Source organism: Heyndrickxia shackletonii, from assembly GCF_001420715.1.
In the GTDB taxonomy this organism is placed as follows: Bacteria; Bacillota; Bacilli; order Bacillales; family Bacillaceae_C; genus Margalitia; species Margalitia shackletonii.
Genome location: NZ_LJJC01000004.1, coordinates 1,598,692 through 1,714,034, shown reverse-complemented (window position 1 = coordinate 1,714,034; position 115,343 = coordinate 1,598,692). Strand labels below are relative to the sequence as shown.

Sequence of the window (115,343 nt, the reverse complement as noted above, 5' to 3'; positions counted from 1 at the left end):
ATATACCAATTGTGGATGTATTCGGAACATGGCAGCCACCGCAAAGTTCTAAGCTGTAATCACCCATCGAAACTACTCGAACAATATCACCATACTTTTCGCCAAATAATGCCATAGCCCCCATTGCTTTTGCTTCATTGATGTTTTTCAAGTCAATGTTTACCGGCAGGCTTGCCCAGATTTTTTCATTGACTATTTCCTCAATTTTTACAAGTTCATCTGGCGTAATTTGTCCGAAATGAGAAAAGTCAAAGCGAAGTCGGCTTGGTTCTACCAAAGATCCAGCCTGATTAACATGTGTACCAAGGACATCCTTTAATGCCTGATGCAATAAATGGGTTGCGGAGTGATTCTTAATAATTTTATTTCGGTTTATACGATTTACTTCTGCAAAAACCTCTTGATCCAATGTTAAGCTGCCTTGTTCTACAATAGCACGATGTAAATTCTGACCGTTTGGAGCTTTTTGAACATCCTTGACTATTACGCTTAATCCTTCGGCTGTTAAAGTTCCTCCGTCCGCTACTTGACCTCCACTTTCTGCATAGAATGGGGTTTGATCCAATATAAATTGGATTTCGTCTCCGGATTTCGCTTCAGTAACTAGTTCGCCGTCTTTTACAATTGCTACTACTTTAGCATTTGTTTCTAAGGTTTGATAACCCACGAATTCACTATCGACTTTAATTTCTCCTAAAATACCGCCTTGAACCTGCATGGAACCAACATCTTGACGAGCTTTACGAGCACGCTCTCTTTGATTTTCCATTTCCGCTTCAAAGCCTTCGTGATCCACCTTCAAGCCTTCTTCTTCGGCATATTCTTCGGTAAGCTCGACTGGGAATCCATATGTGTCATATAAGCGGAAAACATCCGCACCCGAAATCGTATCTTTGCCTTCATCTTTTGCTTTTTTCATAACGGAAGACAAAATAGACAAACCTTCATGCAGTGTTTCATGGAAACGCTCTTCCTCATTTTTGATTACTTTTTGGATAAACTCCGTTTTTTCCTTTACTTGAGGGTAATAATCAACCATTATTTCTGCTACTACAGGAACTAATTTATACATAAATGGTTCCCCGATATTGATGGTTTTTGCATATCTTACTGCCCTGCGAAGCAAGCGTCTTAAAACATAGCCACGGCCTTCATTTGAAGGAAGCGCACCATCACTAACAGCAAATGCAACCGTTCGAATGTGATCAGCAATAACCTTAAATGCAGTATCTAATGTTTTATCTTTTCCATATGTTTCTCCGGAAATTTTTTCAGTTTCTTTGATAATCGGCATAAATAGGTCTGTATCAAAATTAGTAGGAACATCCTGAACAACAGATGCCATTCTTTCTAAGCCCATACCTGTATCAATGTTTTTCTTAGGGAGAGGTGTATAAGTACCGTCTGGATTATGATTAAATTGAGAAAACACAAGATTCCAAACCTCTAAATACCTTTCATTTTCTCCACCTGGATATAATTCTGGATCATTTTCATCGTCGCCATATTCAGGACCGCGATCATAGAATATTTCTGTATTTGGTCCGCTTGGTCCTTCGCCGATATCCCAGAAGTTCTCCTCTAAACGGATAATTCTTTCCTCCGGTATACCGATTTTTTTATTCCATAATTCAAATGCTTCATCATCCTCAGGATGAATCGTTACGGATAATTTTTCTGGCTCAAAACCAATCCATTCAGGACTGGTTAAAAACTCCCAAGCCCAGGTAATAGCCTCTTCCTTAAAATAATCCCCAATAGAGAAATTCCCCATCATTTCGAAAAATGTATGGTGGCGGGCAGTTTTTCCAACATTTTCAATGTCATTGGTACGAATCGCTTTTTGTGCATTTACGATTCTTGGATTTTCCGGAATCACACGACCATCAAAATATTTCTTTAATGTTGCGACACCACTATTTATCCAAAGCAATGAAGGATCTTCATGCGGAATAAGCGATGCACTTGGCTCAACCTTATGACCTTTTTCTTGAAAAAAGTCTAAAAACATTTGACGAATTTGAGCACCTGTTAGTTTTTTCATATTAATACCTCCTTAAAAAATAAAAAAATCCCCCATCCCTGGTATGCAGGGACGAGAGATTTACTCGCGGTACCACCCTGATTTTAGACAATCAAAAAGACAATCTAACTCTTGGGTGCCTGTAACGTGGCAAGACGGCAGTATTTTAGCTGCACTCCAGATTAGCCTTCTGTTATCCTTCATCTGGAATTTCTCTCAGCCTCGGAAATTCCTCTCTTCTTAGATGGACTATAACATACTCGATCTTTCAATGATTTTTTACATATAAATAGTATATATAGTCGAATTATAAAAAGTTACAGGCCATTTGTCAATTATTCATGTGATGATTTTGTTACAAAATGATATTTTGCATGAATAATCGCTACTTTAATGATAGCTAAGACAGGAACTGCTAAAATTAAGCCAAGAATGCCGCCTATTTCCTCACCTACAATTAATGCTAAAATGATGAAAAGCGGATGCAAATGCAAGGATTTTCCAACAATGAGGGGAGACAGAACATTCCCTTCAAGAAATTGTAAAACAAACATGATGATAACCACATAAATTAAATGTTTAGTTGAAATGGTCATAGCAATAATAGCCGCGGGAATCGCCCCAATAATCGGTCCGAAATAAGGAATTATATTGGTTAATCCAATAATCAAGCCTAATAATACTGGGTAATGAATCCCCAATAACCAGAAAGCTATAGTCGATATGGATCCAATTAAAAAACAAACCAATAACTGTCCACGAATATAACCACCAATAGATTTGTCAACATCTTTCAAAAATGAAACGGCCTGTTTTCTCCATTTACTAGGAGTGATATACCAAGCTGATCTTTTAACTGATTCAATATCCTTCAAAAAATAGAAAGAAATAAACGGAATAATCGCAAGTACAAATATAAAATTCACTAATTTCATTATCGTATTCATTACTTTTATCAAATATTGATTCAGCCATAACTCAAAGTGATCAATACGCTTATCTATTTGATTTTGAATTCCGTCTGGCCACCTCGAAGTGGAATCATGCACTTGTTGGATCCAATTGCGGTATTGATTTGCAAACTCTGGTAAATGATCCGATAAATCCTTGATTTGTTCAATTAATAATGGTACACCTAGATAGATTCCGTAACAAATGCCTCCAAAAAAGATGATATATATGATGGAAATAGCAAGAGCTCTATGCATTCCTTTATCATGAAGCCATTCCACTAATGGATGAAGCAGATAAGTTATAAATCCCCCTATTAAAAAAGGAATCAGAGACATGAACAAGACCTTCAGTATCGGGGACCAAAGAGGTTTTAACAATAATAATACATATAAAATGATAAAAATCAGTAAGATGATACCAAGTTTATAAAACCAATTCCCACTGGATAGTTTCACATCTATCACTCCTTTTACTAGTATTTGTAAAAGAAGTGAATTTATCCATTAGAAAAAGCTGCCTCATACTGAGACAGCTTCAACCGTTATCTAAACGCTTTTCGCAAGCGTTTTGTCATTTTTCGCATTTGTTTTCCGTTAAATCCTTGACGCTGCGAATAAGCTGCAGCTGCAATACCTGCTCCAAAGCCTAGCAAGGAAACAATCGTTTTGTTCAAAACTATGCACCCTTTCCATTAGCTTAGTTTTCTTGAATCCTCATCGAATAAATCATCTAAAGAACTTAATGATCCATCCTCTTCCACCTGATGGGTATATATCATCTCTTTGTTAACAGATAATTCAATAAAGCAATTCCAGCAATAGTATTGGTTAATACCAATTTTTCCAAGATCTTTACTTTGGCAATTGGGGCACTTCATCATAGGTAATATCTCCACCTCGTAATGGTTTTTCAGTCACGATGATGGCATCCTTCCCAAATTTCGGAGGATGAGCTGAATGAATAAATCTCTTACCTTCCAACATATCGGAAAAAAAGCCATCCGTTAGCTCGTATCCTATGATTGTGCCCACTTCCTCTTGAAAATATACGTCCTCTAATAATCCTAGCTCCTCACCATTGCCTGAAATCATAAATTTAAGTGCAATTGGTTGGAAATGGCACATGGAATACTCATTATGTGCCTCTTTGTATTTCCTCAATTGCCCATCTTTCTGAAGTACAATAACATGCGGTCCATATGCTTGAACCTGATCCATTGGTACACTGTACAGATTATGAAAAAAACCTTTCCCTTTTACAATCAAGGATTTTACTTTTCCTTCATCCGTTATACAGATATCACACACTTCCCCGACGCAGCTCCCATCGCAGTCATAAACCGACATGTTCTTCAGAAGAGAATATGTTCGCAAAAAGCATCCCCTACCTTTTCGAACATTTATATTTTACGACTTAAACCATAAAATCATAAGGTGTAACGTTTTCCATGCCAATCATTGGGTCGATAGTTAGAAGCGTATCCTCCGTTAAAATAAATTGATCAGACTTTTGTGAAGGGTCTTGGGTGGAATAATCATGGAGCAAACGTAATTTTTCATACAGAGTTGTCTTTCTCTGCCCGTCATCCTCCCGTTCCACTCCAAGACGAAATGCTTCTTCTTCACCGCATAAAATCAGAAATTGCTTACTTCTTGTAATCGCTGTGTATAATAAATTCCTGCGCAGCATCCGGTAATAGCTTTTGACAACAGGTAAAATAACGATTGGAAATTCACTGCCTTGCGATTTATGAATGGAACAACAAAAAGCATGAGTAAATTGATTAAAATCCTGTCTGGTATACGTAACCTCTGTTCCATCAAAGGAAATAATAATCATGTCTTGTTTTTCTGTATTTTCCTTCGCGTAAAAAATAGAAATAATTTCTCCGATGTCTCCGTTAAACACATGTTGTTCCGGCTGATTAACAAGTTGAAGCACCTTATCTCCGATTCGGTATTTCACATCCCCAAAAGTAAGCTCTTTCCGATTTTTATTCTCATTAGGATTTAAAATTTCTTGAAGCATTTCATTTAGCCGATCAATTCCTGCAGGTCCTCGATACATCGGTGCTAAAATTTGAATATCCTTCGCTAAATATCCTTTTCTTTTTGCACTTAAAACAACTTTTTCCACTACTTCTGGGATTTGTTGTGTAGTACATCTTATGAAGGAGCGATCATTATACTGCTTCGAAAGGTTCTGCGGCATTCGTCCGTTTTTGATTTCGTGTGCTAATTCAATAATGGATGAACCGTCTGCTTGTCTATATATATCCGTCAATCTTACGGTAGGAATTACTTCAGAACGCAATAGGTCTTTAAGTACAACCCCTGGTCCGACAGACGGAAGCTGATCTTCGTCACCAACAAATATTACTTGAATATGGTCTGGCAGTGCCTTTAACAATTGATGGGCGAGCCATGTATCTACCATCGACATTTCGTCTATTATAAGGAATTTACCATCTACTTTTCGATCATCGTCAACATCCATCCCCTCTTGCCCTGTCATCCCTAACAGGCGATGGATGGTCATTGCAGGAAGCCCCGTGGATTCTGACATTCGCTTGGCTGCTCTTCCAGTTGGTGCTGCTAAAAGGATAGGGAATGGATTATCCTTACTATAGTCCTTAGGATTTAAAGAACATCCGTGCAATTCTGAGTATAGCTCGACGATTCCTTTAATTACTGTCGTTTTTCCTGTGCCAGGTCCTCCTGTCAAAATCATCATTGGCGACATTAATGCTGTTTGAATAGCCTCTTTTTGTGATGGAGCATATTGCACATTAATGCGTTCTTCTAATTTTCCAAGGGCCAGCAGAAATTCAGATTCCGGAAATTGATCCTTATATTCTTCCTGCGCTAAAATTCGTTGGATGTTTGTAACAATCCCTTTTTCGGAGAAATAAAGGGAAGGAAGATAAATTCTTTTCTGATCAATTACTAATTTGCTTTCTTCCTCCATTTTAATCAATTCCGTTGAGATTTCCGTAAATTCAATTTCACAAGCTTGATGATATTCAAGCAGTTTTTTCACTTTAGGCAATAATTCTTCTGCATCAACATAAACATTTCCATTTTGCAGACATTCTATTTCTACCGTGTATTTAATACCGGCTTTAATTCGGTCAGGATGATTGCCAGTAATTCCAAGTGCTTTTCCAAGCTCATCTGCTCTCCCAAAACCGACTCCTTCAATATCCTCCACTAATCGGTATGGATTTTGCCGAATAATTTCTAAAGTCTGCTCCTTATATACCTGATAAATTTTCATGGAGATTTGCGGGCCAAAGCCGTATTGATTAAGTCCAATCATTACCTGTTCCAAGCCTTGGTGCTCCATTAATTTATCATAAAGCAGTTTTGCTTTTTCGGGGGGAAGCTTAGGCACTTTATCGAGTAATGATGGTTGTTCTAATATTTTTGTTATAGCATTTTCACCTAGTTCATCCACGATACGCTCTGCTGTTTTTTTGCCAATTCCGTTAAAAAGCTCACTGGAAAGATATCCGACAATTCCCTGTTTTGTATGTGGAATTTCTTTTTTAAAGTGCTTTGCATTATATTGAAGACCAAATTTCGGATGCTCTTGAAAAGCACCGTAGAAAATATATGTTTCTTGTTCATGCATTTTAGGGAAATATCCGGTGATAATAGCTTCTTTATCAGCACTATCCTCATTTGTTTCATCCACCTTGATGCGAATGACTGAATACAGGTTTTGCTCGTTATGAAAAATGGTCACCAGATGTCTGCCTTTTATGAACTTCTCCTCATCTTCAAATAAATTCATTGAATTTTGCCGTTCCAAGTAAAATCCCCCTTAATGCGGGTCTTTCATTTTTTCTATCATTTTCAAACCGTAACCTGCAAGCATATGATCAGGTTGAATTTCTAATGCTTTTGTGAAATAATCCAATGCTTGATTTGGCTTATCATAAATTCCTAAATAGGCAACCCCTAAATTATAATAGGCATCCGCATGGTTCGGGTCACTTGCGACAACCTTTTCAAATTGTTTCGTTGCCTCATCGTAGATTTCACACTTGGCTAAAGCAAGTCCATATTGAAAGCGAGCTTCCACATCGTCTTCATTTAATTCAACACTTCTTTGTAAATATGGAATAGCAAGGCGTATATTTTCAAGGTTAATAAAACACATGCCAAGCATATAATAAACATCATTTGTTTGAAGACCATATTTGATTGCCTTTTCAAATTGCCCCGCTGCCTCCGAGAATTGATTTAGATTAAAGTACAAATTTCCTAAACAATAATAAGCAGCTGATGCTTTTTCATCCAGCTCAATGGCTTTTTGATAAAAGTTTATAGCACGATCATTTTCTCCCACAGCAGTTAGGACATTTCCAAAATTAATATATGCCACTGGATCTTTCGGATTCTCTTCTATCGCTTCACTAAAAAATTTAATTGCATCCTCATATTTTCCCGCTTGTAAGCTTTCAATACCTTGTTTATTCTTATCCATCTTTCACACTCCGCACGTATACAGTTTATATCCAAATTATAACACGAAAGTTTAAAAAATGGCCGCCAAACTCAATAAGAGTACAGCGGCCATTTTTTACAAATGAGGATTCGGAAGTTTTCTCGCGAATCTCCACTTTTTTCTCACGAATCAGGCACAAAGACCTAACCTACATATAGCAATTGTTGTTCTTTTTTATAAATTTTATCGATTGTTCCACCGCCGAGACATTCCTCACCGTCATAAAATACGACTGCTTGTCCAGGGGTAACAGCACGAACTGGTTCATCAAAAACAACCTTTACCTCATCATTAGGCAATAGGTGAACCGTTACCTTATGGTCCGGTTGACGATAACGGAATTTAGCGGTACATTCAAAGGTTTCCGGCTTTTTATGATCAGATACCCAGCTTACGTTAACCGCAGTAATCGAATCGGAATACAATGACTCATGATCAAATCCTTGTTCCACGAAAAGAACGTTTTCCTTTAAATCTTTTCCGACTACAAACCAAGGATCACCTGAGCCTCCAATTCCAAGTCCATGTCTTTGTCCAATAGTATAGTACATTAAGCCATCATGTGTACCCATTACTTTTCCATCTAAAGTCTTCATTTTCCCTTTTTGAGCAGGTAAATAGTTGCTTAAAAATTCTTTAAAGTTTCTTTCTCCAATAAAGCAAATTCCTGTACTGTCTTTCTTCGTTGCAGTAGCGAGCCCTGCTTCAGCAGCTATTTCACGCACTCGTTTTTTATTAATATTTCCAATAGGGAACATTACTTTTTCTAATTGATGTTGATTCAATTGGTTTAGGAAATACGTTTGATCCTTATTTTCGTCTAAACCTCTCAGCATTTTATATTCGCCAGCTTGAAATGCTACTTGTGCATAGTGACCTGTCGCTAAATAGTCTGCACCAAGATTCATGGCATGTTCAAGAAAAGCTTTAAATTTGATTTCTTTATTACACATTACATCTGGATTTGGTGTTCTTCCTGCTTTGTATTCATCTAAGAAATAAGTGAATACTTTATCCCAATATTGTTTTTCAAAATTAACAGCATAATAAGGGATTCCGATTTGATTGCATACTCTAATGACATCATTATAATCTTCTGTTGCTGTGCAGACGCCAAACTCATCGGTATCATCCCAATTTTTCATGAATATCCCGATCACATCATAACCTTGTTCTTTTAAGAGCAATGCGGCAACAGATGAATCTACTCCACCTGACATCCCAACAACCACTCTTGTATCCTTTGGTGATTTATTCATTTTTCGATCCTTCTTTCTAGTCTGCCTGGAAACGACGTACAATACCAGAAACTTTTTCTGCAGCCTCTTTTATCTCTTCCATCGTATTAGTGATGCCGAAGCTGAAACGAATTGAATTTCTGAGTTGTTCTGAATCCTTCCCATACATGGCCACTAATACATGTGACGGTTCTATGGAGCCAGCTGTACAAGCAGACCCACTTGACGCCGCTATACCGGCTATATCTAAATTCACTAACAACGATTCTACGTCCGTACCAGGAAAGCTTATATTTAAAACATGTGGGAGTGATTTTTCAATTGTACTATTTAACGAAAACTCCACCTGATTTTTTGTCAATATTTCCATAAAAGTTTCTTTATATTTTTTGTACAATGCCTGCTTTTCTTCCATTGTTTCTTGTGCAATTTTCACTGCCTCAGCAAATCCTGCAATCGAGCTGATATTTTCAGTGCCCGCCCGTCTTTTTAACTCCTGCTCGCCACCATGGGAACGAGGGACGATTTTTATCCCATTCCGAATGTATAGAAATCCAATTCCTTTTGGTCCATTAATTTTATGGGCCGAAACAGACAGCATATCAACTTTTAGATCCTCAACATTTAATTTGACAACACCATATGCCTGGACAGCATCCGTATGAAAATAAGCAATATGGTCTTTTAGAATTTCACCAATTTCCTCGATTGGTTGGATACTCCCTACTTCATTGTTTCCATACATGATAGTTACAAGTATAGTATCGTCACGAAGGGCGCTCTTCACATCTTCAAGATTTACTCTGCCGTCTTGGTCAACGTCTAAATACGTTACTTCAAATCCTTTTTTCTCTAAATACTGGCAAGCATGAAGAACGGCATGGTGCTCAATTTTAGTAGTAATAATATGTTTTCCTTGTTCTTTTCTTGCTTCCGCCGTTCCGATAATGGCAAAGTTGTCCGCTTCTGTTCCGCCGCTGGTAAAAATAATTTCATTAAAATGTGCACCAATACTACTCGCAATCAATGTTCTTGCTTCATCCAGGAGGTGTCTTGCCTCTCGACCAAATGAATGGATACTGGAAGGATTTCCGAAAGAATCGGTAAGTACCCCCATCATTTTTTCCACTACTTTCGGATGGACTGCTGAAGTAGCTGCGTGATCTAAATATATACGTTCCATTACTGTCACCTCAAATATTTTGCCTATGAATTTATATATAAAACATGTAAGAATCCGTTTCTCCCTCATCTTTGTAGTTTGCTAAATCTTCTATCGTTGTGTTATCAAGCACATCCTTAACAGCATCACGAATCCGGATCCATAAACTACGCTTGACCGGTTCTTCCTCTTCAATTCCTTCAACAGGGCTAATAGGGCCTTCTAAAACTCTAATGATATCACCTGCAGTTATTTTAGATGGTTCATCAGCTAAGATATACCCTCCATAAGCACCTCTTATACTTTTCACCAACCCTGCATTTCGCAGTGGTGAAATTAATTGTTCCAAGTAATGCTCTGATAAATCATTAATCTGTGCAATTGTCTTTAAAGATATGGGACCCTCCCCGCATCTTTTTGCCAATTCAATCATAATAGTTAATCCGTATCGACCTTTTGTAGATATTTTCATACACTAGCACCTCTATCTATATCTTTATTCCATTTTTTATTTCGCAGCCTTTCTAAAATGGCATCCGTCAAAAATTGACATTTCGGCAACGCAATTCCAACGATAGTTCCTATAGTAACGCAAAAAATAATCGTTCCCCAAAAAATCGGGCCGCCTAATAACCAACCAATTAGTAAAACTAGCACTTCCATCAAACGTCTTACATGTGATATTTTCCAACCTGTTAATTTAGTAATGACAAGCATGAAGCTGTCTCTTGGACCCGCACCTAACTGGGCAGAGATATAGACTCCCATTCCAATCCCATTAATAATTACTCCTGCTACAAACATGAGGATTTTCCAAATAATGAATCCAGGTGTAATCATAAAAGGCAAGTGTAATAATATATCCATGAAAATTCCAACTAAAAGCATATTTAAGTAAGCACCTAGCTTTGGCCATTGGTGCATGAATATAGCAGATATTCCTAAAACAAAAAAGCCGATTATAATCGACCATGTGCCAATGGACAAACCAAAATGCTGAAATAGTCCCACATGCAAAACATCCCATGGTGTTGCCCCAAAATGTGCTACAATCATCAGATCCAACCCAAACGCCATAATAAGTAATCCGATCACAAAAATAAGAAATCGAACTATTAATATGCCATTATTCCCCATTTGTACTCCTCGATTCATGTGGTAAAAGTATCTTAGCTACGTTGCATTAGAATAAATATAAAAATCTTAAAACAGTTTATTTTTAAGGCGTCTTTTCATCTATAAAATAATCATCCCAATATGAATGTGCAATATAATAGGCTTTATATGAAAAATAACAAAGCCCAAGAAAAAAGCCTTTGCTTATGACATTATAGCACACACAAAGATTAATTTGCATTATGTTGACATTTTGGAAAGCATCGGCCAAGAAAGTTAGAACAACAAGAAATGCTTGTTATTTCGTTTTAAGACTTTTGAAATGATATACTTTTATTATAAAAAATCGAATCTATTACCTATGGAGAGAGAAATAATGAATGATCAACCATTAGCTTATCGCATGCGGCCAAGGACACTTGATGAGGTTGCAGGACAACAGCATCTTGTCGGGGAAGGAAAAATCATCTACCGCATGGTTTCGGCAAAGCAATTATCTTCGATGATTTTATACGGTCCCCCCGGGATTGGAAAAACATCGATTGCCAGCGCTATAGCAGGCAGTACAAAATATGCTTTTCGAAAATTAAACGCCGTCACAAATAATAAAAAAGATATGGAAATAGTCGCTGCCGAAGCAAAAATGTCCGGGAAGGTTATATTGCTGCTTGATGAGGTTCATCGGCTGGATAAAACAAAACAGGATTTTCTTCTGCCATACCTGGAAAATGGCATGATTGTTTTGATTGGTGCGACAACAAGCAACCCTTACCATGCAATCAATCCTGCCATAAGAAGCAGATGTCAAATTTTTGAATTGTTCCCGCCTACTTCAGAGGAAATGAAGAAAGTGTTAAAAAATGCCCTAAATGATGATGTCCGAGGATTAGGTGCCAGTCAAATCGAAATTGACGAAAATGCCTTTCTTCATTTTGCTACAGCAAGTAATGGAGATGTTCGGAGCGCACTTAATGCATTAGAATTAGCAGCATTATCAACAGCTCCTGATGAGAATGGTATTATTCATATTACAGTCGGGATTGCAGAAGAGTGCTTGCAAAAGAAAGCTTTTGCGCACGATAAAGATGGAGATGGCCATTATGACGTGCTAAGTGCTTTTCAAAAATCAATACGCGGAAGTGATGTGAATGCTGCCCTGCATTATTTAGGAAGACTGATAGAAGCAGGAGATCTTCCAAGTATCAGCCGCCGTTTACTTGTTATCGCCTATGAAGACATCGGACTTGCCAGCCCGCAAGCAGGTGCCAGAACACTCGCTGCCATTCAAACTGCTGAAAAAATCGGTTTTCCCGAGGCCCGGATTCCGCTTGCAAATGCTGTAATCGAGCTTTGTTTATCGCCTAAATCAAATTCTGCCATTTTAGCGATTGATGAAGCAATTGCCGATATTCGAGCCGGAAAAAGCGGGGATGTACCATTGCATTTGAAGGATGCTCATTATCAAGGCGCAAAACAGCTTGGCAGAGGTCTTGATTATAAATACCCGCATGATTATGATAATGGCTGGGTGAATCAACAATATCTGCCGAACACTCTGAAAGGAAAGACATATTACAAACCAAAGCAGACTGGTAAATTTGAACAAGCTCTCGCTGGTGTTTACGAAAAACTATTAAGAAATATGAAAAAAGGAACGGATTAAATCAACGTTCCTTTTTTTCTCTTTATTTATGCCGCTACATCCCGCTTTGTAAATACTCCGAAAGCAAGTAACTGGAAAATCACAAAATATATAATTAACATTGTAATCGAAAATCCGAGAGTCATACCTTTTACCATTGGTGTGCCATCAACATATTGCATTAAGTCTGTATTTGCGAACAAGATATATTTTGCCCAATCAAATTTCATTGAAAGAAGCATCGTTACATTTGAACCCATAACTAATAGAAAAATAGAGATTCCAATAGCTAGAGAACTGTTACGGAATACCGCAGATATCATAAATGCCATCGTTGCAAGCATCAGTACATCAATAGATGAAAGTAAGAACTTCTTCACTAAAAACCACAGCATACTTTGTTCCACAACATGATTGTTTGCATAGGCTAAATGAATATTACTACCAGCACCGGTACCAAATAAGATTAAACCGATTAAAGCTGCTCCAACAAAAAGTACGGCAGTCATTAAAATACCAAATAATAGGACTGTGAAGTATTTAGATAATAAAATCTTGGACCGCTTTATCGGTCTAATCAGCAATAACTTAATTGTTCCCCATCCAAATTCACTTGCAACTATCCCCGCAGCAATGATAATGGTAAATAAGCCTGCAAAAGTGATCAAAGCTGAGCTTTCATTAATAAAAGAATACATCGTTTTCTTAGTTTGTGGTGGTATATTATGTTCGATTCGATATTTATTAATATCAATTTTTTTCTGGATTTCACTTCTTGCAATTTTAGGCATACCTTTCAGTGATTTTTCATCATTTTGAACTTGCGCACTTAGTTCCGTTTTCCAATTTGCATTTTGCTTGCCTTTATCTAAATATATTTTCTGGATTGCTCCCATTCCAATAAGCCCAATAATAATGAGTGCAATCATCACATAAGTTCCGGTGCGTTTGAAAATTTTCAACCATTCATTAGTTATAAGATTAAGCATGTGCAACTTCCTCCTTGCCAGTAACTTCTAAGAAACGATCTTCAAGAGATTTCGAAACTGCCTTCACTTCGTAAATGCGAACGCCGCTTTCCACAAGTTGTTTTATGATATCCGGAATTTGATCTTTTTCTACTTCAATCTCTATACCATTTTCCTGTTGAACAAATGATAGATTCGCGAGATTTTGGACAGAATTTATATTTGTAACGTCCAACTCTATAAAATATTTATGAACATCATCATTAACAAAATCATGGACTTGCTGAACATCAATCAGCTTCCCTTTTTGAATAATGGCAATTCGGTCACACATCATTTCCATCTCCGATAAAAGGTGACTGGAAACGATAACCGCCATTCCTCTTTCTTTTGAAAGGATGCGTAAGTGGTCGCGAATTTCTCTTATTCCGGCAGGGTCTAAACCATTTGTCGGCTCGTCTAATATCATAACTTTTGGGTCATGCAGCAAACTTTGTGCCAATCCTAGACGCTGGCGCATTCCAAGGGAATAAGTTTTCACCTTATCATGTATGCGGTCTGTTAGTCCCACCAGTTGCACCACTTCATCAATTTTTTCCTTTGTGATACCCTTGATCATTCGTGCATATTGCATTAAGTTTTGATACCCTGTTAAAAATTTATACATTTCTGGGTTTTCAACGATTCCCCCGACATTTCGCAATGCTTTATCATGATTTTTTGTAATACTGTTGCCGCAAATGAGAATTTCACCTGAAGTAATCCCCATTAATCCGACAATCATTCTGATAGTGGTAGTTTTTCCGGCACCATTAGGCCCTAAAAAACCAAACACTTCTCCTTCATTAATTGTAAAACTGAGATTATCAATAATCTTTTTACCTTTAATGACCTTAGTGACATTCTTTAATTCAACTGCAGGTTTCATTACTTTTCTCCTCCGTAAACTCCATTTTCTTCCATGATCTTTTTAAACCATTGTAATACAGATACTCCTTTTTCCTCCCGAAGTGTTTCTACGTTTTGTATACCTATTAGGTTCCCATTAAATATAGCTAGCACTTCGTCTAACAGTGGTTCAATTTCATCAATTTCATGGGTAGCGATGATGACCGTTTGTTCCTCAAAATCAATATAGCTTAATAGACTTTTTACAATAGACTCCCTCACCATTGGATCCAGTCCGGAAAATGGTTCATCCAAAAGCAGGATTGGGGCGTTCCTCGAAAGTGCAAGAACTAGCTTCAAGCGGCCGCGATTTCCCTTTGATAATTGTTTTATCTTTTTTGAACGATCCAGTTTTAAATCATTTACAAGCGTATTTGCTTTTTCCATCTCAAAGTCCGGAAATTGGGTAGCATAGAAATCAATCATATGTTGAACGGTAAATGGATCATAAAACATATCCAGTTCTGTTAAGTAAGCAACTTTTCTCGAAATTTTTCGATTTACCAGCTCTCCATCCACGAATATTTCTCCTTTATTCGGATAGACTAGCCCACTTATCATTTTAAGGGTTGTTGATTTTCCGCTGCCGTTTGGACCAAGCAAGCCATAAATCTTACCTGGTTTAAATGTTATCGAAACGTCCTTTAATGAAAAATCCCTTCCATATTTTTTAGATACATTTCTTAACTCAATCATGTTCATCACACCCGTTTAAATAATCCTGTAATCCCTGGACAATTTCTTCTTTGGAAAAACCAATATCTTTCATGCTCTTGACAAACGACTGAATAATATCCGTTTGCAAGCGAATCTTTAATTCAGTTAATATGACCTTATTTTCCGTTATAAAAGTCCCCTGACCCCTTCTTGTTTCCACAATACCCATCCTCTCCATCTCGCTATATGTCCTTTGGATTGTGTTTGGATTTACTCCGGTTTGAATTGCCATTTCCCTTACTGAGGCTAACTTTTCACCGGATGCCATTTCGCCTCTGACAATTTGTTGAAAAATTCGTTCGGCAATTTGCATATATATCGGTTTGGATGTTTGAAATTCTTGTGTCATACCCTACACCTCAACTTTTTTATCCAGAAACCTGCTGGAAATAAAATAAAGAGCAATTGCGATAATGGCATATATAAAGATTGGAATGATAGACACCTGTTGCATATCAAATTGCAAATTCCATTTATGTGACGTTACTACATAATGAAATCTTGGATATATATACATTGGCAGTTTCCATTTCGTAACAATATCTCTAAGAGAATCTATTTGCATTAAGGCAGTTTCAATGGCATTTAAGATGAAAAATAGTATAAGTACGAATAACCATCTTATTTTCTTGATACTCGGATATTTTCCGAGCGAGTGAAAAAAACACCAATAAAATAAAATCCAGCACGAAAAATACAAGCCTGTTAATAATAAAAAGAGAAATAGTGTCACATATGTTAGAAAAGGAAACGATTCGATCTTCATCCCATGACTCAAGACATATTCGTAAACAATATAGCCAGAAATAGTCAGAATAAGTTGAGAAATAACCTGATAGATAAATATAACTGTTATTTTAGCTAATATTAAAGTTTTGCTGCTTTGCGGATTGTATAGCCATAGTTGTGTTTTCCCTTCCAGCTTCAAAGATGATAAGAACATCATAGGCATGAATCCGAAATGTAAAACCGCTATACCTATATTGAATCCAACCGGTACCATCGGCTCATGAATTCGATAAGCGATGATATAGGAAGCAATAATACTAATAAGCATGATTATGATCCAAGTAAGAAACCAAAGTCTTGTAATGTAAAATTCTTTTTTTAACAATCCTTTGAAAGGAATCATCCAGTATCCCAACCTTTTGTATTAGTGTTCTATTTGAATAGTACACTAATACGTGAATACAAGTCAATATTTTATGGCAAAAAAAATAAGCTGCTTAAATTAGCAGCTCATTTAACCGTATTATTTATCTTTAACCCGTTTAATTTCAATATCCTTTAGTATGGAATTCACTACATAGCTCGCCATAAACAAACCGACAGTCGAAGGAACAAATGCATTGGATGACGGTGGCATTTTCGCCTTGCGAATCTTCGCATCATCTTTTCCTACCACTTTTCGGATGTCCTCACGAATCACAATTGGACTTTCATCTGAAAAAACTACCGGAATTCCTTTGCGGATTCCTTCCTTCCGAAGTTTCGCTCGGATTACTTTAGCAATTGGATCTGTATGCGTTTTTGAAATATCCTCTATTCGTAAGCGAGTTGGATCCGTTTTATTAGCAGCACCCATGCTTGAAATAATTGGTATATTTCTCTTTAAACATTCCTTCATTAAGTGAATTTTATAAATAATGGTATCGGAAGCATCAACGACAAAATCCAAATCGTAGCTAAAAAAATCTTCATATGTTTCTTCTGTATAAAACATACTTAATGCAATAACTTCACATTCAGGATTAATATCCTTTATTCTTTCTTTCATTAAGTCTGCTTTCGGTTTCCCAATGGTGGAAAGAAGTGCCGGAAGTTGTCGGTTTATATTGGTAATATCTACATTATCTTTATCAACTAAAATTAGTTTACCTACTCCGCTTCTGGCAAGAGCCTCTGTTGCAAAGGAACCTACTCCGCCAATCCCAAGTATCGCTACAGTACTATTTTTTAATTTTTCTAGGCCTTCTACACCAATAGCAAGTTCATTACGTGAAAATTGATGAAGCAATTGTATCATCTCCAAAGCTAGTTTTCGTATAGATTGTTGTTTTCGTACATGGTAATAAGTTCTAAAGTGGACTTAGTTTTGGGGCATCTTTTCTTAAAAAAGTTAATTATTTTTAACCCCAAAATAAGAGTTTATAATGTTTCTATCTTTAAAACCAACATTTATTAAGAAAAGACCTTTCCAAAAACATCTTTTTCTTACTTGAATAAGAATAAACAATTCATAGTTGAATTGCAATATAGATTTATTTTTAATCCAAATAAAAAACCCTCTATCACTAGAGAGTTAAGATTTCCATTATTGATGATGAGCCCCAATCATGCCGTCAACAAAAATCCTTTTGTCTTGAACCCGCTCTTTCGCAGGTGGGTGTTCTGCCCCAGCTTTTATACGTCCTTCCATAAAGGCATGTATGCCAGTTGGAAACTCCGAACTCCCGAAGGTAGATATGTTCGGTCAAAACGATAAGGTGTCACAACGTACACATCAGGACTCATCTGCTTGTAAATAGAATATCACGGTTTTTTTTATATTTCAATGTGACTAAAGGTGGAAATGATTGACTATATTCGACAAAATTATTCTGTTTTCTTCTTCAAGTTTAGCGATAAACTTAGTTCATCCAATTGTTGTTGGCTTACTTCACCAGGTGCTTCCGTTAACAGACAGCTTGCACTTGCTGTTTTCGGAAATGCAATGGTATCACGAAGGTTTGTTCTTCCGGCAAGAAGCATGACAATTCGGTCTAAACCAAGGGCAATTCCGCCATGTGGAGGTGTGCCATAATCAAAAGCTTCAAGCAAGAATCCAAATTGTTCTGTAGCTTGTTCTTTTGTAAATCCAAGTGTCTTAAACATTTTTTCTTGAACATCACGTTCAAAAATACGTAAAGATCCACCGCCAAGTTCATAGCCATTAAGCACCAAATCGTAAGCTTGCGCTTTAACACTTGCAGGATCACTTTCTAATTTATCGATTTCTTCTCTGACTGGCATTGTAAATGGATGGTGGGCTGCATAATAACGACCTTCTTCTTCGTCATATTCAAATAACGGCCAGTCTGTTACCCATAAGAAATTAAATTTACTTTGGTCAATCAACTGAAGATCTTTCCCCAGTTTTAATCGTAATGCTCCAAGTGCATCTGCAACAACAGATTTTTTATCTGCTACGAATAATAGTAAATCTCCTGTTTCAGTTTCAAGTAATTGACTTAGCTGACTTTGTTCTTCTTCGGAAAAGAATTTCGAGATTGGTCCTTTTAAGCCCTCTTCTTCCACTTTCAACCAAGCTAAGCCTTTAGCGCCATATACTGAAACAAACTCTGTTAAACCATCAATATCTTTTCTGGAATATTTGTCTGCGGCACCTTTTACATTTATGGCTTTTACTTGGCCACCAGAAGAAACTGCTCCTGAAAATACTTTAAAACCAGAATCCTTCACTAGCTCAGAAACATCTACCAATTCCAGACCAAAACGTGTATCCGGCTTATCAGAACCATAACGGCTCATCGCTTCATCATACGTTAATCTTGGAAGTGGAGTAACGATGTCTATTCCTTTCACTTCCTTCATCAAACGGCTCATCATTCTTTCCGTCATTGCCATTATATCTTCTTGACTGTAGAAGCTTGTTTCAATATCGATTTGGGTAAATTCAGGCTGACGGTCAGCACGTAAATCCTCATCCCTAAAACATCTTGCAATTTGATAATATTTATCGAAACCAGCAACCATTAATAATTGCTTAAAGATTTGCGGAGATTGCGGAAGTGCATAAAAATCTCCTGGATGAACCCGGCTTGGCACCAAATAATCACGTGCCCCCTCAGGAGTACTCTTCGTTAAAATCGGTGTCTCCACATCTAAAAAGCCTTCTTCATCTAAAAAGTTGCGAAAAGATTTTGTGACGTTATGACGCATTTTAAAAGTCTCAAATAAAACAGGTCTGCGAAGGTCTAAATAACGATATTTTAATCGTAGATCTTCTGAAACATCCGTATTATTTTCAATCATAAATGGAGGAGTTTTAGCTTCATTTATAATGGATACTTTTTCTACCTTTATTTCTATTTTACCTGTCTTAATGTTTTCATTAATAGTTCCTTCACTTCTGCCAACAACTTCCCCTTGGACATCCAAAACATATTCATTTCGTACCTTTTCTGCTATTGCTAATGCTTCTGTTGAATTAGCAGGATTGAAGACAATTTGTACAATACCGGTACGGTCACGTAAATCAATAAAGATTAGCCCTCCAAGATCCCTTCTTTTTTGAACCCAGCCTTTTAAAGTAACTGTTTCTCCAATATTTTTTTCCGTAATTTCTCCACAATAATAGGTTCTTCCAAACATAACCATTGCCTCCCTTATCGACCTAATCTTTCAAATTCAGATATGAAGTTTGAGATAGAAAGTTCTACTTGCTCTCCATTCTCCATATTCTTCACCACTACTTTGTTCATTTTTATTTCATCTTCACCCAAAATGGCAACAAATTTCGCTTTCATTCTGTCTGCCGCCTTAAGCTGTGCTTTCATTTTTCGGTCTAGATAATCCTTATCAGCCGAATACCCTGCTTTTCTTAGCTGTTGCAATAAAACCATGGCTGGAATTTTTGCTTCGTCTCCTAAAGCAACTACATAGCAGTCCACTTTTGCTTCCGTTTGCAAGGTAATACCTTCGGCGTCCAATGCAGCAATTAAACGTTCAATACTAAGTGCAAATCCCATTCCCGGAGTTTCCGGTCCGCCCATCTCCTGAACAAGTCCATTATAACGACCGCCTCCGCATAACGTAGTAATGGCACCGAATCCTTCAGCATTACTCATAATTTCAAATGCTGTGTGATTATAGTAATCCAGCCCTCTCACTAAGGTAGGATCTACTTCGTACGCGATGCCTAGAGCATCTAAATAAGCAAGAACTTGATCAAAGTATTGCTTTGATTCTTCGTTGAAAAATTCAAATATAGGCGGTGCAGATTTCATTAACTCATGATCCCGATCTTTTTTACAATCCAAAATACGTAATGGATTTTTTTCTAAACGATTTTGGCAATCTGCACAAAACTCATGAATTCTTGGTTTAAAATGTTTAATTAAAGCTTCACGGTGTGCGATTCTGCTTTCCTTATCCCCAAGGCTGTTTATAACCAATTTCAAATGTTTCAAGCCCAGGCTTTGATAAACCTCCATCGCAAGTGAAATTACTTCTGCATCAATGGCAGGATCTTGACTGCCTAACGCTTCGACCCCGAATTGCACAAACTGACGGTATCTGCCCGCCTGTGGTCTTTCATATCGAAACATTGGGCCATTATAAAATAATTTAACAGGTTGGTTAGGATCACCGTACATTTTATTTTCCACATAGGAACGAACAACTGCCGGAGTTCCTTCGGGTCGCAGCGTTAAATCCCGATCGCCGCGGTCCTTAAACGAATACATTTCCTTTTGAACGATATCTGTCGTTTCTCCGCTCTTATGAAATAATTCCGTGTGTTCGAATATTGGAGTTCGAATTTCTTTATATTGATATTTATGGCAAATTTCTTTCGCTTTGTTTTCAATGAGTTCCCATGTTCCAACTTGGCTGGGTAAAATATCCTGTGTTCCTCTTGGAATCTGAATTGCCACTGTTTTTCCTCCTTTAATTTTTTTCCATATGTACTATTTGTGCGGGAATCGAAAAAAAATAAAAAAACCCTCGATCCCTTGTTAAAAAACAAGGGACGAGAGTTTTGTTTCCCGTGGTGCCACCCTAATTGAAGTTTACACTTCCACTTAAGAACAGTTAACGCCTGTTATACGTTCTACCCCTACTAAATATCGTTATCGCGACTTTTTCAGGAAGAAACCTACAAAGTGTTCATTCGCTAAGTCATCATGCAGAGTGCTTCCAGCCTAGGCAACTCTTCTCTTTCCATGTGTACTCTTAACTACTGTGCTTTATCAACGGTTATATGTTGAAATGTTCTTTTATATTTATATAATAATACGAGGGGGAATACGCATTGTCAAGTGTATTTAGAATAAAAGTTAAGAACGTTCCATTTTCTTTTTTAGCAATTTTACTTCCCCTAAAGATAAACCAAATTCTGATGCAAGTTCAACGGACCCGGCCTGGTTTTCTTTTTCGATAAAATGATGAAAGTCTGTATGAAAAATTTGACTGCTTCCTGCATTGCTTATTTGATTTTTGTCATTTATTCTCATGTAGTGTCTCCTTTTCCCTATTTATTTCGTATTGGATTCAAAAATTGTCATATTATTATTCTTTCCCACGATAATTCTTTTCTTTCATTAAACAGGAGATTTTTATTTTATAAAGAATACATACATGTGGCACTAAAATAGGGAAATCCCTTAAGCTCGCGAAAAAAGATAAGGAGGTGCATCACCCTATTGGGTAGAAAATTAACATTTATTTTGCTGATATTATTACTTACGTGCACTGGATTTAATCAGCCAGTGAAAAAGGTTCAGGCGGAAACAAGCAAAGTAACCGTTAATGCATCCGTGCTGAATATTCGAAAAGGCCCTGGATTATCGTATCCGATTTTGAAGCAGGTGCAAAAAGGAGATCAATTTACTGTTTTACAGAAAAAAAATGATTGGTATGAAATTAAAATGCCTTCCGGGGATACAGGTTGGGCAGCTAGTTGGCTTGTTTCATTAAACGAGTCCAATACAGTTGGTGGCGGAACAGGTACTGTAACGGTAGATGGAGTGCGTTTAAGAAGCGGTCCAAGTTCAGACTCTTCTATTTTGCGAGTACTTCAAAAAGATCAGGTTGTAACCATTCAATCGCAAAATGGAAATTGGGTAAAGGTCACGGTAGATGGAGGGAATGGGTGGATATCAAAAGACTTTCTTTCTTCAAAGGAAAAGGTGTCTATTCAGTCTTCCAGCAGTAAAGGAATAGTGACAGTGGATAATCTTAATATCCGAACCTCTCCAACTATTTCGAGCAGTGTAATTGGTTCTTTAAACACCGGCAATGAACTTAATATATTGGAAGAGCAAAACGGTTGGGTTCATTTTACCATGGGTACACTGGAAGGCTGGGTCAGCAGCCAGTATGTTCAAAAGGTAAGCGGAAATGAAGGGAACCAGAATACTCAGTCGAAAAATTCCAATCAAAAGATGACAGGAACTGTAAATGTTAACTCCATTAATGTTCGCAGTAAACCTTCATTAGATGGAAAAATCATTGGATCTATAACAAGTGGCCAAAGCTTTGAAATCGAAAAGGAAGAAAACAATTGGATTGAAATTAAGCTTAATAACCAGATTGGATGGATTGCTGGCTGGTATGTCAATAAATCCACTCAATCCACCGTTACAGCTCCCCAGAAAGGAAGTCAAAAAGGCAGCGTTACGATTCTTTACAATGGGACCAATTTAAGAGGCAACGCCACGACTAACTCCAGCATTCTTTCAAGAGCAAATGCCGGAGATTCCTTTAATATTCTGGATACTGTGAACGATTGGTATAAAATTCAGCTAAAAAATGGCGGAATTGCTTATGTTGCTTCTTGGTTGGTTTCATCCAGTGAAACTAAGTCTAAATCATCTGAGATGAATACACCTCCTAGTACTACTGGTGGTCTTAAGGGAAAAATCATCGTAATTGACCCCGGCCATGGCGGTCAGGACAAAGGTACTAGCGGATATAGAGGGACATTTGAAAAGAATATTACATTGAGTACTGCTATGAAGCTATATCAAAAATTAAAAAATGCTGGTGCCAATGTTATTTTAACGAGAAGTGATGATCATTATATTTCATTGCCTGCTCGTGTGGGAATAGCACAAAACAATCATGCGGACGCCTTTATAAGCATTCATTTTGATAGTTTAAAAGAAGACCAAAGTGTTACTGGGCATACTACTTACTACTATCACGAGAATCAAAAAGAATTGGCGAATGATATTGACCAGGGCATTTCAGCTTCCGTTTCTGTAAAAGACAGAGGAGTTCGATTCGGGGATTTTCATGTTATTCGGGAAAACAGCGGTCCTGCTGTTTTGACGGAATTAGGATATTTAAGTAATCCTAATGAAGAGCTCCTCATTAATACGCAGCAATACCAAGAGCTTGTTTCTACAGGTATCTATAATGGATTAGTGGAATATTTCAAATAGTACCAGAAACAAAATGGGTTATGGTACATGTCGCTTATCCACAAAAAAAAGAGAGGATCTGATTATATGTCAGATTCTCTCTTTGCTTTCCACAATAAGTGTTACAGGACCATCGTTAATTAGCTTTACATCCATCATTGCACCAAACTCTCCAGTCTCAACATGGATGTCTGCTTTTCTTAGACATTCATTAAAATATTCATAAATGGATAACGCATGCTCTGGCCTTGCTGCATCCATAAAATTTGGTCTTCTGCCTTTTCGACAATCACCATATAATGTGAATTGAGTTATAGACAGGATTTGCCCTCCTACATCCAGTAAAGAATAATTCATCTTTTCATTTTCATCTTCAAAGACTCGAAGATGGACAATCTTATCTGCCACATATTTCGCATCTTCCAACGTATCTGAATGAGTGATTCCTACAAGGAGGACAAATCCAGCGGAAATTTGCCCGACGATTTTGCCGTTTACTTCTACACTTGCTTCCTTACTTCTTTGTAATACTACACGCATGAATCAGTATACTCCTTTAAAAAAACATCTTTAGCTCATAATGCGGCGAACAGAATAAATATCAGGAATTTGTTTAATTCTTTCCACTACTTTATGAAGATGGCTAATATTTACAATAGAAATAGACATCGTGATAGTAGCCATTTTATTCCGGTCAGATCGACCGCTTACAGCTGTAATGTTTGTTTTTGTTTCATTAACCGCCTGCAATACCTCGTTTAATAACCCCCGACGATCGTAACCAGATATTTCAATGTCGACATTATATTCCTTACAATTGGTAGAATCTGATTCCCATTCAACCGCAATAAGGCGATTTTGCAACTCTTCATCGGTGACATTTGGACAATCTGCTCTGTGTACAGAAACCCCTCTGCCTTTAGTAATGAAACCTACAATTTCATCACCAGGAACCGGATTACAACAACGTGATAAACGAATTAATAGATTATCAATTCCTTTAACTACTACACCAGTCTCGTGTTTTTTCTTCTTTGGAGGAGCTTTAAGCTCTGTCATCACTTCTTGAACAGCTTCTTTTTGATCGCGTTTTTTGCGCCATTTTTCTGTTAAACGATTGGCAATCTGCAAAGCAGTAATCCCATTATATCCAACTGCTGCGTACATATCATCTTCTTGAACAAAATTGAACTTCTCTGCAACTTTCTTAACATTATCCGTCGTTAAGATTTCCTTTAAATCAAAGTCCATATTTTTGATTTCTTTTTCGACTAATTCTTTACCTTTAATAATGTTTTCTTCTTTTTGCTGTTTTTTAAAGAATTGCCGTATTTTATTTTTTGCTTGGGATGTTTGGGCTAACTTTATCCAATCCCTGCTTGGACCATAGGAATGTTTGGAAGTTAAGATTTCAATAATGTCACCCGTTTTTAACTTATAATCCAGTGTTACCATCTTGCCATTTATCTTGGCACCAATTGTTTTATTACCAATCTCAGAATGAATTCGATAAGCAAAGTCTATTGGGACGGAACCAGACGGAAGTTCAATGACATCACCCTTTGGGGTAAAAACAAATACCATGTCAGAGAACAGGTCAATTTTTAGCGACTCCATAAACTCTTCCGCATTAGCGGATTCATTTTGAAATTCTAATATTTCCCTAAACCAGGACAGTTTTTTCTCAAATGATGTTTGGTTATTAACGGACTTGCCTTCTTTATACGCCCAGTGTGCGGCAACCCCAAATTCTGAGATTCGATGCATCTCAAATGTTCTAATCTGAACTTCCAATGGATCTCCCTTGGGACCAATTACCGTTGTATGCAAGGATTGATACATGTTTGGTTTAGGCATGGCGATATAATCTTTAAAACGGCCCGGCATCGGTTTCCAGCAAGTATGAATAATTCCGAGCACAGCGTAGCAATCCTTTATACTGTTAACAACAATTCGCACAGCTAATAAATCATAAATTTCATTAAATTGCTTATGCTGGAGAACCATTTTTCGATAGATGGAATAAATATGCTTTGGTCTCCCAGAAATATCAGCTTTTATTGATACATCATTTAATCGTTCTTTTACCTCATCAATAACATCATCCAAATACTGCTCCCTTTCAGCACGCTTCCGTTTCATTAAATTGACAATTCGATAATATTGTTGGGGATTTAAGTACCTGAGGGCCGTATCCTCGAGCTCCCATTTTATTTTGGAAATCCCGAGTCGATGTGCAAGTGGGGCGAAAATTTCCAAAGTTTCATTTGCGATTCTTCTCTGTTTTTCGATTGGCAAATGCTTTAAGGTTCTCATATTATGAAGACGGTCGGCTAGCTTTATTAAAATCACACGTATATCCTGTGCCATCGCCACAAACATTTTTCTGTGATTTTCCGCTTGTTGTTCCTCATGGGATTTATATTTAATTTTTCCTAACTTTGTGACACCGTCGACTAACATGGCTACTTCTTCATTAAATTCATCACAGATTTCTTCAAGTGTGACACTCGTATCCTCTACGACATCATGAAGAAAGCCCGCTGCCACTGTGGAAGGATCCATTTCCAAATCCGCTAATATCCCAGCTACCTGGATGGGATGGATAATGTATGGTTCTCCTGATTTGCGGAACTGTTCCTTATGAGCTTCATTTGCAAATTCATATGCTTTAAGCACTAATGCAACATGTTCTTCGTTTAAATATTCTTTTGTTCTATTTATCACATCATCGGCGGATAAAATTTGATCTTTCGCCATAGTATAAGATCACCTTTAAATGAATTTTTGAATGATTGTATTTATTATCGAAAAAAAAACGAATATTGTAAAGTAATTCATGACGTTTTTTTATGGAAATTAATATATATTTGTCGAATCTTCACACATAAAACAATATTACTATATGCTCTTTTCGTAATCTTTGTTGTTTTTGTAGATAAAAGCTAATAAATATCCTTATTTCGGTAATTAGCGAACTTTTTAAAGTGCCCCGAAATGAAGATGATATTGTTTTTTTACGATTTACAAAAAGCTACAATCTATTACGTAAATAGTTACTAAAAAAAGCACTCACTTGAGTGCCTTTTAATATTCCATTAATGTAAGTATATCGTAACCGTCTAATTTTTTGCGACCTTCTAAATAAGATAGTTCAATTAAGAAAGCGATTCCAGCCACAACTCCTCCAAGCTCCTCAACAAGTTTGATTGTTGCTTCAATTGTTCCTCCTGTAGCAAGCAAATCATCTGTAATAAGAACTCGTTGACCTGGTTTTATTGCATCTTTGTGAATGGTTAAGGCATCCTTGCCATATTCCAAGCCGTATTCAACTTGAATCGTTTCTCTAGGAAGTTTTCCAGGTTTTCTTACCGGCGCAAAGCCAACTCCAAGAGCATACGCAACTGGGCAGCCAATAATAAATCCGCGTGCTTCCGGACCAACAACAAGATCAATTTCTTTTTCCTTTGCATATTTAACTATTTCATCTGTCGCAAATTTATATGCCTCGCCATTATCCATTAATGTCGTAATATCCTTAAATACAATACCTTGCTTTGGCCAATCTGGGACAATTGTTACATACTGCTTTAAATCCATTTCGTCATTTCCTCCTCATGTTCCACTGTTCGTGAAACTCTTTCATCAAACCATGATTTCAACTCTTTATATGATGAATATAGAAGTTCATTTTCAAGAGTTATTTGTTGTTGTTTTTCTTGATATGTTTTTGATTCGACTAAATCTCTTTTTACTTTTACAGGTTTTAAGGAAATTAGCCCATCCTCTATTGTAACAAATTCCAGATCAAAAAACACCTGTGACATGAAATCAATTGTTTTACGAGACCAACCTTTAAACGCTGCAAGCTGATCTCCTTGTCTCATTACATTAAATGTCTTTTGCTTTATTAGGAATCCATAGAACCATTTAAAATGCTCCCTTGTTGGAATGGTGCTGAAATAATGATCCTGTTCGTGAAAAAAATGACAATAAATACGACTAGGCTTCTTGTCTTTTATAAGCATTTCTAATTTTGTCAAGGACGTCGGGAGATCTAATAGGACGATATTTCGATCATCAATTTGCAGTTCCAAACATTGCGTTTCATCTTTCATTTCAACAATATCGAATTGTAATGAATCAAGTGCCAACTTTTCTAACGTTTGATGTTGAAAGACAATAAAAAGACTCTCATTCTTAGGAATAAATGGTATCCATTTGTTCCATTGTTTAACCCCTCGAAAGTCAAAGAGCTGCCATTCTTCTATTTTCATATCCCTCAAAAAGATTTGGGGCTTACGAACATTATTCCACTCATTTATTGCTAATTCTCCCAATACCGAAACACTTGCTAAAGGCGAAACTTGATGAAAATAATCCCCCATACCAAATCCGACTCCATCCAATATAGAGCCTTCTTTTTCAAGCACTACTTTTAAATGCTTATTGTCTGCGCCAATTTGTCTCAATTGACTAATGGATAATTTTTCGATCATTATTTTCGGTTTTGGATTGCCAGTTCCATATGGCGCTAGTAAGTTTAATTCCTGAATAGATTCTAAATTTACTTCTTCAATTGGAATATTGGCATCTATTTCTGTAATCGGAATAAAATCTTCACTGGATAAGCTTGTATTTGCTAAATGATTTAACCGAGTTCGTAATTCCGATACATCATCCAATGACAATGTCATCCCTGCTGCCATTGTATGTCCTCCAAAATGAGGGAGTATATCACGGCAAGTAGATAAATTTTGAAAGAGGTCAAAACCGACTATACTTCTTGCAGAACCTTTTGCTAATTTCTTTTCCGTATCAAAGCTTAAAACAATGGTCGGTCGGTAATAGCGTTCAACAAGCCTCGAAGCGACGATTCCTATGACACCGGGATTCCATCCCTCTTTTCCGATAACGATTACTTTATTTTCCTGAAGGTCGAATTCCGCTTCAATCATGGAAATAGCATCTTTTGTTATGTCATTAACTATTGACTGCCTTTCTTTATTTATGCCGTCAATCTCTTTAGCAATCTCGTTTGCTGCTTCGAAATCATCTGTTAATAGCAATTCAACAGCAGGAGCCGCATGATCCAAACGACCTGGAGCGTTTAATCGGGGTGCAAGCATGAATCCCACCGTTTCTTCATTAATATCTTCCGGTGATGAATTAGATAACGCGTATAATGCACGGATTCCAGGACGCTCCGTAATCCCCAATTTCTTTAAGCCTTTTTTTACAATAAGACGATTTTCTCCATGTAAAGGAACTAGATCGGCCACAGTACCAATCGTTACAACATCTAACAATTCCTCTGGCACTCTGCCATACAAAGCATGAGCCAATTTAAATGCTACTCCAACACCAGCTAGTTCCTTAAATGGATATTTACTCTCTGGATGTTTTGGATGGACAATAGCAAGTGCTTCCGGAAGTTCTGGACCAGGTTCATGATGATCGGTAATAATCAAGTCCATTCCTAATTCTTTTGCTAGCAATGCCTCATTAATTGCAGCTATGCCTGTATCGACTGTAATAATTAATTTATACCCATTGTCAGCCGCCCAGCGAAAAGCCATTTCGTTGGGGCCATAGCCTTCCGTGAAACGATTAGGAATATAAAAATCAACTTTCGCACCTAAATCCTTTAAAACCGTCATGAGCACTGTTGTACTGCTGACACCGTCCGCATCATAATCCCCAAATACGAGAATTTTCTCTCCGTTAGCAATGCTTTCGTTAATTCTTTGAACAGCAATATCCATATCGAATAATAGATAAGGATCATGAAAAGATGTATCCTCCATAAATAAAAAAGACCTCGCTTCTTCCGTTTCTACAATTCCACGATTCACTAAAAGAATAGAAACTAGCGGGGTAATGTTTAATTGTTCTACTAGTTTTCGGGCAGCTGAAGAAACTGTCTCTTTGACAACCCAGCGCGTTTTTGACTTTAACATAGGTTCACCTCTTAACATTCTAATTATACAATTAATCCTTCCTACCTGTCATCCTATCAATTTAGAGGTGATAAAAAAATTGATTCTTTCAAAATTATACCAATAGACAAAAAAGGCACCTGTTATATCAGGTACCTTTTGTATTGTTATACTTGTGGTTCATCCGACCATTTACGTTTTTCTTTTACTGTTTTTAGAGGCCCTTTTTTCTTCAATTCGCGTTTCTTTAGATCAAACCAAAGCTGTGCCGCGATGAAAATGGAAGAATAACAACCCATAACCAATCCGACTAACAAGGCGATAGAGAAGTTTCTAATAGACTCGCTTCCGAATATTAACAATGCTAAAGCTGTAATAACAACGGTTAGCACAGTGTTAATAGAACGGGTCAATGTTTGGCGAATACCTGCATTTACAATGTTCGCAAGTTCCTCTGTCGTTTTAACCCTTCCTTTCGACTTCATGTTATCACGGATTCGGTCGAAGGTAACAATCGTATCATTAATGGAATAACCAACGATTGTTAAAACAGCCGCAATAAAGGTTAAATCTACTTCCAGTCTTGTAATACTGAAGAAAGCTACAATCAAAAAGGCATCATGTAAGAGCGAAACAATTGCCGCAAGCCCCATCCTCCATTCAAATCGAAGGGAAACGTAGATAATGATTCCTATTGCAGCGATAATGAGCGAAATAATCGCATTCTTCGCAAGTTCTTTCCCAACAGTAGGAGATACTTTGCTCAAACTAGTTGTGTTATGTCCATATTTTTTGTCAAAATAGGATTTTACTTGTTCCTCTTTCTGTTTTGAAAAGTCGTCCTTAAATCGGACAACACCAACTTGATTTTTATTTCCGCCTAATACTATATCTTCTGAAGTCAGATGAAGCGATTGTATATCAGATCGGATTTGTTGCTCCGTCAACGGTTGTTTTGCCATTATTTGCAAACGAGTACCTTTGGAAAAATCAATACTTAAATTCAAGCGGAAAATCGCAAGGAAAATAATCCCTAGAACGGTAAGAGCAATGGAAATTGTATAAAATATTTTGCGATGCTTTACAAAATCAAATTTATCGAAACGTGTTGATAAATCATGTGTATCAACATTTTCCGCAAGATTATGGATAGATTTTCGATTAACCCCAAACCAACCTGGTCTATTTTTCAGTAGATTACTGTTAACCCAGAATCCCAAGAAAATTCGAGCCCCGTAAACGGCTGTAAGGAAACTTAATAGGATACTGATAATTAACATGGTTGCAAACCCTTTTACAGAGCTGTTCCCATAAACAAATAATACGGCGGCAGCTAATATCGTAGTGATATTGGCATCAAAAATCGCGATAAAGGATGATTTATTTCCGGCATGAAAGGCAGCTTTTATCGTCCTTCCAACCCGAATTTCTTCCTTGATCCGCTCATAGGTAATGATATTGGCATCTACTGCCATACCGACCCCGAGAACTAAAGCCGCAATTCCCGGCAATGTTAAAACACCATGTATTAAATAGAAGATTAAAAGCGTTAAATAAATATAAATGAACAATGTAACCGTTGCAATAATTCCTGGCAAACGATAATAACCAATCATAAATAAGAAAATAACTAGAACACCTATAACACCTGCTGTAACAGTTGTATTTAGAGAGTGTTGACCGAACTTCGCACCAACAGATGTGGAGTATTCTTCTTTCATTTTAACCGGCAGTGCACCTGCTTTTAATAGAGATGCTAGATTTTGTGCCTCTTCCACGGTGAAATGTCCCGTTATTTGTACACTATCTGTATTTAATACTTGAGATACACTTGGATTGGAAAGGAATTTTGGATTTTTTTTGCTAAGTTCTTTTTTATAAGAATCTTTCCCTTCTTGAAAATCCATCCAAATAATTAATTGATTATTTGGTGACATATCAAGAATTTTTTTTGTAACATTTTTAAACTTATTGCGATCTTTTAATTTCAAAACTACATCTGGATTTCCGGATTCGTCAAAGGATTGCTTCGCAGATCCTTGTACTAAATCCGTTCCATCCATCATCTTTTTATCATTTACATCACGAAATGATATATTTGCTTCGGTAGACAGCATTTTTCGTGCTTCATCTTGATTCTTTACCCCTGCAAGCTGAACACGAATTCTGTCCTTGCCTTCAATTTGAATATTAGGTTCGTTAACACCTAACGCATTTACACGTTTATCAAGTGCCTGTACCGTACTATTCAAAACGTCTTTTGTAATTTTCTGACCCTTAATTGCCGGCTCAACTTTGTACAAAACTTCAAATCCGCCTTGCAAATCGAGACCTAAGTTAATTTTTTTAACAATACTATCCGTAGTGCCTCCCATGAGTCCGGCAAACAAAAGGACAATCAGAAAAAAGGCAATAATACGACTTCTTTTTACCATTATGTAAATCCTCCCAGCAAAAATAAAAAAGCTTTTAAATCTACTTTCTATTTATAAGTGCAATTATGTACAGTTATTAATATTATGAAGTAGAAAAAAAAAAGTGTCAATTTTTGTTTTTTATCTATTTGTTATTTGTCATTAGGTTTTAATAGCTCTTGTAATTCTTCTCCGTCCAATTCAACAAACCAATTAGGAGATTTAAAAGCCTCTATCGTTGCATAATTCATATAGTCCCCTGCTTTAACCGATAGGACATCAGAAACCAGTTCATGTACTCTTATTTCATTTTGTGTTTTTTTCCATTTTTTCTTGGTCAAGTAATCCCATAATTCCCTTACTTCCACTTTTCCATAGCCAATAAGCAAAAATTCCTCGACTTTGCTTTTTAGCGCAGGTTGAAGTACTTCAAAATATTCATCGTATGGATGTATTTTATCCAACCCCTTTTCCCCCTTGATAATGAACTTGTCATGCTTTGTCCATCATGCAGCATATACATTTAATTGTATATGAAATTACCGATTTTGAGAAGGTAGGTTAAAAAGATGTCAAAGTTTCTCAAGGGGACGATGATTTTATTAGCAGCTGGACTTTTTACAAGGGTCTTAGGTTTTATAAATCGGATTGTAATTGCACGCTTTATTGGTGAAGAAGGAGTAGGCTTATATATGATGGCTTTTCCTACTCTTATGCTCGTTATTACGATTACGCAGCTTGGTCTACCTGTTGCCATTTCAAAATGTGTCGCAGAAGCAGACGCAATAGGTGACCGTCAAAAAATCAAAAAAATATTAGTTGTTTCATTAACTATCACGCTTCTCTTATCCTTAATCTTTACACCAGGTTTAATATTATTAGCTCCATATCTCACGAAAGTATTATTTACGGATCAAAGGATTTATTATCCGCTAGTAGCGATAACACCAATTATTCCGATTGTCGCCGTATCGGCTGTGTTGAGAGGTTATTTCCAGGGTAAACAAAATATGAAGCCGTTTGCTATTTCACAAATGATTGAGCAAGTAGTAAGAATCTTTTTAATAGCTGTTTTAGCAAGTGCCTTTTTACCATTTGGCATTGAATATGCGGCAGCAGGAGTGATGTTTGCATCGATTTTGGGAGAATTAATTTCATTGCTTTACATGTTTACCATGTTTAAGCTGAAAAAGAAATTCAAGGTTCGCAGAAATTTCTTTCAAGTGGTGAAAACAGGAAGGGATGCCTTAAACGAGTTAATGAGAGTGGCGCTTCCTTCTCTAGGTAGCCGTTTGATTGGAAATATTTCTTGGTTTTTGGAGCCAATCATTGTCGCAAATAGTTTGGCTATTGCCGGTATAACCGCAAGTATAGCAACAAAACAATACGGACTCTTGACCGGTTTTGCGCTGCCATTAATGATGCTTCCATCATTTGTAACCTCTTCCTTATCAACAGCACTCGTTCCTGCCATCAGTGAAGCAAATACAAAAAGGAACAGTTTGCTGGTGGAGCATCGGCTGCAGCAGGCATTGAGATTTTCTTTATTAGCCGGAGGTTTATCCGTTATTATTTTATACGTTTTTGCAGATCCTCTCATGAAGATGATGTATGGTTCCACCAGCGGATCACAATTTATTAAATTAATGGCGCCATTTTTTCTTTTGCAGTATTATCAAGGTCCATTACAAGCAACCCTTCAAGCATTAGATTTGGCCAGAGCTGCCATGATCAATAGTTTAATTGGCGCTATTGTAAAGCTCGCTGTGATTTTTGTTCTTGCTTCTCGTCCAGAGTTTGGGATAAATGGTGCTGCACTAGGAATCGTTACTAGCATGGTCTTAGTTACGTTGCTCCATTTTGCTACCATACTCAAGAAAATTCCGTTCACTATTTATGTGTCTGAATATGTAAAATTTGCAGTTGTTACTACTTTAGCCGGCGCCTTTGGATTTTGGATATATGAACATTTTTTTATCAATCAAATGCCAGTGATACACTTGCTTATTAGTATTATATCTACTAGCCTTCTGTACGTATTTTTACTAATCGGTACAAAGCTTTTGAAACAATCTGATTTACGCTTAATACCAATTCTCAACAAATTAATAAAATAAGAGTGGCCGATTTCTTGGCCACTCATTATCTTTTCTCATCGATTAAATCGATATAGAATTGCCCGTCTTGAAAGCTGCATAATGAAATATCTTTAATATTGGGATATCCGCGTTTTCTTAACTCTCTTCTAAGCCACATTTCACTTTTTTCTGTTCTTTGTAAGTTTGCCTGGATAATTTGCCCATCCATTATAAGCGGCATTGTAAACGTATTTGTTTTTTTCTTCTTTTTATCTTTTTTTATTACCGATATTTCACCAGATGTTTCCAATATTGCGAACTCAACATCCGCAATATTATTAATATCCTTCGACCTTAACTGCATGAGAAGATCGTCAAAATTATAACGAATTTTACGCATTGCATGTTCATCAATTTTTCCTTTATTTATGACAATGGTTGGAGTACCATCTACTATTTTTCTAAACCTTGAACTTTTCAGCGATATAAAAGCGAGCGCGGTCTGTATAACCAACAAAATAAGCATTGGCAAAAGAACATACCAAATAGGAGATTTGTGGTTCTCGATTGCAATCGCAGCCATCTCACCCATCATGATGAAGACAACTAGGTCTAAAACGCTTAATTCGCCAATTTCCCTTTTCCCCATTAAACGAAAAATTATAAGGATACTGGCGTACAACAGTAAGGTACGTAAAACAATCATCATATAGACTGGCATCCTATTTCCCTCCTACGACACTTTAATAGTTAGTATGTACATTTATATTGGAAAACGAGTTGGAAATAGTTGTTATAAAAAAGAGCGAAGCTGCATGCACTAGACAGTTGGAACCATATCTTTTTCATACTTTCAAAAATTTTGATTCTAAAATCCCAACTGAAGAATATGCTTGTACTAGATGAAGAAAGGCACATTACGGAGGGGGAGAACAAAAATCGAAACGAAAAAAATCGGAACAAGCGTCTTATATGGTGTATTAGTTATATTTATCTTAATCACAATATCTAGTCTCATTTTTTCTTTTATTTTGCGATTCACCAATATACAAGAGCATTCCATTAGGCTAATCGTAACGATTATTTCCTTTATCGCTTTATTTACCGGCGGATTTGTTTGCGGAAGTAAAGGAAAGGAAAAAGGATGGTTGCTTGGAAGCTTAACTGGTATCCTCTACACATTTATTATTTTCTTATCTCAATACTTAGGATATGGAAATATATTCACTATGGAGCAAACCATCTATCACATATGTTATATTCTAACAGCGATGATGGGGGGAGTATTAGGAGTAAATATGTTATCTGGTAAATCAAAATATGTTTAACCAAATTTCCTTTATAAAAAAAAGAAGCAACTCAAGATTGCTTCTTTTCATTTTCCAAAGTGGAAATTGGTTCTGGCCTTTTCGCTTGTTCAACCACTTCTCGAATAGCGGAGCGGTCATATGTAAGACGGCTTCCATCTCCACATTTGATAACGATTTTAGTATCGTCCAGGGAGTCAATAATCCCATGCAGTCCTCCAATTGTAACGATTTTATCGCCTTTTGAAAGACTGTTTTGCATATCCTGAATCTTTCTTTGTCGCTTTTGATTAGGTCTGATCAATAAGAAATAGAACAAGACAATCATCGCAACAATAGGTAAAATTTGTGCAATTGCCATTCCTATTCCTCCTTTCTGCAGAATATCTATTTAGAAGTTTTTCGCATCTGGACGATTAAATCCGTACTGCTCAAAAAATTCTTCCCGGAAATCACCAAGCCTATCTTCCTTAATAGCTTGTCTTACCTCTTTCATTAATTGTAACAGAAAATAGAGATTATGGTAAGAAGTAAGTCTAATTCCAAAAGTTTCATCACATTTTATTAAATGGCGAATATAAGCGCGTGTGTAATTTCGACACGCATAACAATCACAATTTTTATCAAGCGGACTAAAATCTCTCGCATATTTTGCATTTTTAACTACTAATCTTCCCTCACTCGTCATAACAGTGCCATTTCTTGCAATCCTTGTTGGAAGTACACAATCAAACATATCAATTCCTCTTATGGCACCATCAATTAGAGAATCTGGAGAACCAACACCCATTAGATATCTCGGCTTATTTGCCGGAAGCAATGGTGTTGTAAATTCTAACACTCTATTCATAACATCCTTTGGTTCCCCGACAGATAATCCCCCTACCGCATAACCAGGGAAATCGAGGGAGGTAAGGTCAGCAGCACTTAAGCGACGTAAATCCTCATATTCTCCGCCTTGAACAATACCGAATAATCCTTGATCACTTGGACGATTATGTGATTTCAGGCATCTTTCAGCCCATCTGGAGGTTCTTTCCACAGACTTTTTCATATATTCATGTGTAGCAGGGAAAGGAGGGCATTCATCAAATGCCATCATAATATCGGACCCTAAAGCATTTTGGATTTCCATTGACTTTTCAGGAGATAAGAATAGTTTATCCCCATTTAAATGGTTTCGAAAATGAACTCCTTCTTCTTCAATCTTGCGAAAATCACTTAAACTGAAAACCTGGAAACCACCTGAATCCGTTAGAATTGCTTGATCCCAATTCATAAATTGATGCAGTCCACCCGCTTCGCGTACAATTTCATGACCGGGACGTAGCCATAAATGATATGTATTGCTTAAAATCACTCCGCTACCTATTTCCTTTAATTCTTCTGGTGACATCGTTTTAACAGTCGCTAATGTACCTACTGGCATAAACATTGGCGTATCATAAGAACCGTGCGGTGTATGAATTTTCCCAAGACGGGCACCTGTTTGTTTGCACGTCTTTATTAATTCGTATTTAATTGCAGTCAAAATAATGAGCTCCTTCCACATTACTCATCTAAATAATGAGCATTGCATCTCCAAAACTAAAAAATCTATATTTTTCTTGAACAGCCGTTTCATAAGCATGAAGAATATGTTCTCTGCCCGCTAATGCACTTACAAGCATAATTAACGTGGATTTAGGTAAATGGAAGTTCGTAATCATTCCATCTATTCCTTTAAATTCATACCCTGGATAAATGAATATATCCGTCCATCCGTTTTGTGCCACAATTTCACCATTATGCTCTGAAGCAATAGTTTCTAATGTTCTTGTAGAGGTTGTACCAACAGCAATAACTCTACCGCCTTGTTTTTTTACATTATTAATTAAGTCAGCTGTTTCTTTGGAAACTTGATAGTATTCCGAATGCATATCATGCTTCTCTATATTTTCAACACTTACAGGGCGGAAAGTTCCAAGTCCGACATGTAATGTTAGGAACGTAATATGTACCCCCATATTTTTAATTTCTTCTAAAAGCTCATGTGTAAAATGTAAACCAGCTGTCGGTGCTGCTGCAGAACCTTCTTCTTTTGCATATACCGTTTGATAGCGATCACGGTCATCTAATTTTTCTTTAATATATGGTGGTAAAGGCATTTCACCTAAGGCTTCTAATACTTCGTAAAAAATACCATTATATTCAAACTTGAGCACCCTTCCGCCATGTTCTTCTTCCTTGACGCAGTGTGCAACAAGCTGACCGTCTCCAAAAGTTAATTTTGTACCCACTTTTACCCTTTTTGCAGGTTTAACAAGAGTTTCCCAATTGTCTTCCTCAAGCTGTTTTAATAATAAAACCTCGATATGTGCACCAGTATCTTCTTTTACACCGAACAATCTTGCAGGCAGTACCTTTGTATTGTTTAATACAAGGCAATCGCCTTTCCGTAAATATTTGGTAATATTTTTAAAAACAGTATGTTCTATCTCACCATTTTCCTTGTTAAGCACCATTAGCCGGCTGTCTGAACGGTTTTTCAAAGGTGTTTGTGCAATTAATTCTTCTGGTAAATGAAAATCAAAAATATCTACTTTCACTGTTGTCACCTTCATGTTTGTTTTTTGTAATAATACTTTTATATCACATCGTTGGTATTTCTATATCGAAATGATCATAAACTAGCCGTGTTACCATTCTTCCCCTCGGTGTTCTTTGCAGAAATCCTATTTGGAGCAAATACGGTTCATATACATCCTCAATGGTATCGGGTTCTTCCCCTATACTTGCCGCAATGGTTTCCAAACCGACAGGGCCACCTTTAAACTTCTCGATTATCCCTTTTAATAGCTTATGATCAATATGATCTAATCCTAAACGGTCTACCTGTAACTTTTCAAGAGCAGTTTCTGCAAGCTCAATAGTGATTTTACCATTCCCCTGCACTTGTGCATAATCACGAACCCTTCTTAAAAGTCGATTCGTAATTCTTGGAGTTCCTCTCGATCTGCGAGCAATTTCGACTGCACCTTCCCTATCAATATCAGTATGGAGAATTTCTGCCGTTCTTAAAACAATATTGGTTAGTTGTTTTTCAGAATAATATTCAAGACGGCACAGAACTCCAAAACGGTCTCGAAGCGGTGCGGAAATAGCACCTTGTCTGGTAGTAGCGCCAACGAGAGTAAATGGAGGTAGATCTAATCGAACGGATCTGGCACTCGGCCCTTTTCCAATTACAATGTCCAAACAAAAATCTTCCATGGCCGGATATAGAATTTCCTCAATCGCCCTTGGTAAACGATGAATTTCATCAATGAACAAAACTTCTCCAGGCTCTAATGCTGTTAAAATTGCCGCCAAATCACCAGGACGTTCAATGGCAGGGCCGGAAGTGGTCCTTATATTTACACTCATTTCATTAGCAATTACTGCAGCTAGAGTTGTTTTACCAAGTCCAGGAGGACCATAAAGTAAGACATGATCCAACGTTTCTTTCCTTTGCTTTGCCGCTTCAATGAAAATTGCTAAATTGCCTTTTACTTTATCCTGGCCAATATATTGTGATAATACTTGAGGTCGCAAGCTTTGTTCAAATGAAAGATCATGACTATTTGCATCACCTGAAACTACCCTTTCTTCCAACTCACTCCCTCCTTCCGATCTATTCTATTTCATTAATTTTTTCAAGGCTAATTTTATATACTGGTCTGTCGATAATTTTTCTTTTTGCAATTCTTTCGAGACCTTCTTAATTTCTTTATCTGAATATCCTAGTGCTTTAAGTGCAAGAATAGCTTCATCAAACGATTGAAAGTCTTCCTGCTCTTCCATACTATGTTCATTAAAAAGATTAGGAAAATAGTCTGGAACTATATCCTGGAGCTTACCCTTTAAATCCAGGATCATTTGCCGAGCTGTTTTCTTTCCTACACCAGGGAATTTCGTTAAAAATGCTTCATTTTCATTTTCAATTGCTTGAATCACCTGAGTTGGTTCTCCATAAGCAAGAATTGCCAAAGCCCCTTTTGGACCAATTCCGGAAACACCTAGTAATTTTTTAAATAATGTCCGTTCTTCTCGTTGCTGGAAGCCGTATAATGCTATTAAATCTTCCCTAACATGATGATATGTATAGATTTTCGCTGTTTGCCCATGAAGTTTTGAAAAGGTAAATGGATTTGGGGTCGAAATTTGATAACCAATCCCGCCATTTTCAACGACAACATACTCCGGACAGACATACTCAATCGTTCCTTTTATAAATTCATACAATCTCTTTCTCTCCTCTAATCCATTAACCCGAAGTAATGTATTTATTTATCACTAATCTTCATTGTAACATATCCTTTCGATTAATTGGTAGTATACGAATATATTAGAAAAACCGGCTTTTCGCCGGTTTTCACTGTTCCTTTTTTGGAATCGAGTATCGCTTTAACGTTTCTAATACATTCGTATAATCCTCTTTTGATTTTATCGGAATTCCTTTTAATAATTCCTCTTGCTTTTTCCCTTCCAACTTTTTCATATCTAATTGAAAAAACGACTGAATGATATCCGCTTTATTTGGCTTCCCATTAAAAATACTTAATGTTCCATCACTTGATATTCCAAAATAACCATTTGATTTAAGTAATGGGGATATGTCATCCACTTGCGTTTGAAAAACAAGTTGGTCTTCATCCATTTCAACCAATTGCCAGTTTTTGAATTTTTTTATATATTCTTTAGTCGATAAATACGGCACGTGAAGAATTTCTTCACTTACTTCTCCATCAACAAAAACTCTTTCTAAAATAATTGTTTTTTTCCCTTTTGATAGTACCTCTACGGAAGGCTGGCCCTTTGTTTTATTTCCTTTTAAATGTTCTTTTTCTGATGGTGTCACAGCATAAAAATTTATCCCAAAAAGAAATGCAATTAAAATAAACGTCCGAACAACAAAAGCCATCGTTGTCACCTCTACAATCCAAATATACTTTTCTATATTCGTATTCATAGTGTGACCTTTTTTTAGATTAATATCCTTTTTTATAAAAAATTTGGAACAAATGTGCAAATGATGCAGCTCTAGTGTACAGATATGTGAAATTAGCTCTGAAAAATTTCACCTTCTTAGTGGCATGCGGGACAAACGTAAACACAGTGAGGTAGTTTAGGGAGGATGCGTAGACTACAATTTGGTAAACGATAAAAAAGGAATAGAAAGAATTGCATTTTCTATTCCTAAAGAAGTCTTATTTTGCAGATTTTTCATTAAATCCTTCAAACATTTTATCTGTGTCAAGATCAATCATATCTTTCGGTCCGCCGTTACGTAAATCATTATCTAGTTGTCTTACTCGATAATAGGTACCAATATCTGTGGTAACAACATATTTTCGCCCTTTTAAATATGGCAGAACAGCTTTTTCAACCGATTTTTTTGTTGCTTTGGCTTTTTTTTCATCTTTTACAGCAACCGCAACCAATACTCTTTTTCCGTCAATAATGGTTCGAGCATCTGAAACATTCGAAACGGAAGCAGCAGTATTTGAAATATCTTCCGATAACTTTCCTTCATAACCGTTATAATAGGATGGACGTGCTTTACTGTTCCGGCTATTAAATTGACCATGATAGTTAATATCCCGCAAATGTCTTTCTCGATTAACCGTAGTATTATTTGTGTCATATTGAGTCATTGGCGATTTCAGATGTGGTCCATAATCATCCGGGTATCCCGATGGAAGAAAGCGATTATTATTTTTTACATGATCGACATTTCCTGTGGAATAATCCATTAACTCGGTTAATGGTCCATCATGATCCACCATACTGTTACGGTCGTTTGTTGAATATCCTACTGGCTGGAATCTGTTCACGTTTCGATCATTTACTGCATTTTTATCCTGAGCACAGGCGGCTAATCCACTTATTAGTAATGCTGATATTGGCGCAACTAATAATTTTTTTCGCAAACCAGAACTCCCCCTAAATTTTAGGTAGAGCATATTTATGCTCAAAATTAGTTTGTGAGTGGGGAGCTATAATCATTACACAGAAATTCTGGAATTCTTACCATGTTAGAGGCGTTTTATTTCATTGATGACATCTTTTACAAACTTTTCTCTTTTGTCAAATTCTCTAAAGGTTATTTCCGTCATGAATGACGATAATCTTCCTCTTCCTTCCTCATATTTAAGGAAATAGTTCCATTCTCTTAAAAGATCTGTTGGATAAATTAATGCGCTTAAAAATGACTTCTCCTTCAAATGCTTTTCTAACGGTTTGTACATGGACAATTTTTTCAAAGACCAATCTAAATGGGGTAATATTCTATTGCAAAATTGTAAGTCATCAATAATATCCGGCGCCATTTTCGCTAAATCAAAATCGATTAAATACAAGCCATCATTCCCTAATATAAAATTATGATGAGCAACATCTCCGTGAATAATACAATATGGTTTCTTTAGAAAATACTCTTTATTTTTTATCATGTAATCAAGTGACCATTCTGACCAAAATAAATAGGAAAGATAATATTTTTTGGGAAGCCATCTCTCAAGATATTTTTCATTTGCTTTAAATTCTTGAAGCCTTTTTTGCCATTTTTTAATTTGATCGAATACATTTAAGTCCTTTTCAAAATCCTTCGCGAACGTTTCGGAAACGTGGTGGAATTTTTTTAACAGCTGCAATGCTTGTTTTCGATTTTCATGAGTACTATACGAAAATCTTTTTCCATCAAGGTTACTTTCAATATATTCGATCAACCCATATATCCTATGATTAAAAGAAATTTCCTTTCTGGAATGAATAGAATGAAAATGATACGTTTGAGGAAAATGATTAGAAAGCAGTAATTCAGTAAGTTTTATTTGCATTTTTAGCTGAGATGAACTGGAAAATTCCTTTAATATCCATTTCGAAGTATCCGTCTTACATAACCAGACTCCATCTTTTATCGACCTAATGCTTATAAAGTTCTCCTCAGTGACATCTGATAAATAAAGAAGGAGACGTTCTCTTTCGTCTCCTTCTTTACCATTTTTAACAGTCTTCACAATCATCATCATCTTGTCTTGGTGAAGGATAACCGCCTTGCATACCAGGGAATCCCATGCCATAAGGGAATTGTCCGCCATGCATTCCATAAGGAGATCCATATGGTGAATATGGCTGATGATATCCATATTGGTGACCATACGGCATTCCTCCTCCCATCTGGCTGCTTGGATACTGGCTATGCGGGTAGTGGCCATATGGATAGTGACCACCCATATATTGGCTACCAGGATGTTGCATCCCTGGATATTGTCCCGTATGATAATGCGGCACCGCATATTGTCCGCCCATATATTGACCGGTTTGAGAATATCCGCTAGGGTTTTGTCCTTGTACAGATAATTGTCCTGGAATATTTTGTCTACCAGGAATTTCAAAACTTTGCTGAATCACATTGGTTGTATGTTGCGGTTGATATCCTTGATAAGGTACATACCCTTCTCCGTGGAATCCAGGTTGCGCATACATTGGCACGGAAGAAGAGGATTCATCATCATAATGCCCCCAATGCTCGCCATGCGGCATTACAGGCATCATCATTTCTGGACCTGCAACGGGCATATTGTAGGCAGGCATTTGTTGCATATACGGATTTTGATATGCATATGGATTTGGACCGCATCCGCAATCAGGATATGGCATCATATAATTTGGATACATTTCATAACACTCCTCTTGTACAGGCATAATTGGTGGGCATTCTGGTTCTTGTTCCATCATAACAGGCTGAGCTGGCGGGACAGACTGCTGAGTTTGTATTTGCGCCATATTCGTCATATAGTAATTATTTATATCGATTTCGGGAACAACTGGTTGAGGCATTTTTGGAGTGTATATTTCTTTATGCACGATGGTTTCTTTTTTTGGCACTTCCTTGATAATTTCCTTTTGAACCGGCAGTGTCGGAGGTTGCTGTTGCGCAAATGGATGAACTGCTTGTGGAACTTCTTTTTTCACATTTCCTGGATTCCCCGGATTTCCTACATGTTTTACTACCGATCCTCCTGCAGTTGGTACTTTTACTTTCATTCCCGGCATGATCATATCCGGATTCGAAAGCTGAGAATTCATTTTCTTTAACTCTTCAAAATCTACGCCGTATTTTTTGGCAATTTTCCAAAGAGTATCTCCTTTTTGTACTATATGGATCTTCACTCATTTCCCCTCCTCAGGCATAAGTCCATATATCGTATGTGAAAATAGGCAAAATGCTAATAATCTTCACAAAAATTTATGATGAGTTTCAAGAAAATATGCCTTCCCATAAAAGAAGGCATTAGTTTAAAGTATATGAGACATTATCTATTTAACATACGATTCAAAGCTAGATTTGCTAAGGAAGACGTTTCTTCATCCACAACGATTTGATTGATTGGTTTACCGCTCACGATACTTTCCAAGTTCCAAAGCAAATGAGGCAAATCGATTCTATTCATTGTTAAACATGGGCACATATTAGGATTTAGTGAAATAATATGTTTATCTTTGTTCGTATTGATTAATCGATTCACCAAATTCATTTCAGTGCCTATCGCCCATTCTGATTTCGAATCAGCCTGACTAATCATGTCGATAATATATTTTGTCGAGCCATTATAATCTGATAGTTGGACTACTTCACGACTGCATTCAGGATGTACAATAATATTCATATTTGGATAATGTTCACGGACATATTGGATATTTTGCACCGTAAATTTTTCATGAACGGAGCAATGCCCTTTCCATAAGATCACCTTTATATCATCGATATTCCCTTTGAATACTAATTCATCCTTCTGCGGATCCCAAACTCCCATATGCTGAAGGGGAATGCCAATATCATAAGCAGTATTTCTGCCTAAATGCTGATCTGGTAAGAATAGAATTCTTTCCTTTTGTTCAAAAGCCCATTTAATCATAGAATGAGCATTTGAACTTGTTACGGTTGCTCCGCCATTTTTTCCAACAAATGCTTTTATAGCAGCTGTAGAATTCACATATGTTAAAGGTACAATGGTGTCTCCAAAGAGTGATTGAAGTTTTTTCCATGCTCTCTCAGTTTGAAAGATATCCGCCATATCCGCCATGGAACAGCCAGCTCTCATATCAGGCAAAAATACCTTTTGATTGTCATCCGTTAAAATATCTGCCGTCTCTGCCATAAAATGTACCCCGCAAAAGACGATGTATTTTGCATCTTTATTTTTGGCGGAGACTTGAGCGAGCTGCAAGGAATCACCCATTATATCAGCAAACTGGACAACCTCGTCCTTTTGATAGTGATGAACGGGTAAAAAAAGCTCTTTTCCTAATTGCTGCTTAATTTCCCATACTCTCGTTTCCATTTCTTGCTGATCCATTTTAAGATATTGCTCAGAGATCATTATATTTTTATTTTGTTCTAGAAAATTCACGATGCTCATCGAGATATTCCCCCCTCTATTCCGTTCTCCACTATTACTTTTGCACTTATATCAAAGGCTTCTACTGAATGAGTTAAACTTCCTAATGAAATGAACTGGACTCCGGTATTTGCATATTCCTTCACATTTTGCAATGTTATATTGCCAGAAGCCTCGGTTACGATCCAATCTGGAACAACATTTAACCATTCGGTAATTTCAGAGGGATTCCTATTATCAAACATAATGATATCCGCTCCCGCTTCAATTGCTTCAAGAAGCTGATCCTTTGTTTCAATTTCTACCTCCACTTTCACCGTATGCCCTAATCCAGATCTAACTTTAGAAACGGCACTAGTAATGGACCCCGCAAAGGAAATATGATTGTCTTTTATTAATACCGCATCATATAACCCATTACGATGATTAACTCCACCGCCGACTCTAACAGCATATTTATCAAGCATTCTCAGTCCTGGAATCGTTTTTCTTGTATCACATATTTTCGAGTTAGTTCCTTCCAATATCTGCACGATATTAGCGGTTTTTGTAGCAATGCCACTCATTCTTTGAATTAAATTCAGAATGACTCGTTCTCCTTTTAATAATGCTTGAACAGATCCTTTCGCCCGTGCAATAACATTTCCCTTTTCGATACGCTCTCCATCATGAACTTGTATTTGAACGACAATATTCTGATCGAGTACTTTAAATCCTTCATTAATAACGATTTCACCGCAAAATACACCAGATTGTTTTGCAAAGAAAGTCAATTCTCCATCTTTATCAGGTGTAAAGATCATTTCACTTGTTAAATCTCGATCTCCAATATCCTCGATATAAAAATCATTAAGCATGGACCGTAATTTGAGTAAATTCATTTGGATATCCCCTTACAAAAGTTTTATTTTTCGTTTGGATAATATGTTGTCTCTTCCATGTTTCGTCTTCATTTGGAAAGTCTTTACGTATATGACCTCCTCGGCTTTCTGTTCTTAATAATGCTGATTTAACAATTTGCTTTGCAGTAAGAAGCATAAAAATAATTTCTATTTGTGTAATTGAACCGGTATCAAGGCTAATGCTATTAATTTTAAATTGCTCAAGCCAACGTAAAAATGCTGTAAGTTTTTCCTTTGTTCGGATAATACCTGCATATTCCATCATTCTTGTTTGTATTTCTTTTTTTGATGGCAATTCGAGTACTTGCTGTTCCATGTTTACCTTTACTTGATCAAAGCTAATTTCCTGGAAAGGATGGAAAGTTTCATTTAAATAGTAAGCTAGTTTTCTACCAAAAAATAAACCTTCCAATAAAGAATTGCTTGCCAATCGATTTGCCCCATGTACACCGCTACAGGCAGCTTCCCCAATTGCATAGAGACCATTTATGGTTGTCTTCCCAACGGAATCAATGACAATTCCTCCCATTAGAAAATGGCAGCCCGGAGCTACCGGAATCATCCCTTTCGCAATGGAAACACCATTTTTTTCACATAACGCTGATATCGTGGGGAATTTTTCCATAAAATGCTCAATCATCGAAATATCCAGATAAACATTTTTTCCTTTTTGTAATTGGGCATATATTCGCTCTGCTACTACATGTCTTGGAGCAAGTTCCAAGTATGGATGTTTTCCCAGCATAATTCTTTCCTTATCTTCATTGACTAATATTGCTCCTTCTCCTCTAACTGCCTCGGAAATAAGTCCATGTGTGGTACCATTTACATACAAAAGTGTTGGATGGAATTGAATGAATTCCATGTCTGTCAATTCTGCTCCTGCACGGTAGGCTAGAGCAACACCATCGCCGGTAATCGAAGATGCATTGGATGAATAAGGATATAATCCTCCAATTCCTCCAACTGCTACCACAACATGTGGAGCAAAATATTGTTGAATTTGATTTTCGGCATTTTTTGTTTTGACTCCAATACACCTATTTGATTGGTGATCGATGATGATCTCATATACAAATTCATGCTCTTTGATTTCAACATTCCCTGGCATATTGTTCAGAAAGTATTCCATTATATACTTTCCCGTAGCATCACCCCTAATATGGACAATCCTATTTCTGCAATGTGCACCTTCTTTTCCTAAAAGAATTTCGCCTTTGTTATTCAAATCGAAAGTGACACCAGATTTTTTAAGTTCTTGAATAAGATCAGGAGCGGATTTTACCAGTTCCAACACTTCTTTATTATTGTGAAAATGACAGCCTGCTTCTAATGTATCCTCATAATGCAGCCTATAATCATCATTGTTAGATAGTGCTGCTGCAACGCCTCCTTGTGCTAAGTAAGAATTGCTATTATATTTGGATGACTTTGTGAGAACCATCACATGAAATTGCTGAGATAAATGTTGGACTAATTGCATAGCGGCAATGCCGCTTCCTATGATAATAATATCTATTTTTTCCATAAATACTACCTCCTGTTTTAACAGGTGTCTTGACACATATATTTACATATTATTAAACTGAAAGCAAGAGATTTTTTGGGGAGGAATAAAGTTTGATTTATTTTGATTATGCTGCAACTACACCGATGGATGATGAAGCTGTCGAACTGTATGCAAACATAGCAAAACACAATTATGGAAATTCAAGCAGTCTTCACGACATCGGGTCACGTGCTGATCAAATTTTGAGCTACTGCAGAGAAGAATTAGCAGAAATACTTAATGTTCATAAGAAAGGAATTTATTTTACTTCTGGAGGAACAGAGAGTAATTTATTATCGATCATTTCGCTGGCTAAAACTAAATTCTACAATGGTAAGCATATCATTACGTCCATGGCTGAGCATGCATCTGTACATTCAGCGATGGAATATTTAAAGAAGGATGGCTTTGAAGTTACCTATCTTCCCTTTACCACAGATGGGATAGTAGATTTAGATACTTTAAAAAGGGCAATAAGAAAAGATACTATCCTAGTTAGCATTCAGCATGTTAATTCTGAAATTGGCACTATTCAGCCTATACGTGATATTTCCGATTGTTTACGAGAAAGAGATATCCTTTTCCATAGTGATTGTGTCCAATCCTTTGGAAAAACGGAACTAAAGGAAATAACGCCTTATCTCGACGGCTTAAGCCTTTCCAGTCACAAGATTTACGGGCCAAAAGGGGTTGGAGCTGTTTATATAAATCCAATACACCACATTAACCCTGTATTTCCAGGCTTTCATCATGAAAATAGTTTTAGAGGAGGAACCGTAAATGTACCTGGAATTGCGGCATTTGTTTATGCAGCAAAAAAAATACATGAGCAAAATCGGCAAAATATCTATAGTCAATTCCGAGAAATATTTATGAATAAATTGAATCATTTCCAGGAGCACTTTGAAATTTATCAATCCACAAATAATAAGATGCAACTTCCGCAAATTATTGGAATGAGGGTGAACGGATTAGAGGGACAATGGACGATGTTGGAAAGTAACCGCAATGGTTATGCTATTTCAACTGGCAGTGCCTGTCAGGTCGGCCATCAAGAGCCTTCAGCAGCCATGAAAGCACTAGGTATTCGTACAGGGAAAGCAAATGAATTTATTCGAATTACTTTCGGAAAAGATACAGAAGAACATCATGTGAAGGAGTTCGCAGATTTTCTTATTCAACTTTCGTTACAAAGAGGAAACGAAAAGGATTTGATTAAATGAGCAGATCGCAAGCTCCCTTAGGCATCGGCGTACAGATGAGTGAAATGAGCATTTCAAAATTCACCTGATATCCTTACCCGCAAGGAGGAAACGGAGAAATCCGCTAGACGTTGACATTTTTTTGAAAAGTTATCCATAGGGTTAAATTTCATATTTTCCTACACGAAGATAATATCTATTATTTTGCCCAGTATCATACATGTGATAATATTCAACTATATGAATGAATTGGAGGGGAGATCTTTGTCAGATAAAAAACTTCTTGGAGACGATCGTCGTGCATACTTGTTGAAACTACTTCAAGAAAGTAAATCTCCTATTACTGGCGGTGACCTCGCAAAAGAGACAAATGTCAGCAGACAAGTTATTGTAAACGATATTACTCTCTTAAAGGCAAAAAAGGAACCGATTATTGCAACAAGTCAAGGCTATATCTATATGGAAACACACGCTGAAAAAGCTTTGCCGGAAAAAATAATAGCTTGTGTTCATCGTCCTGAAGAAACAGAAAAAGAACTTAATCTATTAGTAGATCACGGTGTCACAGTAAAAGACGTAAAGGTGGAGCATCCTGTATATGGGGACTTAACAGCATCCATTATGGTATCCAATCGAAAAGAAGTAAAACAATTTATTGATAAAATAAAAAGTACACAGGCTTCTTATTTATCTGTTTTAACTGGCGGAATTCATTTACATACAATTGCAGCCTCAAGTGAAGACACACTGCAGGAAGCTATTCATTCCTTAAAAGAGGCAGGATTTCTTTTTGGTGAAAATGATTAAGGGCGCCGCAATAAAATTGCGGCACCCTTTTTTATATTTCTTCTACCTTATATGTTTGATAACTGCCTAGATATTTAACAGTGCATTCTAGTGCTTCAATTTCCTCAATGGCATTTTTCACCAAGATATCATCAAAGCTTTGGTTAATATCAATCATGAAGAAGTAATTTCCTAAACCTGTCTTTAAAGGTCTCGACTCTATTTTGCTTAAGTTGATTTGTCTCCAAGCAAAAGCAGATAATACTTGATGCAGACCGCCGGCTCGATCCGTAGGAATGGTCACCATGATCGTTGTCTTCACAACAGAAGTACTTTTTAATTGAATGGAAAGGTTTTCCTCGTTATGCCTGCTTAACACAATAAATCTAGTGTGATTAAAGGCGTAATCATGGATGTTTTCTTTTACAATAGTAAGCTTATATTTTTCTGCTGCTATTTTATTTGCGATGGCAGCCATCTTTAATTCCGGATGCTCACTAATATATTTTGCTGCCGCTGCAGTAGAAGTCATCTGTTCAATTGTTACACCTCTAAAATGATGGTATAAAAATTTATGGCTTTGTGCAATGGCTTGCGGATGTGAAAGGATTTTTTCAACCTCTCTCCAATTTTTTTGCTGAGAAGGATGAACCATTAAATGCTGTTGGATAGGAACGATAAGTTCAGCCTTGATTGGAACGGTTTCTTCATGAAATAAATAATCAATTGTTAAATTTACGGATCCTTCAAGAGCATTTTCAAAAGGAACCACAGCTATTTCAACTTCCTCTTTTTTTACCGCCTCTATACATTCCGGTATGGTTGTATATGCAATTCCTTCAAGATCAGGGAAAGCGGACCTGACTGCTAAATCTGTAAATGTGCCTCTTGGACCTAAATAACCAACCTTCATCTCATTCCCTCTCCCTTGTATCCCCTCTTATGCGCCAGAACCGAGGATTTCTACTTTATCTACAAATTCTAGTCGTCTGAGCTTCGTTAATAACTCGTCCAAACTGGTTGATATTTCTGTAACATTCAAAGAAATTGTGACATTTGCTCTGCCCTGAAGCGGAATAGTTTGGTGAATAGTCAGGACATTGCAAGAATGTGAAGAAATGATGCCTAATAGCTCTGAGAGTGTTCCTTTTCGGTCTTCTAAATACAAGAATAATGAGATTATTTTCTCTTTTACAATTGTATGAAAAGGAAAAACAGTATCTTTGTATTTATAGAATGCACTTCTGCTTAAACCAGCTTCCTGTGCAGCTTTCCAGACAGAAGTTACCTTTCCGCGTTCGAGAAGTTCCTTTACATCTAATGTTTTTTTCATTGCCTCTGGCAGTACATCTTCTCGAACTAAAAAAAATTGATAATCCTCTTTTTTCTCCATTACAAGTTCCCCCTGAAGAAGAATTATATCAAGGGTAAAATAAGTATTTTTACCCCTTTTTTCTATGTCTAGCTCCAACGCCTATTGGCTAGTGGATGAGTAAGGCGCTTGCGCATTTGTTCTTACTCAACAAATTCAAATTCATAATCAAGGATTCGAACTATATCACCATTAACCGCTCCACGTTCTCTTAATGCGTCATCAATTCCCATAGATCGCATTTGACGCGCAAAACGTCTAACAGACTCATCATGATTAAAATTCGTCATCTTGAATAGCTTTTCTAATTTTTCACCTGAAACGACATAGCCTCCGTCAGGATCCCTAGTGATCCTAAACTCATCTTCCTGCTTTTCATGTTTGTAAACAACACGATGAACTCCTGCTTCTTCCGCCTCTTGAATTTCATGAAGCGGGAACTCCGGTGTATTTTCTAATAAATCCGCGATCGCATATAACAAATCTCTAAGTCCTTGACGAGTTATCGCTGAAATTGGAAATATCGGATAATCTTCTTGAAGCTGCTCTTTAAATTGCTTTAAATTTTCTTCTGCTTCGGGCATATCCATTTTATTTGCTACAATGATTTGCGGTCTTTCGGTTAGCCTTAAATTATATTCTTTCAGTTCTTGATTAATTGTGAGGTAATCCTGATATGGGTCCCTCCCTTCCAATCCGGACATATCGATGACATGAACAATTACCCTTGTTCTTTCTATATGCCTTAGGAATTGATGTCCGAGACCAACACCCTGGTGAGCACCTTCAATGAGACCTGGCAAATCAGCCATTACAAAGCTTCTTCCGTCTTCCGTTTCAACAACTCCCAAATTAGGTACTATAGTCGTAAAATGATACTCTGCGATTTTTGGCTTTGCCGCTGATACAATCGATAGTAATGTTGATTTTCCTACGCTGGGAAATCCGACTAATCCAACATCAGCAAGCACTTTCAATTCCAATACAATATATCTTTCCTGTCCAGGCTCACCATTTTCCGCTATTTCCGGTGCAGGGTTTGCAGGAGTTGCGAATCTAGTATTTCCGCGTCCGCCTCTGCCTCCTTTAGCAACAATCACCTGCTGTCCATGTTCTGTTAAGTCTGCGATAATTTCCTTCGTATCATCATCAATTACCACTGTGCCCGGCGGAACCTTTACTATCATGTCTTCTGCACCGCGGCCATGTTGGCCCTTTGACATACCATGTTCTCCTCGCTTCGCCTTAAAATGTCGTTGGTAACGAAAATCAATTAATGTTCTTAAACCTTCTTCTACTTGAAAAATAACATTAGCGCCTCTGCCTCCGTCACCTCCGGCAGGACCTCCCTTAGGAACATACTTTTCACGACGGAAGGCAACCATTCCGTTCCCTCCATCTCCGCCTTTCACATAAATCTTGACCTGATCGACAAACATAGATGCACCACCTTTTCTTCCTTTTTATGTACTTATTACATTTTCAATTAGTTTTGCCTTTTATGTATACGTGAACAGGTATACATGGGGCGGTTTTAACACCAAATAACATAGCGTAAGCTTAAACGATTATTTCAGCAATAAATTTCCCAGCGCTAATTTCTTTTACTAATATATCTTTTAAAAATGCCTTTTGCTCGGAAAGCCAATTGTTTATGTAATGTATATCTTTTATTGTTCCGCTAAAATCAAAATAGAATCGTACATTTTTTTCATTTAACTCAATTGATATTGACAAATGATTTTCACCAAATGGTTCCACACTATTTTCCATAGCTTCAAAAAAAGCTAGAATCCATTTTGAAATCTTTTCATCATCCATCGGCCATGAACAATATTCATCCATTATTTCATATTCAATTTGAAAGGGATGTTTCTCCCAATTAAAAGTTAATAGGATTTCCGCAAATTTTGGAAGTTTTAAATTAGAGAGGCGCGTTTCTTGACGAGCATCCAATACCATTTCTTCCATTAACCGTTCCACATGTTCAATTTTATTTAAGGCAAGATTTCCTTTTATTAATTGTAATTTGTTCATCCAATCATGACGTGCATGACGCAGCACTTCAACAACCGTCCAATTATTCATTTTCAGTGCTCCCCTTGTTACTTCATATCTTTACTTCTTGCTAGTATACCAAAAATGGAGAAGTTATGCATTGTCTTCAGATGGGAGGTGAGAGATATTAGATGTGAGATTTGGATCAATAGGCGAAAATGCCAATTTGCTCATTATTACCCTAATAAAAAACCCTAACCGACTTAACGATTAGGGTTTTAAGACGTTTATTATGCTTCTTTCGCAACTGGATAAACGCTCACTTTTTTCTTGTCACGGCCCATACGCTCGAAACGTACTACACCGTCAACTTTAGCAAAAAGTGTATCGTCTCCACCACGTCCAACGTTTTCACCTGGATAAATTTTTGTACCGCGTTGACGGTATAAAATAGAACCACCAGTAACAAATTGACCGTCAGCACGCTTTGCACCAAGGCGTTTCGCGATAGAGTCACGACCGTTCTTAGTAGAACCTACTCCCTTTTTAGAAGCGAAAAATTGAAGATCTAATCTTAGCATTCGTTCCACCTCCTACCCGAAGGTTATTTTAATATATTTCCCATAATCTTGTTGAATCGTTTGTAAAGAAACGACCATACCTTGTAATAATAACTGTACCTTTTCAGCTGTCATACTAGGTAATGTTTCTGGAATTTTACACTCCAGGTATCCACCATTCGATTGTTTAATCACAGGTTTAACACCGGTTAATTCCATAATCGCATTAATAGAGCCAAAAGATACTGCCGATGCACCAGCACAAACGATATCTTGGCCTTTATTTGCAAAATCTGCATGACCACTCATCTTAAAAGATGTAATGTATCCCTCAGAATTTCGCTTAATTTGAACATGAATCATGTTCAGTCACCCTTATGCATTGATTTTTTCAATGACAACTTTTGTGTATGGTTGACGGTGACCTTGTTTTTTATGATAGTTTTTCTTAGCTTTGTATTTGAAAACAACTAGTTTCTTTTGACGTCCTTGTTTTTCAACTTTAGCTGTAACAGTAGCGCCAGCAACAAGTGGGCTTCCTACTTTTACATTTTCTCCGCCTACGAAAAGAACTTTGTCAAATGTAACTGAATCACCTTCAGAAGCAGCCAATTTTTCTACATAAATCGCTTGGCCTTCTTCAACTTTGATTTGTTTTCCGCCAGTTTCAATAATTGCGTACATACCTGCACCTCCTCGACTTTACTCAGACTCGCCAATTGCAGGGGTTTTGCGACCATGGCAAAAACTTAACACCTGAATCGTGCGGTTGTAGCACGGGTGCTACAAACATAACATTAAAATCCTAACATAATGATAGATTCCTGTCAACAGCTTATCTCGCCTGCAAAGATTTCTTCTTTCGTGCCAAATTGGCGAATATAATAAACAGGGGTCGGGTTATCAATGATTTTAAAGTTGATTTTAATATGCAATATTTGTTCTAATCTTTCCAAATGAACATTTTTCTTTCCACAAAAAATATCTTTAACATTTTCTGTAATTTCGATTAGAACTGCTTCATGATCTTGGAATGGTCTTTCCCATAACTCCCGTTCTAAGCGGAATGCCATGGTCTCCGCACTATGAACCTTTCCTTTGCCATGACAAACCGGACATGCCATCTGAATAGTTTCAGGTAAAGACTTTTTCGTTTTTTTCCTGGTTATTTGCAATATTCCAAGTTCCGTAAACCCAACAATTCGCGAATACTTAGTATCTTTATTTAATTGTTTCTGCAGTACGTCGATTACTTTTTGTTGGTGATGTTTATTTTTCATATCAATAAAATCAACTAAAATAATCCCACCGTAGTTTCTAAGCGAAATTTGTCTGCCAATTTCCTCTGCTGCTAATAGATTCGTTTTAAATACAGTATCCTGTAAATTTTGACTCCCTGTAAATTTTCCCGTATTTACATCAATCACTACCATTGCCTCTGTTTCTTCAATAATGATATACGAACCATTATGTAACCAGACAATTTTCTTTAAAGCACTTTCTACTTCTTCATCGATATGGTAGACGGAAAAAATATTTTGCTTTTGCTGGTGTAAGACATATTCCCACCTTATACCTGGGATTTTTTTTGCTCTTTCTTGCAAATCATTTAACATTTCGTAATCATCCGCTTTCACGGTTCCTGTTTTAAGTCTTACCAGTTCATGAAGAACCTCTTCAAAGAAGAGCGGTTTTTTCCAAATAATTGATGGATGGGAAACATTTTTTGATTCCTGAACGATTTCTTGATAGCTCTCCCGAAGAAGCTGAAGCTCTCCAGACCATTCCTTTTCATTGCCCTTAACAGCTTCTGTACGTATAATAAAGCCTTCATGTTCTTTTTTATGCGTATCCGCAATGGTTTGCCATTTTTCTCTTGTAGCTTGATCAACCTTTTTAGATACTGCAATATAATTGCCATCAGGAATGTAGATCATTAGTTCACCAGAAAGTTCAATGATTGCTGTTAGCAGAGGACCTTTTATATCCGTTTCATCTTTTTTGACTTGTACCAAAATTTTATTGCCTTCTTGGATATATTTTGAGATCGGTAATTTTTCCTTGTTCGCTTCATGACTATGAATATACGCAGGGAGCTGATCTCTATGAAGATATCCATTTTTCCCCTCGCCGATGTCAATAAAAGCAGCATTCATTCCAACCTTAACATCCACAACTCTTCCTATATAAATATTTCCTACCTTTGATTGATCAGTCGGTTGTTGGATACTAATTTTTGTAACCTTATTGTTTTCAATTACTGAAAAACGCTTCTCTCTAGATAAATAATCAATTACTATTTCATTCAATTACTTGCACCTGCCAAGAAAACGTAAATTTTGCCATTCAATATAACTGTTTTCTTCAACATTATACACTATTTAAAGACCATTCAATAAATATACATGATGTCCTTAATCCTTGCGGTAACCTGCTTTTCCGCAAAATAAGCATGCAGAATCTCGTTTTCATCTAATTTGCCAAGTTCCTGTCCCTCTTTCGTAACAACTAAAGGATGTTTACTTCCGCGCTGAAATAGTTCCAGCACTTCATACAAATAGGCATTACTATCTACAATAATAGGTTTTAATCCCTTAATTCCATTCTTCTTTCCGTAGTATCTTTCCAGAAGAAATCGTATAAATACAAAACGCAACTGTTTCCATTCAAACCACAATGATACATAGAGATAAATCGCAATTACCCATATATTTAGATTAAAAGGAGAAAGTAAAAGAGAAATAAAGTGAAATATTATTAAAAATACAAAGGAACTTATGATGCTCAATCGAAAGGCATGAAGATATGGTATATATCTAGAAATAGCCAAGTGCATTAGCTTTCCCCCATCTAAAGGCCAAATAGGTAATAGATTAAATAGAAGAATCATCAAATTAAATTCCATAAACATGTGGAAATAATGATCAGATATCACTCCTTGTCTCCATAAAATGAGAAATACAATGGATAGCCAAACATGTTGCAACGGTCCAGCTGCAATGACAAAAAATTCTTCTTTCAATGGCCGATTTCCGTGTTCATCCATTTCCGCTACTCCCCCGAAAGGAAGGATAGAAATTTTTTTAATTCTCCATGAAAAAAAATAGGCCACCATTCCATGACCCATTTCATGGATGAAAATAATGAATAAGAGTGTTAACAGTTCGTTGAATCTTGCTGTTATTACCGCTACACCCATCACAATCCAAAATAGTGGATGAATATGAATTTTTTGAATGAATCCGAGCACATTATTCAAATTTTATCACCTGTATTGGATCAATAAATGTGTCACCTTTTTTTATAGCAAAATAAAACTCACCCTTCGAACCATCTTGTATACTTGAAACTGTCCCTAATTTTGTTCCGGTATCAACTTGTTCATAAGAACGAACGTTTATTGTTTTCAAATTACCATACCATGTGTATGTTTTATCGGCGTGTTGAACGATAACCGTATTTCCTAAGCCATCTTTTTTTCCGGCAAATACAATGGTTCCACTATCCATCGCTTTGACGGCTTCATTATTTTTCGTTTCGATCATAACCCCTCTGCCGTCTGAGGAGAAATTAGTCAATACTCGTCCAGAAACGGCAAGGTCGTATGCCTGCTTGGAGACGTTTTTGTGTTTTTCGTTATTTTGAATAGGCAGAAATGCTAAAGGCTTCCCAAACTTTTTCTCATACCAATTCGATACAGTGGCAAATTGAAATTCCTTTTCCATTACCTGTTTTACAATATTTCTCGCATCCTGAAAAATAGGTGCATGTGATTTAAACATAATCGCAACCGCTAAAACCAATAGGGCAGATGCAAGAATTTTAAATAAAAATGTTTCTTTATTCCAGAGCGGATGAATTTTCTGCGTAGGGGGATCCGTTTCGTATATCATCATTTCCCCATGATCATCCCATTCATTTTGGTTCAAGGACAATGGACCTGTTTGTTTTTTTACTGATTTTGGCTTTTCCTTTTTGCGTCTCTCGATTTGTTTCCTAATATCATCCGCACGATTTCCCATCCGATCACCTTATTCCTTTTTTCATTTTGTACTAATGTATGAGTTGTCCAACTTTCATATGACAAAAACAAGAGAGGAAGTGCCATGCTCAACGGCGTATGATTTCGTAGACGCAGTCTAGAGATAAAAGCAACACAGTGTTCATGATTTTCCCCTCAGGAGGTGACATAGAAATCTGCTGATTACGCTAGAAGTAAACATTTTTTTAACTAGACAAAAAAAAAGAAACTGACAATAAGTCAATTTCTTTTTAAATTATTTAACTCCGAAAAGCTTTTTGATTTTAGAAAATACACCTGTTTTGCTATCTCCAATTGGTTGAAGCGGAACCGATTCTCCTAAGATCCTTCTGGCAATATTCCGATAGGCAATGGAGGCCTTGCTATTCGGATTTAATGCAATTGGTTCACCTTGATTAGACGAACGGATTACCTCATCGTCATCCATCACAATTCCAATTAAATCAATTGATAAATGTGTGGTTATTTCATCAATATCCAACATATCGCCATTTGACATCATATGGTTCCGAATTCGATTAATGACTAATTTAGGAGGATCTATATGCTCCTCTTTTTCTAGTAATCCAATAATTCTATCAGCATCGCGAACTGCTGAAACTTCCGGGGTTGTAACAACAATAGCTTTCTCCGCCCCAGCAACCGCGTTTTTGTATCCTTGCTCAATTCCAGCAGGACAATCGATAATGATATAATCATACTCCTGTTTCAGTTCACTAACCAGTTGCTTCATTTGTTCCGGATTTACCGCTGATTTATCACTCGTTTGTGCAGCAGGGAGAAGAAATAGTTTATCATCAAAGCGTTTATCTTTTACTAATGCTTGATGGATCTTACATCTTCCTTCTACTACGTCTACTAAATCATATATGATACGATTTTCAAGACCTAATACAACGTCCAAGTTTCTAAGTCCAATATCAGTATCTATAAGACAAACTTTCTTCCCTTGCAATGCAAGAGCTGTACCTAGATTCGCTGATGTGGTCGTTTTTCCAACTCCTCCTTTTCCAGAGGTTATGACAATCGCCTCACCCATGATTAGTATCCCCCTTTTAATCTATTAATATTTGGTCTTAGATGCTTTAATACCTGCAGTCGGTCAATGACAATATGATTTGTCTCGTCTATGTAAGCGCACTCCATTTCATGCTGGTCCTCATTATCATAATGGTCAGGGGCTCTGTTCAAGCAATCAGCAATCCTTAGCTGTGTTGGCATCATAACACTTGCTGCGATGACAGCTTCTTTCATACCGTTAACACCGGCATGGGCAATCCCTTTCAGAGCACCCATAATAAAAATATTACCGCCCGCTAATACAGTCCCACCAGGGTTTACATCGCCTACAAGCAATAAATCCCCTGGAACCTGCAGGATTTGTCCGGATCTAACGATGGATGTAATAGAAACAATATCATTGTCATCATGTATTTTTTGGGCCTCAGCTTTCGAGATTACATTACTGGTAATATCTCCAACTACTAAGTTCCGTTTATTTCTAACTAGTTCCTTTAGTTCCTCTTCTTGTTCATCCGTTAAATAGCGATTCCCTAACTGTATTCTAACAGAAATCAACGGACTTTCCTCTTCTTCAGTATGATGAATGGAAAGCTTGTCTTCTAATTCTTCCTTTAAGTCCAAATAGGAACATTGATCGTTTAAGTGCAGTGTTAAACCATCCTTTGTTCCTTTAATCATTACATTATGTGTCTTCTTCATCGCAAAATGCTCACCTCAGTGGCTTATAAATTCGACAAATAGTAACGAAATTCCTCTTTTGGCATAAATACTTGTGATTTATTTAATGAGTATTTTTTATGATATATGAATTTATAAGTTGTGTATCACATATATTACTTGACGGGTTTGGTATTGTTTAGCACAAGAAAATATCTGCGCTTCCGCCTTTTTTATTCATCTAATACTTCCTTCTTTAAACGTACAAGACATTTCCGCAGTGGATAAAAAATAATGATATAAAAAACTAAATTTAGGATTAATGTTGGTATCAATCTCACATTAATAAAATCTATCGCTGACATCGTTGTTTTTAAAATTAAAATATTGAGCCCATATACAATAAATTCAGCAATCGCTACATCCACTAGCATAACGATAGCAGCAACGAATAGGTTTGCCTGCAAAACTTTCATTAAGGATGAAGTAATATAGACAATCAAAGGAAAGACAAATAAATAAACGCCTAAAATTCCAGTATAAAATGCATCAAACAATAACCCGAAAATAAAAGCATAAAGAATAGTGCGATTACGGACGTAATATATTCCCATTACAATAAGGACAATCAGGAGAAAATGAGGAACAAATATTTTATTTATCCCAAAAATCCCGCTTGGAAAAAATTCAACATACAAGCTTTCCAAAATAAAACAAATACTTAAAATAAGAGGAAGAACAATACGTTTCATTATTGTCCCCCCCCATTAAGATCTGTCAGTCCAGCTTTATCTACAGAGCTCTTTACAACCATAACATGTTCAATATCATAGAAATCTGCTGCCGGTTTAACATAAGCGGTTTGCGTTAGGCCATTTTCATCTGGTACAAGTTTTTCGACAGTACCGATCGGAAGCCCTTTTGGAAAAATATCTGCAAGTCCAGATGTATAAACACTTGTACCTTTTTTAATCTTAAGATCATAAGGAATACCTTTTAAAAGTAAGACTCTTTCTGTTTGATCATATCCTTCAATCGTTCCATAAATGGCTTTATCATTATCGCCCAATAATTCCGCTGAGATTCTGTTTTTTGGATTTACCGCACTAAGTAATTCAACCGTCGAATATAATGCTGATACACTCTTAACCTTGCCAATAAATCCTTCTGAAGTAATAACGGCCATGTTCTCCTTAATACCGCTCGTCTTTCCTTTATTAATAATAATATGCTCATACCATTGATCAGGATTTCGGGCAATAACAGTGGCTTGTGTTGTAGTGTAGGCACTTAAATCATCTTTTTTGCCTAATATTTTTCTTAATTTATCATTATCATCTTTTAAAATACTTACTTCGGAACTAAGCTGGGATAATTGATCTAATCGTGATTTCAACTTCTTATTCTCGGTATATGTATTTTGAATATCACTAATACTTCCAAAGAAATCTTTCACACTATTTGCAGGAACGGCAATGATTGTTTGTCCAAAACCGACGACATCTTTTAAAAATTGCTCTGGCTTCGAAAGATGACCTCGTTCACGAAGAGAATATCCTATCAATGCCACTAGTAAGATGATGCTGATGAGCAAGATAATCAGTCGTTTATTCAAAAAAAATTGTGGCATGCTGTGTACACCTCATTAATAATGGCTCTTTTCTTAAACTTTGTTGCTTTTGTAACGAAAACTCTAGGTAACAACCTTATTTGGGTTAAAACTAAATAAACCTTATAAGAAAAAGATGCCCCGAAACCAAGCCATACATAGAATTTATAACAAATGACGAAAAGCAACAATCCATGTGAAAACAGCCTTAATAGTAATCCAGATCGTACAAAAATTACCATACGACATTTTTCACAAGTTCATTATAACATAGATTTTTTTGTTAAAGATGTGAAAGAAAAAATTGGCCGGTAGACTTTTACGTCATATCGGCCGTTTTCTAGTAAGACGCCTTCACTTTTCTACTTATCTTGAATCCTTTGCTTTGTTTTTAAATAAATGAATATGTTCTAAAGCATTTCCGGTACCGATTGCAACGCAATCAAGGGGATTCTCAGCGATTATTACAGGCATACTTGTTTCTTTACTAATCACTTTATCTAGATTTCGAAGCATGGCACCTCCGCCAGTTAATACAATCCCACGATCCATAATATCTGCGGCGAGTTCAGGCGGTGTTTGTTCCAAAGTGCTCTTCACTGCATCAACGATTGCAAATACAGTATCATGCAGGGCTTGCGCGATTTCTTCGGCAGTAATTTCAATCGTTTTCGGTAGACCTGTAAGCAAATCGCGTCCGCGAATTTCCATAGGCTCTATTCCAATTGGATCACCAGCTGATCCGATTTCCATCTTTATCGTTTCTGCAGTGCGGTCTCCAATTAGAAGATTATATGTTTTTCTTATATAACTGATAATGGAGTCGTCCATTTCATCTCCCGCAATGCGAATGGATTGACTGGTAACAATCCCCCCTAGTGAGATAATCGCCACTTCAGTAGTTCCTCCACCTATATCGACTACCATGCTTCCTGTAGGTTCCCAAACTGGCAAATTCGCCCCAATCGCCGCTGCAAATGGCTCTTCGATTGTATAGGCATCCCGAGCACCTGCTTGACGTGTAGCATCAATAACCGCACGCTCTTCTACAGCCGTAATTCCAGAAGGCACACATATCATGACATAAGGTTTGCGTGCAAATGCTCCTTTTTTTGAAGCTTGTCTAATATAATATTTCATCATTGTCGCTGTAGTTTCATAATCGGCAATAACTCCGTCTTTCATAGGTCTTAATGCAACTATATTCCCTGGAGTACGGCCTATCATATTTTTTGCATCATTACCTACAGCTCTAATTTGCTTTGTATCCGTTTCAATCGCAACAACAGATGGTTCTCGGACTACTATTCCTTTCCCTTTAATAAACACTAATGTATTAGCTGTTCCCAGATCAATTCCAAGATCTCTACTACCAAACATGGATGTATCTCCCTTTCTAAACTAAAAATACTTCATTAGGAAAAATCAAAGTCATTTCATTTATGTGTATTTAAAAGGTATAAATCTCCTCTTTTAGCTTGTGTATTTTGCCCAAAAATATTTTGCAATTAGGAGGTTTCGTCAAAAACCATAAACAATATTATAGCGTATCGACAAAAAAATTCATAGTACTCCAATGCTGTTTTCGTATAAATTTGTTGCTTATCATTCTATTAATAAACAAAATCTTTTCAGGAAGTTTTTTCTAAGTTAAAATATCTGATTTTTTGTTTATTCTATAAATTAGTTTAGTATTTAAATAAGCAACCATTACATAGAAAAAAACCTTTACAAATACCCTTTTTCTTTTAAACTCACATATTTTTTATCACCAATAATTAGATGATCTAAAATTTCAATTCCAATGATTTTTCCGCATTCTACAAGTCTTTTGGTAACCTCTATATCTTCTCTCGAAGGAGCTGGGTCACCAGATGGATGGTTATGGATACAAATAATGGATGCGGCCGATCGCCGAAATGCTTCTTTGAATACTTCGCGGGGATGTACGATGGAGGCATTTAAACTCCCGATAAAAACGGTTTGACGATGGAGGACTTGATTCTTGGTGTTTAAATATAGGCAAACGAAATGCTCCTGGGATAAAAATCTCATATCATTCATCACAAAATTCGCCCCATCTTCAGGGCTCCTTATGACATACCGATCCTCATATGACAGGTTAGCAATGCGTCTTCCTAACTCTAATGCAGCCAGAATCTGAACTGCCTTTGCCAGTCCAATGCCTCTAATGTTCATGATTTCCTCAAGAGATGCATCTTTAAGCAGATGCAAGCCTTCGAATTTCTTTAACAAACGATTTGCCATTTGGATAACGGATTCTTGCTTTGTACCAGTTCGAAGCAAAATAGCAAGTAATTCTTGATTGGATAAACTGCTGGCACCGTTCTGTATTAGTCGCTCTCGTGGCCTCTCATCTTGTGGAAAATCCCGTATCATTATTTTTTCCAAACGAATATTTACCTCCTTTTAGACGAACGTTATTACAGTTAAGTTTCAAATTAATTTCTTTTCTTTTAAAAAACGATTCAATCTTGAAATAGGTAATCCAACAACATTATAATAATCTCCGTTTATCATTTTAACAAAAAGGGATCCCAGACCTTGAATTCCATATGCCCCAGCTTTGTCGTATGGTTCATCGCTATCTAAATACTGCTCGATTTCCTTAGAAGTTAACTCCCAAAACGTTACATCTGTTTTTTCATAAAAAGATTGATGTTTTCCTTGATAGATAACTGTTACACCTGTAAAAACTGAATGTTCGTTTCCGGATAAACTTTCGAGCGTTTCCTTAGCCATCGTCCTGTCTTTCGGTTTTCCTAAAATAGTTCCGTTATGCACGACAATTGTATCCGCTCCAATTACTATCGCTTCCTTATATTGCTCAGCAATGATACTAGCCTTTCTTGTTGCTAGCTCAATTACTGCATCTTCTGGAGATAGGTTATCGGCAAGTTGTTCGTCCACATTACTAGAGATCGAATCAAAAGGGATTTGCAGTTTTTGGAGAAGTTCCTTTCTACGAGGTGAATGCGAGGCTAAAATAAGTTTCGGCATGACATTTTTCCCTTCTATTTCATTTTGGAGATACATCCATTTTTATCCTATCAAAAAAACAACATGTCCACAATGGGAGTTTGCCCATAAAAATTAGAGGATAGAATATTTCTACCCTCGTGGTGTTTAAAGTTCGTTATATTGCTTTAAATACGATAATAAAGCTTGTTCCGCACTTATAATTTCATGTTGATCCGCATTTTTTTGGAAATTCAAAAGATGTTGATAGCATTCTTTTTGTGAACTATATAATTTTTTCAAATTTGTATCTTTCCAATTTTTTAATCCTTCTACTTGCTTATATTGCTTCTCAATGTTTGATAAACTATCAGCTTCTAGTTTTCCTGTTAAATAGGCATTGGAAGATACACTGGTCAAAAGGCGAAAAAGTTCACCCGTATGTTCAGCAAACGTTTTTTCATCCTGGGTGGATACCCCGATTTTTTTTTCTTGGAAGGTTAATTGTTTAGCATACACTTCTACATCCTGTTTTTTTTGCTCTTCCGCTAACTGTTTCGCTTCAGCTAAATTATTGGAAACTCCCATCAAAATATATTGCTTATTTTCAAGTGTTATGATGACAGCAGGTAGGCCTTTTCCCTTAATGTCGTTTGCAGGTGCAGTTGCATCATCAAAAACCCCGCCTTGGATGATAGAGGTTGTTATGGCAGGAAGTACAACCGAACTATTTTGCCCGACAGATGCTCCAGCAGGAAGAGCATTTTGTTTATTTCCGATAGATTTTTGCGAAACACCCTCCGTCTGGTATGCAATCACCTTAAGCATAATAAAGCCAAATAATATTCCAATTGAAATCGCCGTTGCCGCAGAAATGAAGATCGTCAGTAAATGGGAACCGGAGTTTTTCTTGAATATTTTATTTGGTTTTGCCTTCTCTATTGAGGGTTCATAGTAAATTTTTTTGAACTCCGGAATAGGTTTATCCTCTACCTCAGGCAGTACCCAATCAAATTGATCTTCCTCAGCAGTCTTTTCAGTGGCTGCTGCCGACTCCATCTCATTTGCGTTCCATTTATGTATAGCAACCTCCTCTTTAAATGGACGTTCATCACCATTAATTTTAATTTTTATTTGATTAGCAGGTTGCTTGTCCATTTTTGTCCCTCCCGCACACGTATTTGTTCAATGCTAACATACACCGAATAAAAAAGAACAAGACTTTTGTCGTCTTGTTCAAGAAGGTTTTCGTCAAAATTTTTATTTTGTTTGAAGTGGGATTTGCAATGTCGTACCGAAATATACAGTGGTATTAGTTAAGTGGTTATATTTCTGAATAATTTCTTCCCCATCTCTTGAATGATAGTATTTCATTGCAATAGTAAATAAGGTTTCCCCAGGTTGGACAACGTGCTTAATTACCTTGAATTGTTTAGTGTTTTTAGCCCCATCCATCGTCTTATCCTCTTGAATTAATGATTCATCTACTTCGTTAGATGTTGACTTTTCCGGTTGAACCCGAGAAACCAACGGATCCTCTTTATTGCTCGGTGGAGGAACTTCCAGCTTAGGAAGTGCAGATTTTAAGATAGATTCCAATCCCGGGTCATAAAAAATGCTGACAGTAACATTACATTCGATCGAATTGGAATTATCCTGTATGGATGTACTGGTTTCTGCTGGACCTTGAAAATCAATGGTATCAACACTTGTAATTCTTGGAAGTGATTCGATTTCCCCCAAAAAATGATAGAGATGAAAATAAGTTGGCGCTTTTAGAATAATTTCAATAGGCTCTTTCTTTACTCCATCAGGCAAAGTATTATCTTCATTGCTTTTCTTTTTTTCCTCTTCAGAATTTTGATTGAAGTTGGGTAAGGATGCTGATACATCCGAATCGCCAACCTTTTGGTTTTGGTTATCCCCAAATATAATATTTTTAATCGTAATCCCTGATGCGACTTCCGCTTTTCCAAGTTCTAATATAAAACTGTCCATATTCAAAACAACCGGAAGCTGTGTTTGCAAGTTCGTTGCATCTGTTATGAGCGCAGGATCTGTTTTTTCCTTCGGGAAAGATTTAAGCTTTTCATCTCGCAGTTCTGAATTTATATATTGAATGTTTCTTTTAGTTGGGATTATTTTTTGTATGTACAAAAGAGTCGATGTAATAAAAAATAAAAGGAAGATGATGATTGTTATAAATACTTTAAGATTTTTCCCGACCACCTTTTATTCTTCCTTTCCATTCTTATTTTTCAAATAAGATTCATTAAGTATTATCGTATATTGGGCAAAGTATCTAGGCAAAATATTTTGATCGGATGCATTCATATCAGCAGTAGTTATATTTTCGATTTTCACATCCCGAACAAATTTAGCTTGATTTAAGTGCCTCATATAATATGCTGCATCATTACTAGTATCAAATTGCACCGTTAATTGGACTGTGCGGTCATCCCGTAAAGAAAAATGTGTAATAAATCCCCTTTCTGGCAATAGCGTAATGATTTCCTTTAACATGCTTACAGTTGAAATGGGGTAATCATTTGCCCACTGTATTGCCTTCTTTAAATCAAGGATAGCCTGCTGCTTTTTATCAATCGGAATATTTTGTTTTACTTTATTTAATTGTTTTTCATAGATTAATTGGCTATTCAATACTGCCTCTTGCTGTTTTATAGACGTATAATAGGAATAAAAAATAGCTAGGGAGACTGCCAAAATAATCAGAATCCCTGATAGGACAAACCAAAATAAATTGGGACGGTGTTTTTTTTCTATAAGATTAATGTCTACTAGCATGCATTTACACCTACTTTAATGTTAAACCGATGCATTCCGAAAAAACGGGTGGGATGTTAATATTCTTTTTTGTCTGGAATAATGAGTCTGTAAGGGGTTGAACCTTAATAGTACTATGCTCTTTTAATTGTTCCACGTACTGGCTAATATAAGGATGCTCTCCTGCTATTAATAATTTATTTATTTCATATTGACCATTTGTTAAATTAAATTGATAGAAGTTTCGAATTCGATCGATTTCCCGTTCTATTTGTTGAATTTGTCCTGTTTTCACTTGAGAATCCTCTTTCATTGCCCAATTTTCATAAGTATATCTTGAGGATTGAAATTCTAATTCGAATTGATCAGTAAAATGAATTTGATGAACATATAATGGTTTATGTTCGTAGAATATCGATAATTGGATGTATGCTAATTGAATTTGAACAACTAAAAGATGCTCATCTCGGCTGGCAAGATCCAAATGATAATATAAACGATATAAAGATAGAATGGATAAATCCATCACAACCGGTTTTAATTTTATTTTTTTTAAAAGATTTACATATTGCTGGACAACCGATTCACGTGAAGAAATCATTAAAACCTCACGATGATCTTGACCTGCCTTCCATTCTACTGCTTCAATAAGCGGATCTTCAAATGGCAAATGCAGGCTCTCCCCGACAGACATGTAAAGATAGCCTTTAATTTCTTCTGTAGGAACCTCCTCTGGAACAAGCACCTTTCTTACAATGGTATGTCCATCCGATAGACACAAATATGTAGGCATTCTTCTAATTTTATTTTCGTAGAGAAATTGCTCCAGTAAAGTCCTTAATGTGGGAGCATCTTCAATTAGTCCACCACGGAGAACTCCTTTAGGCAAGCATTTTTGACCAAATTTAAGGATAAGATTATTTTTACCGGTTACGATAAAACGAACGTAATGGTCCGTAAACATTAAATGTAAACGATGCTGTCTAGAAAATAGTTGTATGTCCATTTACTTCACTCCCCATTACATAAACATGCTTACATACCATGAAATAATATTATCTCCGAAAAAAAATGATAGAATTGCACCTGCACCAATGAAAGGGCCGAACGGTATAGGTTTTCTCTTTTTATATTTTCGTGCAATCATCATTAAAATACCAAAGACTGCACCAAGGAAAGTAGCAATTAGGAACGTTAAAAAAGTATATTTTAGCCCTAGTATTATGCCAAGGACAAAAAATAATTTAATATCTCCACCGCCCATTGCACCTTTACTTAATATAGCTATTAGAAATAATAGGGCAAATCCAAAAACAGCCCCGACTATAGGGTCCCACCAAGGTTCGGAAGGAAACATAATCTTTAAGATAATAAATATTACGGTAAAAACTAATAGAATTTTATCTGGAATAATCATATAAACAAGATCTGATACTGTAATGATCACTATTAATGATAAAAGCAATAAAGCAAATAGCAGCTCAATTCCCCAGCCTAATTTAGCATATGTGAATGCATATAAGCATCCTGTAATTGCCTCCATAACAGGATAGATATAAGAAATAGATGTTTTACACGAACGGCATTTTCCTAATTGAAAAATAAAAGAAAATACGGGGATTAATTCAAACCAGCGCAATTTATGCTTACAGTGCGGACACTGTGATCCTGGATAAATAAGTGATTTTTTTTCAGGGATACGTAAGCCCACTACGTTAAAGAAAGATCCAAGAATCAAACCTACTACTGCAAAATAGATTGTCCAAAATATATTCATTGTTATAATCAACAAAATCTCCTCATTTTATGATTATTATACTATATATTAGTTGATAATTAGAGAATTAAATAGTAGATTTAGGCAAAAAAAAGAGGGCATTTAGGAGCCCTGATTTATTATAATTTCCACCATTATTTTGTAGCCTTACCTTTTTCATCGTACGTCGTAGTATTTCCTGTTCCACTTTTGTTATCTAAAGTAACGGTATAAACATATTTACTCCCTGCCTGTGTTACGGTTACATAATTTTTATCACCAGTATAAGTTGTTTCTTTTAAATACGGATTTTGAGGTACTGAATCAAGAAAACCTTCATCTACTAAGTCTTGCAAAGTTATCTTATGATCTGTTGAATTTATTTTTCCCATTATTGTTTCATTGTTTGAAACAACTGCTAATTTTGCTGCATTAATAATCATTAATGCATTGGATTTCTGTGCATCATCCTTGCTCTTATTTATTATTCCACCAATACTAGGTACCGCAATAGCCGTAACAATGGCAAGAATAACAATTACAGCAAGCAATTCAACAAGAGTCATCCCTTTTTGATTCTTCATTACCTTTTGGAATCTGCTTCTCATTTTCTCTTCTCCTTCTTTAAATATGTAATAAAAAAGCCAACTTCATATTTATTAATCTAGGATGTTAATAGGTTAATAAACATAAAATTGGCGGGTTGCACTACAAGCTCCGAGCCATTCAAGTGCCCATATACAAATGACTCTTCTTCGCTTCCAATTTCTATCTTAAATCTAAGCTCATTATACTATTCCAAATATCGCTATTACAACATATTTTTACTAATCTATACATAATTTTTATAGTGATAGTCGATTTATTGGATATTTTGAAACACGCTATACATTGGGATGGTGATGGCCGCAACAATCGTTCCTACAACTCCGGCGAGAAAAACAATCATCATAGGCTCTAAAAGAGATTTCAATTGCTCTGTTGCCTGATCAACCTCAGATTCATAAAATTCCGCAACTTTTTCTAACATATAGTCTATTGTTCCTGATTGTTCGCCTATGATCATCATTTGTGAAACTAGAGGGGGAATAGCCCAATGATCCTTCATGGGTTCTGCAATTGACTTTCCCTCTTCTATATAATTCTTTGATTCGCCAAGGATTTTGGCAATCACTTGATTTCCAACGACATTTTCCACAATGCTGATTGCATGCAATATCGGAACGGAAGAAGCAAATAATGTGCTAAGAGTTCTAGTCATCCTTGCTAAAGCTGCTTTTTGGATAATTTTTCCGAATACTGGAATTTTAAGTTTTATCATGTCCAAATAAAAGCTGCCATTTTTCGACCTTTCCAATAAATAATATCCTAATAACAACAACAGCAGAAAAAGTATAAATAACCAAAAATAATGGACAACAAATTGACTAGAATTTAGCAGCCACAATGTTAAAGCTGGCAATTTTGCATTAAATGAAGCAAACATGCCAGCAAATTTGGGAACAATCACAGCTAGCATAAAGATAACTACCGCTATTGATATAATTGCCAATATGATTGGATAGGACATTGCCGCCTTAATTTTCTGCCGAGTTTGATGCTGCTTTTCAAAATAAACAGCCATTCTTTCCAAAATCTCCTCTATTTGACCGCTAGCCTCCCCAGCTTTCATCATATTGATAAACATGGAGGGAAAAATAGTTGGAAATTTTTCAGCCGCTTCGGTATAAGATTTTCCTGTTTGAATATCCTCATATATATTGTAAAGGGTTTGTTTTAAAACACGATTTACTGTTTGCTCCGCTAAAATTTTTGTTGAATCAACAACGCTAATTCCCGCCTTAATCAATGTACTGAATTGACGAATATAAATGACTAAATCTTTATGCTTTATATTTGGCTTTATAACATTAATTTCCCGATACAATATTCCCTTTAATTCTGTTAAAGAACGGATCGCAATACCTTTTTCTTTCATCTTTAAAACGGCTTCATTATAATTTGCCGCCTTCAGTTTGCCTTTTACCCTTTCACCTTTTCGATTCCTTCCGATATATTGAAAGACTGCCATTAAAGAACACCATCCAATAAATATGGTCTAGCGTCATTTGCTGAAATTTTTTCTTGTTCCACTAAAGCTTGAATCGCCATTTGCATCGTTTGCATTCCCGCTGCTTTACTTGTTTGCATAACGCTTTGAATTTGATGGATTTTTTCATTGCGAATTAAATTTCGGATTGCAGGATTATTAATTAAAATCTCAAAGGCACCAATTCTGCTATTTTGTTGCTTATGTTGAAATAATCTTTGCGAAATGATAGCCCGTAATACGGAAGCCAATTGAATTCTAACTTGTGCTTGTTGTTCTGATGGAAATACATCAATGATTCGATCAATAGTTGTCGGTGCGTCCGTTGTATGCAAGGTAGCTAGTACCAAGTGTCCTGTTTCTGCAGCAGTTATCGCCGTTGATATTGTTTCTAAATCCCGCATCTCACCCACGAGGATAACATCGGGATCTTGTCTTAAACATGCTCTTAAGGCATTGGAGAATGATTTTGTATCAAACCCTATTTCTCGCTGGTCAATGATACATGTCCCGTGTTTATGTAAATATTCAATAGGGTCTTCTAGTGTAATAATATGTTTTTTAACGGTACGATTCATCTTATCTAGCATCGCTGCTAAAGTAGTCGACTTTCCACTTCCGGTTGGCCCTGTCACTAATATCAGACCTTGGGGCTGTATAGCAAGGTCGCTAAGAACCGATGGCAATCCTAATTCGTCAAATGTAGGGATTCTAGTAGGAATAACCCTAATAGCTAAACTGATACATGAACGTTGGTGAAATGCATTCACTCGAAAACGTGAAACCCCTTCTATTCCATAGGAAAAATCAAGTTCCCCTGTTTCTTTAAATTGCTTCCACATGGAATCAGGAATAATCGCTTTTGCCATTTCTTCTGTATCACTAGGCTTGAGCGGCTCTTGTCCAAATTTTTTTAATTCTCCATTTAACCTCATCATTGGCGGCACTCCAACCGTTAAATGGATATCTGAAGTGCCAATTTCAAATGCAGCGGTCAATATTGCATCTAGTTTTTCTTTCATGTATATCCCCCTAGTCCGGTAAAGTTACTCTAAGTATTTCATCAACCGTTGTTAACCCAGACTTAGCTTTTAACAATCCGTCATCTATTAAGAAAAGCATTCCTTTTTTTAATGCTGCAAGCTTAATCTCTTCCATATTCTGATTATTATATAGTAAATGACGAATATCATCGTCTATTATAAAAAGCTCATGTATCGCCAATCGCCCTTTATAACCAGTTTGCCGGCAAGAGGAGCAGCCCTTGCCGCGATAGAGAGTCTGAACTTGCAAGCCTCTTTTCTCAAATAATTGTTTTTCCATCATTGTAGGCTCATATGGTTCTGTACAATCTTTACATAATTTTCGTACTAGTCTTTGAGCAACTACACCAGATAGTGCCGAAACAACTAAATAAGGCTCAACATTCATATCTAATAGTCTCGGAATAGTAGAAATAGAATCATTTGTATGCATCGTGCTCAGGACTAAATGCCCAGTCAATGCCGATCTTACTGCAATTTCCACTGTTTCACTGTCTCTTATTTCCCCAATCATGATGATATTTGGATCCTGACGCAGCAGTGCACGTAATCCCTTTGAAAAATCGAGTCCGATTTGCGGGTTTACTTGTACTTGATTTATTCCCTCTAGTTGATATTCAACAGGATCTTCTATCGTTACGATGTTTACCGCTTCAGAATTTAAATGATGCAGTCCAGCATACAGAGTGGAAGTTTTTCCGGACCCTGTTGGACCTGTAATCAGGAGAAGACCTGAGGGTTTCTCGATTAATTTAACAAAGGATTGAAGATTCATTCTATTAAATCCAATTTCTGATATATTCTTTTTTACATTTTGTAAATCTAATATACGAATAACTACTTTTTCACCATTAATCGTTGGAAGAATGGATATTCTTAAATCAACTTGCCTTTGTTGCACTGTTAATTTTACACGGCCGTCTTGTGGCAAACGGTTTTCTGTAATTCTTAAATTTCCTATTACTTTTATTCTAGCTATTAATGAAGGATAAATAGACTTAGAAAGAATTCTTTCTGTTTTTAATACACCATCAACTCTATATCGAATGATTACTTTTGTCTCTTGAGGATCAATATGTATGTCACTGGCTTTCATTTGTACACCAGTTGCAAATAGCTGATTGACAAGTTTGACAGCAGGAGCTTCTTCCGGATTCAATGGTACGATACTTGATAGTTCCTCTTCTTCAAAATGTTCATTAAAATGATAATATTTATGAATTGCCCCAATAATTTCTTCTTTTGTAGCTATGACCGGCTTGATTTGAAACCCGGTTGATAATCGTAGATCATCAATCACAAAATAATCCATCGGATCATTCATTGCTACCGTTAATTCCTGTTGATTTTTCTCAATTGGAATAACAACATTTCTGATTGCAAATTCAATAGGAACTAGTTTTATTAAACTTGTATCAATTGGATATCGATGTAAAACGACATGTGGAACACCTAGCTGAAATTCCAGCACTTCAATTAATTGCTGTTCATTTATAAAACCTCTTTCTACCAATACATCCCCAAGTTTTTGCCCGTCTTTTTTAGCATTTAATGCTTCTGATAGCTGGTCTCTTGTAATTTCACCAACATCAACAAGTAAATCTCCTAATCGTTTTCTAACCATGTAATCCCTACTCTCAAAAAATAGTAGTACATTTATACCAATACATTATAAAATAGAAATATGGAAAATTGTATCAGGTAAAGCAAAATCTTTTTGCGAGGTATTAATATAATGAAGAATCATTTAAACAATGAAAAAGGATTTACACTAGTCGAAGTTCTTGCTGCAATCACATTACTGGCAATAGTCCTTATATGCACTTTCGGAATATTTGGTCAATCTTATTCGTTTACTGCCCACAATGAGATAAATTTAAAAGCAACAAACCTCGCTAGAAAAACATTGGCATATCTTGAGTCGAATAAAATTAAGGTCTCAGCCCCAGATGCCGATGTAGACTTATCAAACTATAATCTCACAAATGATCATTTATATCCTTTTGCTACTTTTACACAAAACAATGAAGAAAAACTTGTAAATTTATATAGAGTAGAAATAAAGATTTACAATTCTAAGAATAAGGATAAGCTACTTTCTCATACTTTTGGTTATTTAGAAGGGGTACAATGATGGGTTATTTTAAAAAGATTTACAAGAACCAAATGGGTTTAACAATCATTGAATTACTTGCCGCCATTACGATTGGAACCATTGTACTTATTATTGCATTTAGCACTTTGAACATGGCATTAAATTTTTATAAAAATAATATGGTAAAGTCCAATTTAGAACAAGAAGAAAATATTATCGTAACTACCATGACTACCTTATTTCAACAGAACGATAAATATACGATTAATATTACAAATGATAATAAATTAAGTCTATCAACTTCTCCGCAAAATCAGATGTATACATTCGAAAAAAATTATAAATATTCCATTAGAATAGACGGTACTGCCATTAACCCAGGTTCTTCCTATACCATTATGACAAATAAGCCCGCAGCTATTGATATTACTATAACCGATAATACCAACCCTAAAATTCAAGTACAACTGTCAACGATATTAAGACGACTATAGGGAGGAAGATCTTTGCTTAAGAAAAATCAAGGCCATGTGCTCATCATAGTATTGTTAATATTTACAATTTCCTTTATTTTGATTACTGCTCTATTCAGTCTCTCTGTTAATACTCGAAAGCAGATAAATATTTCGGATATAGAAATGCAGAAAACAAACGCTGCCGAAATGGGAATCAACTTGTTTGAAAAATACTTGCTAAAGGTAATTCAAACTAAGAACTATAAAAATGTAAATGAATTGCTGCAACAATTAAAGGATCAATTAAATCCATTAATTAAATCTAGAACGATAGATAATAATCTTTCCTACAATATTAATAAGATTGATATTTCAAGTACCCTAGATTCTCAAAAGAATACAATTATCACATTAGTTGTATCGACACAGGGAATATTTAAAGACTCTGTTAAGACATTGAATAAAACGTATAAATTGACGGTGCCAAATGGGACAGGAGAATCTGGTGGGAATTCAGAAGGAATCTTTACAAGCAAAAGTCAATTTGATTCAATTAGTGATAGTAATAGAAACTTTCCCTCGTTGTCTCCAGTACTAAGTGGAAAAATACCAAATCAGTGTACTTCAAATTTATCTAATTGTAATCTAAACACTGATGTATATTTTAATCAAAGTCTTTCTTTAACTGGAAATTATACCGTGAATGGAAATGCACAATTTAATGATGTAACAATGAATAATAACTCAAAGATTACAATTTCAAAAGATGCTATATTCACCAAAGCCGTCTTTTTTAATCCGGATTCGGAAATAAATATCGGTGGAAATGCACTTTTTAATGAGAGTTTAGGTTTTAAAGCAACTGGTCCTAAACTTACCATAAGTGGTGATTCGAAGTTCAATAAAGCAGTTCTACCTCAAGGATCTCAATTAACATTATTAGGAAATACTACTTTCGGCAATTCCTTAGAGCTTAATGAATCAAATTTGACACTTGGAAAAAATGTATATTTTTCTAAAAATGTTAGATTATCAACAAATTCAACTATTAAAATTTATGGTAGTGCAGATTTTACAGGTGATATTAACGTGGATAACGGTTCATCTATTACAATCAACGGTAACTTTTATAGTCCTAGCAAATATATTACGGTAAATGGCACAATCTGTGTTTATGGCAGCAGTGATGTTGGTGAAAATGGCGGATCAACAACCAACGCACAAATAATTCGTAATGTTGGCAGTTGTGGAAATGCACCTGCTACAATCTATATTTTAAATAAGCCAATTCAATCAAATGATAACACAGGTGACCTTAATATAAATATTGATTCTTTACCAGTCAAATACCAATAATACAATAAAAACCTTCATTCTAGACATCTAGTATGAAGGTTTTTACCATGACACGGACAATTTTGATCTTATTTACTTATCTTCTTCAGTTTTAACATTATTTTCGCTTTTTGAATTATCTTCCGTTACCTCATTACCATCCCCTGCCAATTGATTATTATCCATTTCAAGACTATTTCCACTACTTGATATACATTTATATTCAACATCATCCTTCGGCAAATAAAAATCATTTGAAACAAGCACTCGTTCTAATAATTGATGTTGATAATATACTTCCTTATACACCTCTATGGAGTATCCATTTTTTCCTTTTATAGTTCTCTCCAAATTTTTTGTCGGCACGTATTCTAATATTTTCCGTTGCGGATATACTTGCTCATCCTCTTCAGAAATAACATATTTCAATGGACTCATTGGTCCGATTATTGATATGTTCATTTTATTAAAAGCTGTTTTTTTACTTATAATTTTTATTTCATCACTATTAGGATTATAAAGTTTCAAGTCCAAATCCTCTTGTACATTTGCCTCGAATCCTAAAGGTATATTATCAGGCTTTGTCTGACTAATGTTTCTTTCCACCACCTGAATATTTGATTGTAATATTGCCTTATATAATGCAGAGGATAGTCTTCCCAAGGAGTCAGCATCGGTTAAACCTTTTACCGTATTTTGAAAAGAAAAAAGCTTATTTGGTTTCAATATAATCGTTTTATGTTCTTTCAGCCAATTATTAATAAAATTCGGCTTATATATTACTACCTCATTTGAAGAAATTACTGTTTGTTTCATTTCATCATATCCAGTTAGATATTTCTCCATATTTATATCCAGGTCTGTTAGGGTTAAATTAGCAGCATCCTGTTTCAGAAACGCTTTCAATTTTGATAAATCTATTTCATCTATTATGGATACCATTCCAAGCTGACGAAATAAGCTGACCAGTTCATTATTATTAATTTCTACCGATAAGGGATTTTCCTTTCCATTTTGGATGGATTTAAACGTATCAGAGACCATAAACATAAATACATTATCAGGTAGTTCTACTCTCTTATTTAAAAAAGATAATTGTATTTTCTTTTTCGCTTTCCAATTATTAATTTGAGCGTTCACTTTTTCTTCGGCATTAGTACTATTCAAAGAACTAATATTTACGGATCCAACTTTTGTATTCTTTAAATAATCTTTTTCATTACTAAGGACAGATGATAGAGGGACTACAGTTAATTGGGAAAGAATAATTAAAAAAATAGTAGAACATAGAATGATACTTATAAAAACAACGATGTTTTTCTTTGCCATACTTAACTCCTTTCCTTATCCTCCCTGATTCTGTCGTATAAAAGCTGCAAATCGTCATTAACAGGATTTTTGCTATTGTCTTGAAGAATATTTTCTAACACATTGGATTGATCTATAGTATCTGAATGTTGATTTACGATGATATCGAAATTATCCAGCTTTTCATTTTCCATTAATAAATTTTGGCGATTCCTAAAAATTAGCTTTAAGTCATCATCATTTGTATTTGCTTGGCTTTCTTTGTATGTAACTTTTAAATCACTATTAACATCAGTATTCGAAACGTTATGTATTTTTAAGGCGTTATCTTCATACGGTATTTCTGTTGCCACTGCAATCTCCCTCAGCAAAGATTTACTTTCATCTTCCGTCACTATTTCAGCAGGTTTCAGATATACATTATTGGAAAAATCCAAGTTTTCTGCAGCTGCAGATCTTTCTAATAAATGGTGATAAGAAAACATCGGTGTTGGCAGTATATTTTGGTTATCAGCAGTGATATCCTGATTCATTTGATCCGTTTCGATCCAGTTGATTTTTACACCGATTAATATTGTTATACAAAGGATAAATAATAGAACAACTAGTACGGATAACCACCAAACAAATAAATACCAAGTAATTTCTCCAATTCCAAAGCAAGAAATGGATAGGAGAATCAATATTAATTTTTTTCGAACCTTTATTTTCATGGGTATTGCTAAAAAAACAATTGAAAAAATGACTATAGATACAACTTGCGATATCAATAAATTCATTCTTCACCTCTATGTAATGCTTTAAATTTTCTATTACAAATAATAGTTTACTAATACTATTATACTAGGTATCTACTTGTAAGATAGATAAAATTATAAATACCATCCCCTAAAAAAGAGATGGTATTATTTCACATACTCCGCCACCCGGTTTTTTCCTGCTCTTTTCGCACCAATATATAATGCACGATCAGCATGGCGAATTAGAGCTATGGCCTCGTCTGCGTCATAAGGTGCAGTTGCAACACCTATACTAACGGTAATTTGTACCTCGACTTCTCCCATATTTTCATCTAATGAATTCTCAAACAGAAATGGACGATTAGCAATCGTCAAACGAACCAATTCGGCTAAGTTTAATGCCGCAGCTTTACTTGTATCCTTAAGAAGGATGACAAATTCTTCTCCGCCATAACGGGCAACGATGCCGCGATTACCAATCAAGCCTGTTATTCGCTTTGCCAACATGACAAGGATATCATTTCCACTTTGATGTCCAAATGTGTCATTAATCATTTTAAAGGAATCAATATCCAGCATAATCAAAGACAATTCTTTGCGGATCCCCTTATTTAGCAGCAAAAATTCATTGGTTAGCAAATTATCAAAATAGCGATAATTATATAGTTGTGTTAAAGGGCAATGCTCGCTATTCATCTTCGTTTGCTCGTAATGCCTTGCATTCGAGATAGCCACGACAAAATAAGAGCAAAGAATATCTAATATTGGCAGCTGATATTTTTCGTACTGCCCCCTCTTAGTGGAAGCCAAAAAGAGAACCCCTTCCACCTTCTTATTTTTAAAAATAGGAACACATAAAATACTCTCTATATTTTCAGGCATATAACCGTCGGCAATATTTTCCCATTCCCCTTTATTATTGTAGAAAACAGGTTTTTCCGTTGCCCATACATGTCCGCTTATCCCCTCATACTTCTTAATTGGAGGAATAATATTTGGCATTTGAAGCCCATTTTCCATACCGCGCAGAAGGACCATTTCATCACCTTGTACGTCCAATATGTAGGCATAATCGACCGTTAATGTTTGTGAAACCTTCTGGATAAAAAGATCAAAAATCTCATCAACCTCCAAGGTTTCATTCAATTGATGGCCAATTTCCGCAGCTTTATGCAAATAATCATTAAATCTTTCGGAAGAATTATATAACCTCACTACATAACCAAAACCCATAAAAGGGAGACCAATTAAAAGGAAAGCAATATACGAAAACTGCTCATTTAAATAATACAAAATAATACTTAGCGGCACTACGATACAGATAATCAATAATTCCCATAATACATCTAGCTCGAAAAGGCTGATCCGTTTTCCTACAAACGGATTCGATATATATAAGAAAAAATGATTAATAAGGACATTCGCTATCGCGTATATAATAATCGGAAGAATATTGTCTTGAAGGGATGTAAATCCTATTTTTCCTCCAATAGCAAAATAAAGAATGCCGCTAAGAAGAGATATTCCAAAAAACATAATTGAATTATAAGGATATCGATATGCTTCTTCCTTTTTTACCTTCAGCGACATTAAAACTACTATTATGGAAAACTGAGTAAGAATTAATTCAAAAAACAATCCATAGGATATAAAGCCCGCCATATTAACCCATTGAAAAATGTATATGGGGCTTGAATTAATATGAATCGGAAAATAGGAAACAATACCTGCCAATACACAAAAAGCGATAATCACAGGTACATCTACAGGTTTTGGAGGGAAAAATTGAAAGGTATAAAATACGCCGATTGGCACTATTAAAAACCAAAGTAATAGGATAATCGACAATTTATTATTTAATTTCATTTTTCTCCCTCCTTTTCTCCTAGTTAATTAGTCATAATGTTCTAAAATATTTTACCAAATAGCTATAAGAATGTCACTATCAAACAGGTGATAACCTTATTCTAAATAAGTTTTTAAGTAGGGCTTTATCTCAGCTAAAAAGTATAAAGAGCCACAAATGATAAGCATTTCATCGTCACCCAAACTCTTCATTAAATCTGCAAGAATTGGTTGCCATTCTTCATATGCTTTCCCATTTTCTATTAAACTTATTTTCGCTAAATTTTGGGCAGTTTCTATTCTTGGTGAGTTAAATTGTGTAAAATAAAATTCTCCCTTTATTTTCCGAAGTTCCTTAAACATTTTGGTTAAGTCCTTATCTCGCAATGCCGCAAACAATACCTTTTTCTTTTTGTCTTGATAACGTTCCTTTACCGCCTTAACCAGCACTTCAACACCTTCAGGATTATGTGCACCATCTATTAATATAAGGGGATTTTCTTGAACAATCTCTAACCTTCCCGGCCAGAATGCTTTTAATAATCCATTCCTAATATGCTTCTCCTGAATATTTAATAGAAGAGCTGCCATAGTGGCCAATGCTGCATTTTTAACCTGGTGTTCACCTAACATTTTAATTTCAAGATTTTTAAGAGTTACTTCGTCCACGGAAAAAGTGAACCTTTCTCCCGTATTTACGGAAAGCCGATTAGATTCATAAAAATCTTTGTTAAGGATTTTTACATCCGCTTTCATTTTCTCTGCCTTTTCAGTAATGACGGAAAGTGCGCTATTTTGTTCTACTCCAGTTATTAATGGGATTCCGCTTTTTATAATTCCTGCTTTTTCAAATGCTATTTTTTCGATGGTATCACCTAAAATATTCATGTGATCAAATCCAATAGTTGTAATGATGGTTAGAATTGGTTCTAAGATGTTAGTGCTATCCAATCTACCTCCAAGGCCAACTTCGAAAACGCAAAAGTCCATTGGATTTATCCTTGCGAAATAATAAATAGCCATGGTTGTAATTACCTCAAACTCTGTCAGGCTCCCGAGATCAGTTGTTTCTAATTCCTCTGTCAAAGGCTTTATAATACGAACTAACTCTACCATTTCATTATCGGAGATGGGAACACCATTAATGCTGATACGTTCATTAAATGTTTCAATGGATGGAGATGTAAAAGTACCAACTTTGTAACCGGCTTCATTTAGAATGGATCGGATAAAAGTGACAGTTGATCCTTTTCCATTTGTTCCGCCTACATGGATAACCTTTAAATCCTTTTCAGGTGAACCCAGTCTCTCCAATATCCATTTCATTCTATCTAGCCCAGGTTTAATACCAAATTGCAATCTCGATAATATCCATTCTAACGCTTCATCGTATGTAGTCATTAGTTTTTGCACCTTCTTTTTAAATAGATGGAAGACGAATCCCTTAAGTGATTCGCCTTCCATTATTACGTTATTATTCCCCTTTTAATTCGGAAATTCTGGCACTAACTGCCGCTTGTTTATCCAGATAATCTTTTTCCTTTGCACGCTCTTCCTCTACTACCTTTTGCGGTGCTTTACTTAAGAACTTTTCATTACTTAGTTTCTTTTGAACACGCTCTACTTCTTGATTCCATTTTTCTAATTCTTTTTGTAGTCTTGCGAGTTCTTCTTCAATATTAATCAATCCTTCAAGCGGTAGGAAAATTTCAGCTCCTGTTACAACTGCTGTCATCGCTTTATCCGGAGCACTGATATCGATTCCGATCACTAATTCCTCAGGGTTGCAGAAACGTTCGATATAAGCTGTATTATTATTAAGTGTTTCTTGTATGGTTTCATCTTTCGCTTTGATAAAGATTTTAACCTTTTTGCTTAGCGGTGTATTAACCTCGGAACGAATATTACGTACGGAACGAATAATTTCAACTAAGAGTTTCATATCATTTGCCGCTTTTTCATCATGGAAATCGAGATTTACTTGCGGCCAGCTCGCAGTTGTAATAGATTCGCCACTATGAGGAAGGTTTTGCCAAATTTCCTCGGTAATGAATGGCATGAATGGATGAAGCAATCTCATCGTATTGTCGAGAACATATGCCAAGATTGATCTTGTTGTCTTTTTAGCAGCTTCATCTTCCCCATATAAAGGAAGCTTTGCCATTTCAATATACCAATCACAGAAATCATCCCAGATGAAGTTGTAAAGGGCACGGCCAACTTCACCAAACTCATACTTTTCAGCAAGCTTTGTAACTGTTTCAATCGTTTCATTAAGGCGGGTAAGAATCCATTTATCTGCTACAGTTTTTTCGCCTGTTAAATCAATTTCATCATACTTTAAGCCTTCCATATTCATTAAGGCGAAACGAGATGCATTCCAAATCTTATTCGCGAAATTCCATACAGACTCCACTTTTTCAATGCTGAAGCGTAAATCTTGACCTGGTGAACTTCCGGTAGCAAGGAAATAGCGTAAAGCGTCTGCTCCATATTGATCTATAACATCCATTGGGTCAACACCGTTGCCTAATGATTTACTCATTTTTCTTCCTTGATCGTCTCGAACAAGACCATGAATTAATACATCCTTAAACGGTCTTTTTCCTGTAAATTCTAAGCCTTGGAAAATCATTCTTGAAACCCAGAATGTAAGAATGTCATAGCCTGTAACTAATGCATCTGTCGGATAATAACGTTTGTAATCAGCAGCTTCTTCATTCGGCCAGCCCATCGTCGAAAATGGCCACAATGCTGAACTGAACCAAGTATCAAGAACATCATTATCCTGTTCCCAATTTTCGATGTCTTGAGGAGGCTCTACATCAACATAGATTTCTCCTGTTTGTTTATGATACCAAGCAGGAATTCGGTGTCCCCACCATAATTGTCTTGATATACACCAATCGTGAATATTTTCCATCCAACGTAAATAATTATTCTCAAAGCGTTCCGGTACAAAATGAACCTTATCCTCTTGCTGTTGCAATTCAATAGCCGTTTTGGCAAGCGGACCCATTTTTACAAACCATTGTGTTGATAGGTATGGTTCTACAACAGCATCACTACGTTCAGAGTGACCAACTGAGTGCATATGCTCTTCAATTTTAAATAATACACCTTGCTCTTGAAGGTCTTTTACAATCTGTTTACGGCACTCAAAACGATCCAATCCCTCGTATTTACCGGCATTTTCATTCATTGTACCGTCTTCATTCATAACTAAAATACGAGCAAGATTGTGGCGATTGCCGATTTCAAAGTCATTCGGATCATGTGCAGGGGTAATTTTAACTGCACCAGAACCAAATTCCATGTCAACATAATCATCGCCAACAATCGGAATTTCACGTCCTGTAATCGGTAAGATAACCGTCTTTCCAATTAAATGTTTATAGCGGTCATCATCAGGGTGAACAGCAACTGCAGTGTCACCAAGCATTGTCTCTGGTCTTGTTGTGGCTATTTCGATACTACCTGAACCATCAGATAGCGGATAATTCATATGGTAAAAGGCACCTTGAATATCTTTATAAATAACTTCTATATCGGAAAGGGCTGTTTTCGTTGCTGGATCCCAGTTAATGATGTATTCACCGCGATAAATTAGTCCCTTTTTATACAAAGTTACAAATACTTTTTTAACTGCTTCTGATAATCCCTCATCAAGGGTAAAGCGTTCACGGGAATAGTCTAAGCCAAGTCCCAGTTTTGCCCATTGCTTACGAATAAATGCAGCATACTCTTCTTTCCATTTCCAGGCTTCCTCAAGAAATTTCTCACGGCCAAGATCGTAACGGCTTTTACCTTCTTCACGAAGTTTTCCTTCTACTTTTGCTTGAGTGGCAATACCTGCATGATCCATTCCAGGGAGCCACAATACATCGTAACCTTGCATTCTTTTCATTCTCGTTAAAATATCTTGCAGGGTGGTATCCCAAGCATGGCCTAAATGAAGTTTTCCTGTTACATTTGGCGGCGGAATAACAATTGTATAAGGCTTTTTCTCTGGGTTATCCTTGGCTTCAAAAAACTTTCCATTAATCCACCATTCATATCGACCGTCTTCAACAGCTTTCGGTTCATACTTCGTCGACATCTTTAATTCATTTTCTTCCATCTTCGTTCCTCACTTTCTTCATAGTACCTTCTGAAAAATAAAAAGCTCCCTACGTCAAAAGGACGAAGGGAGCGGATTCGCGGTACCACCTTTTTTCACAGACATTCATAAAAAAATAAATGTCTGGCACTTAAAACGAATAACGGCTTTTCACCGGCTTCAATTACTACAATGTTTCACTGAAGCTGCTCATGGGCGACCTTCCAATCTGTCAAACTTAGGAAATATTTCAGCAAACAATTTCCCTCTCTTGAAGTTGACTACAATCGTACTCTTCCCAATCAATGCTTTTTATTTTATTTTTTTCTATATAGTATCGAATTTCAGTGACTATAGTCAATTATTTTTTCCTATTTTTTTAAAAAATATTCTTGTTCACTACTTTAAATTGCACATCTTTTGTCTTATACGGTCAGAAAACATGGAAAAGCGATGATTACTCTTAGGCGGATTCACCAAATTATCTTTCTGTCATATTTTATATGGTATCAAGCTGTGGAAGGTGAGGAGATGAAAAAAAAGTTTAATCAATACACATTTCAATCGTGGATGAAAACAATTAAAGGAATATGTAAACAATTAATTATTCCATTTGCCATATTCCAAGGTATTCGCACCATACTCATTCCTACAACCTTTGATGTATTACTATTAGCAATCTTTATATTAATTGCCCTTGCTTTTTATTTTGAATGGTTTTAAGAAATGTGGAAGGCTTGCCCATCGCCGTACGGATTTCGTAGTCGCTCACCTCGAGATAAAGGAAACACAGTGAGGCAGTTCACGAGCTGATGTTGACTTATCGTAGGGAGGAGAGGGAGAAATCCGCTAGCCGATATCTGCTTACGCTAGACAGTCGATACAATAAAATAACCCAAACCTTCTTAATCCTTAGGTTTGGGTTCCGTTTCTGCCATTTGCACTCTATTTTCCATTTCATTCATTCTAACGACAACATATTCTGTGTTTTTAAGCAGCCAATAATGACTTTGCAATTCCTTCACAAATTTAATCTCCGCTTTTTTGGACCTTTGCAGACGATATTCTTGAACTGTTCTGGAAATTGGGCCAGGATGTGCTAAATAACTTAAAAATAATAATTTCTCATCTTCTTTAAATGGGAAATGTCCAAAATAAGTGTAAATCCAATCGATACATTCATCAAATCGTTTAGGATATGTTTGCAGAGTTCTTGATAAAAACGGTAATAGATCTTGAATTGGAGAAGCAATTTTTGAGTTTTCAAAATTAGTAAAATAACCGTAACCTCTATCATCGTATAAAAAATGCTCTGTCGATATTTTTCCATGTGTTATGACGGTTCTGCCTGTTTTTACCTCTTTAGAATTTTCATACCATTCCTCAAGCTTCTTTTTTGAAAAATCAAGTGCTCTTCTAATGTCATTGTAAAACATGCAAAATAGTAATTCAAAAGGTGACATATACCATTTCTTTTCACTAGATTCAAGAAACTCCGTTAAAAATTCTTCTTCCCGTTCCCACCCGTCCAGAGTATTTTCAAAATGTGCTTTTCTTTCTTCCGCCTCTATCGGTATGTTTTTCATTGATAGAGTATGAAGTCTGGCAAGCTCTCTGAACATTTTTTGGTGTTTTTCATTTCGATCCTCTTTTTCTTCATTGGAAAGCCAAGGCATCAAATAGAACAAATAATTTTGCTCCAAAATTGCATACCTTCCATCCATCGTTGGATAGATTGGAACTATACGATTATAGCCTCGTTGATATAAGGCTTGAACATTTCGGACGAAATCAATACCGCTTTGCGGAAGTATTTTCTTTAATGCATAAATGCCGTTGTCGGAATAAACCTTCCACGTCTTTCCGTACTGCTCGGCATATTTCACTCTTATTCCATATTGGTTAACAATTGCTGTCATTTCATCAAAGGATGAATCTTTCATTCCACCACCTGCTATCCAAGAACAGCGAATTCATTTATGCAAATACATCCTACTTTTGGAGGTGGGACTTCGATACGTAAAACTATTCCTCTTTTATCGTAGGCTAGAAGGTGAGAAAAAGTTTCAGCCTTTACTCACCTTCTTTATATATACAACTCGCTTATTATTTTTTACCCGCGTATGAAGGAATATATAAAACTTGACCCTCTGAAACACTTTGATTTGTTTCCATATGGTTCATTCTTAAAATTTGCTGAACACTGATATTGTATTTTTCCGCCAGAAAATCTAGTGTCTCTCCTGATTGGACAATACACATCCTTAACTTTGCAGCTTTTTCTTCTTGTTTGCGCGCAAAAAAATCTGTAAGAGATATGGATTCATATTTGGTTTTTTTCTTTTTCTTCTTACTTTCATCTGTTACTTCCACTTCTTCTACAATATCTTTTTCCTCAAAAGTAAGTTCTTCGTAATGTTTATTAGGAGATTCATCATGCACCAATTCTATCTCAGTAAACGATGAAGATTCTTCATCCTTTTCGATTGCCTTCTTCTTTTTACGTTCCAATGATTCATCCAATGGCGATTGTGAAAATGGATAAACATTATAGGGATTCTGATTTTGCGGATTTGTATGGTGAACATCAAATGCTACGGATGGCCCTTGTTCATCTGAATCGTATACATCTTCATTAGGGTCTTTTCTGACCTCTACGTTAAATGGTTGATATAATTCTTCCTCCTCTTCCTCTTCCGCTTCCTCATCATCGTAGTCGGCATTATCGTTTCGAGAAAGATTATAGATGGGAATTAGTTCTTCGTCCTCATGATATTGTTCCTCTAAATCAACTGGATTTGACGAGTCATATTCCAATTCACCATTTTCATCATCCTGATCTGTATCAACTTGATTACGGTATGAAGAAACCTGCTGCAATTCTTCTACTGAATTATCCTCCTCTTCATTTCGTAATCCTGAGATGGTTAAGTCCGCATTAAGCTTTAAACAAAGGTTATCAAGCAGATCGTAGTCAAAAGAGTCGACTGTTACATCCAAATTAGATACATTTTCTACCTTTTCTTTTGGAATAGTTATGTCAACAGGGAATTGATGATTAAACTCATACACCCCTTCTTCTTCACGATATTCTAATGTATGAACATATTTTTTTTGCCATGATACTTCTTCTTCATCCACAACTTCTGCATTATTTCTAAACTCACCACTTAAAAATAATTTCCCCTGAATAATAATATATTGTTCCTGTTCCTGGATTGTAATATGAGGATCCAAAGATATGGATAAGAGCTCTTCAACTTCCTGTCCCCTTTTAAACCAAACAGATTCCTCTAATGAAAATCGTAAAGACGATTGATTTTCGGACAAAGCGGCTTCCTCCCTTCAATTCCTATACAAAAAGTAAGTCATAATGTCATTAACACTCTATGATAAAAGCAAACAAAATATGAATCTTAGCAAAGGCTCTTTTCTTAAACTTGTTGCTTTTAAATAGGAAAACCGTTTTTTCTTAACATTCATGTTAAAGAAAAGTGTCTTTTTTTAAGAAAAGATGCCCCGAATCTGAGTCTAGATTAGGATTTAAAACAAATGACGAAAAAGCAATAATTTATACGGAAACAGCCTACCAATTAACTTTATAACAAACATATTCATGAATTATTAAGTTTATTACTATCAAAAAAAACCACAACATTCCGTTGTGGTTTTTTGTGTTATCCTCGTATAATATTAAAGGTTTTTTCTGCTGCAGCAATCGTTTTTTCAATATCTTCATCTGTATGTGAAGTTGAAAGAAATAAACCTTCAAATTGTGATGGCGGTAGAAACACACCATTTTGAGCCATTTCTCTATAATAGGCAGCAAATAACTCTAAATCCGATGTTTTAGCTGTATCGTAATTGATTACATTCTCGTTGGTTAAAAAGATTCCAATCATCGACCCCGCACGGTTAATCGTATGAGGTATGTCGTATTTTAATGCCGCCTGATGTAAACCTTCTTCAAGCTTATCTGCTTTTCTAATAAAATCTTTATAGGAATCAGGTGTTAATTGAATTAAGGTTTCATAGCCGGCTGTCATAGCCAGTGGATTTCCCGATAAGGTTCCAGCCTGATAGATAGGGCCGCTTGGTGCTATTTTTTCCATAATTTCAGCCTTGCCTCCAAAGGCACCTACCGGAAGTCCTCCACCAATAACCTTTCCTAGACAAGTTAAGTCAGGTGTTACTCCAAAGTATCCTTGTGCACAATGGTAATCAACTCGGAAGCCTGTCATTACTTCATCAAAAATTAATAAAGCACCATATCGATTCGTTACTTCCCGTAATCCTTCTAAGAATCCTGGCTGAGGAGGCACTACTCCCATATTTCCTGCTACTGGTTCGACAATAATACAAGCAATATCTTCTCCGAATTGCTCAAAAGCAGCACGAACTGCTTCCAAATCATTATAAGGAACTGCAATTGTATTGCTCGCAATTCCTTCTGGTACACCAGGGCTATCCGGTAATCCAAGTGTAGCTACACCTGAACCTGCTTTAATCAATAAGGAATCACCATGTCCATGATAAGATCCCTCGAATTTTATAATTTTATTTCGCCCTGTATACCCGCGGGCAAGTCTCAATGCACTCATCGTTGCCTCAGTACCAGACGAAACCATTCTGACAATTTCTATAGAAGGTACTCGTTCTTGAACTAGTTTCGCCAGCTTATTTTCTAATAAGGTAGGTGCACCAAAACTAGTACCATTTTCTGTTGCCTTTTTAAGAGCTGATACAACCTGATCATTAGCATGTCCTAAAATTAATGGGCCCCATGATAATACATAATCAATATATTCATTGCCGTCAATATCGTAAATTTTAGAGCCCTTGCCTCGTTCCATAAAAATTGGATCCATTTTTACTGATTTAAATGCACGAACAGGACTGTTTACACCGCCAGGCATTAGCGTAACTGCTTCTTTATATGCTTTTTTAGAGTTTTCAAATGAACGCATTTTCCACTCACCCTTTCATCCTTATTCTGCAAGCCAACGTGCGGCATCTTTTGCAAAATAAGTAATAATCAAATCACAGCCTGCACGTTTCATACTAGTTAGCATTTCTAGTACAATTGTTTTTTCGTCAATCCAGCCATTCAGTGCTGCCCCTTTAACCATTGAATACTCTCCACTAACATTATAGCCAACGACAGGCAAGTTAAATTCGTTTCTCACATCACGTACAATATCTAAATAAGATAATGTTGGCTTGACAATAAGAAAATCAGCGCCTTCCTCCACATCAGAGTGTGCTTCTCTTAATGCCTCTAAGCGGTTGGCAGGATCCATTTGATAGGTTTTTCTATCACCAAATTGCGGTGCACTCCCAGCCGCATCGCGGAATGGGCCATAGAATGCGGATGCATATTTTACTGCATAGGACATGATTGGCACATCTTCGAAGCCAGCTTCATCTAAGCCTTTTCTAATAACCGCTACAAATCCATCCATCATATTAGATGGAGCAATAATATCAGCACCAGCTTGTGCTTGACTTACTGCCGTTTTTGCAAGTAAATCCAGGCTCGGATCATTTAAAATTTTTCCGCCTTCAATCACACCGCAATGACCATGGTCTGTGTACTCACATAAGCATGTGTCCGCAACAATGATTATCTCTGGATAATGTTCTTTGATAAAACGGGTAGCCTCTTGTACAATACCGTGATCATGAAAAGCTTGTGTTCCCACTTCGTCCTTTTCCACAGGCACACCAAACAATAAAACAGATTTAATGCCAAGGGATACGACCTCGTCCATTTCCGCTTTCAAATGATCCAAAGAAATTTGATCCACACCTGGCATGGAAGGTACTTCCTTCTTAATATTTTCTCCTTCCACTACAAAGATAGGATAAATAAAATCATCTACATGTAAATGTGTTTCGCGAACAAGTGCCCTCATATTTGCTGAGCTGCGAAGTCTTCTATGTCGTTTAAACTGCAAGTCTTTCATTCTAATTCCTCCCGTTTTGTCATTAATTTGCACAAACTATCAAGCATAGCATCAACCGTATATTTCTGCGGACTCGCTGTAACTTTCCAGCCGTAACCTTCTATAGCTTTCTTTGTTACTGGGCCGATACTAATGAAATCTATCATTTTAGCCTTTTTTTCAAGCTTTGGCTCTTTTGCTATCTCCATAAAATGATGAACGGTTGAAGGACTCGTAAATAATGCATAATCGAGCCTGACATGTTCAAGTAAAGATGCTAATTTTTCCTTACTATCTATAGGAAAAATAGTATCATATATAATCCATTCATCAACTGTCCAGCCTTTTGATATTAAAGATTTAGCAATAATATCCCTGGCAAGATTTCCTTTAGGAATTAAGACTTTCTTTGGACGCATGCCATCATCGTCAAATTCTTTAGCAAAATCATCTGCAGAAAATAAAGTAGGAACAAAAGATACTTGGAATTGATGTTTCTGTAAAGCGTCCTTCGTCTTTTCTCCCACTGCTGCTATTTTCGTTTGAGGAGAAAGGGTAATATTATTTTTACCGAGCTGCTGAAAAAAGAATTTTACGCCATTCTGACTGGTAAAAATAACCCAATCATATTGGTTTAAACTTTTTAAGTATTGAAGTCCATTCGGATCCTTGCCTTCTCTAAATTCTATGAGAGGAATGCAGTAAGGCTCTCCTCCTAATTGGACAATCCTTTTGCTTAATTCCTTCCCTTGTTTACCGCTTCGGGGTATAAAAACTGTTTTACCCTTTAGCGGTAAAGTGATCATGATTGATCAAGCTCCTGTTTTACCTGATCAATCAACAATTTCGCACCTTGGTCAATTAACATTTCTGCTACTTGTTCACCTAACTTGATAGGATCCTTTCCGGTAGCCGTTTCTTTATAGATTGTTTTGCCATCGGGTGAAGCAACTAATCCAGTTAAGGAAATTTGTTGATCGCTAAGCTTCGCAAATCCCGCAACAGGGACCTGGCAACCTCCTTCCATTTTATGGAGAAAGGCACGTTCAGCAGTTACAGTCACAGCAGTTTCTTGCGAATTTAATTTTGCTAATTGTTCTAGCAGCTCATAATCATCTGCGCGGCATTCGATGGAAAGTGCACCTTGCCCAACAGCCGGTAAGCAAACTTCCGGCTCCAAGTATTCCGTAACCACATCGGCGCTCCATCCCATCCTTGACAAGCCCGCTGCTGCTAAAATAATTGCATCATAATCATCTGTTTTCAGCTTTTCTAAACGTGTATCAATATTCCCGCGTATCCACTTAATTTCGAGGTCTGGCCGCTCCGCTAATAATTGCGCTCCTCTTCGTAAGCTGCTTGTGCCAATTACCGCACCTTTTGGTAAATCCCTTAAAGTCATATAGCCTTTCGAAATAAGAGCATCGCGATGATCCTCCCGCTCCGGAATACAGCCTATTGTTAGACCATCAGGAAGTATTGCCGGCATATCCTTCATACTATGTACAGCCATGTCGATATCCTTATTTAACATTGCTTGCTCAATTTCTTTTACAAAAAGCCCTTTACCTCCGACCTTTGATAAAGTGACATCCAGTATTTGGTCCCCCTTCGTGACGATCTCCTTTATTTCAAATTCAAAAGGAACCCCTAGTTTTTTCAACTGATCTGCAACCCAATTTGTTTGCGTTAGTGCAAGTTTGCTTCGCCTTGAACCAATAATAATTTTTCTCACGATAGTTCCTCCTATGAATACCAAAAATGAAAAGCTGATAATCTGCTAATTAAGAAAAAATTGATTAATACTATTAGAAAAGCAGCAATATTTAAATAGGCCAAATTTTTGCCAAACATATTTTTTCTTTCGTGAAAATAGATAATCATGCCGTAAATGATTAATAGAATAAAGGACCCGATAATTTTTGAATCATACCAATGAAAATGATTTAATTTTATTAAGGCCCATTGCAGCCCCAATATTAAACTTAATAATAACATCGGAACTCCAATTAAATTTAATACATAGGACATTTTCTCTAGTTTCGCCAGATCATTTAAACGCCATAACCTGTGTCCCCACTTCTTCTCTTTCAAAAGCTTGTATTGGAGTAAATATAATGCCGAAAAGACAAATGAAAGAGAAAAAGCAACATAAGATAGAATCGCCATTGTAATATGTATAAACAATAATTCAGAAATTAGCCTTTCACTCATTGTTTCAGTTGGCATTTGAATTGGTGCAAAGGTATGAATGGCCATTATTATAAATCCAATGATGTTGAGAAAAAAAACAGTAAAATCTACTCGTAATAGACGATTAATAACAAGTGACAAGGTTAATAGAACCCATGCATAGAAATAAAGTCCTTCAAATATCGTGAGGACCGGGAAGCGTTTAGTATGAATCATATACAGAAACAAAAAAATTGTTTGAAGTACCCAAACAATTGAAAGTAACCAGAAGGCAAACCGATTTGCCTTCTGATTTTGTTGTAGAAAATCAATAAAGTACAGTAAGATACTTACGGCGTAAAGAATAATCATTCCCTCATGCAATCTGGACATCATTATATCAAACATAGCTTTCACCTTTCTATGGTTGCAAGGAAGGATGATGGTTTACCTTAAAGGATGTCTTCTCAACTAGTAAAGTATTTTCAGTTTCCTCTGCCGTTTCTTGGATATTAAATATTCTTTTGAATAAAGCGAGATGCAACTCGGCATTTGGTTCAGCAGCGATTTCCTTTGCTTGGCTAACCGGATCTTTTAACAGCTGATTAACAATACTTTTCGTATGTTTGCTCAATATTTTTTTCTCACGTTCCGTTAAATTAGGCATTTTTCTTTCAATACTTTTCATCGTTTCTGCTTGTATTGCTAATGCTTTTTCCCTTAAAGCGGTAATGACTGGCACTACCCCAAGCATATTAACCCATTCATTAAAGTGAACGATTGCCTCTTCGATCATCATCATAATCTTATCTGCTGCTTTTTTCCGTTCTGCAAGATTTGCTTCTACGATTCCTTCTAAATCATCAATATCATATAAGAAGATATTTTCCGTTTCAGAAATTTGTGGATCAAGATCGCGGGGCACAGCAATATCCACCATGAATAGCGGTCTGTTTTTGCGCATTTTATTAACAGAATCCATCATTTCTTTTGTAATGACATAGTCTTTTGACCCTGTAGAGCTTATTAAAATATCCGCATCTACTAAAGCACACTGCATTTCTTGCAATGTCTTCGCATTTCCTTGGAATCGATCTGCAAGATTCTTCGCTTTTTCAAACGTTCGATTGATTACCGTTATGTTCGTTGCACCGCTTCCATGGAGATTTTCAATTGCAAGCTCTCCCATTTTACCTGCTCCGATAATAAGTACATGCTTGTCTTTTAAATTCCCAAATATCTTCTTCGCAAGTTCGACTGCCGCATAACTAACAGAAACTGCATTAGATCCAATTTCCGTTTCTGAATGTCCTTTTTTGGCAATGGTAATTGCTTCTTTAAATAAGTGATTAAAAATTGTCCCAGTCGATCCTGCTTGTTGTCCTGTTAAAAAGCTGTTTCTCACTTGTCCAAGGATTTGTGTTTCACCTAATACCATTGAGTTTAAACCGCAAATCACTTTGAATAAATGTTCCACGGCCGCATCCTGTTCATAAATAAATAAATACGGAGAAAACTCATCCTTTTCCATTTGAAACCATTCAGCTAAGAAATCTTTAATATAATAGCGCCCTGTATGAAGCTGGTCGACAACAGCATATACTTCCGTTCGATTACATGTAGAAACAATGACATTCTCTAAAATACTTTTTTTCTCTTTTAAAGCTGTCATTGCTGATTGTAATTCTTCCTCATTAAAGGAAAGTCGTTCGCGAATTTCCACAGGGGCTGTTTTATAATTTAAACCAACCGCTATGATGTACATAATTTGAGACCCCCCGTTACATCCAGCATACAAATTATTTAAAATAAGTAATTCGATTCATATATAAATACCATTACTATTATAACATGTACCAAATTTGTTGCCTTTAAAAAATGTGAAAAGAAAATGAATACTGTGATATGATAAATTTACATTTCAAAATAAGATTCCTTATGTACCGTATCAAAAATAATAATGATAATCAAGCAAAGTGGTTGAAAGTAGGATATATATGAAAAATCAAAAAGTATTTGCTGGAATAATTTTATTAGGTTTTGGTTTCTATTTTTATCTTTCCCAAAATCACCTTGAATTATTTAAAGAATATATTACATGGCCCTCTCTTTTCATAATCGTTGGAATTGCATTTTTAGTTCAAGGCTACAGTGGGAAAAATTATGAGGCTATCTTGCCTGGTGTGATTTTCACTGGTTTTGGTTTACATTTTCATGTTGGGCATAAACTTTCTATTTGGCCAAATAATATGGGAATATTTCTCTTAATTATTTCACTTGGTTTTTTATTACAGTACCAAAAAACGCGAAATGGTCTTTTTCAAGGCATGCTATTTCTTATTATCTCTATCATTCTTCTTTTCTATGATAAAGTAATCGGGACGCTTGGACTATTGCAAAACCGCGTAAACACCATCTGGAAGTATAGCCCTGTTGCCTTAATTGTAATAGGGGTAATCTTACTGTTTAAGAAAAAGTAAAACCCAGCGTTTGCTGGGTTTTTTACATTTTTCTGCTAATGGCCTGCCATGCGGCATCTTTTCCTTCACCCGTTTCAGATGAAAAAATGATGATGTCATCATGTGGATCAAATTCAAGAGTTTCCTTCGTTATTTTCAAATGTTTTTGCCATTTTCCTTTTGGAATTTTATCTGCTTTCGTGGCGATAACAATACAAGGAATTTGATAATGCTTTAAAAAGTCATACATCATTCTATCATCAGCAGATGGAGGATGTCGCAAGTCTACGATTAGAATAACGGCTTTTAATTGCTTCCTTGTTGTAATATATGTTTCAATCATTTTCCCCCACGCAGCACGTTCCGTCTTCGATACTTTAGCATATCCATAGCCGGGAACATCAACAAAATAAAGGGAATCCTCAATGATATAAAAATTTAAAGTTTGCGTTTTACCTGGCTTTGACGATATCCTTGCCAATGCTTTTCTGTTCAGCATTTTATTGATAAAAGATGATTTTCCGACATTTGATCTTCCTGCAAGGGCAAACTCAGGTAACGAACTATCTGGATATTGTTCCGGTTTTACAGCGCTAATTACAATTTCAGCATTATTTACTTTCATTTACCATCACCTGCTAATGCGATATTAAGTACTTCGTCTGCATGAATAACAGGGAAGAATTCCAAATCATTGCGCACACTTTCCGGAATATCATCTAGATCTTTCTCGTTGTCCTTTGGAATAATAATTTTGGTCAATCCTGCCCGATGTGCACCTAATGATTTTTCTTTAAGACCACCGATTGGCAGAACACGTCCACGTAATGTTATTTCTCCAGTCATTCCAACTTCCTTTCGTACAGCTTTCCCAGTTAAGGCGGAGACTAACGCAGTGGCTATTGTAATCCCTGCAGAAGGTCCATCCTTTGGTACTGCTCCCTCTGGAACATGGATATGAATATCATAATGTTCATGAAAATCCTCCTCGAGCTCCAAATCCTTCGCCTTGGACCTTACAAAGCTAAAAGCTGTTTGGGCGGATTCTTTCATGACATCCCCTAATTTTCCTGTTAAGACAAGTTTGCCTTTGCCAGGGGATAGGGAGACTTCGATTTGCAACGTATCTCCTCCGACAGTTGTATATGCCAGACCAGTAGCAACCCCGACTTGATCTTCAAGCTCTGCTTGCCCATACCGGAACCTTTTCTTTCCTAAAAATTCTTCTAAATTTTTATCTGTAACAATGACTCGTTTTCGATCGGAAGAGACAATAATCTTTGCCGTTTTTCTACAAATAGTTGCTAGTTCTCTTTCAAGGCTGCGAACCCCTGCTTCCCTAGTATAATAACGAACAATTGTCTGGATACTCTCATCACGAATTTGTAATTGCCCCTTCGTTAGACCATGTTCCTTCATCTGTTTCGGAAGCAGATGGTCCTTGGCAATATGGATTTTTTCTAATTCTGTGTAACCAGCAATTGAAATAATCTCCATACGATCTCGTAATGGGCCAGGGATGGAACCTAGATCATTCGCTGTCGTAATAAACATAACCTTCGATAAGTCATAAGTTTCTTCAATATAGTGATCGCTAAAGCTATGATTTTGCTCAGGATCCAATACTTCGAGCATTGCTGCAGATGGATCACCACGGAAGTCATTAGACATTTTATCAATTTCATCCAATAAAAAGACCGGATTAATCGTACCTGCTTTTTTCATTCCTTGAATGATTCTTCCAGGCATAGCTCCTACATAAGTTCTTCTATGACCCCTGATTTCCGATTCATCTCTTACACCGCCAAGTGAAACACGTACAAAATTTCTTCCTAGAGATTCCGCTATAGATCTTGCCAAACTTGTCTTTCCTACTCCAGGAGGACCTGCTAAACAAAGGATAGGACCACGTAATGACTCTGTAAGTTTCTGAACAGCGAGATATTCTAATACTCTTTCCTTTACTTTCTCTAATCCATAATGCTCACGGTCTAAAATTTGTTCTGCTTTTGTAATATTAAGATCATCTTCTGTTGCGTTTGTCCATGGCAATGCGATTAGCCATTCAACATAATTTCGAATGACAGAGCTTTCTGCGGAACTGGATGGCACCTTTTCATACCTATCCAATTCATTTAATGCCGTTTTTTTGACATGTTCAGGCATTCCCGCTTCTTCTATTCTTTCCGTTAAATCGGCAATCTCACCAGTTTTACCTTCTTTATCTCCAAGTTCCTTTTGGATTGCCTTCATTTGTTCCCTCAAATAATATTCTTTTTGTGTACGTTCCATGGACTTTTTAACTCTTTGTCCAATTCGTTTTTCAAGGTTAAGGACTTCCTTCTCATTATTAATAATTTGGATGACGATATTTAATCTTTCCTTAATATCGATTGTTTCCAAAATGGATTGTTTCTGCGAAAGCTTTAATGGCAAATGAGAAGCAATTATGTCAGCCATTCTTCCGGGTTCCTCAATATCCGACACAGTCGCAAATGTTTCAGCAGATATTTTTTTCGATAATTTTATGTATTGTTCGAAATAATCTAGGAGAGTTCTTGTTAAGGCTTCTGTTTCAGCATCTTTTTCTTCAGACTGCTGTAAGATTTGCAATGCTACTGCATAGTAACGGTCCATATCATAAAATTTGTCTATTTTGGCACGATCAAGACCCTCGACTAAAACACGAATCGTCCCATTAGGTAACTTCAACATTTGTTTCACTTTCGTTAAAGTCCCTACTTGGAAAAGATCGTCTTCAACCGGTTCATCTATCGTTTCATCTTTTTGAGTAGTCAAGAAAATTAAATGGTCATTCATCATGGCTTCTTCTAATGCCTGAACCGAATGATCACGTCCGACATCCAAATGAAGAACCATCGTTGGGTACACTAGCAATCCTCTTAATGGAAGCAGAGGAACCGTGTGTTCTTTTTTCTTTGTCAAATTGTGCACCTCCAAAAAAGTAACTATTATCAGGAGTATTAGTGTCATTTCCTGATGAATCTTTTAACAATTCTATCGTATTTGCCTGAAAGTGTCCATTTACGAGAATACTTAAAAACGAACATTTTTTCATTTTTCATTTGATCCAGATTCCAATAATGTGTTTCCCTTTACTAGTATTAAATATATTACGGAATTTATGAAAAAAATCGGCATCTAAGGCCGATTTTCCTTAACATTTCATTATATGAATCACAATGCTCTACAGTCACGTTCATTTAAAAATTATACGCTTTTTTTACCCATTTGTTCCAAAGAGGGTGGGAACTGTGCTTCTTTTTCGAATCGGTCTATTAATGCCAAGTTTAAAACTTCCTCTAACTTTGTAACCGGAATAACCGTTATCCCTTCCATATCATGAAATATCGATTGCATGTTTTCCGCAGGAATAATGACGGTACTGGCACCTGACTGTCTTGCTGCCTTAACCTTTGCCACTACCCCACCAATTGGCTTTACATTCCCATGAATGGAGATTTCACCAGTCATAGCGATGGAGTTATTGACGGGAATTTTATAGATGGCAGAGTATATGCCAGTTGCCATAGCAATTCCCGCAGACGGCCCATCAATGGGAATCCCTCCAGGAAAATTAACATGAATATCATATTGATCCGCAGGAACTCCCATTGTTTTCAAAACCGTAATAACATTTTCAATGGAACCTCTTGCCATACTTTTTCTTCTTACTTGTTTTCCTTGTCCGCCAATACTTTCTTCTTCCACTATCCCAGTTATATTAGTGCTACCTTTATCTTTTGCTGGGATTACCGTAACTTCTATTTCAAGAAGAATACCGCTATTTGGCCCGGTTACGGCTAAACCATTAACTAAACCAACTTTTGATAGATCGCTGATTCTTTTTTCTAATCTCGGTGTAAGTTGACTAGACTGAATTACCCATTCAATATCCTCATCTAAAATATGCAATCTATCTTCTTGAATTGCGATTCCAGCTGCAATTTGTACCATATTTACAGCTTCCCGGCCATTTCTTGCATAAGATGATAATACTCCAAGACCATTTTCTGAAATAGAAATATTCACCTTTTTTGCAGCTTTATTGGCTACCGTAATGATTTCATCCTGATCCAGTTCCCTAAAAAAAACCTCCATACATCGTGATCGGATTGCTGGTGGTATTTCATTAGGAGTCCTGGTAGTTGCTCCAATTAAACGAAAATCGGCAGGTAATCCATTTTGGAAAATATCATGAATATGGGAAGGAATTTGTGTATTTTCTGCACTATAATAGGCGCTGTCAAGAAATACTTTTCTATCCTCTAATACCTTTAGTAATTTATTCATTTGTATGGGATGTAATTCTCCAATTTCATCAATAAATAAAACGCCGCCATGGGCATTTGTTACTGCCCCTTGTTTTGGCTGTGGAATACCTGCTTGCCCCATTGCACCCGCCCCCTGATAAATTGGGTCATGGACAGATCCAATTAACGGATCGGCAATTCCGCGTTCATCAAATCGTGCAGTAGTTGCATCTAGTTCAACAAAGACTGCGCTTTGCTTAAAAGGTGATTTTTCATTTTTCTTTGCCTCTTGTAAAACGAGACGAGCTGCAGCAGTTTTGCCAACTCCAGGCGGACCGTAAATAATAACATGTTGGGGATTTGGACCGCATAATGCTGCTTTAAGTGCTTTAATGCCATCCTCTTGTCCCACAATATCATCAAAGGTTGATGGCCGTACCCGTTCTGCCAGCGGTTCTGTTAAAGAAACAGCCCGCATTTTACGAAGCTGGTCCATTTCTTTTCTAGATTCTCTATCAATGGATATCTTTTGGGTCTTTTGACTTTTCAATAGGTTCCAGAAATAAAGTCCTATAATAATCCCAAAAAATAATTGAATTAATAATGCTATCCCAGTCCAGCTCATTGTATTCCCTCCAAGACACAAATTTCTATAAATTGCTTAAAGAAATATTATATATGCTAGTATCTCCGTGACTTTAAGGGAATAAACCATTTTTTGTTCGCTAAATTTTGTCATAAGAATAAAAAAAACTAGTCAAGATATGTATCTCGACTAGTTTTTCTGTCTAGTTCCAGCGCCTATCGGCCAGCGATGGGCAAGGCGCTTCCACTTATTTATGCAGATTTTTCATTTCCTAACATAACAGTACCATCTTCTAAGACAACCTTTGGAGGTTCATTGTTAAGAACTGCTTCCTTTGTAATAATACATTTTTTAATGTCTTCTCTTGATGGTAGATCAAACATGACATCAAGCATGATTGTTTCAATAATGGAACGAAGTCCACGTGCACCGGTCTTTCTCTCAATTGCTTTTTTGGCAATCTCAACTAATGCTTCTTCATCGAATTCAAGCTCAACATTGTCAAGTTCAAGCATTTTTTTGTATTGCTTGACTAATGCATTTTTTGGTTTTGTTAAAATATCAATTAATGCTTCTTCGTCTAACGGCTCCAAGCTTGCAATAATTGGCAAACGGCCGATAAATTCAGGAATTAAGCCAAAGCGAAGTAAATCTTCTGGTAAAACCTTTGATAATAATGCTTTTTCTTCAATATCCTGCTGTTTTGTTTCACCGCCAAAACCAATAACCTTTTGCCCAAGACGTCGCTTAATAATTTGTTCAATGCCATCAAAAGCACCACCACAAATAAATAAGATATTTGTCGTATCAATTTGAATAAACTCTTGATGAGGATGCTTTCTTCCACCTTGAGGCGGCACACTTGCAACAGTTCCTTCCAAAATTTTCAACAATGCCTGTTGAACACCCTCACCTGAAACATCTCTCGTAATAGACGGGTTTTCAGATTTACGAGCAATTTTATCAATTTCATCAATATAAATAATGCCTTTTTCCGCCTTTTCAACATCATAGTCTGCAGCTTGAATTAATTTTAAAAGAATGTTTTCTACATCTTCTCCAACATATCCAGCCTCAGTAAGAGATGTCGCATCTGCGATGGCAAATGGCACATTAAGAATTCTAGCCAATGTTTGTGCGAGCAATGTTTTTCCGCTTCCGGTAGGCCCAATTAAACAAATATTACTTTTGGCAATTTCAACATCATCAATTTTACTATTAGAATTAATGCGTTTGTAATGATTATAAACAGCTACTGCAAGAGATTTTTTTGCTTTATCCTGTCCTATAACATATTCCTTCAATATTTCTCTTATTTCCATTGGTTTCGGAATATCTTTGTATTCTACTTCTTCTTCTGTACCAAGCTCTTCTTCCACGATTTCTGTACATAGCTCAATACATTCGTCACAAATATATACTCCTGGTCCAGCAACTAATTTACGGACCTGATCTTGTGTTTTACCACAGAAAGAACATTTTAATTGTTGCTTTTCATCGTTGAATTTGAACAATGATTTTCACCCCTTAATTTATCGCAGTAAGTTATAATATGCGTATTGCTTAGTATTTCCTTGCAATGAGAAAATGATTGGACTACACATATTTCCTATTTCTTAAAATCTTAGCAAACAGCTTAACCAATATTCACGCTCAAATATGTAACGTTTTTGTTTTGCGCTTCACTTGAAGGCAAAATAGTTATGTATTGCATTGTATCATATTTTTATGTAAGACAGGAAATGATAAATCTTATTTAATTATTATTCGCCACCAAGAAGCAAAAATCCTACTTACTCCAGATTTTCCTGAAATAATACTTTATATTCGGTTATGTAAATATTTTTATCTGTAATTTCTTATGTTATATACTATATTGGTTTGTATAAAACAAGGCACGAGTGATTTCGCGCCTTGTTTTTTTGTTACCTATGGTACTTTATTTTTATTTTTTATGGACCAATTTTATGCAGCAGTTTTTGCATTTTCGACAAGAAACTCAACAGCTTTACGAATTCTTACATCGTTTTTCACTGTATCTAACCCGCCAATTGCATTTTTTATAGCTTCTGCAGACATATTATACATTTCTGTCATTTTGTTAATTTCTTCTTCTGCTTCTTCATCAGAAACTTCGATATTCTCCGCATCAGCGATTGCTTCAAGGGTTAAATTAATTCTAACACGTTTTTCTGCATCTTCTTTCATTTGAGCACGGAGTTGATCTTCATCTTGACCAGAGAATTGGAAGTATAATTCAAGATTCATTCCTTGCATTTGTAGACGTTGTCCAAACTCTTGAACCATGCGATCTACTTCCGTGTTAATCATTGCTTCAGGTATATCGATTTCTGCGTTGGCAGCAGCTTTTTCAACGACAGCATCTTCTAAAGCATGTTTTGCTTGATGTTCTTTAGATTCAACTAATCTTTTCTTTGTTTTTTCTTTAAGATCAGCTAATGTTTCTACTTCATCGTCTACATCTTTTGCAAATTCATCATCTAAAGCAGGAAGTTCTTTCCCTTTAATTTCATGAACAGTCACTTTAAATGTAGCAGGCTTTCCAGCCAATTCTGCTGCATGATATTCTTCTGGGAACGTTACTTCTACGTCTTTTTCTTCTCCAGCTTTTGTACCTACTAATTGTTCTTCAAATCCTGGAATGAAGCTTCCTGAACCAAGTTCTAATGAGTAATTTTCAGCTTTTCCGCCTTCAAATGCTTCACCGTCTACGAAACCTTCGAAATCGATAACAACTGTATCACCGTTTTCTGCAGTTCCATCTTCTTTAATAACTAATTCAGCTTGACGTTCTTGAAGAGTTTTTAATTCATTTTCAACATCTTCATCTGTTACTTCCGTATCTTGTTTTTCAACTTCTAAGCCTTTGTATTCGCCAAGCTTAACTTCTGGTTTTACAGTAACAGTAGCCTTAATAATTAATTCTTTTCCTTTTTCCATTTGCTCAATATCAATCTCAGGGCGATCAACAGGGAAAATTCCTGTTTCTTCAATTGCATTCGCATATGCATCTGGAAGAATAATATCAAGAGCATCTTGGTATAGTGATTCTACACCGAAACGTTTTTCAAATAAACTGCGTGGCATTTTTCCTTTACGGAATCCTGGAATATTCACTTGTTTTACTACTTTTTTGAATGCAGCATCTAATCCTTTATTTACTGTTTCTACATCAACTTCAATAGTAAGAATTCCTTGATTCCCTTCTTGCTTTTCCCATTTTGCTGACATACCTTTCCCTCCAACAATCTATATTTGATAAAATAATTGGTTTCAATAGATAAGCTACTTTCGCAGGTTAACCCTATCCATTTTTTTAAAATAGAAAAAAGAAAGATGTTGAATAATATACAATACAACCATTACATTATAACATAGGTTTCAGTTGTTTCAATATAGACCTATAGAATAGGTAAAGAAATTTCTTCAAGTTGATGAAGAAATTCCAGACAGTTATTTAAATCTGCCTTGTTAATTTGATAATACTCACATATCTTATCAATTTTGATCGATTCTCCATATAGCTCCTGCCCTAATAAGTGATACCCAGCCATCCACAATTTGACATAAGGGGGTTCTAGTTCAAAAGGATATAACAAAAAAAAGTGCTTATCCAATATTGATTTGATTTGTTCATAGAGTGATGGATTTTTCTGTGCCATATTTTTTTGCAACTCGTCTATTATTTCCATATAAAATGGCGTTTCAAACAGTGGATCTAGCTGAGTAGGTATTACCGTTTCTTTATAATGAAACTTTTCAATCGTTACTTTTTTCTCTATTCCATGTTCTTTGAAGAGATTAAGAATCATGGTTTGAACAAATGGATGCTGCTTAGAATCATTAAGATACCTTGTTAATTCATTCCTATATGGTTGAATGTTCACATTCATTAACGCTGCAATTTCCATTATTTGTTCTTGTATATCATTTGAAGTAAGAATAGCTTTGTTTTCATTTTTGGTTACAAAATCCTCTATTTCGATTCCAGACCTTTTTTCACTAAATTGAAGAAGTTTTTCATAGTGCTCCTGTTTATCAAGCGGAACTTCCTTTTCTTCAATTAGAACATTTATCGTTTCTGCCGCTTTTTTATATTCTTTAAGTTGGATTAATACCATGAGGTAGATATCAATTATTTCAAAATAATCGCCAATTCCTCTTTTTAACATATTTTCACATAAGCTTCTTGCATCCGAATAGTTTCCCATTTCAAAGAAAGCAACGAGCAAGGCAGTTTCTATTTCAGCACTATCAGGCTCAAGCTCTTTGGCTTGGGAGAGAAAATCGGCAGCCTTCTCAAATTGTTTCGATTCCAATTGCTCTATTCCCATAGCAAGTAAACGTTGGGGTAACCCTGGAAAATATATGACATTTTCATTCTTTTTAATATTTTTATCTTTTTTCATATATGTTACCGCCTTTACCATAATCGGGAATAGTGTAGCATGATAAAACAAAATTTACAAAACAATCGTGGTGATTCCACGTAGCATCGATTACGTTTTAATTATTATATAAAACCTATAACCTTAAATTAGAATGGCCTTTTTTGATAAAAATAGTTTGGTTTTTCCGTTACGTTATTATAGGGTTTATGAAAGATATGTGTTGTTGCAGGTGAAACAGGAGGAATAAGCCAAGTCCAATTACCTGTTACCTTTCTTCCTATTTTCATTTCTTTTTCTTCAAATTTTTTAAATTGATTGGCAGCAGTATGATGATCAACAATTGTCACACCACTGCTCTTATAAGAGCTTAAAACAGCAATATTTAATTCAACTAACGCCTTATCTTTCCAAAGTGATTGATTAGAATTAGTATCTAATCCCATTAACGATCCAATTTGAGGAAGCATATTATAACGTTTTTCATCTGCAAAATTACGAGCACCTATTTCTGTCCCCATATACCACCCATTAAAAGGGGCAGCAGTATAAGAAATCCCGCCAATTTCCAGCGTCATATTCGAAATTATTGGAACCGCATACCATTTAAGTTGCAAGTCAGCGAACCAACTATAATCAGGATGATAAATAGGCACTTCATATATAAGTTCTTTAGGGATATCAAAAAGCTTTGGTTTATTATTATTAATCTGGATAACTAAAGGTAATAAATCAAATCTACCGTATTTTGGCAGCCAGCCTTGATTAATACAATAATTAGTAAGCTCTGTAGAATCAGGATCTCCTATAATCCCTTCTGTAGTTTCGTACCCTGCATAGCGAAATAATTGATGGTTCCATATTCGAATAGATTTATTCAAATGCTTTTGTAAGAAAACCGTAATTAAAGGTTTAATTCGACCATTATTTGTAGCATTTTTTATATGATCGCATAATGCTTCAAATACCTCCTCTTCGGTTTCTACATGTCTTTTATCTATTACCTCTAATTGATTCCAAAATAGTCTACCGATACAACGATTACTATTTCGCCATGCCAACTTCGCTCCATATTCCAATTCTAATTTTGTGTGTTCATAATAACCGAATTCGGTAATTTGTTGCTGTATTTGATGTAGTCTCTCTTCTATTTCTTTTTCAGTCTTGTTTAATTCCTTATAACAAGAACGGATAAATTTTTCCGCTTCTATCAAAACATTTTCAGACAAATAAAACCCTCCTGATTTATACTGAAACATAAAAACATAATAACCTTCACATAATACTTACTTTATAAAATAATCAAAAGCATTACCAATTAAAATGATACATAATCGAGTAGGAGGAGGTGACTAACCCCCGACCTCTCACACCACCGTACGTACGGTTCCGTATACGGCGGTTCCATTTATGTCTGACGTAGTTGAGAATATCTCACATAAAGACTCTTCAGCCCTCGCATCTCCCAATAGGAGTTTGTGAGGGTTTTCTGTAGGATTGGGCTTCTGGCTATTCTCCAATATTTCTTTCTAGAGTTTCCCCATTCGTATGCCTTCTCTTTTGGAATCCCTAATCCAATGAGTTTTCTTACTTTGGTTTTTGGTTTCTTCCATTCTTTCCATTGGCACATTCTGAGACGCCTTCTAATCCATTCGTCTAATTCTTTGAAAATAGTGGGTGTATCTGCTAATGCATAATATCCGCACCAGCCAATCAAATATTGATTCAGCTTCTCTATTCTATAATCCATTGGAATTGGTTTTGACCTTGAAGTTAATTCTCGTATCCGTTTCTTGACACGTTGAATACTTTGGTTTGACATCCGCACCTTCGGTTTCTTATGAAATGTGAAGCTAAAACCTAAAAACTTTCTTTTCCAAGGTCTGTCTACAGCTGACTTTTCTCGATTCACCTTTAGTTTTAGAGTAAATTCAATGAAAGTAGTAATCGAGTCCATTACTCGCTCTCCGGCTCTTCTCGATTTTACGTAGATATTACAATCATCTGCGTATCGGACAAACTTGTGCCCTCTCTTTTCTAACTCTTTGTCTAGTTCATCTAGAACGATATTGGAGAGTAAAGGACTTAATGGTCCACCTTGGGGCGTACCCTCCTCGGATTTCGTTATGACTCCATTAATCATAATGCCAGACTGTAGATACTTCCGAATTAGTGATAGGAGCGTTCTGTCTTGAATCCTTTTGGATAGAGTCCGCATTAATCTATCATGATTGACTTTATCAAAGAATTTCTCCAAGTCCATGTCGACTACCCATCGGTATCCCTCTTCGATATATTTCTTCGCTTGTCTAACACCGTCATGACCTCGTTTGTTTGGTCGAAAACCATAGCTCTGTGTTGAAAAAGTCGGGTCGAAGATAGGGGTTAAAATCTGAGTAATCGCCTGTTGGATGAAACGGTCTGTCACGGTTGGGATACCTAATAACCTTACTCCACCGTTCGGTTTTGGGATTTCAACCCGACGGACAGGAGAAGGTTGATAAGTACCCTCCATTAAGGATGTTTTAAGTGTATCCCACGTTTCGAGAATATGTCTTCGTAGGTCTTTTACGGACATATTGTCTACTCCATGACTTCCTTTGTTCTTTTCTACTCGCTTTAATGCCAGTAAAAGATTTTCCCGTGACAGCATTCGTTCCATTAACATTGAGATTTATCCTTTCTACGTGAACAATACATTCTCATTAAGTGGGTTCTTTACTAAGCCCTCCCGAAGTCCCCCATGGAATTCACCATTTCTTCCTTTCAGGTAGGTTCCGTAAGAATTTTCTGCTTTCATACATAAAGAACCGTTTGCCGAGTGTTTGTTCTCCTAAAATGGTTCAGTCCTTCCTTGATTCTCTCGAGCAAACCAAGTACTACGACTTCGGCTGACTTCTGATTGTTCAGCTATCCATTACTAGATAGGTTACCAAGTGTACTTGGCGTATCAACCAGACCTCCCCGGGTAAGAGTGCAATCTTTCCTTCCATCTATCTGCTTCATTTACTTTGTATCACCTTCGGCAGAAAGGACTTTGTTTTGTATTGCAAACTCATCCAATGATACCTAGCCTTGTATGAAGTTCGTGTTCCTCAGACCGGAAGTTTGCCGCTCGCTTCCTTCAGATTCCGCGTCACCACGGACACCCTTGCGTTAAGCTAACTGCTACTTCTGCCTTCACAGTTCGGGACTTTCACCCTAGAGACTACACCCATGCCGGGCGCACAATAAAAAAGAAAAACCTAACTTTGTCAGGTTTTTCTTTTAATTAGCGTCCCAGGAGGGATTCGAACCCCCGACCCACAGCTTAGAAGGCTGTTGCTCTATCCAGCTGAGCTACTGGGACATTATAAATATTAATTAATCAAGTTTGAAGTGAAATCAAAGTAATTGTCGTCCCGATTTCAGAAAGCCTATTCAAGATGCAGCTCAATCGGTACGCTGATGAAACGCTTCGAAGCGTATTCGGTCGTGCTCTATCCAGCTGAGCTACTGGGACATATTTTTAATCATTTCATCATTAAGACATTATTAATTATATTTGTATATCATACTAATGTCAATAACTTTCAAGTTAAATATAATTAAAAATTCCCTATTGCAGTAAATATTTACTGCAATAGGATTATATTATAATACAAATTGATGTCTTAATGGAAGTAGTTCTTGATGATTGCTTGTGAAAAATTTAGTGGTTATTTGATTTTGGTCTTTTTCAATAATGGCATAAGTTTTTTCTAGACGTCCCCGCGGCATAAAGATACTGCCTGGGTTTAAAAATAATGTTCCATCTATTATTTCTGCGCCTAATGCATGGGAATGACCGAAAAAAACAAAATCAGCACCTACTTCCTTCGCTTTATAAGAAAGATTCATTAATGTCATTTTAACATTATAATGGTGTCCATGTGTAACAAAAATAGTATTCCCTTTAATCATTTCTGTCATATCCAACGGATACGAACGATCGTAATCACAATTTCCTCTTACACCTATAAATCCCTGCATTTCTTCACTGTCGGCGGGTAATTCAGAATCCCCGCAGTGGATCATAGCGTCAACTTTATGTTGATATTCCTTTTTTATATCGACTAATTCACTTGTTAATCCATGACTGTCGCTCACCACTAGCAACTTCATTCCCCATCATCCTAATCAAATTATTATATCTTCAAGCAAAGAAATAAGCTTTTGAATTGCCTTGGCACGGTGACTAATTAGATTTTTTTCTTCGGAGGATATCTCGGCCATCGACTTGCCTTTATCCTTTATAAAAAATATGGGGTCATACCCAAAACCATGTGTCCCACGTTTTTCTTTTAAAATTTCCCCTTCACAAGTACCGGAAACGGTTCGGGTTTCTTCACCCGGAATCGCTAAAGCAATAGCACAATAAAATCTTGCTGTCCTATCTTCCTTCGGTACGTTTTCCAATTCAGCAAGTACCTTTCTAATATTTGCATCATCATTCTTTTCTTCACCTGCAAACCTTGCAGAATATACACCCGGTCTGCCATTCAGCGCATCGACAATTAAGCCGCTATCATCTGAAATAACCATCCTGTTAAACCGCTTTGATATCGTTTCTGCTTTTAATATAGCATTTTCTTCAAAGGTACTTCCTGTCTCTTCAATATCGGAAACATCAGGAAAGTCAAGTAAGGTTTGAACTTTAATATCATATGGGGAAAACAGCTTTTCAAATTCTTTCGCTTTTCCTTTATTTTTCGTTGCGATAATGACCTGTTTATTCTCCCTTTTACTTATTTTCATTTACATTTCCCTCTATTTTTAAAGAAATATCACCGAGCGCTTGTTTTTGAATGTCGAATAGTTCCTTTATCCCTTTTTGAGCAGCTTCTAATAATTGCTGAAGCTCTTGAACGGAAAATGTTGCTTCTTCACCAGTTCCTTGCAGCTCAACAAATTCCCCTTTTCCAGTCATAACTACATTCATATCAACCTGGGCAGAGCTATCTTCAGCATAATTCAGATCTAATACCACTCCGATTTCCTGAAGAATTCCGACACTTGTTGCGGCTAAAAAATCCGTTATAGGAAATTTTTTAATCGCTTTTGTCTCATACAGGCTGTTTAGTGCTAATGACATAGCTACAAAAGCACCTGTAATAGAGGCTGTTCTTGTTCCTCCATCTGCTTGAATGACATCGCAGTCAATCCAGACCGTTTTCTCGCCAATTTGTTCCAAATCCACAACGGCCCGTAAAGCACGGCCTATTAAGCGTTGAATCTCCATTGTTCTGCCTGTGACTTTTCCTTTTGAGGATTCACGAATATTTCTTTGTTCCGTTGCACGAGGAAGCATGGAATATTCTGCAGTAATCCAACCTTTTCCGCTGCCTCTCATAAAAGGAGGAACCCTGTCTTCAATACTTGCATTACAAATAACTTTTGTATCACCTACAGTAATAAGTACAGATCCTTCTGGGTGTTTTAAATAATTTGTTTCTATATGTATTGGCCTTAATTGAAATGTTTCCCTGCCATCTGCTCTCAATTATTTTACCTCCTTGTATACTAAAGGTACTTCCGTATAAATTATTGCTTTTACTTTTGTGAAAAGTATTAAATCAGTTTTGTTTTGAAGCATCCATTTAAAAAATCAACTGCGAATTTTGATGTTTTTGATAAAAAAGCAACAGAGATTAAGAAAAGAGCCTACATGAAAGAAGAGGCGGCAATAGCCGACCCCTTTCGTTACATTCTATAGTATATCAAATATTTGCTATTAAAAACTACCCGTGTTTACTTTTTCCGGTCTTGTTACCGGTTTTGTCAAAGATTTTCCTTGTCCATCTACCAATTTCGTACTTCCGTTGACCTCAATGGATACCTTTTGAATATCTGGTAATTCTGTAAGGGAAAGAACAAGTGGATCTATCACATCTTCAGAAATTTGTTTACTCTCAAAGCTGCTAATTATTTCTTCATTGAAATTAAGCGTCACATTTCCTTTCTCCACTTTTGGGTCGGATAATAATTGCACATCTGAATTAAACGCCGACAGTAGATTGGAACTTTGCTTTGGGCCTTGTGCCAATGCCTTTACAATTGCTTTAATATCGTTGTTTTCAGAGTTGGATATACGTTTTGTTACAGGAACATAATAGACTTCATCTGCGTTGTTCTCAGCAGGATAATATACTGTTACAGGATGTGTATTCGTAATATCTACCACTCCAGATGTATCCACATTAATTCCATCTTTTCTTGTCAAACCGTTAGGATTAATAGCTGTTCCGTTAACGGGCATTTGTGAAAGCTTATGGCCATTTACTTCAATTTCTACTTTTTTAACGGTATTAAATTGGGTCAACGTCCATGTAATGGACTGAAGAATTTTTTGTTCCTCTTCTGCTTTGTACTTTTTAAAATCATTTGAAAAATCAACAAGAGCTGTCCCATTCTTAATATCAACATCTACTTCCGTATTAGCAGGTAACACCGCTTGAAAACCATTAGGAAGCAATTCTTCAACAGGTCCGCCTTTTACTAAATATTGAAGTGCTTGTTTAGCTACACTGTTGCTTTTCGGTAACGGAAGAGTTTGTGCCACGACATATCCATTTTTATCTATTAAATAGAGTTCCGTCATTATGGCGTTTTTACTAACCTTGTTATTAGTTTTTACCCCAGATTTCTGATCATAGGAAACTTTTTGAGGCGGATCAATTTGTTCTTTTTTATCACTATTGAACAATCCGCACCCAGTTAAGTACATACTTGAAGCCAGTACTGTTACAGCAATGGTATTTTTTACTTTTTTAGACACCTTGATTCCCTCCTAAGGACAGTTTGTACTATTATCTATACGAGCTATCTGAATGAATTAGACCCGATAAAATAAAAAAAGAAACCATCGATTAAAAAATGGTTTCTCCTAAATAGATGGTCTCAACATTGTCAATTTGTTGTTCTAACCAATCCGAAGCGATATCAGAAAATATTTTATTTGAACCAGTAGTAAAAAATCTATGTTTCGGAGGGGTGCAGACATCAGTAAATATATCATGAAAATAAAGAATTGTACTGACTTCTCTGGCTGTTTCTTCCCCAGAGCTAATAATCTGAATATGTTCCCCCATTGCTTTTTTTATAAGCTTTTCCAAGAGCGGATAATGTGTACAGCCCAAAATAAGGACATCCATATCGGCGTTCTGAATAGGCTCAAGTGATTCAAAGACCATTTTTTCAGCTATAGTTCCATGGTATTCTCCACTTTCTACTAAAGGAACAAATTTTGGACATGCTAAGGATGTAACCTGTACTCTCCGATTGATGGATTTTAATGCTTTTTCATAAGCACTGCTTTTGATGGTTCCAACCGTTCCAAGAACACCGATTTTAAAGCTTTTGGTAATTTTTAATGCTGCCCTGGCACCTGGATAGATAACCCCAAGCACCGGTATTTTAACGACGGATCTTATTTCATCTAACACTACCGCAGTTGCAGTATTACAAGCAATAACAAGCATTTTTATATTATGGTTTAGTAAGAAATTGGTCATTTCCCAGGTAAAAGCCTTTACCTCTTCTACTGGACGTGGACCATAAGGGCACCGTGCAGTATCGCCAACATAATAAATAGTTTCATTAGGCAGCTGCCGCATAACCTCTTTTACAACGGTCAGTCCACCGACCCCCGAATCAATAATGCCAATTGGTTGTCTCAAGCATCTCGCCTCATTCTGTCTTCATTTCATGATGTAATTTTATAAGATTGTCTTTTAATAGTAGAACTTCATCAGACGAGAAGTTTTTTAATATATCCTGTAAATATACTTGTCTTTTTTTAATCACTTCATCTATCATGCTTTTTCCTTTATCAAGCAAGTGAATTCTAACTACGCGTCGATCGTGAGCATCTTTCACTCTGACAACTAATTCATTTTTTTCCATTCGATCAATTAAATCAGTTGTTGTGCTGAATGCTAAGTACATTTTATTAGACAATTCACCTATTGTCATATCCCCTTCTTCAAATAACCATTGCAAAGCCACAAATTGAGGTGGTGTAATTGTATAATTACTTAGGAGTTCACGACCCTTTTGTTTAATAATAGCAGCAATATATCGAAGATCTTTTTCTATTCTAGCAACAATATCTAAATCATGTTGCATTAATTCACTCTCGTTAATCATTTTATAGCGTACCTCCAATCAAAACAAATAAGCAGCTACAACTATTGTCACCTTTTTTAATTGAAATTTCAAGAAAGATTTATTTACATACATTTAGAAGGGTATACTAATACCTGTATTACACTTTTCATTCCATACCACGATATTTGGGCATTCTGGATTATTCTTCATAAACAAAACCGACTGCCATCAGCAGTCGGCTTTGTTTAAAGCTTAAGCTCTCCCATGCGAAGAAGTTCTACCACAGCTTGAGAACGCCCCTTGACCCCAAGCTTTTGCATGGCATTGGAAATATGATTTCGAACTGTTTTCTCACTTATAAACAATTCGCTTGCAATTTCTTTCGTTGTTTTGTCTTGGACTAGCAGTTCGAACACTTCTCTTTCTCTTTTTGTAAGCAGCGGTTTGTGTGTGAATTCGTTGTCCTTCAACTATTGTAACCCTCCTTGCCTTCGCCAGCTTTAAACCGCGGGGATGGGTATTTTGATTGTCAGAATATCATATGTGAAAGAAATAATGAGAGTGACATCTGAAGACAACGAAAAAACGAAAAAAAGAAAAATGTGCTATTTTCTTGGTTTACCAAATAAAATACATTTCATTATAAAACTTATTTTATGGTACCATTAATTTTATTTTTTCATCTTCTTCCCATGGTACTCCTTTTCCAGTTACAGTGGACATTTGAACCATAGAGCCTCTCCCAACTAAGCATACTTCGTCCTTTTGATTGATTGCCATATAATGAATATCGACAGAAGAGTTCCCAACCTTATTTGCCTTTACAAAAAGCTTTAGTTTATCCCCGAAAAATATTGGCTTTAAATAATCACATTGCAGATCAGCTACTACGGGGATGGCATTGTTTTTATTCGAAAGCCAGTCACCCATAAATCCCTTATCTTTCAAAAATTCAATTCTTGCTTCCTCAAAATATGTAAAAGCAACTGTATTATTTAAATGGCCAAACATATCTGTTTCGGAAAATCGAACGGAAATAGGATGAAAAAATGAAAATTCCTGCTTCCATGCTGCAAAGTCTTCAATGTATAAAATGTTTTTCATTTTGGTTATTCCTCCTCAAAAAAATGAATGAATATTCATTCTTTAATTATAACTGGGACTATCAAAATGAGAAAGAAATTTTCAAAAATATCTTTATCCTTTGTTCAATACAAAAAAGGTCTTCAGTCTGAGACTGAAGACCCTCTGTCCTATTAATCAACCATATTGTCGCTTCCGAAGAAGTTTTTGAACATTTGGAAAGTCGTTGCACGGTTTAGTGCGGCAATGGAAGTTGTTAAAGGAATACCTTTAGGACAAGACTGTACGCAGTTTTGTGAGTTACCGCAATTTGCAAGTCCTCCATCTCCCATAATTGCTTCTAAACGCTCGTCTTTATTCATTGCACCAGTTGGATGGGCATTGAACAGACGTACTTGTGATAATGGAGCAGGTCCAATAAAACTAGATTTGCTGTTTACATTTGGACAAGCTTCTAGACAAACACCGCAAGTCATACATTTAGATAACTCGTAAGCCCATTGGCGTTTTTTCTCTGGCATACGAGGACCTTCCCCAAGGTCATATGTGCCATCGATTGGAATCCATGCTTTAACCTTTTTCAAAGAATCAAACATACGGCTACGATCAACCTGAAGATCACGAACAACAGGGAAAGTACGCATTGGTGCAAGACGAATCGGTTGTTCTAGCTTATCAACAAGAGCTGAACAGGATTGTCTTGGTTTACCGTTAATTACCATTGAGCATGCACCGCAAACCTCTTCCAAACAGTTCATATCCCAAGTTACTGGAGTTGTTTTTTCACCTTTAGCATTGACCGGATTTCGGCGAATTTCCATCAATGATGAAATAACGTTCATATTTGGACGATACGGAAGTACAAATTCCTCCTCATAAGGCGCTGAATCCGGATTATCTTGACGTGTTATGATAAAACGTACCGTTTTTTGTTCACTCATCCTTATTTCTCCTCTTTCTTTTAAGTATTGTCGCGTTCACGAGGCTGTATAAGGGATACATTAATATCCACAGGAACTACCTTTTATGGATATTAATGTTTTTTTGTATAGTCACGTTCGCGAGGTTTAATTAATGATACATCAACATCCTCATAGCTAAATGTAGGTGCATTGTTTGCTGCATCATATTTAGCTAATGTTGTTTTTAACCAATTTTCATCATCGCGTTTAGGGAAGTCTGGCTTATAATGCGCACCGCGGCTTTCGTTACGGTTTAATGCACCAATCGTAATAACACGTGCAAGCTGTAACATATTTTGTAATTGACGTGTAAACGCTGCAGCTTGATTACTCCATTTTGCAGTATCATTAACATTGATGTTTTTATAGCGTTCCATCAATTCAAGAATTTTGTCATCCGTCTTTTTCAATCTATCATTGTAGCGTACAACCGTAACATTGTCCGTCATCCATTCGCCAAGCTCTTTATGAAGAACATACGCATTTTCAGTACCATTCAAGGATAGAATATTATTCCATTTTTCTTCTTGTTCTTTTACTGCATTATCAAAGATTGAAGAAGACAAGCCATCTGTGCTAGTTTCTAAACCTTCTATATAATTAACTGCTTCTGGACCTGCCACCATACCACCATAAATAGCTGATAATAAAGAGTTAGCACCTAAGCGGTTGGCACCATGTTGTGAGTAGTCACACTCTCCGCAAGCAAATAAACCTTCAATATTAGTATGCTGTTTGTAATCAACCCATAATCCACCCATAGAATAATGAACAGCTGGGAATATTTTCATTGGTACTTTATGTGGATCTTCTCCAACAAATTTTTCATAAATTTCAATGATACCACCAAGTTTTACGTCTAATTCATGCGGATCTTTATGGGAAAGATCAAGATAAACCATGTTTTCACCATTGATTCCTAGCTTCATATCAACACACACATTAAAAATTTCACGTGTTGCAATATCACGTGGAACAAGATTTCCGTATGCAGGATATTTTTCTTCAAGGAAGTACCAAGGCTTACCGTCTTTATATGTCCAAATACGTCCGCCTTCACCGCGCGCTGATTCACTCATAAGGCGAAGTTTATCATCACCAGGAATTGCAGTTGGATGAATTTGAATAAATTCACCATTTGCATAAGTTGCACCTTGTTGATAAACAATCGATGCAGCAGAACCAGTATTAATAATAGAGTTTGTAGATTTTCCGAAAATAATACCAGGTCCACCAGAAGCCATAATTACAGCATCTGCTTCAAATGCTCTAATTTCCATCGAAGTTAAGTTTTGCGCTACAATACCGCGGCAAACTCCTGCATCATCTCTGATAATTCCAAGGAATTCCCAGCCTTCAAACTTATTTACAAGTCCCGCAACCTCATGGCGACGTACTTGTTCGTCAAGTGCATATAATAGCTGTTGACCAGTTGTAGCACCCGCAAATGCAGTACGGTGATGCTGAGTACCCCCAAAACGTCTGAAATCCAATAAACCTTCTGGTGTACGGTTAAACATAACTCCCATACGGTCAAATAAATGGATGATTCCTGGTGCTGCATCACACATTGCTTTAACAGGAGGTTGATTTGCTAAAAAGTCTCCTCCGTACACGGTGTCATCAAAATGGATCCAAGGCGAATCTCCTTCACCTTTAGTATTAACCGCACCATTTATTCCACCTTGTGCACACACAGAGTGAGAACGTTTCACTGGTACGACAGAAAACAAATCTACTTTTTTTCCTGCTTCCGCTATTTTAATAGTTGACATCAAGCCGGCTAACCCGCCGCCGACTACGATGATTTTTCCCTTACTCATCGTGACTCACTCCTTTTTAAAACTACAAAACCAATATTGAGATCCCCGCTGGAATTCTGTGCATCAGAAGATCACAGGGAGATCCGCATTCATGAAAACTTAAAAATTATTTGTTAGACACGAAAACATCCTAACAAATTTGTGGCTCCGTTCCTTTTTTCCTTAAGCAAACCAGCCTGGATATGCAAAAGCGAATAATGCACGTAAACCGATGATAGTCAATACCACAAACACTACTAACATTACATATGACGAAATTTGTTGTGAACGTGGTGATTGAGTAATTCCCCAGCTTACACAGAATGACCATAATCCATTTGAGAAATGGAAAATTGTTGCAACTACTCCGATTATGTACCAAATAAACATAGCTGGATTTGATAAGATGTTTTCCATTAATTGAAAGTCAAGTGTTTCTTGACCTAATGCAACTTTAATTCGAGTTTCATACACGTGCCATACAAGAAAAATAAACACGATGATACCTGAAATTCGTTGCAAAAGAAACATCCAGTTTCGGAAAAATCCTAGTCTGCTCACATTATTTTTTGCTGTAAATGCAATATAAAAACCATAAATTGCGTGAAACAGCAGTGGTAAATAAATTAGAAAAATTTCAAGGAAAATTAGGAATGGCAGACTTTCCATAAATGAAACTGCATGGTTAAATGATGCTTGACCATGT

Annotated in this window: 108 protein-coding genes, 1 tRNA gene, 1 other RNA gene, 1 riboswitch and 4 other annotated features (2 of these 115 only partly in view); of the genes, 11 read left to right on the top strand and 99 right to left on the bottom strand. The window is 36.3% G+C overall.

Translation table 11 applies throughout. From position 1 onward, the window contains the following. From alaS to AN964_RS08020, 11 genes are all read right to left on the bottom strand, one after another. A protein-coding gene (gene alaS / locus AN964_RS08065) for an alanine--tRNA ligase (protein ID WP_055739185.1) crosses the window boundary here: on the bottom strand, window positions 1-2,044 show its 5' portion. The gene continues 590 nt to the left of window position 1, outside the view; 2,044 of the gene's 2,634 nt are visible here — the first part of the coding sequence; the start codon lies at window positions 2,042-2,044; the stop codon falls past the left edge of the window. Window positions 2,045-2,088: 44 nt separating this feature from the next. Continuing rightward, window positions 2,089-2,304 (bottom strand) — a binding site (T-box leader). 54 nt (window positions 2,305-2,358) lie between these two features. After that, on the bottom strand, window positions 2,359-3,432 hold the full coding sequence (locus AN964_RS08060) for an AI-2E family transporter (protein WP_083489257.1): 1,074 nt from the start codon (window positions 3,430-3,432) through the stop codon (window positions 2,359-2,361). Between the two features lie 86 nt (window positions 3,433-3,518). Next, a complete protein-coding gene (locus tag AN964_RS25385) occupies window positions 3,519-3,650 on the bottom strand; it encodes a DUF3918 family protein (protein WP_126648663.1) in 132 nt (43 codons plus the stop codon). Between the two features lie 18 nt (window positions 3,651-3,668). Beyond that, complete coding sequence (locus AN964_RS08055) at window positions 3,669-3,857, bottom strand: YrzR-like zinc ribbon domain (protein ID WP_055739184.1); 189 nt, start codon at window positions 3,855-3,857, stop codon at window positions 3,669-3,671. After that, a complete protein-coding gene (locus tag AN964_RS08050) occupies window positions 3,829-4,350 on the bottom strand; it encodes a PRC-barrel domain-containing protein (protein WP_055739183.1) in 522 nt (173 codons plus the stop codon). The genes AN964_RS08055 and AN964_RS08050 overlap by 29 nt, the downstream gene beginning before the upstream one ends. Before the next feature lie 40 nt (window positions 4,351-4,390). Beyond that, window positions 4,391-6,790, bottom strand: a complete 2,400-nt coding sequence (gene recD2 / locus AN964_RS08045; RefSeq protein WP_055739182.1) for an SF1B family DNA helicase RecD2 — start codon at window positions 6,788-6,790, stop codon at window positions 4,391-4,393. A 12-nt stretch (window positions 6,791-6,802) separates the two neighbouring features. Next, window positions 6,803-7,468 (bottom strand): tetratricopeptide repeat protein, encoded by a 666-nt coding sequence (locus AN964_RS08040; protein ID WP_055739181.1) that lies wholly within the window; start codon window positions 7,466-7,468, stop codon window positions 6,803-6,805. Between the two features lie 164 nt (window positions 7,469-7,632). Beyond that, window positions 7,633-8,748, bottom strand: a complete 1,116-nt coding sequence (gene mnmA / locus AN964_RS08035) for a tRNA 2-thiouridine(34) synthase MnmA (protein WP_055739180.1) — start codon at window positions 8,746-8,748, stop codon at window positions 7,633-7,635. Window positions 8,749-8,764: 16 nt separating this feature from the next. Further along, complete coding sequence (locus tag AN964_RS08030; protein ID WP_055739179.1) at window positions 8,765-9,910, bottom strand: cysteine desulfurase family protein; 1,146 nt, start codon at window positions 9,908-9,910, stop codon at window positions 8,765-8,767. A gap of 31 nt (window positions 9,911-9,941) precedes the next feature. Beyond that, a complete protein-coding gene (gene cymR, locus AN964_RS08025) occupies window positions 9,942-10,361 on the bottom strand; it encodes a cysteine metabolism transcriptional regulator CymR (RefSeq protein ID WP_055739178.1) in 420 nt (139 codons plus the stop codon). Next, a complete protein-coding gene (locus AN964_RS08020; protein WP_152982365.1) occupies window positions 10,358-11,026 on the bottom strand; it encodes a YczE/YyaS/YitT family protein in 669 nt (222 codons plus the stop codon). The genes cymR and AN964_RS08020 overlap by 4 nt, the downstream gene beginning before the upstream one ends. A gap of 355 nt (window positions 11,027-11,381) precedes the next feature. Between AN964_RS08020 and AN964_RS08015 the strand changes: the two genes are divergently transcribed. Next, window positions 11,382-12,668, top strand: coding sequence for a replication-associated recombination protein A (locus tag AN964_RS08015; RefSeq protein ID WP_055739176.1), 1,287 nt, complete (start codon window positions 11,382-11,384; stop codon window positions 12,666-12,668). A 26-nt stretch (window positions 12,669-12,694) separates the two neighbouring features. On the opposite strand, the gene AN964_RS08010 is transcribed toward AN964_RS08015, so the two are convergent. The 10 genes from AN964_RS08010 to AN964_RS26655 all read right to left on the bottom strand — a co-directional run bounded on the left by AN964_RS08010 (window position 12,695) and on the right by AN964_RS26655 (window position 21,516). Then, window positions 12,695-13,636, bottom strand: coding sequence for an ABC transporter permease (locus AN964_RS08010; RefSeq protein ID WP_055739175.1), 942 nt, complete (start codon window positions 13,634-13,636; stop codon window positions 12,695-12,697). Continuing rightward, on the bottom strand, window positions 13,629-14,543 hold the full coding sequence (locus AN964_RS08005) for an ABC transporter ATP-binding protein (protein WP_055739174.1): 915 nt from the start codon (window positions 14,541-14,543) through the stop codon (window positions 13,629-13,631). Before AN964_RS08005 ends, AN964_RS08010 begins: the two co-directional genes overlap by 8 nt. After that, on the bottom strand, window positions 14,543-15,259 hold the full coding sequence (locus AN964_RS08000; RefSeq protein WP_152982364.1) for an ABC transporter ATP-binding protein: 717 nt from the start codon (window positions 15,257-15,259) through the stop codon (window positions 14,543-14,545). The genes AN964_RS08005 and AN964_RS08000 overlap by 1 nt, the downstream gene beginning before the upstream one ends. Then, window positions 15,252-15,629 carry a GntR family transcriptional regulator gene (locus AN964_RS07995; RefSeq protein ID WP_055739172.1) on the bottom strand — a complete coding sequence of 126 codons (378 nt, stop codon included), beginning with the start codon at window positions 15,627-15,629 and terminating at the stop codon, window positions 15,252-15,254. Before AN964_RS07995 ends, AN964_RS08000 begins: the two co-directional genes overlap by 8 nt. A 3-nt stretch (window positions 15,630-15,632) precedes the next feature. Next, entirely contained in the window at window positions 15,633-16,412 is a 780-nt protein-coding gene (locus tag AN964_RS07990; RefSeq protein ID WP_055739171.1) for a hypothetical protein, read from the bottom strand. 120 nt (window positions 16,413-16,532) lie between these two features. Then, window positions 16,533-17,297 carry a tRNA threonylcarbamoyladenosine dehydratase gene (locus AN964_RS07985; protein WP_055739170.1) on the bottom strand — a complete coding sequence of 255 codons (765 nt, stop codon included), beginning with the start codon at window positions 17,295-17,297 and terminating at the stop codon, window positions 16,533-16,535. A gap of 306 nt (window positions 17,298-17,603) precedes the next feature. Continuing rightward, window positions 17,604-17,793, bottom strand: a non-coding RNA gene (ssrS, locus tag AN964_RS25380) — 6S RNA. 82 nt (window positions 17,794-17,875) lie between these two features. Beyond that, a complete protein-coding gene (aspS, locus tag AN964_RS07980; RefSeq protein ID WP_055739169.1) occupies window positions 17,876-19,654 on the bottom strand; it encodes an aspartate--tRNA ligase in 1,779 nt (592 codons plus the stop codon). A gap of 14 nt (window positions 19,655-19,668) precedes the next feature. Then, entirely contained in the window at window positions 19,669-20,937 is a 1,269-nt protein-coding gene (gene hisS / locus AN964_RS07975; RefSeq protein WP_055739168.1) for a histidine--tRNA ligase, read from the bottom strand. An 88-nt stretch (window positions 20,938-21,025) separates the two neighbouring features. Continuing rightward, window positions 21,026-21,265, bottom strand: a binding site (T-box leader). A 74-nt stretch (window positions 21,266-21,339) separates the two neighbouring features. Next, window positions 21,340-21,516: a hypothetical protein gene (locus AN964_RS26655; RefSeq protein ID WP_055739167.1), complete on the bottom strand. Its 177-nt coding sequence runs from the start codon at window positions 21,514-21,516 to the stop codon at window positions 21,340-21,342. A 189-nt stretch (window positions 21,517-21,705) separates the two neighbouring features. Between AN964_RS26655 and AN964_RS07965 the strand changes: the two genes are divergently transcribed. Then, entirely contained in the window at window positions 21,706-23,448 is a 1,743-nt protein-coding gene (locus AN964_RS07965) for an N-acetylmuramoyl-L-alanine amidase family protein (RefSeq protein WP_055739166.1), read from the top strand. Between the two features lie 69 nt (window positions 23,449-23,517). Here the strand turns inward: AN964_RS07965 and dtd are convergent, their stop codons facing one another. The 6 genes from dtd to AN964_RS07935 all read right to left on the bottom strand — a co-directional run bounded on the left by dtd (window position 23,518) and on the right by AN964_RS07935 (window position 32,244). Further along, window positions 23,518-23,967 (bottom strand): D-aminoacyl-tRNA deacylase, encoded by a 450-nt coding sequence (gene dtd, locus AN964_RS07960; RefSeq protein ID WP_055739165.1) that lies wholly within the window; start codon window positions 23,965-23,967, stop codon window positions 23,518-23,520. Between the two features lie 30 nt (window positions 23,968-23,997). After that, window positions 23,998-26,187 carry a RelA/SpoT family protein gene (locus AN964_RS07955; protein ID WP_055739164.1) on the bottom strand — a complete coding sequence of 730 codons (2,190 nt, stop codon included), beginning with the start codon at window positions 26,185-26,187 and terminating at the stop codon, window positions 23,998-24,000. A gap of 327 nt (window positions 26,188-26,514) precedes the next feature. Beyond that, the gene (locus AN964_RS07950; RefSeq protein WP_055739163.1) at window positions 26,515-27,027 is read right to left on the bottom strand and encodes an adenine phosphoribosyltransferase; all 513 of its coding nucleotides are present in this window, start codon (window positions 27,025-27,027) and stop codon (window positions 26,515-26,517) included. Continuing rightward, window positions 27,018-29,387 (bottom strand): single-stranded-DNA-specific exonuclease RecJ, encoded by a 2,370-nt coding sequence (recJ, locus tag AN964_RS07945; protein ID WP_055739162.1) that lies wholly within the window; start codon window positions 29,385-29,387, stop codon window positions 27,018-27,020. The genes AN964_RS07950 and recJ overlap by 10 nt, the downstream gene beginning before the upstream one ends. 146 nt (window positions 29,388-29,533) lie before the next feature. Continuing rightward, on the bottom strand, window positions 29,534-31,801 hold the full coding sequence (gene secDF / locus AN964_RS07940; RefSeq protein WP_055739161.1) for a protein translocase subunit SecDF: 2,268 nt from the start codon (window positions 31,799-31,801) through the stop codon (window positions 29,534-29,536). Between the two features lie 131 nt (window positions 31,802-31,932). Continuing rightward, entirely contained in the window at window positions 31,933-32,244 is a 312-nt protein-coding gene (locus tag AN964_RS07935; RefSeq protein WP_055739160.1) for a post-transcriptional regulator, read from the bottom strand. Between the two features lie 105 nt (window positions 32,245-32,349). Between AN964_RS07935 and spoVB the strand changes: the two genes are divergently transcribed. Next, window positions 32,350-33,897 (top strand): stage V sporulation protein B, encoded by a 1,548-nt coding sequence (gene spoVB, locus AN964_RS07930; RefSeq protein WP_055739159.1) that lies wholly within the window; start codon window positions 32,350-32,352, stop codon window positions 33,895-33,897. Between the two features lie 25 nt (window positions 33,898-33,922). Here spoVB and AN964_RS07925 read toward each other — a convergent pair whose 3' ends face one another. Continuing rightward, the gene (locus AN964_RS07925) at window positions 33,923-34,579 is read right to left on the bottom strand and encodes a DUF421 domain-containing protein (RefSeq protein WP_055739158.1); all 657 of its coding nucleotides are present in this window, start codon (window positions 34,577-34,579) and stop codon (window positions 33,923-33,925) included. Between the two features lie 181 nt (window positions 34,580-34,760). Here AN964_RS07925 and AN964_RS07920 point away from each other — a divergent pair, with 181 nt between their 5' ends. Further along, window positions 34,761-35,186: a TIGR04086 family membrane protein gene (locus AN964_RS07920; protein ID WP_055739157.1), complete on the top strand. Its 426-nt coding sequence runs from the start codon at window positions 34,761-34,763 to the stop codon at window positions 35,184-35,186. Window positions 35,187-35,217: 31 nt separating this feature from the next. Here the strand turns inward: AN964_RS07920 and yajC are convergent, their stop codons facing one another. The 12 genes from yajC to nadB form a co-directional block, all read right to left on the bottom strand. Further along, window positions 35,218-35,526, bottom strand: coding sequence for a preprotein translocase subunit YajC (yajC, locus tag AN964_RS07915; protein ID WP_055739156.1), 309 nt, complete (start codon window positions 35,524-35,526; stop codon window positions 35,218-35,220). A 30-nt stretch (window positions 35,527-35,556) separates the two neighbouring features. Continuing rightward, window positions 35,557-36,696 carry a tRNA guanosine(34) transglycosylase Tgt gene (gene tgt / locus AN964_RS07910; protein WP_055739155.1) on the bottom strand — a complete coding sequence of 380 codons (1,140 nt, stop codon included), beginning with the start codon at window positions 36,694-36,696 and terminating at the stop codon, window positions 35,557-35,559. Between the two features lie 28 nt (window positions 36,697-36,724). Continuing rightward, on the bottom strand, window positions 36,725-37,753 hold the full coding sequence (gene queA, locus AN964_RS07905; protein WP_055739154.1) for a tRNA preQ1(34) S-adenosylmethionine ribosyltransferase-isomerase QueA: 1,029 nt from the start codon (window positions 37,751-37,753) through the stop codon (window positions 36,725-36,727). Window positions 37,754-37,796: 43 nt separating this feature from the next. Then, window positions 37,797-38,798: a Holliday junction branch migration DNA helicase RuvB gene (ruvB, locus tag AN964_RS07900; protein WP_055739153.1), complete on the bottom strand. Its 1,002-nt coding sequence runs from the start codon at window positions 38,796-38,798 to the stop codon at window positions 37,797-37,799. Between the two features lie 24 nt (window positions 38,799-38,822). Further along, the gene (ruvA, locus tag AN964_RS07895; protein ID WP_055739152.1) at window positions 38,823-39,428 is read right to left on the bottom strand and encodes a Holliday junction branch migration protein RuvA; all 606 of its coding nucleotides are present in this window, start codon (window positions 39,426-39,428) and stop codon (window positions 38,823-38,825) included. Between the two features lie 130 nt (window positions 39,429-39,558). After that, window positions 39,559-40,155 carry a BofC C-terminal domain-containing protein gene (locus AN964_RS07890; RefSeq protein WP_055739151.1) on the bottom strand — a complete coding sequence of 199 codons (597 nt, stop codon included), beginning with the start codon at window positions 40,153-40,155 and terminating at the stop codon, window positions 39,559-39,561. A 238-nt stretch (window positions 40,156-40,393) separates the two neighbouring features. After that, window positions 40,394-41,116 (bottom strand): YhcN/YlaJ family sporulation lipoprotein, encoded by a 723-nt coding sequence (locus AN964_RS07885; RefSeq protein ID WP_055739150.1) that lies wholly within the window; start codon window positions 41,114-41,116, stop codon window positions 40,394-40,396. A 105-nt stretch (window positions 41,117-41,221) separates the two neighbouring features. Beyond that, window positions 41,222-42,205: a phosphotransferase gene (locus tag AN964_RS07880; RefSeq protein ID WP_163258596.1), complete on the bottom strand. Its 984-nt coding sequence runs from the start codon at window positions 42,203-42,205 to the stop codon at window positions 41,222-41,224. Beyond that, window positions 42,192-43,361 (bottom strand): SafA/ExsA family spore coat assembly protein, encoded by a 1,170-nt coding sequence (gene safA / locus AN964_RS07875; RefSeq protein WP_055739148.1) that lies wholly within the window; start codon window positions 43,359-43,361, stop codon window positions 42,192-42,194. Before safA ends, AN964_RS07880 begins: the two co-directional genes overlap by 14 nt. A 143-nt stretch (window positions 43,362-43,504) precedes the next feature. Continuing rightward, window positions 43,505-44,602, bottom strand: coding sequence for a quinolinate synthase NadA (gene nadA, locus AN964_RS07870; RefSeq protein WP_437177113.1), 1,098 nt, complete (start codon window positions 44,600-44,602; stop codon window positions 43,505-43,507). Window positions 44,603-44,607: 5 nt separating this feature from the next. Further along, window positions 44,608-45,471 carry a carboxylating nicotinate-nucleotide diphosphorylase gene (nadC, locus tag AN964_RS07865; protein WP_055739146.1) on the bottom strand — a complete coding sequence of 288 codons (864 nt, stop codon included), beginning with the start codon at window positions 45,469-45,471 and terminating at the stop codon, window positions 44,608-44,610. Further along, the gene (nadB, locus tag AN964_RS07860) at window positions 45,440-47,020 is read right to left on the bottom strand and encodes an L-aspartate oxidase (protein WP_055739145.1); all 1,581 of its coding nucleotides are present in this window, start codon (window positions 47,018-47,020) and stop codon (window positions 45,440-45,442) included. Before nadB ends, nadC begins: the two co-directional genes overlap by 32 nt. A 92-nt stretch (window positions 47,021-47,112) precedes the next feature. Here nadB and AN964_RS07855 point away from each other — a divergent pair, with 92 nt between their 5' ends. Further along, window positions 47,113-48,264, top strand: a complete 1,152-nt coding sequence (locus AN964_RS07855; RefSeq protein ID WP_055739144.1) for an IscS subfamily cysteine desulfurase — start codon at window positions 47,113-47,115, stop codon at window positions 48,262-48,264. 243 nt (window positions 48,265-48,507) lie between these two features. Next, window positions 48,508-49,050, top strand: coding sequence for a transcription repressor NadR (locus tag AN964_RS07850; RefSeq protein ID WP_235950615.1), 543 nt, complete (start codon window positions 48,508-48,510; stop codon window positions 49,048-49,050). A gap of 31 nt (window positions 49,051-49,081) precedes the next feature. On the opposite strand, the gene pheA is transcribed toward AN964_RS07850, so the two are convergent. The 26 genes from pheA to AN964_RS07720 all read right to left on the bottom strand — a co-directional run bounded on the left by pheA (window position 49,082) and on the right by AN964_RS07720 (window position 72,565). Then, window positions 49,082-49,942 (bottom strand): prephenate dehydratase, encoded by an 861-nt coding sequence (gene pheA, locus AN964_RS07845; protein WP_055739142.1) that lies wholly within the window; start codon window positions 49,940-49,942, stop codon window positions 49,082-49,084. 27 nt (window positions 49,943-49,969) lie between these two features. Continuing rightward, entirely contained in the window at window positions 49,970-50,422 is a 453-nt protein-coding gene (locus AN964_RS07840) for an ACT domain-containing protein (protein ID WP_055739141.1), read from the bottom strand. A gap of 122 nt (window positions 50,423-50,544) precedes the next feature. Beyond that, the gene (gene obgE / locus AN964_RS07835; protein ID WP_055739140.1) at window positions 50,545-51,840 is read right to left on the bottom strand and encodes a GTPase ObgE; all 1,296 of its coding nucleotides are present in this window, start codon (window positions 51,838-51,840) and stop codon (window positions 50,545-50,547) included. 121 nt (window positions 51,841-51,961) lie between these two features. Further along, window positions 51,962-52,489, bottom strand: coding sequence for a sporulation initiation phosphotransferase B (locus AN964_RS07830; RefSeq protein ID WP_055739139.1), 528 nt, complete (start codon window positions 52,487-52,489; stop codon window positions 51,962-51,964). Between the two features lie 200 nt (window positions 52,490-52,689). Next, window positions 52,690-52,980, bottom strand: a complete 291-nt coding sequence (gene rpmA, locus AN964_RS07825) for a 50S ribosomal protein L27 (protein ID WP_055739138.1) — start codon at window positions 52,978-52,980, stop codon at window positions 52,690-52,692. Between the two features lie 12 nt (window positions 52,981-52,992). Beyond that, the gene (locus tag AN964_RS07820; protein ID WP_055739137.1) at window positions 52,993-53,322 is read right to left on the bottom strand and encodes a ribosomal-processing cysteine protease Prp; all 330 of its coding nucleotides are present in this window, start codon (window positions 53,320-53,322) and stop codon (window positions 52,993-52,995) included. 12 nt (window positions 53,323-53,334) lie between these two features. Then, a complete protein-coding gene (rplU, locus tag AN964_RS07815; protein ID WP_055739136.1) occupies window positions 53,335-53,643 on the bottom strand; it encodes a 50S ribosomal protein L21 in 309 nt (102 codons plus the stop codon). 14 nt (window positions 53,644-53,657) lie between these two features. Then, window positions 53,658-53,740 (bottom strand) — a sequence feature (ribosomal protein L21 leader region). 46 nt (window positions 53,741-53,786) lie between these two features. Continuing rightward, a complete protein-coding gene (locus tag AN964_RS07810) occupies window positions 53,787-55,268 on the bottom strand; it encodes an Rne/Rng family ribonuclease (RefSeq protein ID WP_055739135.1) in 1,482 nt (493 codons plus the stop codon). An 83-nt stretch (window positions 55,269-55,351) separates the two neighbouring features. Beyond that, window positions 55,352-56,218: a M50 family metallopeptidase gene (locus AN964_RS07805; RefSeq protein ID WP_055739134.1), complete on the bottom strand. Its 867-nt coding sequence runs from the start codon at window positions 56,216-56,218 to the stop codon at window positions 55,352-55,354. Beyond that, complete coding sequence (locus AN964_RS07800) at window positions 56,211-56,981, bottom strand: M23 family metallopeptidase (RefSeq protein ID WP_055739133.1); 771 nt, start codon at window positions 56,979-56,981, stop codon at window positions 56,211-56,213. The genes AN964_RS07805 and AN964_RS07800 overlap by 8 nt, the downstream gene beginning before the upstream one ends. Window positions 56,982-57,236: 255 nt before the next feature. Further along, window positions 57,237-58,040 carry a septum site-determining protein MinD gene (minD, locus tag AN964_RS07795; RefSeq protein WP_055739132.1) on the bottom strand — a complete coding sequence of 268 codons (804 nt, stop codon included), beginning with the start codon at window positions 58,038-58,040 and terminating at the stop codon, window positions 57,237-57,239. A gap of 2 nt (window positions 58,041-58,042) precedes the next feature. Then, window positions 58,043-58,723 carry a septum site-determining protein MinC gene (minC, locus tag AN964_RS07790; RefSeq protein WP_055739131.1) on the bottom strand — a complete coding sequence of 227 codons (681 nt, stop codon included), beginning with the start codon at window positions 58,721-58,723 and terminating at the stop codon, window positions 58,043-58,045. A gap of 191 nt (window positions 58,724-58,914) precedes the next feature. Continuing rightward, the gene (gene mreD, locus AN964_RS07785) at window positions 58,915-59,433 is read right to left on the bottom strand and encodes a rod shape-determining protein MreD (protein ID WP_055739130.1); all 519 of its coding nucleotides are present in this window, start codon (window positions 59,431-59,433) and stop codon (window positions 58,915-58,917) included. Beyond that, window positions 59,433-60,311, bottom strand: coding sequence for a rod shape-determining protein MreC (mreC, locus tag AN964_RS07780; RefSeq protein WP_055739129.1), 879 nt, complete (start codon window positions 60,309-60,311; stop codon window positions 59,433-59,435). The genes mreD and mreC overlap by 1 nt, the downstream gene beginning before the upstream one ends. A gap of 345 nt (window positions 60,312-60,656) precedes the next feature. Beyond that, window positions 60,657-61,670 carry a rod shape-determining protein gene (locus AN964_RS07775; RefSeq protein ID WP_055739128.1) on the bottom strand — a complete coding sequence of 338 codons (1,014 nt, stop codon included), beginning with the start codon at window positions 61,668-61,670 and terminating at the stop codon, window positions 60,657-60,659. A 348-nt stretch (window positions 61,671-62,018) separates the two neighbouring features. Further along, window positions 62,019-62,690 carry a RadC family protein gene (radC, locus tag AN964_RS07770; protein ID WP_126647974.1) on the bottom strand — a complete coding sequence of 224 codons (672 nt, stop codon included), beginning with the start codon at window positions 62,688-62,690 and terminating at the stop codon, window positions 62,019-62,021. Window positions 62,691-62,747: 57 nt separating this feature from the next. Then, window positions 62,748-63,311, bottom strand: a complete 564-nt coding sequence (locus tag AN964_RS07765; protein ID WP_055741177.1) for a Maf family protein — start codon at window positions 63,309-63,311, stop codon at window positions 62,748-62,750. A gap of 126 nt (window positions 63,312-63,437) precedes the next feature. Continuing rightward, window positions 63,438-64,427 carry a hypothetical protein gene (locus AN964_RS07760; RefSeq protein WP_055739126.1) on the bottom strand — a complete coding sequence of 330 codons (990 nt, stop codon included), beginning with the start codon at window positions 64,425-64,427 and terminating at the stop codon, window positions 63,438-63,440. 102 nt (window positions 64,428-64,529) lie between these two features. Continuing rightward, window positions 64,530-65,498, bottom strand: a complete 969-nt coding sequence (locus AN964_RS27045) for a LysM peptidoglycan-binding domain-containing protein (RefSeq protein ID WP_055739125.1) — start codon at window positions 65,496-65,498, stop codon at window positions 64,530-64,532. 3 nt (window positions 65,499-65,501) lie between these two features. Next, entirely contained in the window at window positions 65,502-66,074 is a 573-nt protein-coding gene (locus AN964_RS07750; RefSeq protein ID WP_055739124.1) for a PilN domain-containing protein, read from the bottom strand. A 10-nt stretch (window positions 66,075-66,084) separates the two neighbouring features. Further along, a complete protein-coding gene (pilM, locus tag AN964_RS07745) occupies window positions 66,085-67,059 on the bottom strand; it encodes a type IV pilus biogenesis protein PilM (RefSeq protein ID WP_055739123.1) in 975 nt (324 codons plus the stop codon). 15 nt (window positions 67,060-67,074) lie between these two features. Next, the gene (locus AN964_RS07740) at window positions 67,075-67,830 is read right to left on the bottom strand and encodes a prepilin peptidase (protein WP_055741176.1); all 756 of its coding nucleotides are present in this window, start codon (window positions 67,828-67,830) and stop codon (window positions 67,075-67,077) included. A 134-nt stretch (window positions 67,831-67,964) separates the two neighbouring features. Beyond that, entirely contained in the window at window positions 67,965-68,417 is a 453-nt protein-coding gene (locus tag AN964_RS07735) for a type II secretion system protein (RefSeq protein WP_083489253.1), read from the bottom strand. Between the two features lie 80 nt (window positions 68,418-68,497). Then, window positions 68,498-68,581: riboswitch (cyclic di-GMP riboswitch) on the bottom strand. Between the two features lie 90 nt (window positions 68,582-68,671). Then, on the bottom strand, window positions 68,672-69,880 hold the full coding sequence (locus AN964_RS07730) for a type II secretion system F family protein (RefSeq protein WP_055739122.1): 1,209 nt from the start codon (window positions 69,878-69,880) through the stop codon (window positions 68,672-68,674). After that, window positions 69,880-70,920 (bottom strand): type IV pilus twitching motility protein PilT, encoded by a 1,041-nt coding sequence (locus tag AN964_RS07725; RefSeq protein ID WP_055739121.1) that lies wholly within the window; start codon window positions 70,918-70,920, stop codon window positions 69,880-69,882. Before AN964_RS07725 ends, AN964_RS07730 begins: the two co-directional genes overlap by 1 nt. A 10-nt stretch (window positions 70,921-70,930) precedes the next feature. Next, a complete protein-coding gene (locus AN964_RS07720; protein ID WP_055739120.1) occupies window positions 70,931-72,565 on the bottom strand; it encodes a GspE/PulE family protein in 1,635 nt (544 codons plus the stop codon). Between the two features lie 111 nt (window positions 72,566-72,676). Here AN964_RS07720 and AN964_RS07715 point away from each other — a divergent pair, with 111 nt between their 5' ends. The 3 genes from AN964_RS07715 to AN964_RS07705 are packed head-to-tail and all read left to right on the top strand — an operon-like array spanning window position 72,677 to window position 74,847. Further along, window positions 72,677-73,075: a type IV pilus modification PilV family protein gene (locus AN964_RS07715; protein WP_055739119.1), complete on the top strand. Its 399-nt coding sequence runs from the start codon at window positions 72,677-72,679 to the stop codon at window positions 73,073-73,075. After that, a complete protein-coding gene (locus AN964_RS07710; RefSeq protein ID WP_055739118.1) occupies window positions 73,075-73,530 on the top strand; it encodes a PulJ/GspJ family protein in 456 nt (151 codons plus the stop codon). The genes AN964_RS07715 and AN964_RS07710 overlap by 1 nt, the downstream gene beginning before the upstream one ends. Window positions 73,531-73,542: 12 nt before the next feature. Continuing rightward, window positions 73,543-74,847 carry a hypothetical protein gene (locus AN964_RS07705; RefSeq protein WP_055739117.1) on the top strand — a complete coding sequence of 435 codons (1,305 nt, stop codon included), beginning with the start codon at window positions 73,543-73,545 and terminating at the stop codon, window positions 74,845-74,847. 72 nt (window positions 74,848-74,919) lie between these two features. Here the strand turns inward: AN964_RS07705 and AN964_RS07700 are convergent, their stop codons facing one another. From AN964_RS07700 to AN964_RS07680, 5 genes are all read right to left on the bottom strand, one after another. Then, on the bottom strand, window positions 74,920-76,155 hold the full coding sequence (locus AN964_RS07700; RefSeq protein WP_055739116.1) for a VanW family protein: 1,236 nt from the start codon (window positions 76,153-76,155) through the stop codon (window positions 74,920-74,922). Between the two features lie 2 nt (window positions 76,156-76,157). After that, window positions 76,158-76,913: a hypothetical protein gene (locus AN964_RS07695; RefSeq protein WP_055739115.1), complete on the bottom strand. Its 756-nt coding sequence runs from the start codon at window positions 76,911-76,913 to the stop codon at window positions 76,158-76,160. Window positions 76,914-77,039: 126 nt separating this feature from the next. Continuing rightward, window positions 77,040-78,740, bottom strand: a complete 1,701-nt coding sequence (locus AN964_RS07690; RefSeq protein WP_055739114.1) for a sensor domain-containing diguanylate cyclase — start codon at window positions 78,738-78,740, stop codon at window positions 77,040-77,042. A gap of 96 nt (window positions 78,741-78,836) precedes the next feature. After that, window positions 78,837-80,120, bottom strand: coding sequence for a bifunctional folylpolyglutamate synthase/dihydrofolate synthase (locus AN964_RS07685; RefSeq protein ID WP_055741175.1), 1,284 nt, complete (start codon window positions 80,118-80,120; stop codon window positions 78,837-78,839). Window positions 80,121-80,193: 73 nt separating this feature from the next. Further along, window positions 80,194-82,839, bottom strand: coding sequence for a valine--tRNA ligase (locus AN964_RS07680; RefSeq protein ID WP_055739113.1), 2,646 nt, complete (start codon window positions 82,837-82,839; stop codon window positions 80,194-80,196). Window positions 82,840-82,894: 55 nt separating this feature from the next. Then, window positions 82,895-83,133 (bottom strand) — a binding site (T-box leader). Between the two features lie 216 nt (window positions 83,134-83,349). On the opposite strand from AN964_RS07680, the gene AN964_RS07675 reads away from it, so the two are divergent. Continuing rightward, on the top strand, window positions 83,350-83,541 hold the full coding sequence (locus AN964_RS07675) for a YszA family small membrane protein (protein ID WP_055739112.1): 192 nt from the start codon (window positions 83,350-83,352) through the stop codon (window positions 83,539-83,541). A gap of 182 nt (window positions 83,542-83,723) precedes the next feature. Here the strand turns inward: AN964_RS07675 and ysxE are convergent, their stop codons facing one another. From ysxE to hemA, 8 genes are all read right to left on the bottom strand, one after another. Further along, window positions 83,724-84,761, bottom strand: coding sequence for a spore coat protein YsxE (ysxE, locus tag AN964_RS07670; protein WP_055739111.1), 1,038 nt, complete (start codon window positions 84,759-84,761; stop codon window positions 83,724-83,726). 163 nt (window positions 84,762-84,924) lie between these two features. Next, window positions 84,925-86,148, bottom strand: coding sequence for a LysM peptidoglycan-binding domain-containing protein (locus AN964_RS07665; RefSeq protein ID WP_055739110.1), 1,224 nt, complete (start codon window positions 86,146-86,148; stop codon window positions 84,925-84,927). A 347-nt stretch (window positions 86,149-86,495) separates the two neighbouring features. Then, on the bottom strand, window positions 86,496-87,785 hold the full coding sequence (gene hemL / locus AN964_RS07660) for a glutamate-1-semialdehyde 2,1-aminomutase (protein WP_055739109.1): 1,290 nt from the start codon (window positions 87,783-87,785) through the stop codon (window positions 86,496-86,498). A gap of 21 nt (window positions 87,786-87,806) precedes the next feature. Beyond that, window positions 87,807-88,784 carry a porphobilinogen synthase gene (gene hemB / locus AN964_RS07655; RefSeq protein ID WP_055739108.1) on the bottom strand — a complete coding sequence of 326 codons (978 nt, stop codon included), beginning with the start codon at window positions 88,782-88,784 and terminating at the stop codon, window positions 87,807-87,809. Then, window positions 88,781-89,569, bottom strand: a complete 789-nt coding sequence (locus AN964_RS07650) for a uroporphyrinogen-III synthase (protein WP_055739107.1) — start codon at window positions 89,567-89,569, stop codon at window positions 88,781-88,783. Before AN964_RS07650 ends, hemB begins: the two co-directional genes overlap by 4 nt. Next, window positions 89,566-90,498: a hydroxymethylbilane synthase gene (hemC, locus tag AN964_RS07645; protein WP_055739106.1), complete on the bottom strand. Its 933-nt coding sequence runs from the start codon at window positions 90,496-90,498 to the stop codon at window positions 89,566-89,568. The genes AN964_RS07650 and hemC overlap by 4 nt, the downstream gene beginning before the upstream one ends. Window positions 90,499-90,509: 11 nt before the next feature. Continuing rightward, window positions 90,510-91,343, bottom strand: a complete 834-nt coding sequence (ccsA, locus tag AN964_RS07640; protein WP_055739105.1) for a cytochrome c biogenesis protein — start codon at window positions 91,341-91,343, stop codon at window positions 90,510-90,512. A 13-nt stretch (window positions 91,344-91,356) separates the two neighbouring features. Further along, window positions 91,357-92,700: a glutamyl-tRNA reductase gene (gene hemA, locus AN964_RS07635; protein ID WP_055739104.1), complete on the bottom strand. Its 1,344-nt coding sequence runs from the start codon at window positions 92,698-92,700 to the stop codon at window positions 91,357-91,359. Between the two features lie 232 nt (window positions 92,701-92,932). Here hemA and AN964_RS07630 point away from each other — a divergent pair, with 232 nt between their 5' ends. Then, window positions 92,933-93,415 (top strand): LiaI-LiaF-like domain-containing protein, encoded by a 483-nt coding sequence (locus AN964_RS07630; protein WP_055739103.1) that lies wholly within the window; start codon window positions 92,933-92,935, stop codon window positions 93,413-93,415. A 22-nt stretch (window positions 93,416-93,437) separates the two neighbouring features. On the opposite strand, the gene yihA is transcribed toward AN964_RS07630, so the two are convergent. The 20 genes from yihA to AN964_RS07530 all read right to left on the bottom strand — a co-directional run. Next, complete coding sequence (gene yihA / locus AN964_RS07625; protein WP_055739102.1) at window positions 93,438-94,019, bottom strand: ribosome biogenesis GTP-binding protein YihA/YsxC; 582 nt, start codon at window positions 94,017-94,019, stop codon at window positions 93,438-93,440. After that, window positions 94,016-96,340 (bottom strand): endopeptidase La, encoded by a 2,325-nt coding sequence (gene lon, locus AN964_RS07620; protein ID WP_055739101.1) that lies wholly within the window; start codon window positions 96,338-96,340, stop codon window positions 94,016-94,018. The genes yihA and lon overlap by 4 nt, the downstream gene beginning before the upstream one ends. A 285-nt stretch (window positions 96,341-96,625) precedes the next feature. Further along, on the bottom strand, window positions 96,626-98,293 hold the full coding sequence (lonB, locus tag AN964_RS07615; protein ID WP_055739100.1) for an ATP-dependent protease LonB: 1,668 nt from the start codon (window positions 98,291-98,293) through the stop codon (window positions 96,626-96,628). Between the two features lie 212 nt (window positions 98,294-98,505). Then, window positions 98,506-99,768, bottom strand: a complete 1,263-nt coding sequence (clpX, locus tag AN964_RS07610) for an ATP-dependent protease ATP-binding subunit ClpX (protein WP_055739099.1) — start codon at window positions 99,766-99,768, stop codon at window positions 98,506-98,508. Window positions 99,769-100,219: 451 nt separating this feature from the next. Continuing rightward, entirely contained in the window at window positions 100,220-101,506 is a 1,287-nt protein-coding gene (gene tig / locus AN964_RS07605; RefSeq protein ID WP_055739098.1) for a trigger factor, read from the bottom strand. A gap of 170 nt (window positions 101,507-101,676) precedes the next feature. Then, window positions 101,677-102,684 (bottom strand): tetratricopeptide repeat protein, encoded by a 1,008-nt coding sequence (locus AN964_RS07600; RefSeq protein ID WP_055739097.1) that lies wholly within the window; start codon window positions 102,682-102,684, stop codon window positions 101,677-101,679. Between the two features lie 128 nt (window positions 102,685-102,812). Then, window positions 102,813-103,922, bottom strand: coding sequence for a nitric oxide synthase oxygenase (locus AN964_RS07595; protein ID WP_200915573.1), 1,110 nt, complete (start codon window positions 103,920-103,922; stop codon window positions 102,813-102,815). 149 nt (window positions 103,923-104,071) lie between these two features. Further along, entirely contained in the window at window positions 104,072-105,331 is a 1,260-nt protein-coding gene (ltrA, locus tag AN964_RS07590) for a group II intron reverse transcriptase/maturase (protein ID WP_055737770.1), read from the bottom strand. 607 nt (window positions 105,332-105,938) lie between these two features. Continuing rightward, a tRNA-Arg gene (locus tag AN964_RS07585) sits at window positions 105,939-106,012 on the bottom strand. A 284-nt stretch (window positions 106,013-106,296) separates the two neighbouring features. Next, entirely contained in the window at window positions 106,297-106,806 is a 510-nt protein-coding gene (locus AN964_RS07580) for a metallophosphoesterase (protein WP_055739095.1), read from the bottom strand. 15 nt (window positions 106,807-106,821) lie between these two features. Next, on the bottom strand, window positions 106,822-107,439 hold the full coding sequence (locus tag AN964_RS07575; protein ID WP_055739094.1) for an XTP/dITP diphosphatase: 618 nt from the start codon (window positions 107,437-107,439) through the stop codon (window positions 106,822-106,824). Next, window positions 107,426-108,184: a ribonuclease PH gene (gene rph, locus AN964_RS07570; RefSeq protein ID WP_055739093.1), complete on the bottom strand. Its 759-nt coding sequence runs from the start codon at window positions 108,182-108,184 to the stop codon at window positions 107,426-107,428. The genes AN964_RS07575 and rph overlap by 14 nt, the downstream gene beginning before the upstream one ends. 231 nt (window positions 108,185-108,415) lie before the next feature. Further along, the gene (locus AN964_RS07565) at window positions 108,416-109,459 is read right to left on the bottom strand and encodes a GerMN domain-containing protein (RefSeq protein WP_437177099.1); all 1,044 of its coding nucleotides are present in this window, start codon (window positions 109,457-109,459) and stop codon (window positions 108,416-108,418) included. Between the two features lie 91 nt (window positions 109,460-109,550). Then, window positions 109,551-110,360 (bottom strand): glutamate racemase, encoded by an 810-nt coding sequence (racE, locus tag AN964_RS07560; RefSeq protein ID WP_055739092.1) that lies wholly within the window; start codon window positions 110,358-110,360, stop codon window positions 109,551-109,553. A gap of 10 nt (window positions 110,361-110,370) precedes the next feature. After that, a complete protein-coding gene (locus AN964_RS07555) occupies window positions 110,371-110,829 on the bottom strand; it encodes a MarR family winged helix-turn-helix transcriptional regulator (protein ID WP_055739091.1) in 459 nt (152 codons plus the stop codon). A 206-nt stretch (window positions 110,830-111,035) separates the two neighbouring features. Further along, window positions 111,036-111,260 (bottom strand): helix-turn-helix domain-containing protein, encoded by a 225-nt coding sequence (locus tag AN964_RS07550; protein ID WP_055739090.1) that lies wholly within the window; start codon window positions 111,258-111,260, stop codon window positions 111,036-111,038. Between the two features lie 184 nt (window positions 111,261-111,444). After that, window positions 111,445-111,894 (bottom strand): acyl-CoA thioesterase, encoded by a 450-nt coding sequence (locus AN964_RS07545; protein WP_055739089.1) that lies wholly within the window; start codon window positions 111,892-111,894, stop codon window positions 111,445-111,447. Window positions 111,895-112,046: 152 nt separating this feature from the next. Beyond that, a complete protein-coding gene (sdhB, locus tag AN964_RS07540; RefSeq protein ID WP_055739088.1) occupies window positions 112,047-112,814 on the bottom strand; it encodes a succinate dehydrogenase iron-sulfur subunit in 768 nt (255 codons plus the stop codon). A 92-nt stretch (window positions 112,815-112,906) separates the two neighbouring features. Further along, window positions 112,907-114,658, bottom strand: a complete 1,752-nt coding sequence (gene sdhA, locus AN964_RS07535; protein ID WP_055739087.1) for a succinate dehydrogenase flavoprotein subunit — start codon at window positions 114,656-114,658, stop codon at window positions 112,907-112,909. Between the two features lie 162 nt (window positions 114,659-114,820). Beyond that, on the bottom strand, window positions 114,821-115,343 hold the 3' portion of the coding sequence (locus tag AN964_RS07530; RefSeq protein WP_055739086.1) for a succinate dehydrogenase cytochrome b558 subunit. The gene runs 107 nt beyond the window's last position; 523 of the gene's 630 nt are visible here — the last part of the coding sequence; its start codon lies off the right edge, out of view — the gene reads right to left on this strand; its stop codon occupies window positions 114,821-114,823.

Excerpts from the sequence above, each read along its gene's own strand:
- AN964_RS08055 (WP_055739184.1), bottom strand. The coding sequence starts at position 3,857 with ATGATGAAGTGCCCCAATTGCCAAAGTAAAGATCTTGGAAAAATTGGT.
- AN964_RS08040 (WP_055739181.1), bottom strand. The coding sequence starts at position 7,468 with ATGGATAAGAATAAACAAGGTATTGAAAGCTTACAAGCGGGAAAATAT.
- mnmA (WP_055739180.1), bottom strand. The coding sequence starts at position 8,748 with ATGAATAAATCACCAAAGGATACAAGAGTGGTTGTTGGGATGTCAGGT.
- AN964_RS08030 (WP_055739179.1), bottom strand. The coding sequence starts at position 9,910 with ATGGAACGTATATATTTAGATCACGCAGCTACTTCAGCAGTCCATCCG.
- cymR (WP_055739178.1), bottom strand. The coding sequence starts at position 10,361 with ATGAAAATATCTACAAAAGGTCGATACGGATTAACTATTATGATTGAA.
- AN964_RS08020 (WP_152982365.1), bottom strand. The coding sequence starts at position 11,026 with ATGGGGAATAATGGCATATTAATAGTTCGATTTCTTATTTTTGTGATC.
- AN964_RS08015 (WP_055739176.1), top strand. The coding sequence starts at position 11,382 with ATGAATGATCAACCATTAGCTTATCGCATGCGGCCAAGGACACTTGAT.
- AN964_RS08010 (WP_055739175.1), bottom strand. The coding sequence starts at position 13,636 with ATGCTTAATCTTATAACTAATGAATGGTTGAAAATTTTCAAACGCACC.
- AN964_RS08005 (WP_055739174.1), bottom strand. The coding sequence starts at position 14,543 with ATGAAACCTGCAGTTGAATTAAAGAATGTCACTAAGGTCATTAAAGGT.
- AN964_RS08000 (WP_152982364.1), bottom strand. The coding sequence starts at position 15,259 with ATGATTGAGTTAAGAAATGTATCTAAAAAATATGGAAGGGATTTTTCA.
- AN964_RS07995 (WP_055739172.1), bottom strand. The coding sequence starts at position 15,629 with ATGACACAAGAATTTCAAACATCCAAACCGATATATATGCAAATTGCC.
- AN964_RS07990 (WP_055739171.1), bottom strand. The coding sequence starts at position 16,412 with ATGATTCCTTTCAAAGGATTGTTAAAAAAAGAATTTTACATTACAAGA.
- aspS (WP_055739169.1), bottom strand. The coding sequence starts at position 19,654 with ATGTTTGGAAGAACCTATTATTGTGGAGAAATTACGGAAAAAAATATT.
- AN964_RS26655 (WP_055739167.1), bottom strand. The coding sequence starts at position 21,516 with ATGAGAATAAATGACAAAAATCAAATAAGCAATGCAGGAAGCAGTCAA.
- dtd (WP_055739165.1), bottom strand. The coding sequence starts at position 23,967 with ATGCGTGTAGTATTACAAAGAAGTAAGGAAGCAAGTGTAGAAGTAAAC.
- AN964_RS07955 (WP_055739164.1), bottom strand. The coding sequence starts at position 26,187 with ATGGCGAAAGATCAAATTTTATCCGCCGATGATGTGATAAATAGAACA.
- AN964_RS07950 (WP_055739163.1), bottom strand. The coding sequence starts at position 27,027 with ATGGATTTAAAGCAGTATGTAACAATTGTCCCAGATTGGCCAAAGCAA.
- recJ (WP_055739162.1), bottom strand. The coding sequence starts at position 29,387 with ATGTTAAAGTCAAAAACGCGCTGGGTTGTCAAAGAGACAGTTTCTTCA.
- secDF (WP_055739161.1), bottom strand. The coding sequence starts at position 31,801 with ATGGTAAAAAGAAGTCGTATTATTGCCTTTTTTCTGATTGTCCTTTTG.
- spoVB (WP_055739159.1), top strand. The coding sequence starts at position 32,350 with ATGTCAAAGTTTCTCAAGGGGACGATGATTTTATTAGCAGCTGGACTT.
- AN964_RS07925 (WP_055739158.1), bottom strand. The coding sequence starts at position 34,579 with ATGCCAGTCTATATGATGATTGTTTTACGTACCTTACTGTTGTACGCC.
- AN964_RS07920 (WP_055739157.1), top strand. The coding sequence starts at position 34,761 with ATGAAGAAAGGCACATTACGGAGGGGGAGAACAAAAATCGAAACGAAA.
- yajC (WP_055739156.1), bottom strand. The coding sequence starts at position 35,526 with ATGGCAATTGCACAAATTTTACCTATTGTTGCGATGATTGTCTTGTTC.
- AN964_RS07890 (WP_055739151.1), bottom strand. The coding sequence starts at position 40,155 with ATGAATACGAATATAGAAAAGTATATTTGGATTGTAGAGGTGACAACG.
- nadC (WP_055739146.1), bottom strand. The coding sequence starts at position 45,471 with ATGAATTTACTCAAATTACGGTCCATGCTTAATGATTTTTATATCGAG.
- nadB (WP_055739145.1), bottom strand. The coding sequence starts at position 47,020 with ATGGAAAAAATAGATATTATTATCATAGGAAGCGGCATTGCCGCTATG.
- pheA (WP_055739142.1), bottom strand. The coding sequence starts at position 49,942 with ATGAAGGTTGGTTATTTAGGTCCAAGAGGCACATTTACAGATTTAGCA.
- AN964_RS07840 (WP_055739141.1), bottom strand. The coding sequence starts at position 50,422 with ATGGAGAAAAAAGAGGATTATCAATTTTTTTTAGTTCGAGAAGATGTA.
- obgE (WP_055739140.1), bottom strand. The coding sequence starts at position 51,840 with ATGTTTGTCGATCAGGTCAAGATTTATGTGAAAGGCGGAGATGGAGGG.
- AN964_RS07830 (WP_055739139.1), bottom strand. The coding sequence starts at position 52,489 with ATGAATAATTGGACGGTTGTTGAAGTGCTGCGTCATGCACGTCATGAT.
- rpmA (WP_055739138.1), bottom strand. The coding sequence starts at position 52,980 with ATGCTAAGATTAGATCTTCAATTTTTCGCTTCTAAAAAGGGAGTAGGT.
- AN964_RS07820 (WP_055739137.1), bottom strand. The coding sequence starts at position 53,322 with ATGATTCATGTTCAAATTAAGCGAAATTCTGAGGGATACATTACATCT.
- rplU (WP_055739136.1), bottom strand. The coding sequence starts at position 53,643 with ATGTACGCAATTATTGAAACTGGCGGAAAACAAATCAAAGTTGAAGAA.
- AN964_RS07800 (WP_055739133.1), bottom strand. The coding sequence starts at position 56,981 with ATGGGAAATCGTGCGGATGATATTAGGAAACAAATCGAGAGACGCAAA.
- minD (WP_055739132.1), bottom strand. The coding sequence starts at position 58,040 with ATGGGTGAGGCGATTGTCATAACCTCTGGAAAAGGAGGAGTTGGAAAA.
- minC (WP_055739131.1), bottom strand. The coding sequence starts at position 58,723 with ATGAAGAAGACACATAATGTAATGATTAAAGGAACAAAGGATGGTTTA.
- mreD (WP_055739130.1), bottom strand. The coding sequence starts at position 59,433 with ATGAAACGTATTGTTCTTCCTCTTATTTTAAGTATTTGTTTTATTTTG.
- mreC (WP_055739129.1), bottom strand. The coding sequence starts at position 60,311 with ATGCCACAATTTTTTTTGAATAAACGACTGATTATCTTGCTCATCAGC.
- AN964_RS07775 (WP_055739128.1), bottom strand. The coding sequence starts at position 61,670 with ATGTTTGGTAGTAGAGATCTTGGAATTGATCTGGGAACAGCTAATACA.
- radC (WP_126647974.1), bottom strand. The coding sequence starts at position 62,690 with ATGATACGGGATTTTCCACAAGATGAGAGGCCACGAGAGCGACTAATA.
- AN964_RS07765 (WP_055741177.1), bottom strand. The coding sequence starts at position 63,311 with ATGCCGAAACTTATTTTAGCCTCGCATTCACCTCGTAGAAAGGAACTT.
- AN964_RS07760 (WP_055739126.1), bottom strand. The coding sequence starts at position 64,427 with ATGGACAAGCAACCTGCTAATCAAATAAAAATTAAAATTAATGGTGAT.
- AN964_RS07750 (WP_055739124.1), bottom strand. The coding sequence starts at position 66,074 with ATGCTAGTAGACATTAATCTTATAGAAAAAAAACACCGTCCCAATTTA.
- pilM (WP_055739123.1), bottom strand. The coding sequence starts at position 67,059 with ATGGACATACAACTATTTTCTAGACAGCATCGTTTACATTTAATGTTT.
- AN964_RS07740 (WP_055741176.1), bottom strand. The coding sequence starts at position 67,830 with ATGAATATATTTTGGACAATCTATTTTGCAGTAGTAGGTTTGATTCTT.
- AN964_RS07735 (WP_083489253.1), bottom strand. The coding sequence starts at position 68,417 with ATGAGAAGCAGATTCCAAAAGGTAATGAAGAATCAAAAAGGGATGACT.
- AN964_RS07730 (WP_055739122.1), bottom strand. The coding sequence starts at position 69,880 with ATGGCAGTCTTTCAATATATCGGAAGGAATCGAAAAGGTGAAAGGGTA.
- AN964_RS07725 (WP_055739121.1), bottom strand. The coding sequence starts at position 70,920 with ATGAAAGAAAAACTAGATGCAATATTGACCGCTGCATTTGAAATTGGC.
- AN964_RS07720 (WP_055739120.1), bottom strand. The coding sequence starts at position 72,565 with ATGGTTAGAAAACGATTAGGAGATTTACTTGTTGATGTTGGTGAAATT.
- AN964_RS07715 (WP_055739119.1), top strand. The coding sequence starts at position 72,677 with ATGAAGAATCATTTAAACAATGAAAAAGGATTTACACTAGTCGAAGTT.
- AN964_RS07710 (WP_055739118.1), top strand. The coding sequence starts at position 73,075 with ATGGGTTATTTTAAAAAGATTTACAAGAACCAAATGGGTTTAACAATC.
- AN964_RS07700 (WP_055739116.1), bottom strand. The coding sequence starts at position 76,155 with ATGGCAAAGAAAAACATCGTTGTTTTTATAAGTATCATTCTATGTTCT.
- AN964_RS07695 (WP_055739115.1), bottom strand. The coding sequence starts at position 76,913 with ATGAATTTATTGATATCGCAAGTTGTATCTATAGTCATTTTTTCAATT.
- AN964_RS07690 (WP_055739114.1), bottom strand. The coding sequence starts at position 78,740 with ATGAAATTAAATAATAAATTGTCGATTATCCTATTACTTTGGTTTTTA.
- AN964_RS07685 (WP_055741175.1), bottom strand. The coding sequence starts at position 80,120 with ATGACTACATACGATGAAGCGTTAGAATGGATATTATCGAGATTGCAA.
- AN964_RS07680 (WP_055739113.1), bottom strand. The coding sequence starts at position 82,839 with ATGGAAGAAAATGAATTAAAGATGTCGACGAAGTATGAACCGAAAGCT.
- AN964_RS07675 (WP_055739112.1), top strand. The coding sequence starts at position 83,350 with ATGAAAAAAAAGTTTAATCAATACACATTTCAATCGTGGATGAAAACA.
- ysxE (WP_055739111.1), bottom strand. The coding sequence starts at position 84,761 with ATGAAAGATTCATCCTTTGATGAAATGACAGCAATTGTTAACCAATAT.
- hemL (WP_055739109.1), bottom strand. The coding sequence starts at position 87,785 with ATGCGTTCATTTGAAAACTCTAAAAAAGCATATAAAGAAGCAGTTACG.
- hemB (WP_055739108.1), bottom strand. The coding sequence starts at position 88,784 with ATGAAAGACTTGCAGTTTAAACGACATAGAAGACTTCGCAGCTCAGCA.
- AN964_RS07650 (WP_055739107.1), bottom strand. The coding sequence starts at position 89,569 with ATGATCACTTTACCGCTAAAGGGTAAAACAGTTTTTATACCCCGAAGC.
- ccsA (WP_055739105.1), bottom strand. The coding sequence starts at position 91,343 with ATGTTTGATATAATGATGTCCAGATTGCATGAGGGAATGATTATTCTT.
- hemA (WP_055739104.1), bottom strand. The coding sequence starts at position 92,700 with ATGTACATCATAGCGGTTGGTTTAAATTATAAAACAGCCCCTGTGGAA.
- AN964_RS07630 (WP_055739103.1), top strand. The coding sequence starts at position 92,933 with ATGAAAAATCAAAAAGTATTTGCTGGAATAATTTTATTAGGTTTTGGT.
- yihA (WP_055739102.1), bottom strand. The coding sequence starts at position 94,019 with ATGAAAGTAAATAATGCTGAAATTGTAATTAGCGCTGTAAAACCGGAA.
- lonB (WP_055739100.1), bottom strand. The coding sequence starts at position 98,293 with ATGAGCTGGACTGGGATAGCATTATTAATTCAATTATTTTTTGGGATT.
- tig (WP_055739098.1), bottom strand. The coding sequence starts at position 101,506 with ATGTCAGCAAAATGGGAAAAGCAAGAAGGGAATCAAGGAATTCTTACT.
- AN964_RS07600 (WP_055739097.1), bottom strand. The coding sequence starts at position 102,684 with ATGAAAAAAGATAAAAATATTAAAAAGAATGAAAATGTCATATATTTT.
- AN964_RS07595 (WP_200915573.1), bottom strand. The coding sequence starts at position 103,922 with ATGTTTCAGTATAAATCAGGAGGGTTTTATTTGTCTGAAAATGTTTTG.
- ltrA (WP_055737770.1), bottom strand. The coding sequence starts at position 105,331 with ATGTTAATGGAACGAATGCTGTCACGGGAAAATCTTTTACTGGCATTA.
- AN964_RS07580 (WP_055739095.1), bottom strand. The coding sequence starts at position 106,806 with ATGAAGTTGCTAGTGGTGAGCGACAGTCATGGATTAACAAGTGAATTA.
- AN964_RS07575 (WP_055739094.1), bottom strand. The coding sequence starts at position 107,439 with ATGAAAATAAGTAAAAGGGAGAATAAACAGGTCATTATCGCAACGAAA.
- AN964_RS07555 (WP_055739091.1), bottom strand. The coding sequence starts at position 110,829 with ATGATTAACGAGAGTGAATTAATGCAACATGATTTAGATATTGTTGCT.
- AN964_RS07545 (WP_055739089.1), bottom strand. The coding sequence starts at position 111,894 with ATGAAAAACATTTTATACATTGAAGACTTTGCAGCATGGAAGCAGGAA.
- sdhB (WP_055739088.1), bottom strand. The coding sequence starts at position 112,814 with ATGAGTGAACAAAAAACGGTACGTTTTATCATAACACGTCAAGATAAT.
- sdhA (WP_055739087.1), bottom strand. The coding sequence starts at position 114,658 with ATGAGTAAGGGAAAAATCATCGTAGTCGGCGGCGGGTTAGCCGGCTTG.